The sequence below is a fragment of the Methylocystis sp. L43 genome (genome assembly GCF_015709525.1).
Classification (GTDB): Bacteria; Pseudomonadota; Alphaproteobacteria; order Rhizobiales; family Beijerinckiaceae; genus Methylocystis.
In genome coordinates this window covers 1-98,966 of the sequence record NZ_JADNRA010000019.1, presented here as the reverse complement: position 1 = coordinate 98,966, position 98,966 = coordinate 1, and the positions used below count along the sequence as shown (strand labels likewise).

Below are 98,966 nucleotides of genomic sequence, written 5' to 3'. Positions count from 1 at the left end.
TCGCCACGATCGACGCGGCGCAGGGGCTGCCGCTGCATCTCGCCCATGTGCAGTTCTACGCCTATGGCAAGGAAGGCAAGAACGGCTTCTCGTCGGCCGGCGCGCTCTTCGCCGAGAAGATCAACGCCAATAAGAATGTGAGCGTCGACGTCGGCCAAGTGATGTTCTCGGACACGGTGACGATCTCGTCCGACGTTCTGAAACAGTTCAACAGCCTTCCCGGCGCGATTCCGAAGAAAGGCGCGATCTTCGACGGCGACGCCAATGGCGGCGGCATCGTGCCCTACGTCTATAAGGTTTCAAATTACTACAACGCCATCCAATGGGCGGCGGGCCTGGAGCTCTTCCTGCTCATTGAAAATCCTGAGCAGGTGTTCTTCACCACCGACCATCCGAACGGCGGTCCCTTCACGACCTATCCGGAACTCTTCGCGCTGCTGATGAGCGCCGATCTTCGCGCGCAGCATCTTGCGCGCCTTCCGGCTGAGGTGCTGGAGCACACCACGCTGCCGTCGATTTCGCGCGAATACACGCTTTACGAAATCGCGCAGATGAGCCGCTCCGGCGCCGCGAAGCTCTTTGGCTTCGTCGATCGCGGCCGGCTCAGTCCCGGCGCCGTCGCCGACATCGCCGTTTATAAGCCTGGACGCGACGTCGCCGGCATGTTCCGGCGCGCGGCCCTCGTGTTCAAGGATGGCGCTCTCGTCGTGCGCGATGGCCAAGTCTCGCATTACACGCGCGGCAAGACGCTGCATATTCGCCCGCGTTACGATGGGCAGATCACGAAGCGCCTCGATTCCTATTACGACGAGCTTTACGGCCTGCCGCGCAGCATTTTCGACGTGCCCGACGCGGCGCTGCCGCACAAGGACACCTTTGCGGAGGTTCCATGCCGGATATAATTCGCAACGGCGTGACGATAGACGACAATTTCGCCGAAGCCTTCCCCATGAGCGGGACGGGCATGCGCGTGAGCTATCGGCGACATAGGCACTCGCGGGACAGGGCGTGGCAACGATGCGCTTGTAATCGATGGGCGCTCTTCGGGCGCCACACGGGACGGACTTTAGAAGTGAATGAAGAGGAGGCTGCTCCGATGGGACACTTCGACAAGTGCCTTCTGCTCTTGGTTCGATCTGACAATGATATTCCTCGCGCTTGCAGGGAAGCTCGAGAGTTTCTAGTGTTTCGGGACGCCCGATTCCCGACAATTCATGAAGAGCACAACGAAGAGTTTGTCGGAATATGGGTTGACCCGTTGGTGGTCGGTTCACCCCCAGAACTGTTAAGCCACACCTCGGCATCTGATCATCGCGCATTCCGGACCAGCGAGTCATTTGGTTCGAGTGGAATATGGCTATTGTGTTGGTTAGATGCTGCACTTGGAAGCAATTCAGTGGATCTCGGAGCTTTACGTGAATCGTTGGTGTTAGCCTTGGTTGAACAGCGGACACTTTATCAACATCATACTACTCCGCAGTTCGCTCCAGTCTTCGATGCGGCCGATGGGTTGGCGCATATTCGTCTTCAGACCGAGCGGTTACGAATATTGTTTCCCGGAATAATTGGCGAGCCCCTCACATGGAACAGAACGACTCGATTCATATGGCGTTGGACGAATTCGAGCACGCAGAGGCCAGCAGCGAAGTTGACCACTGATCGGAATTAAACTTTATGAATTGATCGCGTTTTCTGCGGTAAGGCGATGTCCGCCCAACCGCAGCGTGATCTAGCGCCAGAGTTCTAGGCGCGATCGAATAGGAGCCCAGAATGAGAATTAGAGAAATGTCGGCGGCGGCGGTCGCGCTTGCCGGACTCTTCCTCCCGCTGGAGCCCGCGGCTGCGCGCGATAACTTTGAATTTAGAAGTCCGCGCGCCCATTTCGGCGTTGATGGAAACAAGAGCCATCGCCACAGTGGCGCCTGGATCGGTCACGATCGCGGACATTGGGGCGCAGACCGCGGTCGGCGCTGGGGCCATGGTCACGATCACTTCAGCCCCCGGGGACATGGCGGCCATCATTGGGGCTGGTGAGGCGCGTGGCGCGCCCCGACCTTTTGGACTCGGGGCGGGACACTTTAGGTTCGCCGGAGGGGAGCTTCTCAATCAGGCGCTAGAGGTGTTCGGCGGCGCTTCGATCAGTCCGCTGCGGGTTGATGCCGGCCAGATCTCGACGGCGGCCATAGTCCCCATAACCTTGGCGAGATTGCCGGTCCTTCGGGTTAACAGGACGAACGATTGCAGCGCTGACAGCGGTTTATCTTTCCTAACCCGCTTGCGGAGGAGGCCGCCCGGCCGGTTCTGGGCCGCTCAATCCCGCGAATTGGCACTCTGCCTTCTAACGATAAGAGGTAAATGAAGGGCCTAAATGCAGGATCGCCACCTATAAAGCTTTGGCGGTCGCCACGACTGCATCCGTCAATGTCCGCAGTTCTGCATCCTGTATGTTCAGCGCGGGAGTGAGGTAGATGCAATCCGTCAACGTGCGAACCCACGCGCCTTGCGCGAGAAGACTGGTTCGGACCCTTCCGTGATCCAACTCCCTGTTGAATTGCACTACACCAATCGCTCCTAGCACTCGTACATCGATGACCATTGGTAGATCACGGCACGGTTCAAGGTCGCGCTTCAGAGCGAACTCTACCCGTTGCGCCTGCTCCAACCTGGGCTCGCTCTCGAATAGATCCAGAGATGCGTTCGCGGCGCTGCAAGCGAGGGGATTTGCCATATAGGTCGGACCATGCATGAGGGCTTTCTGGTGATCATCGGACCAGAACGCCTCGAAAACATGAACACGAGCGAGCGTGGCCGCCAACGTAATTGCGCCTCCAGTCAGCCCTTTCCCGATACACATGATGTCAGGAATCACGCTCGCGTGTTCACAGGCAAACATCCTACCGGTGCGGCCAAAGCCGGTGAAAATCTCGTCGGCGATCATGATGATGCCATGTTTTGTGCAAAGCTCTCGCACACTCCGCAAGGTCGCCGCATCATGAAATTTCATGCCTCCCGCGCCCTGCACAATCGGTTCGATGATGGCAGCAGCAATACGATCTCGCTCTCGTCTCAGCAAATCATCTAGTGCCGTCTTTGTCTCCTTGTCGCGGGGGAGATCGGCCAAAAAATTCTTTGGAAGGTAATCCCCGAAGTGGTTGTGCATGCCCTCGTCCGGATCGCAGATCGCCATGCACGCAGTTGTGTCCCCATGGTAGCCATGGCGAAAGTGGACAAATTTTGTGCGCCCCGTTTCTCCCTTGTTCAACCAGTACTGCACAGCCATTTTGAGAGCGACTTCTACCGCGACCGAACCTGAATCGACGAAAAACACCCGGGTAAGGTCGCCGGGAGAAATCGCGGCGATCCGTCTGGCGAGACGCAGTGCCGGTTCGTGGGTTATCCCTCCAAACATGATATGTGGCATACGCTCCATCTGCGTGCACATGGCAGCGAGAATATGCGGATGATTGTAGCCATGACATGCCGTCCACCAGGAACCGACGCCGTCGATTAACTCGCGTCCGTCTGCAAGCCGAATGCGTGCGCCGCGCGTTGCGTCAGCGAGCAAAGGCCGCGGGTCGGTCTTCATTTGGGTGTACGGCAACCAAATATTGGCGCCATCGAGACCTCCCCTGTCCTCCTCACCATACGAGTGCCCGTCGTTGGAGCAGATCATGCGCTTCCTCGAGGATTGAATGAAAAAAGAGATGTCGTGGAAATGAAAAGATCGGGAATGATTTGCACGCCGGCTACGTCACCCTTAACCAGAGGCTGGTCAGATCGCGTGCGGCTGGACGGCGACTAAACAATTAGCTTGCGCCTCTTTCGCGCTGACAACCGGAATTTTTCTCCAAACTCCTGTGATTTTCGCCTTTCTCTATCAGCGGGTGTTGCTAGAAATAGCCTTCACGCTTCTTTTGCTCGAGCGAACCGCCGTCCTCGCCGTCGCTGATGCGCCCCTGCCGCTCAGACCATTTTGAACGCAACGTTTCCTCCACGACGGTTTCGATATCGGCCGCTTCGGACTCGATGGCGCCGGTGACCGGCCAGCAACCGAGCGTCCGAAAGCGTACTGTCTTCGTCACGACACTCTCGCCGGGCTGGAATCGCATTCTGCTTTCGTCGTCGATGACGACGAACGAACCCTTTCTTTCGACGACGGACCGCGGCGCCGCGAAATAGAGCGGCGCCAGTTCAATCTTGTGCATCAGCACGTAGTCCCACAAATCCGCCTCGGTCCAGTTTGACAGCGGGAACACCCGGGCCGATTGCCCTTTGCCGAGGCGCAGATTGAACTGACGCCAGAACTCGGGCCGCTGCTGGCGCGGATCCCAGACATGTTTGTCGCTGCGGACTGAAACGATCCGCTCCTTTGCCCGCGACCGCTCTTCGTCGCGCCGCGCGCCGCCGAAAATCACGTCATATTTTCCGTGATCAAGCGCCGCCTTCAGCGGCTCGGTGCGCATGAGCAGCGTATATCGGTCGCCGTAATCGAACGGGTTTATGCCCGCGGCGCGCCCGTCTTCGTTCGCATGAGCGATCAGTGTGAAGCCATGCGTTCGCGCGAAGGAGTCACGAAATTCGATGAGGGAACGGAACTCCCAGGTCGAGTCGATATGCAGCAGCGGGAATGGCGGCTTGGATGGAAAAAAGGCGCGGAGCGCGAGATGCGCAAGCACGGTTGAATCCTTGCCCGCCGAAAACAGCATCACCGGTCGTTCGGCTTCCGCTACCGCTTCTCGAAGAATATGGATGGACTCCGCCTCGAGCCAGGAAAGTTGAGAAAGTTGGCCCTTCAATACAATGCGTCTCCTCTCACCCTCAGCGGAGTCCTGCGCGGTCGACCGCCAAGCGATCCGACGTCTCGGCGCCGGTCGCCGCTATTCGCCGATCATGCCGGTTCGGAGACGCGTGCGCCTTCGCGCGCCGCGGCGACCGTCTCGCTGAACGTCTTCAGCCCGGGCTTCGGCGCCATCACGAGCGCCGCCATATTTCCCGGCGCATGTTCGTTGCGCCACATCTTCATGTGCGCTTCGGGAATGCTGGTCCACGAAAACACTTCGGACATGCAGGGATCGACGCGGCGGTCGAGCACGAACTGGTTGGCGGCGCTCGCCTGCTTCAGATGCGCGAAATGAGAGCCCTGAATGCGCTTCTGACGCATCCAGACGTAACGCGCGTCGAAGGTGATATTAAAGCCCGATGTGCCGGCGCAGAACACGACCATGCCGCCGCGCTTCACGACCAGCACCGAGACCGGAAAGGTCGCCTCGCCGGGATGTTCGAAGACGATGTCGAGGTCCTTCTTGCCGGTAAGGTCCCAGATCGCCTTGCCGAATCTGCGTGCTTCCATGGTCCATTGGTGGAATTCCGGCGAATTGACCTTCGGCAGCTGACCCCAGCACCTGAAATCCTTTCGGTTGATGACGCCCTTGGCGCCGAGCGACATAACATAGTCGCGCTTCGAATTATCCGAGATGACCCCAATCGCATTGGCGCCGACCGCCGCGCAAATCTGCACGGCGAAAACGCCAAGACCGCCGGATGCGCCCCAGACGAGTACGTTATGTCCGGGCTTCAACTCATGCGGCGTGTGGCCGAAGAGCATGCGATAGGCGGTGGCGAGCGTTAAGGTGTAGCAGGCCGACTCCTCCCAAGTCAGGTGCTTGGGCCGCTCCATGAGCTGTCGGTCCTGCGCGCGGCAGAACTGGGCGAAAGAACCGTCCGGTGTTTGATAACCCCAAATCCTTTGCGACGTCGAGTGCATCGGGTCGCCGCCATTGCACTCCTCATCGTCGCCATCATCCTGATTGCAATGGATGATGACCTCGTCGCCGATCTTCCAGCGCCTAACCTTGGAGCCTACCGCCCAGACGATGCCGGATGCATCGGAGCCGGCGATGTGATGCAGACTGTTGTGTCCGTCGAACATAGACACAGGTTCGCCGAGCGAGGCCCAGATTCCATTGTAGTTGACGCCGGCCGCCATCACGAGCACGAGCACATCGTGACTGTCGAGTTCCCAGGTCGGCACGACCTCCATCTGCATGGCGGTTTCCGGCGGGCCCTGACGCTCGCGGCGGATCGCCCAGGCGTACATGTTCTTCGGCACATGTCCGAGCGGCGGGAATTCGCCAATTTCATACAGATCCTTGAGCATCATTTCTCCTCAATGCAACTGTCAGAAAAGACTATGAATACTTCGAGTTTGTGAAAAATTCGAAGTTTAGAATGAATCGTTCGGAAAAAGACAACGCTTGGAGCGAACAGGCGCGTGCGCCCGAAGGCGGATCGTTTGGCGCGATCAGATGACAAGAACCTCGGCGAAGGGGCCCAGCCCCGCCTTTTCAGATCGACCGATGTCGCCGTCATCCATGGCGAGCCTGTCGCTGATGCGGCGCAAATTTTTCGGTTGATGGAACGAGTCGTTCCGATCCATAGAATGACTTATGAGCTTTTTGAACTACCATCATCTCCGATACTTCTGGGCGATCGCAAAGGAAGGCGGCCTGACGCGCGCGGCAAAATTGCTGAATGTGTCGCCGTCCTCGCTATCGGTCCAACTGAAGTCCTTGGAGGAGCAGCTTGGTCAGACGCTTTTCGAGCGTGATGGCCGCGCGCTTCGCCTGACCGAAGCGGGGCGCATCGCCTTCGACTACGCAAAGGTGGTCTTCAAGTCCGGCGATGAGCTGCTGAGCACATTTAAGAGCTTGAGCCTCGGTCATCGTCAGATGCTGCGCATCGGGTCCGTCGCAACGCTTTCCCGCAACTTCCAGATCGAGTTACTCAAACCGCTGATCGATCGCGAGGACGTCGAGCTGGTCGTGAAGTCGGGGGCGCTCGGAGAGCTTCTGCCCCAGCTGGAAGCGCATGCGCTCGATGTCGTGTTCGCCAACCAGCGGGCGACCATGGAGCTGAATTCAGACTGGCAGAACCTGCTCATTGCTGAGCAGGCGGTCAGCATCATTGGCCATCCCGAGCTGGTGAAAAAAGGAAAGGGCAGAGGCGCTTCTTTTCGATTTCCGCACGATCTCGCAAGAGTGCCGATTGTTCTCCCTGGGCGCGGAGAGGCGATCAGGATCGCTTTCGATCGCATCGTTGAAGAAGCTGGCATCAGGCCAATCGTGCTGGCCGAAGTCGACGACATGGCAATGCTGCGTTTGATCGTCAGAGAGAGCCATAGCGTCACGCTGGCGCCGCCGGTCGTGGTTAAGGACGAACTCGCATCCGGCGCGTTGGTCGAGCTTTGTCGCCTCGAGCAGATTACGGAGTCCTTTTACGCCATTACCCGAAACCGTCGCTTCGAGCACCCGCTGCTGAAAGAACTCCTCGGGTCGAGCGACAGCGATCGTCAAGGGAATAGCTAGCGCGCGTCGACGCCACCGATGATCTGGGCAATGGCGGAATTCCTTATCTTCCTTTGAGCTGTCACCGCGTAGATTCTCTCTTCCACCCCGTGAATAGCGCCGATAACCTCCAGCCCATAGCGCTGGCGGACGTCCTGCAGCGCGTCAGTCGGCGCGAAAGTGAGTGCGTCGCAACTCGCGGCGACGCTCTTTCTCAATTCGCTGTCCCCGATTTCCGACTTGATCTCCGGCTCAATTCCCTGAGTTTCGAGCCAATGATCCAGCGATTGTCGCAAGGGGCTTTTCTGAATTGGCAATACGACGGGCGCGCGATGAAGCGACTGCGGAAAGCGCTTGCTATGGCTTTTCACTTTGGCCGCCGGGCCGACCAGAGAGATTTCGAGGGTCGCAAGCAGGTGGCTAGACGCGCCGTTGTGATCGGAACACGCCGTGGGCGCAGTCAGGATCGCAAGATCGTAGGCGCGCAGCCGCAAATCCTGCAACAAGCGCTCCGCATCGCTGTTGGCGCAGCAAAGCGTCGGCGGATGCTGAGCATTCAGCGCGCGCGACAGCAGCTGGAGCGCGACCGACCTGTCGACGCTGTCGCAGACGCCGACCTTCAGATTGCGGCTCGGTTCCGGAGACGCGCCTTCCAGCCATTTAGTCAGTTCGTCGCCCACGCTGAATATTTCATCCGCATAATTGAAGACGAGCCAGCCGTTCTCGGTCAGATCGAGTTTCCGGCCCTCCCGCTTGAACACCTTCGAGCCGATCGCCTTCTCGAACAGCACGAGCTGGCCGCTAATGGTGGGTTGCGCGAGGTTCAACGTTTCACAGGCGCTCTTGATCGAGCCCGTCTTCGCGACCATCCAGAAGTAGTACAGGTGCTGATAGTTGAGCCGGTCCAATATGAAAGCCTGCGGTCTGTTTCTCGGATCTCATACAGCGCGGGCATTGCAAGGAAAATTTCGCATTTGCGAAGCTGCCGTTCGGTTTTGTCAAAGGAATGTGACAGCGACGGCTTGAGCCAGAAGCCAACTGCGGTTTCCCCAGCGATCTACTGGGTGGGGAGCGTTTGCGCGCCGGCGCCGAAGCAAGGTCGTTCATCAGATGGAGCGCTCACGAGGTCGTTTTGAACGCACATTCTTCTTGGCGCGCACAGACGCGAAAGTATCGAAAAAGGCAATGTTACGTTTGGTTTTTCGAATTTGTTGCGCGTCAGGCTTTTTGCTAACGAAGAAAGCCGTCGGCGGAAACACCTTGTGTGGAAGTGAATCGTTCATCTGAGTCAATCGTGCAACAAGTTGTGCTCGCCGTCACGGATGCGCTCGCCAACGTCGAGCCGCATTTTCGCCAACGGCGGCCAGCATGATCGTATCATTCGATAGGCTGGTTGGCGGCAAGCTGCTTCTGTTTCTTGGCGCGCTGGGGATTGGATACGTCGACGTCTTGTCGAATGTCTCCGGCCATAGCGTGCTGTCGCCTTACTCAGCCGGATCGCTTGAAGGCGTTACGCCGAGCTTCGGCGCTTGGGGAACGACCTTCTATCTCATCGGCGTAGCCCTTGGCGTGCCGCTCGCGAGAGTCTTCTCCGGTCGCTACGGCGAATATCGCGTGCTGACGTTCGGCTACTTATGTTACGCGATCGCCTCGCTGATTTGCGTCTCGAGCGAGAGCGTTTTTATGTACGCCCCGACGAGATTCGTGTTCGGGATCTTCGGCGGCCTTCTTGCGGTCGTCAGTCAATCGGCGGCGCTGGGGGAACTGCCAGAAAAACAGTACAGGATCGGCCTCGGCTATTGGGCCGCGCTCGGCATATTGCCTTATACGCTGGCGGTGTTTCTCGGCGGCTTCTGGGCCGAGTATTTTTCCTGGCGCTGGCTCTTCTACGCCAACGCCACGCTGGGCGTTCTCATCTCAGCGATCATTGGCGCGCTGCTTTACGGCCGCGAATATAAGCGCAAGATCGTGCGCTTCGACGCCGTGGGCTATGTGCTGCTCGTGATCACCTTAATCGCCATGCAGATGATGCTGAGCCTGGGCAATGATTTCGATTGGTTCGGCTCGTCACTGCTGTCGATCGCGCTGATCACCGTCATGTTCTCTCTACCTCTCTTTATCATCTGGGAATGGGGCGAACGCCACCCGATCGTCGATGTAAGGCTCTTTTCGCGTTCGAGTTACGCCATTGGCGTCCTCAGCGGCTTTCTCGGTTTCCTCGTCATACAGGGGCTCATGTCGCTGCTGTCGGTGCAGATGCAGCTCCTGCTCGGCTACACCTCCTCGCTCGCAGGCCATGTCTATCTCGCGATGATGGTCGCGGGCCTGCCGCTCGCGGGCTTCATGTATGAGATTTCGAAGAAGCTCGATGTGCGCTTTGTGATCTGTATGATGTGCATATGCTCGTCGGTCGTGCTCACCTGGCTCGGGCTCTTCGACAAGAACGCTTCATACGATAAGCTCGCTATACCGGTTGTTTTCCTGGGCTTTTGTGTCGCCGCGCTATCGGCGCCGACGTCGACCCTCGCGACTTACGGGTTATCAGGACCCGCGTATAAGCGGGCGGCGGAAGAGTTCCTGCTGTTTCGTCTCGTCGGCGGCGCCTTTGGTATCGCGTTTCAGAGCGTCGTCTACTTCCGCCGCGCGCCGTGGCACCAGCTCAACCTGTCCGAATATCTCGGCGGCCGCCGCTACGCCTCGCTCGACACGCTGACGGCGTTAACGCAACAGCTTCAGTCGTTGGGCCTGTCTGAATCGGTCACGCGTCGCGTGATTGCGCGCGCCGTCCGCCAACAAGCGGGCATTCTCGCGATGGATGACGCATTTCTGCTCGGCGCCGTCATTATGTTCCTGCTTGGCGTTGTCGTCTGGTTTGCCAAACTCCAGAAATATCCAGCAATGCCGGCAGGCGCCTCGGCGCCTCCTCCCCGTCAGACGATGGCGGCGGAGCATTGATGCTTCTCGTTCATAAAATTCGTCGGCTCTCAGCCAAACTCGGGCGCGCGGCCCGCGTTAGCGTCGCCGCGGTGTCCTGTGCTTCGCTCGCAGCGTGCATGCCCATCGACAGAGCGGACCGCTCACAATTCATCGAGCAGCCCGCAATGACCCGCACGCTCTCGCAAGCGGGCCTTCCTGTCGTAGAGGGCGAGACAGCCTGGCCGCGAGAGGACTGGTGGCGCGCCTTCCGCAGCGCCGAACTCGACGCGATCATCGACAAGGCGCTGGCCGACAATCAGAACTTCCGTAAGGCGCAAAATGCGCTCCGGGAGGCCGACGCCGCCATTCGTATTTTCGGCGCCCGTCTCCTGCCGGAAATCAATTCAACGTTCGGTATGCGGCAGTCGCGCAATCCGCTGCACGGAGTCGTCGCTTCCTACAATCCGGAGCAAGGCGGTCTGGAAAAGACCATGGCCTTCATCAATCCGCTGGCGTTGACCTGGGAATTGGACTTTTGGCAGAAGAATCGCGCGCTACTCGATGCCGCGATCGGTGAGGCTGCGGCGCAGGCGGGCGAGACTGAGCAAAGCCGGCTTCTCCTGACGACGGGGGTCGCGCGAGCGTATTTGCGCGGCTACGCGCTGACGCAGCAGTCGGGTCTCGCATCCACGTTGGTGAAGATGCGCCGGGAGCTGCGCGCGCTGGCCGAGACCCGCTATCGGACCGGGCTCGATACGCTCGATGGCGTTCAGATCGCCCGCACCAATGAAGAGGTCGCCGTACGGCGCGAGGCGACTGTCAAGGCGGCGATCACGCTGCAGCGCGACGCGCTTGCGCGGCTAATGGGCGAGGGGCCTGACGCGGGCCTCACGGTTCTCAACGGGCGCGGCAGCATCGCGCCGGCGCAGCCCGCATTGCCGAAAGCTCTGCCGATCGAATTGTTACGGAGACGTCCCGATCTCGCGGCCGCGCTCGCGCGGGCCGAGGCTTGGGCGGCGCGTGTTCACGCCGCGAAAACTCTGTTTCTCCCCTCCGTCGATCTTGCGCTTGGCGGCGGCTTCGAAGGCTCCGTCACTTCGACAAAGATTAGTAAGCTTTCGGGTTTTCTCTTCAATCCTTCCGCGCTCGGCTATGTCGTCGCCCCGACCATTCGCCTGCCCGTCTTCCAGGGCGGCCGACTGAGCGGCAATCTTGAAGTGCAACGCGCGGAATATGATCAGGCAGTCGACGCCTATAACGACACGCTGCTGCAGGCCGCGCAGCAGGTCGCTGATGGGATCGCCAATCTCAGGCGTGCGCGCTCGGAATTCGATGCGCAAAGCCGTTTCGTTCGGGCGCGCCGGACCGAACTGGCGCTGTCGAAGGTCCGGCTGCGCGACGGCCTGCGCGACCAGCGAGAAATCCTGCAGGAACGCGCCGACCTGTTCGATGCGATCTTTACCCTGCGCGGGCTCGAAGGCGACCGTCTGATCGCCGCTGTCGATCTTTATCAGGCGCTTGGAGGCGGCTTTGCAGGCGGGCCGGGGCCGGATTATCCGAAGCCCGCGCCCGAGACCGATCCAATCACGCCCGTCGTCGAAGGAATCCAGTCGCTGACCGGCGGCTGAGACGAGATTGCGCGGGAGTAAATGTTGATGCGGCAAGCGGTGGTGTGATCAGTCCATGTCTCTGTCGAGAAAAAGCATCCGCGCGAGAAGGTCCTTTCTTCTTAAAGTCGTCTTCCTGGCAATTGCGGTCGCCGCGTTCCTAGCGCTGTTCAAATGGCTCACTTACGACCGTGACCGCGTCACGACGGACAACGCCTTCGTTACTGGCAACATCATTCCGGTCATGGCCGACGCTACGGGCGTCGTCGCCGCTGTGAATGCCGAAGAAACACAGTTCGTCAAAAAGGGCGATGTGCTGGTTCGGCTCGACGCCCAGCGCGCGCGCGCGGTGTTGGGACAAGCCGAGGCGGAACTCGGCCGCGCCGTGCGCGCCGTCGGCGCGCTCTTCGCCAATCGGCAGCAGGTATGCCAGAAACTTGCCTCCCGTAAGGCGATACGCGAACGGACATGGCACGATCTCGCCCGTTATCGGTCGGCCGCGCCGAGCGGCGCCGCGTCGCGCCAGCTTCTGCAGAACACCGAGGACCAGCTCGCGGCGCAGGAAGCCGATCTGCGCGAGACGCGCGCCGAGCTACAGGCGTTCGATGCGCGCCTCATCAATGCGACGCGCGTCAGCCATCCCGATATCGAATGGGCGAAGGCGCGCTTCAACGACGCCTATGTCGAAACGCTGCGCCAGAACATTCGCGCGCCGGCGACGGGCTATGTCGCCAAGCGCCGCGTTCAGGTCGGCTTCCGCGTCAAGCCCGGCGACCAGATCATGAATATCGTTCCGCTGGATCATCTCTGGGTCGAGGCCAATCTCTGGGAGAACCGTCTTGAGAGCATTAGGCCGGGGCAGAAGGCGGAGATCATTGTCGATCTATACGGGAGCAAACGAACCTATCATGGCGTCGTCGAAGGCGTCGTGCCCGGCTCGGGAAGCGTGTTCGCCACGCTGCCGCCAGACAACGCCACCGGCAACTTCATCCGTATTGTGCAGCGCATCCCGGTGCGCATCGCAATCGACCCGGAAGAGCTGAAAAAGCAGCCGCTGCGGCCGGGGCTTTCGACGATCACGACGATCGACGTGAACAGCACGCCCGCGTCGCCCAATGACTCGATCGTCAAGACGGCGACGAGCGAATATACGACCGAAGTATTCGACAAGGATCTGGCTGAAGCAAGGGCGCGCGCCGAAGCCGTGATCAAGAACAATTTGCTTGACGCGCCGGACGCGGCGGAAGCCTGCGCCGTTGCGGTGAAATGAGTCGCAGCGGCGCCGCCCTTTGCGTTAAACAGACCAGACTAGGTTTCCGGTCCGATCGTTGCTTTGCGGGCGTCGGAGCAAGCTGAATGGAGCGAAAGCAACACCTTCAGAACATTCTGCTCGGCCTGCTTTCCGGGCCGCTGCTTGCCGCGCTGATCCTTCTCGTTCCGATGGGGATTCTGACGGGCCTGTCGGTCGTCCTCGATCCGTCGCTCGCAATGTACGAATTCGTGCCGGAAGAGGTGCTTCTCGTCCCTTTCATTCTTCTCGCCGTTCTCATCTCGTCAGCAAACGTCAGGCTTGCCGTCGTCATGTCCCGCGACACGAAAGCCGGTCGCATCATCAAAGTGAGGACCGACCGCTATGTCGATGATCCAAGCGGCGCGCAGAATATTCACGGCCATCGGGGCCGCGCGTTAGCTGATGAACTGAAGCATTTCATCGCGAGGCGCGAAGATAAGGCCGTCTCGCTGAGCAAGCCGATCGGCGAGGATTACGGCTGGGGCTTCTGGCTTCGGGAGAAAGCCTTTTCCCCCGTCTGGGTCGCCATCGCGCATACCGGCAACCCTAAAGACGACGAAAGCGTGGAGGAATATATCATCGCTATCACGCTGGAGCCGCCCATCCTGCCATGGCGACGTCTGCGCTATAAGCCAGATTTCGCGCTGAGAGACGAGGTCGAGCAGCGCGTGAGGGAATTTCTCGCCGAGAAAAATATTCCCTTCGCGATCGAGTGGGAGGAATGGGTTGATCCCGAGCCTCATCCGCAACCGCCACCGAGATTTTGACGTTGGATCCGACGATGTTGAACGCAGAAGGGCCGGCAAGTAGGCCCGAGGCGGTGAAAGTGACAATGAGCGATTGCCGCAGCAATGCTTCAACAAGGCCGGTTACCGTCGCCAGGATCAGCAGCGCGGTGATTTCGATGAAGGCGGATTTCGTGACGGATTCCATTGATAGCGTTTGCCTCCGCGAGGAGGAGCGCGGTGCTGAGCCTCTGCTTAGCGCGCCGCAGCCTTGCCCGTATCCACTCCGCGCCTATCTCAACCTCGAGCGCGTGTGTCACCCGATAGATTCAGCGCCTCGCGGGAAACGAGGCTAACGCAAGAACCAGGGAGGGAGGATTGCACCTCCAGAGAACGAAATTCACGCACATTCTGGCCGCGACGGATTTTTCCGGCAGTTCGATCTCCGCGCTGAAGCGTGGATTTCTGATCGCGAAAGCCGCTGGGGCCCGATATTCGGTTGTTCACGCGATTGACGATGGCGCCCTAACCTCGCTGCGGCGACTTTTTGACGAGACGTTTGATCCATTCTCAAAAAATGTCGAAGAAAAAGCTCGGAAACAACTGGGTGAAGTCGTTTCGGGCGCAAGCCAGGACTGCGGAATTTACGCGGAGCTGCGGCTTGAAAATGGCCCGGCCTGGGCTGCGGTTTGCTCTATCGCGGACACAACCGATGCAGGCTTGATCGTCATCGGAGCGCATGGCGGCGGATTTTTGTCCCAGTCTACCATCGGCTCGACCGTTTCCCGCATTCTTCACCAGAGCAGACAGCCCGTGCTGATCGTGAAACGGCAGCCCGTTCAGGCGTACAAGCGCGTCCTTGTGGCTGTGGACTTCTCTCCCGTGTCGGCAGCGACGGTTAGCTTGGCGCACGCCATCGCGCCCGAGGCGACGATCATTCTGATGCATGCGTTCGACGAGCCATTGTTTGAAGAGATCCTCGAATATGACGACGGCGAGCACATCGTTGATCGCTATCGTGAGCGCGCCCATCGAGAGCTTCAGGCGCTCGCAGCCGCATCCGGACTGTCCGCCTCAGAGATTTCGATTCACGTCGTCCAGGGCGACCCCAAGCAGGAAATCGTCGCTCATGCGAATAAGCTCGGCTGTGATTTGATCGTCATGGGCAAGCATGGTGGCGGTGTTATCGATGAACTTCTTCTCGGCAGTGTCGCAAAACGAGTGCTAACAGACGCCGAAAGCGACATGCTCATCATCGTCGATGCGCGCGAGCCCGAACTTTGGCGCTTCGCCCAGGACAAAAAAGCAAAAACAAGATTGCTTCACTCGGATCAATTCGACATCAGCGCCTGGGGCGTTGACAAGGCAGGCTCGCTGAAGCCGCTCGTGGCCGGCGAGGTTGGAGATGAGATCGTGGAGAAGCTTCGAGAGGCGTTCGCGAAAGCAGATGCTTGCGAATTCCATTTCGGTGCGACGCTCCCGCACGAAGATGTAGAGGCACGCGCCGTCGATCTTGTCATGACGCTGCCGTTCTCGGGCAACGAAGCGTGGGATGGGCCTCTACTCCTTATCTCGCTCGAGAATGTCGTCCAGGAGCAGATCGATAAATTCGACGCCTCCGGCGGAACCGATCCAGATCCGGATGAATTGACGAAGTTGCGAGACGGTTTGCACATGCTTGCGAACCGTCTCAATAAGGCGCGGATCCGGAATGCGGCAAAAATCGCTCGGCGTGAAGAATATAAGGCGCCGCTCTTTTGATCGTCGCCTGCCAGGGCGATCAGCAACCAGCGGGAGCATTTTTGACAACAATCACGATTGCTTCGGCTTGCTCGCGTCGCGTGCCCGTCTCGGCGCGCCGAATAGGCGGATGACGGCGACCTCGTTGGGGAAGAGGCCGACGACCTCCGTGCGCCGCTTGATCTCGCCGTTCAGGCGTTCGATCGGATTTGTGCTGTGCCGCTTGGCGCGGTGGGCGGCGGGGAAGCTCATATGGGCGAGCACGTCACTCTCGGCTTCGTCCATCAGCGTGGCGAGTTGGGGCGCAACTGATCGGCGACCTTGCGCCATTGGCCTTTTGCAGCTTCGGCGTCGTCCTGCGCAAAGGCGGTCGTCATGCACGCGATGTGGCGCGACGGCGCCGTCGATGTCGGCGAGTCAACGGCGCGCGAAGCCGACGTCGCCGCGCGGGTCAAAAATCGCAAGCTTCTCGGCGCGCACGCATGACGCCGCGACGCGCAAAGATTTTGCGGACGATCACGCCAAACGCGATCGTCTTTTGAGCAAAAGAACTCCGCGCAAGCGGATGAGAACTGGTGCACCAAGGACGGAAGCACGCTCTTTGCCTGTGGCCGTTCACCCGGAGCACGCCGGAATGCCTGTGGCTCAAGCCCGTGAATCTGACGGCAAAACGCGCCGCGACGGATCCGATGTCGCTTGGCTGTTGCAGCCGAAAGACGACAGTTCTCCGTCGCAGCGCGGCGCGGCGATAGTCGCTTCGACATTTGCTCGACGACTTTCCTGAAGAGGCGTTTCGCACCGACTATTACGGGCTCGACATCGCCTTCAACGACGATGGCGACTGACCGCGGCTGGACCTATGTGACGCAAACGGATCTCGCCCTGCGCGGCAAGACCCCGCCATTCAACCACCACGACACAAATACACTGCAGCGGGTCGCGCCCCCGACGCCAAATCCGCTCGTAAAGCGCGGGCCTGTTATCAGGTGAATTTTTTATCGTTAACCGGGTCGGGATTGTCGCTAGCCGGGATTCGATTGCCATTATCTGAATTGCGATGGGTTGAGCGGGATCAGCGCGCCAATAGTCGGGATATGAGAATTGTTATCTGGAATGGCGGCGCCGTAAGGCGGGTGGATGTTGTCGGACTGCGACAACGCCTTGCGTATTGCGAATCGCACAAGATGATTCGGGTTTTCGGCCCGTCCCCCGGTCTTGAATGGTCCTCGACAAACCTCTCGGCCTGGGTAGGTGTTGTGCAAGGCGGGCCGAATTTGTATCCGGGGGCGCAGTGGCCGCAAAGAATGCGAGGTTTTTCCGCTGCGCGATCGGGCGCCCGATTCCGCTCCCTTTCCAATCGCCAGCGTCTAGGGTTCGCATCCAGGCTGTTTGAACGGAGCATGCGCCGCACAAGCTGTTAGCCTGAAATGCTGACTCCAATAGCAGCTTCATCCCAATCAAGGCCTGTTCCGGCGACAGCGGGCATATGCAACATGCCGTCGACGACCTCATAGGGCTGCTTCAGGATTGGATTGACCCAGTTCTGCCACTCAAGCCAATGCGACGTTTCTGATACTCGCATGACGTGGGCGCCGACCTCTGGATAGAGGTGCGTAGAAATGGGCGCCCCGAACGCCGCCGCGATGGCTGCCGATTTTAGCCAGCCGGTTACGCCGCCGATCCTCATGAAATCAGGCATAACCAGGTCGCATGCCTTCATTTGAAGCGCACGGTGCAGATCCCGGTGACCGTAGAAATTTTCTCCTATCTGCAGCGGCGTTTTCAGTTGCGAAGCGAGGCGCGCATATCCATCCAGATTGTCGTAAACGATGGGTTCCTCAATCCAATCCAGGCCCAAGCTGTCAACCGATTGGCACCTCACGAGCGCTTCTGCAAGATCGAGCCCTTGATTGAAATCCGCCATCAAATGAACATCGGGGCCAACTGCAGCGCGCACAGTTTCGATAGCGCGTATATCCTCTTCCGCGGTTGCGCGGCCGAGCCGGATCTTCAGTCCCGCGAATCCTCCTTCTTGGATGAGTCTCGCTGCTTCCTCGCCTAATTGCGCTGGATCAGTCAGCCAAAGACCATTGCTGTTGTATGCCTTCACCAGCCCAACCGTGCCGCCGAGGAGCACGCACAAAGGTAGATTCGCGGCCTTCGCCAATGCGTCCCACGCCGCCATATCGAGCCCCGAGACGGCGATCATACTCAAGCCCTGGTAGCCAACGAAATGGAGAGACTTGCGGGTGAGTTCGAATAACTCGGTCGGCGCGACGGCATGACCCTCGAGAAGCTCGCCAAAATCCTCCAAGGCGGCGACGATGTATTTCATCGCCTTTGCCGTGTACGGTTCGAGGTAGCTTCGCCCAACGACTCCTTCATTCGTGAAAAGATCGATGAGGATTACAGGCCAGTCGGAGATCGTCGCTATTCTGGCGACGATCGGGCGTTCCAATTTGAGGATCAAGGGCCGCGCCCTGATGCTTTTGATCGTCAGTCGGCCAATTGTCATTCCAAGACTCACATATCGGCGTATTGCGCTTCGCCGTTTCCGAACGACCAGTTCTCTTTGGGAACCTCGACGAGGCTGATGAAAACGTCCTCAACGCGAAGTCCCAGGCGCGAATGAAGTTCTTTCGCCACCGCTCGATAAAAAGATTTCTTCTGCTCGACCGATCGTCCTGCGTTGAGCGTGATCTGGATGAACACGCAGTCCTGCGTGCGTTTGATTCCAAGATAATTCTCGTCGGCAATGAGGGCGTGTTCTGGATGTTCGGCGATCACCTGGAAGCGGTCGTCCTTGGGAACGTTCAAGACCTCGATCATGGCCTGATAGATGACGTCGCCGATGCCGCGACAATATTCGACAGGCTTGCCTTCGATGAGATCGATGCGCACGAGAGGCATTTGAGCTCTCCTATTTTTTTGGCGATGCGAATCGGGCGCAAGCGTCGATGCGGATTGCAGCTTGGAAACGAGCGCCCCGAGGGTTCGTCGGGGCGCACGCACGCGCCGCAGGCGCCTTTGTCAGGCCGCGTCCTCGATCTGGTCCAAAAGTTGAACGAGACGCATCACCTGCTGCAGCAAAATTCCGCCGACGCCAAGGGCAAACCACACGCCAGTGACGAAGCCCCAATGAATCGGCGCTGCGAAGAACTCCTCGCGAAACCAGAAGGTGTGGCCCCACTCGTTAAATCCTACGCTAACGAAGATCATGAACGGACCGACGACCGCAAGCGTCAGAGGGAGAGAAATCCCATTGGCGTAAAGCGGCAGACGCGTCCTCGCGTACAGCCACGCCGAGCCGCCCATCAGGATGTAGAAGGGAAAGTTGAAGTAGAATTCGATGATGTGGTTGGCGGTGAAAGGCGTGTCGCGGACGGAAACCTGATGCCAGGAATTGTCCTGCTCCGCAAAATAGCTGCCGGCCCAATAAACAGCGAATGTGTAGATGCTGATCCACATCGTCAGCGTGAAGTAGCGCGTAATCTCCTCCTTTGGCGTAATCTTATCGAGGTTTCGATCGCGGGTGAACCAAAGATAGCCCCACAGCATCGGAAACACGATCAACAGAAATGCGCCCTCGAGGTAGAGCAATCGCATCCAATGAATGTCGAACGCCGGATCGGAAGAGTCTAGGCCGGTCGAAATAGCATAAGCGCCCTGATACATCCGAAAGCCGACGTAGATGACGGTCATCACGGCGAAGGTCAGGAGATATTTCGGCAGGTCTCTCAGATACCAGGGCAGATTGAAAGGCGCCCGCGGGGTGGATTGGGAGATTGTTTGCGCGGTGGTGCTCATGGCCGCTCCTTTGGTTGGCCTGAATTTTTTCGCGCGCGCGACGCTCTTTGCCCCGCCGCGCGAGATTGTCATTAGAATTTCGGGATGACCGGAGCGGACACGCTGGAGACATAGCGTTGGCCCGCATTGTCATAGAGGAAGAGTAAGCCTCCCATCCGCGTATCCGCGTCGCGGATCAGGCCATCGAGCCTCTCCCGCTGCCAAAGCGAATCCTCGGCCGTGATACGAATCGTTCTCGTCTCGCCCGGCGCAATGGGATCCGCTGTGTCGATGCTCAGCCCTTCGCGTGCAGCCAAAGCGGCGCCCTCGTCCTGTGGCGGCTGGACAACCGCGGGGTTAAGGAAGCGCACATTTGCGGTCGCGAACTCGCCAACCCGGACGGGATGGTCGGAGCCGTTATGAAGCAGCGCGGTCATGATCATTGCACGAGCAGGCACATTGTATTCGGCGCGCTGAATCTTGACCTGCACCGCTCCGACGTCGACGGCGGGCGGAAGCGTATCGATCTGATCCATTGCGGCTTGCAGAGGGATGGCGTTTGGATATTTTAGATCCGTTACGAAGTTCGCGCCGAATACGATCATCGGAACTGCGAAGATGATCGCCGCACCAATCTTCCGGTCGAGCGGGGAGATAAGGCTCGCGTCTTGGCCGGCATGCAGCATTTTATAGCGTGGAATAAACAGCGGACGCCTGACCCACCAAAGCAGCCACGCCGAACCGAGCGCGATCCAGAAGCCGTGCCAGGCCACGCCATTCGCGAGCCCGTATGTCTCCATGTCTATCACGCTGCCATCGAGCGTCTTGATCTGGTTAGTGAATGCGGAGGCATCGCCCTCGACTTCCATCCATTGGCCCGGGCCCACGACGGAGCCCGCGTCATGCAGATTGACGAATGGATGAAGATGGAAGCGACCAGGAATCCTGGCCTTCATCACGATTTTGAATTCGTAGTCGCCGCCGAGTTTCAAAGCGGAGGAGCTGACGGACGATTGTCCGTTGAGATAGCGCTCGGTTCGAATGAAGACGGGGCCCGGAGCGGAGACATTGAGATAGGTCGCGTCCGGTTGCGCCACCCCGCGCGGCCAGTCCGCATTGACGTGGAACTTACCGGTAATGACAACCTCTTCATTGACGTTGAGCTTCGCCTTCGACCACGCCACATCGTACCATTGGATCGTACGCATGCGGACGAAGGGCTCCAGGGCCTTTTCGCCATGGGCGAGCGCTGCTTCGGGCGCAAGCGCTCCGGCGCACAATCCGAGGCAAGCGGCGCTGAAGAGAGTCTTGAGTGACATTTTCATCTCGTTGCCTCTCCCTCAGATATTCTTGACGTATTTTGTCGTCGCAAATGCTTTTCCCAGATACCACCAGAGCGGATACATCAGGGTGCAAAGCAGCGCTGAACAAAACGCCGACAACGGCGTCGCATATTGGCCGTAGGTTCGCAGCGTTCCACGCTCGATAATGCGAAGATATTCAGGCGTCCCCGCGCGGATGTATTGAAAGCCGAAGAGGTCGGCCACGGTGAGCTGTGCGCCGCCATACTCCACCGGCACATGAAACATGCCGAAAATGGGCCAGTTGGTCGGGTAGAAAAGCAGGGCGAAAACCATGCCGCCAAAGATGCTCGTGACAGTCAGACTGTTGCTCAACATCAAAATTGCGTCGAGGACGAGCGCGCTCGGCAACATCGTGGCTGGCAGGACTTCGTTTATCGGGAAGAAGTTCCACATGTGATAGGCGAAGAAGCGCGTGATCCATGTGCCGATCAGCAAGCATGAGATGCAAAGCGTCGCGCCAAGCGGCAACCTGAAGTTTGGCCAAAGCACGGCCTGTACCGCCGCGGGGAAGGTAATCATCATCAGGGGAGTGATGAGCGGCCACCATTGCCGATCCTTCCAGTCTTGCCAGAAGTCCCAATCGCCGACGGTCAGCGCAACGTGCAAGTGGAAGGAGCCAATGAAAAGGAATAACGCGAGCACCAGGATCAGATAGTCATAGGCGCGGCTCAGTCTCGCCTTTTCCCCTGTATAGGGCCGTGCTGGAATATCCAGGGATTTGCCAGTCATGCGGTCCTCCACGAAGGTTAGCTCTCTGTGCGACTCCTTCCCGAACGGCGGCCAGAATGGCGAACGACGAGACGGCGCAACTCTCGGCAAGCCTAGGGAGCGCGAGGCGCTGCGTGAAATGGCGAGTTTTGATAGCCCTATGAATAAAAATCACCGTCGACGCATTTGCCGCGCGCGGAGAGAGCCTAGTGAGGAAACGCCATGACCGAGCTGCATAATTTCGACATCAACCTGCTCGTGGCGTTCGACCTCCTCATGGAAGAAAAGAACGTCTCGCGCGCCGCCGAACGCCTGTTCGTTACGCAGTCGGCGATGAGCCATACCTTGCAGCGGCTCAGACAACAGTTGGACGATCCACTACTCGTCAAGACGCCGGGAGGCATGAAGCCGACAGAGCGCGCGCTGTCGCTGGTCGACCCGGTGAAGGCCCTGCTACGCGACATCAAGCGCCTGATCCGTGCGCCGGAAGAATTCGTTCCTGCACAAAGCAGGCGGCGGTTTGTGATCGCCGCAACTGATTACATGGACCTGCTGGTGCTTCCTCCGCTCATCGAGCGCATTGCGTTGGGCGCGCCGGGCATCGACATCCATGTCAAGAGAACCGAGTCGCCATTTCCAGAAGCGGACCTTGAGCACAATGATCTCGATGTCGTGCTGGGCTTCGATGCGATACTAAAGCCGCCGGCCTATTTGAGCAGAACAAAGCTTTTTGACGACCGAATGGCCTGCGTCGTCGGCATGCAGCATATGATCGGCAAAAGCGGTCGGCTAACGCTTGAGGAATATGTCTCGCGCAAGCACATGCTGATCTCCCGTACCGGCACACGTGTTGGACTAATCGACGAGTGGCTCGCCGAGCGAGGGCTGGCGCGCCGCATCGCGTTGATCGTGCCTCACTTCCTCTCGGCCCCCTTCATTGTGGCGAAGACCGATATGATCTTGTCCCTGCCGGAGCGGATCGCCATTGACTTTATCGGCCTTGCCCCGCTGAAAATTGTGTCCATCCCGATCGAATTGCCGGCCTATGACCTCGTCATGGTCTGGCACCCGCTCCATGATCTCGACCCCGCCCATCGCTGGTTGCGTGATCAAATCGTCGAAGTTTCCCGGAACCTGCGTGTTTAGCTATCTGACCTTGACGGCGCCTTTGCCTTTTGCCGGTCCTGTTTCGACGTCGGCCAAAGCCTCATCTGCCCGCGAGGCCGGAGGCCATCGCTTTGACCTCGATGAGGAAATACGGCGGCTTCGACAATGACTCTCCGCCGTTTAGAACAGCGGATTTGTGCAAGCGATTAACGACGGCATAGAGCTTGCCCCCCGGCCCAAAACTCAGCGAGTCGACCCAGGACAACTCTTCGTCTTGTGCGAGCCGCTGATAACTGCGATCCCCCTTGATCACCCCGATCGCATTTTCGGCAAGATCGCCGAGGTAGATGTTATCGTCCCTGTCGATGCTGATGCCGTCGCAGATGGGCTTGGCGCTATAGCGCTCAACCCGCGCGCCAAGCTCCGCTTCGCCGAGAGCTTCATCGGCCAAGTCAGCGGCCTTTATGCGGTAAAGGCTCGTTCCGTGCATAGGACCAAAATACACCCATTCGTTCTGCAGATCTTCAGTGATCGGGTTGACGCCGATATGGGGGCGCACGAGATGACCGGCGGGGTCTTTCACCTGAATGGGGCGCCCATCGATGACAAAATCGATATTCTCGGGCACAACGCTGGAGTGACCTTCCAACACGCGACGCGCGGCGCCCGTTTGCAGATCCACCACGATGAACGCTGCATTTGCTCCACCCGCGGGATCGGCGATGAATATCTTGTTGTGCTTGCCGTCGACGGCAAAATCGTTGACGAACGCATCTTTGGGAGCGATAGGCGGCGGTAAATAGATAACGCGGTGCAACTTATCGGCCTTCGTATCCCAGCCGACAAGTTTTGGCGTGACTCCGCTGCGCATGCCATTATCGAGCATCCAGACAACGTCGTCGGCGCCGCTCCTAACGCCAAGAACAGAATCCAGCTTGAGCTCAGAATGGCTCAGCCGGTCATTGAGTTCTTTGTTGGGAAAGGGCGCGAGCGAACCGTCGTCGCGATGCTCAACGACCGAGTAATTCGGTTCGTAGAACTGATGCTGGCTCATAATGACTTTGCCGCTCCCGGTGACCGTGACGTTGCCGGGCGCTTGCGCGAGCCTTGCTATGATTTCGTAGTTGGGCTGCTGTGCGGCTTCCGCTCGGCTCACAAAAACGGCCAGCATTGACAGGAAGATTAGGCTCGTTCGCATGGGAACTCCGGGACGGCTTTGGACGCCGACGGATTCTATCCTGTCGAACGTTACCCGGCGCATGATGCTTGCTCATGGCGCCATTAGTGGATTCGATACAAAGCATTGGGGAAGCATGCGCCGTTGATCTTCGGCGCGGTGTCCACATGTGACCGGCGCCCGGCCGAGGCGGCTCTGACGTTGGTTGCGATCTTCCACTTAAAGGGTCTGCTGAGCCGATTTGCCGCGCCCAAAGGCATCGCCGCAGTGATATTCCCGACGCTCGAAATCGCTCGGGCGATCGTCGAAGGGTTCAAGGACGCCAATGCTAATGAAAACTGAGAGACCTCGATCTCGCCGCAGACCTTTCCTTTAGAGTTCGCCGCAGGCTCTCAACGACGTGCAAGTGGCGTGCGTTGGCTGCAATCGGCGTCCTATGGATGTTCGCACCCTCCGCCTTCTGACCTGCCGCTGAGCAATCATGCGAGACGAGCATCGCGAGATCGCGCCCTATGCGCTGCGAAATCGACAAGCATGCTCCCTAGACATCGAAAACCGCGCTCGTTCAGCGCGTCGATAGGCGAGCGGAAAACTGGGAGCGCAGCGATAACGATGGCGCCAAATTGATCACCCTGGCTCCCGCCCCACCCCGGGGCTTGGTCAGCTCGCCCCCGCTGTGCGGGGAACGCAAGAGCAGCTAAGACGAGGAGTGGGCCGAGCCCGTCCGGCTGCGTCTAGGATCATGAGCTTCCGCATCAACGAACGATTGGAGATCGCTCCCAGAAAATTGAGTGGGTCGTCGATTGGACTTGACTTAGCCCGAATTTCGCACAGAGCTTGGGCTTATAGGGTTCATGAACGTCATCGTCATGGCTTCCTTCCGCCGCTCGACCAAGGAGGCCGAGCGTGCGCTCGGATGCGCAGAGAGGACAAATGATCAACTCCGTCATCGCATGTGCGCTCATGATGAAGCTGTCTATGACGACAAAGCTCGAAATGGCCCGGCTCTTCCCAGAAGTGGCCAACTACTGCATGACACATCCTTCCGGGAAGGTTCGCGTCTTCTACCGGTTCGAGGGTTCGGGAAGATCATCACGGTCCCGCGGACGCCGTTGAGCCACAAGAAGCTTCAGTGACGGCAAAACCGCGCCAGAGATTTGGAACACGGTCATTGCGGCTTGTCCCGTCGAACGCCCAAATGCGGCTTTTGCGACCGTTCGTTTGAATTTGCGCCATAGCCCTCAAACTTGCTGAAACCACTTTTCTTAGCATTCGCTACTTTTGAGTTACGCCTAGCGAGATTCGTCGATTTTTTGTCCGTCCCTCCTCAGTGTCATTGGTTGCGACCGGATGGCTTTCGCCATAACCTTTCGTGTTGAGGCGTGAAGCGTCCACGCCCATTCTCGTCAACTCGCGCATCACCGAGTCTGCGCGCGCTTTTGACAGTCTCCTATTTGCGCTCCGGGCGCCGACGCTGTCCGTATAACCGCCAATCACGGATATGACGTTCGGATAGGCCGCCAGGATGTCTGCGATGTTTTTTAACTGATCCTGAAATGCGGCTTGCGGTTTTGCTTTGCCCGTCTCGAATTGGAGGCGGTCGAAGTCGAACCAGGTCACTCCTTCTATCTTCGCTTCACGCTCGAGAAACTCGAGCAGATTGGCCTCCATGCCGGAGCTCGGAACATTCAATATGAGACCGCTGGGCAGCTTCCTGCTTAAAAATTTAGGCGGCCCGCCAGCCGCCGTTCTCGTGCTGGTGTCTTGTTCCCGGCCGCTTGGCTGGGCTTCCTCCACGGCGGATTTCGTTTCCTTGGACGGAGTGGGAGCGCCTTGTTGCGCGGGCGGGGGTTCAATCCTCTCTACTCGAACCGACCCAGTCTCTCGCGGCGTGATGAGCTTTGGCGCATAAGCGATAAGAAGCCAGCCAAATGAAATCGCCATCGCCGCGGCTGCCGTCCATCCGACAGAGGTCCTCGCGTTCACGCGACTTTGTACGAATATCCGACGGAGCCAACGAACTCCGTTAAGTCCTGCGCCGCGCCAAACGTATTTGAGCGCTTCAAGCAGCACCAACACGATGATGCCGGCGCCGAGCGTGACCGCCAGGTCGTCCAGGTGTAGGGGCCCGAAGCGGAAGAGATCGCTAATGGGGGGCGAAAGGAGCGTCAGACTCAGCATCGCCACGACGGCAAGGAGCACCCACGCAAGCGCCGTGTTTGGTCGACGGAGCGCTGTTAGCAGCGATGCGCTGAAGGTGCGGTTGACAAAGATTAGGCTGACGATCGCGAGGACCAATGAGAAGAAAGTTAACGCGCGCACTTCCGTCTCTGGCATGCCCCGCTTAAGCGCGATGAGGAAAATGACGGCGACAAGCGCGAATGCGAACGCTCCCTGTAAGAGGCCCCACGCGATCACGGGACTCGAGAATAGCGGCTCGTCGGTAGGACGTGGCGGGCGGCGCATCACATCGTCTTCCTCGATCTCGGCTTCGAAGACGAGCGAACAGACCGGGTCGATCACCATTTCCAGAAATGCGATGTGCATCGGCCCAAATAGGAGCGGCAGGCCAAACAGCAGAGGCAATATCGCCAACCCCGCGATGGGCACATGCACCGCGAAGATGAAACCCGTGGCCTTGCGCAGATTGTCGTAGATTCTGCGGCCAAGCCGGATCGCCTTGACGATCGAACCGAAATCGTCATCGAGAAGGACGATTGAGGAGGCCTCCCGCGCCACGTCCGTTCCGCGTCCGCCCATGGCAATGCCAATGTGCGCGGCCTTGAGAGAGGGGGCGTCATTCACGCCGTCTCCCGTCATGGCGACGATCTCGCCGTTTGCTTTGAGCGCATTCACGATTCGGAGCTTCTGATCAGGCAGGATTCGCGCAAATATGTTCGCTGTCCGCATGCGCTGCGCGAGCTGTGGCTCGCTTTCGCTTTCGAGTGTCTGTCCTGTCACGACTTCGTCGGTATTTAGACCCGCCTGGCGAGCGATGGCCTTCGCCGTCGCTGGGTAGTCGCCCGTGATCATGATCACCCTGATGCCTGCCGACCGACACTCGCTCACGGCGGCTGGAACGGCCGAGCGTAACGGGTCGGCGAGTCCGACGAGCCCCAAAAATTCGAACGTGAAGTCTCGCTGCGAGTCCGGCAATGCTTTCTGCGCGAAGGATGCGCTGGCCACTCCCAGAACGCGCTGTCCCTCGGCAGCCATGCCCTCAACGGACCGCTTCACTGCAGCAAACTCCGTCTCGTTCAATCGGCAGAGGGTAGCGATGGCTTCCGGCGCGCCTTTGGCCGCGACAACGAATTCCGGCGTGGCGTCGCTTTGCCAGACCTGTGACATCGCAAGGAGGTCGGAACGAAGACCGTATGTTTGCAAAAGCTTCCAATCGGGACCAAGCAGAGTTCCGGTCTTGGGCAAATGGTTCCGGCCGAAATCGTGGAACGCTTTTTCCATCGGATCGAATGGATCAGGCGCGCTGGCGAGAATTCCGAACTGGACCAGATGATCGAAGCTCGCTGGCATTGAGCGGGATATCTGGCCGGCTCGTAATGCCTCGCCGCCCTTGAGGCGTAGTTCGGCAATCGACATCTGGTTCTCGGTCAGGGTGCCGGTCTTATCCGTGCACAACACCGTCGCCGAACCCAGAGATTCGATGGCCGCGGCGCGACGGGTCAATACGCGCGCCCGCGAAATCCGCCATGCTCCCATCGCCATGAATACGGTGAGCACGACGGGAAACTCTTCGGGCAGCATCGACATGCCGAGCGCTATGCCCGCGAGCACCGCATCGAGCCATCCTCCGCGCAATACGCCGTAGAGCAACACCGCCAAAACGCTCACGGCGCCTCCTGCGAGAGCAAACACCCCCACAAGACGCCGTGTCTGCGCCAGCAGACGCGGCGGCTCCGTTTCGAGCGTGCTGAGCGATTGGCCAATTTTGCCGATTTCACTCCGTGCGCCGGTCGCGATCACTTCGCCTATTCCGGTTCCGCGCACCACCAGCGAACCTGAAAACACAAATGGCAGGTCATCGCCCCCCGGCCGGCGGCTTCCGAGAGGCGCATCGGCGCGGGAGATCTTGCGAACGGGCGCCGACTCTCCCGTCAGCAGCGATTCGTCGATCTGGAGGTCCTGACATTCGCTGAGCGCCGCGTCGGCGGGAACCCGGTCGCCTTCGCTGAGCACGACGACATCGCCACGCACGACTTCGCGCCCAGCGATTCTCTTACGTACGCCGTCACGAATAACCAGCGCGCGCGGACTCGTAAGGTCGCGCAGCGCTTCCAGGACGCGCTCGGTGCGGGTCTCTTGCACCGCCGTGATGACGACCGACATTGTTGCGAAGACGAGGAGAATTAACGCTTCCTTCAAATCCCCCAGCAGCAAGTAGATCAGGCCGCCGCCGATGAGCAGCGCGAGCATCGGCTCGCGCAGGACCTCGAGAACGATTCGCAGCGGCGTGCGCCGTTCCGGCCGCGGTAGCTCGTTGTAGCCCTCGCTCTTCAGCCTGGCCTGCGCGTCTGCTTCACTGAGGCCGGGAGCCGAGTGGAGGGCTGAGGAAGCATCTGGCACTAAAACCCTCCCGAGCGCGCTAACCCGCATTTTCAAACCCGGCATGCGTTAGCCGACTTGTGACGGGACGATGATCGCAATGCCGAGCAGGCGTCACAAGCCGGAGAATCGTCGCCAAGTTGCGACGGGCGGATGTGTCGACCTCATAACGACAAGTCGCGGACGCTGTTCGCGCGATCGGCGTGACCGAGGGGACTTACTGCAGAGTCGATCGTGGCCTCGTTCAGTCAACCTGCGCCTGATCATAGGCGTTTTTCGCACTATCCAGGGCGTCTCGAGAAATCACCTTGGTCGGGGCGAGTCTCTGGGCATTGTCACATTAGGCGCTTACCGTTGCTGACCTCCCGCTCGTATCGGCCAAGATGACCAAACTCAGCTGTGCCCTGAGCTTCCGCGACGTGGAAGATCTGTTGCTGAACGGGGCGTCGCGGTTTCCTACGAGACCGTGCGACGATGGGATGTGTCCAATGCCTCGACGCGTATCCACGTCAGTGGGAGAAGGTGTCGCTTCCGCGATCTAGATTCGTGCGAACCGACAAAGTGGCCTGCCAAGGATTGGATGAGGGACCACGTCTCCGATGCATCACGCCTCGTTATAATCAGCGGCGCTTTTCGCAAGGCGATCCGCGCGTTGAACGCAATTAAAAGCAGGCGGGGCGAATGTTTTGCGCGCCACAGCACGAGTGACATTCTGGGGCGCCTTGGCGATGGCTATAACGGCCGGCATCGAGGAAATTCGGCGCGGTTGTTTGACGACACGGCGAAATCAGGAGGTCCTATCACCGCAGTCACAAATCTTTGTGGCTGTGAAGAAAGCGAGCGAGTTGCTCTTTCAGGTCCGCTGTGGGGAGCGGCTCGCCGACAGAAACGGCGCGTGCGAATAGATCCCGCTGGACTTCCGTGGGTAGATTATTCCAGCGGCTGATGACCGCCGCTCCCAAGCACTGCAAAATGAGTGCTTCTTCTTCCTTGGCCAGAGCAGCCCGCGTTTCCCGATCTGCATCGGTTCTACCGCCCTCGTTCTCCCATCTGGATAAGGCGCGGAGCAGCGGGTTATCCTGATGTGAAGTTTTTGGTTCCTTGCCCATCACGCATCACCCTGAACGATATCAATGCTTCAACACCCTGCGCACACTAGCATGGCCAATCCCAAGTTGATCTGCCATCCCTTGCCGAGACACGTTCCGCTCTGGTCTCCCCGGGGCTGGTCAAACGACCAAATAAAAAGGCGGCCTGTAGGGCCGCCTTTTTCACGCTCAGGATGAGGTCAAGTTAAGCCTTGTCGACGAGCTTCTTTACGGCGTCCTTAGCCTTTCCGACGGCCTCCTGAGCTTCGCCTTTGAGCTCCTGCACGGCGCCTTCGAGCTCAAGGTTCGGATTGCCCACTGCTTGGCCGACCCCCTGCTTGACTGTCCCCGCAGCCTGATTTGCCGCACCCTTGATCTTGTCGGTTGTGCTGCCCATGGTCGGTCTCCTCAATTACGGTCGGCAACGCGGTATTCCGCATTGCGTATCCCGATTTGTTAATAGCGTGATGATAGTCGATTACGGAAAAGCTCGGTAGCGCAATGATTGAGACATAAGGCCGCGCCAGCCTTTCGCCCTAGCTGCGAGCCTCAATCACGTCGCGTCACTCGTGATGCTCATTTTCTCGCGCCCTTCAACAGGCGCGCTTTGCTGACGTGAAGAGATGCAGAATTTTGACGTTCAATTCGCATTGGCCAAGCTTTCGCTGCTCTAAACGCGATTGTCGTCGCCAATGGCGACACATGGCTTTCGCGCTCGAGCACTCCGGGACAATATAAGCAAGCATTTGGCGTCGGACGTCGCCGCCGAAGCAGCTCGAACCGTCGCCATTTGGTCTGAGGCCGTCGATGCCTACCCGGATCGTCACTTTGCTGTGTCTTTTTGCGTTAGCGATTGGATCGATTTCGTTTACGCAGGCGCAAACCGTGATCGGCCAGCGATTAACGCTTCCAAGAGCCCGCGACTGGACAGGCGATTTTTCTGCGATGTTGAAGCGAAGGGCGCTTCGAATTCTTGTTCCTTACAGCAAGACCCTCTTTTTCATGGACCGCGGCCGTCAGATGGGCGTCATTGCGGAATTCGGTCGCGCACTCGAGGATTGGATCAATGCGCAACACAAATCCGAGACGCGTCGCTTCCATGTCACCTTCCTTCCCACGGCCCGCGATCGCCTCTTACAGGCGTTGAACGAGGGCAAAGGAGACGCCGTCGGAGCCAATTTGACAATTACGCCCGCGCGTCTGGCCGACGTCGACTTCGTCGATCCGTGGTTGAAGAACGTCAAGGAGATTGTCGTCACCGGCCCCACCTCGCCGAGGCTGGACACGATTGAGAGCCTCAGCGGACGCGAGATCCACGTGCGCCTTTCAAGCAGCTATGCGGGCCATCTTGCGAGGCTAAGCAACACATTTGTGGCCAAAGGCCTGAAGCCGATTGTAAGCATCCCGATTGATGAGAACCTTGAGGATGAAGACTTGATCGAGATGGTGAACGCCGGACTGCTACCTTATGTTGTCATCGACGATCACAAAGCCACAATATGGTCCAAGATCTTTCCCAGAGCGCTTCCACGCAACGACCTTATCGTTAGCGAAGGCGGGGAGGTCGCATGGGCGATTCGCAAGAACAGCCCGGGGCTCAAGTCCGCGCTAAACGCATTCATCGGGGCGCATCGCGCGATCACCAGCTTCGGCGCCACGATCCGGCGACGCTATTTCTCGGACAAGCGGATTGTAAAGAACGCTCTTGACGAGAGCGAGGCTAGAAAATTTGTCGCGGTTATCGACCTCTTTCGCCGTTACGGCGCGCAATACAATTTCGACTATCTGATGATCGTCGCTCAAGCCTATCAGGAATCTCACCTCGACCAGTCCCGACGCGGCTCGGCTGGCGCGGTGGGCCTAATGCAAATCAAGCCCTCGACCGCGGCCGGCGCACCCATCGGAATCACTGGGGTCGATCGTGACCCAGATCGCAACGTTCACGCCGGGGCCGCCTATCTCCGCTATCTTGCCGATACGTATGTTTCGGATCTTGCGATCGATCCGGTGAATCGGACCTTGATGAGCTTCGCCGCCTACAATGCCGGGCCTGGCAATTTGCGCAAGTTCCGAGCCGCCGCGCAGCAGGCGGGTCTCGATCCGAACGTCTGGTTCAATAATGTCGAGGTGGGCGCGGCCAAAGTGTCGGGGCTCACGCCCGTTCAATACGTCAGCAACATCTATAAATATTACATATCCTACCGGCTCGCCGCCCAGCGTCTCGAAGCGGGCGGAAAAGCTCGGGAGGACATGGGCGCCGCGAAATGATGACACTTCGAGCGGTGTGTCGCGAACCGAACTCTCGGTTCGAACATTGATCTGAGCCGACGCCACATCTCTCGATCCAAACTCCGCGAGACATTCGGCGATGATTGAGCGAGGAGAACAGATATGTCCTTTCGGGCTGACACCGATGCATACGAGGCGTGGCTTCGTAACCAGTGCCAAGTGGTTGAAGCAGACCTCGAGCATAAACACGAGAAGATGAAGAAGGACGCCTTCACCTTCCTTCGCGCCACATTCTTCCGATGGGCGAAGACAATCGAGAAAATTTGCGCCGATCTAAGTGATGCGCCGGCCGTTCTTAGCGTCGGCGATACTCATGTCGAAAACTTCGGGACGTGGCGCGACGCCGAAGGTCGTTTGGTGTGGGGCGTGAATGATTTCGATGAGGCGGCGGTCATTCCATATCCCCTTGACCTTGTCCGACTTGCGACGAGCGTCAGGCTCGCTCAGGGCTTGGCGTTCAGCAACCACGACGCCGCCAGCGCCATTGCCGCTGGGTACCGGAGAGGTCTGGACCACCCGAGGCCAACGCTGCTCGATGAGAACGCAGCCTGGATGCTGCCGTTCGTGGCCTGCACCGACGAAGAGCGGGTAAAATTCTGGGACGAGGTCAGGAAGTATCCGGCGGCTATCCCGCCGGATGAGGTCAAGAGCGCTCTGCGTTCGAGTCTCCCCACGGATGCCGTCGTCGAGAGGTTCGCGTCTCGTAGAAAGGGCAGTGGAGGGTTGGGGCGACAACGTTTCGTGGCGGTCGCGGACTGGCGCGGCGGGAGCGTCATACGGGAGGCGAAGGCGCTGGCGCCGTCCGCGTGGCAGTGGGCCCATGGCGGAGACGCGCGCCCGTCTTCTTTTATCGATCTAGCCACGGGAAAATATCGATCGCCTGATCCCTTCCTTCATATCTATGACGGTTTCATCTTACGGCGGATTGCGGCCGATTCCCGAAAGATTGACCTCGGCGACAACGCAGGCGCTAAGCTGAACCTCCAATTGCTCGAGGCCATGGGCTTCGATCTCGGCGCAATCCACGCCGCCAGCGAAGAGCAAACGCCAGCCATTCGCAATGATCTCGACGCGCGCCCGGTCGATTGGCTGCACGGCGCTGCTAAAGTTGCAGCCGAAAGGGTGAAACAGGACTATGCCGGATGGGCAAAGCTGATCCCGTCAATGATTGCCGCTTTTCGTGATTTCCTCAATGTGGACGATAACGCCAAGTAGAGCGATGAAGGACGAACAGGTCCGCGCGCGACATCAGATCCTTAACCTGATTTTTTGCGCTTCTGTCTGCCGAGAGTTCGCGGTGGCCACAGTCAGGTTCGGGACGGCGGCCGATGCTCGAGGCGGCAGGCAAAAAGGGGCGATCGGTTTGCCGCGCACAACCTTGAGCGGCTACTCCGTCGTCTTGCCATCGAAGTGCTCGTCACCAGCTTCGGCCTCCGCCTTAGTGGCGCGGACGACGCCGTCCCGGTGATCCGGCGGGCCATAAATGGTATAGAGCTTCAAAGGCTTTTCACCCGTGTTTATGACGTTGTGGCGGGCGCCTGCGGGCACGACGATCGCATCGTCGCTCTTAATCTTCGTACGGACGCCGTCAATCAGCACTTCGCCCTTGCCTTTTTCGACCCGAAAAAACTGGTCGTGGTCCGAGTGGATTTCCTCTCCGATTTCCTCCCCGGGTTTTAGAGCCATCAGCACCAATTGAAGGTGCTTGCCCGTATAGAGAACGCGTCGGAAGTCCTTGTTCTCTTCGGTCAGTTCCTCAATGTCTTCGACAAAGCCCTTCATGGCGATATCCTCACTGGTGATGGGCGGCTAAGCAGCATCAAGATTAGCCGGTTGATATGACAAAGCCAGCGTCACGCGCATTAATTCGCCGCGAATAGTTTTAATAATACGCTTAATGGCCATGGCGGGTGGACGAGCGTACATCAAGGTCAACCGTTGACGAAGCTATCTTTACCTCGAAGCGAACTCCCCTCGGCGCTAGACTGGATACGGTCACAACTCAGCGGTTCGTTCGGAAGGACTTTGAAGCAATTTCACACTGTAACGCCAAAAACCATCTCGGTTACAAGAACCGCGCCTATCCGAGCGCGGCCAAACCGGTGAAAAAAGGCGGGCGAGTTGTCGCGCTTCGCCTGGAGGCCATCGAGAAGGTTCCCCGAACATCTAAATTCGGTTTTTCGCTGCTGGGGCGCGATCCGGTGATGGGTCGCGCCCAGGCCTCGGACAACATCATAACGCCGGGAGGCGCGTTATTAAATTCAGACTTGATCCGCGGCGGGCGCTTGCCTCGTGTCTAAAACCAACGTCCTCGGCCGTACCAACCGCCTCCGCCAAGCAGGAGAACAACAATAATAATGAGGAGCAGCGTCTGGATATCCATGATGTCCATTCCTTCAGTGCGATGGCGGCTTTGGCTTGTCGGCAATATCTGTCGAGCACATCATATGGAGACGCCGACGGACAAAAAAAGAAGTCGGTGAATTTCGTAACAATAATTATTGACCAGAAACGTCAGCAACACTCCTTCAGCAGCGCCAAAAAGCGACGAAAGCAATTTGCAGCTGCTCAATCCAATGATGGGTGTCGAGGTCGTCCGTCATCAAACACGAATCAAGTCGATTGCTTTTGCACGTCATGGATCAGATGACTGAGAGACGGCTCGTCGAGGTCGTGCAGAACATCTGCCAGTCTCTCATCGTCAGACCGCCCCGGAGCGAATCCGGCCCCATAGGTCTGACGCAATGTGGATATAAGCGTATTGCCATGCTTCTTGCTGATTCTACCGTTCTTGTCTCGATGGCGGCCGTCGAGTCCCGGTTGCTTTGTCATGACCGTTTCCTCGGGTCGAGGGGAAAAAGCGCCATCACGATTCATCTGGGAATTGACTTTGTCGAGAACGGCCGTGGGCTCTGCGACAGGCGCCGCGCCCCCCGCGGCTTCAGTCTCGGCCTCCGCTTCCGCCTTTGCCTCGGCGTAGAGATCCTCGGCGGCTTCGGCGATTTCGCCGCCCCGTATCCGCGCCTCGTGCATTGCCGCCAGGGCTGCTTTCAGCGCGGCTTTCGCGGCCGGACGTGCGCGTCGCGCTATGTGCGGGCCCAATAGCGCGACGCCCGCCGCGCCTACTACAGCTCCGAGCGCCATGCGCGCCAACGGTGACGACATGATCGTTTCTCCTCTCGAACCCCCGCGGATAATGCAGGTTTAGTGTATTTTGGCGCAACCGCACTAAAGTTTAACCCATCTTGGCGCGCTTGCGCGCGCGGGAAATGTCGGAGGCGGCGTGAAGTTCTTTCCGCTGGAAACCGATTCATCGACGCGATCCGCGTCCATGCTCAAGATGACGAAGCAAAGCGTTGATGACGAGGCGATCTCGAAAGTGCGGCGCCCTGAAGAATCCCCTTCTGCGTATCAGATGGTCGATTTCGTCGCACGCCTTCCGGAGGGGCGCGCCATAACCCCCCGACGACCTGGGTTAGGAGATACGTGAACCAGCACTCGAGCGATTACTTTTGCGTCGGCTAATGTCCGGCGCGCCCATTGACGCGTCGGGTCCGGGAGCCAAATGACGCCTATCTCCCAATGATCGGATCGCCATGCATCCGAATAAGACAGCAACGAGCGAGCGTTTGACCTTGCACGCTCCGGAGCGTGTCGCAGGATTGGCGAGATCATCGCGCGCCTTGAGCGCGAGGGCTATGATGGGCGCCACATTGAAGGGCGTGTTCTTAGAAAGCAGCTTTCCAACTTAATTGAAGAGGCGAAGGCTGGTGCGGCCGACGCGACAGCTTCGCAAAATGTGGGAAAAGATCAGGCCGATCTTCGTTTGTTGAGCGCGCAGGAAGATGAACCATCAAATTCTCGTCGGTCTCACGAGTTTTGAAGCCGACGACATAGTCAAACAGTTGCTGGAAATCTGAACTTCACCCTTTTCCTCTAAGCGGCGTTTTTATGCGGTGCTGCATTTGGGTGGGATAAGGCCGCCACAGGACGCGGTGAGAGCGGTGATTGTGGCTGAACACAGGTCCGCACGATGACCGAAACTGAGAAGCTAATACGAGAAATAGACTTGCTGCGTGAGACGATTCGACGCGAGTGGTTTGACATCAGGCTGGATACTCTGACGCATGACGACCGAGTCGTCATTCGAGAGCATATCGACCGCTGCCACGCCGATCTGAAAATACTGCTGGATCGGCTATGGAATTTGGGCGACGGAAATTCAAGTTAGGACACTTCGATACCGCAACGAGAAGCAGCCTAGCGGCTTCGTAAGCGCTCAACTCGAGCTCCGTATCGCAAGGCTTCTCTGCGTTGCACGCGACGCCAACGCTAATTTCTTAGTTCCGATCGACCCCATCATCCGGGTTATGGCGTTCGGGTTGTGTGGCCTCGCTTGAGGCGCCGATTCGCAATCACTACGGTCAGGGGGAGCACGTGAATTCTGATGTGCTCAGCGGCGCTGACAAGCAATTCAAGGAAATCGTCGCGTCCGCCGTGAAGGCGCCCGTCAGATCGACGTGATCGTGGTCTATAAGGTGGACCGACTCACCCGGTCTCTCGCCGACTTCGCCAAACTGGTCGGGCGTTCCTTACCGCCGCGATCAGGCTAGCCGAATCTCACGGACCTCGCTCTCTGCATCCCGCCAATTTGCGTCGCCTTGGGTCTGCGAGTAATCGGTCGTGTGCGCGCGCCAGAACGCAGGATTCAAGGGGTCTTGTTAACGGCCGGAATTCCGGAGATTTCAAAATCTCCATTGGAGACCGCGCGGCAAAATCTGCGAAAAGAGACGCGTGCTTACGCGTCTGCGATCTTTGGTCCCGGAAAAGGCTGCAGAACCAGGGGCCTTCGGCCGCCGGTCGCGAAATCTCCGAAACTGCAAGATGTCTGGCTGGGGCGGGAGGATTCGAACCTCCGTATGGCGGAATCAAAATCCGCTGCCTTACCACTTGGCGACGCCCCAATGCGCAGGTGAGGCGATAGCGCGCCCGGCCGCGACAATCAACTGCCGGGGCGTCCGGGGTGCAACCCGATGACACCGCCGCGCTAGACGACGATCGCGCCGGCGCTCGCCGCGGCGCGCCGCAGCGCCGCGATGTTGTCGGCGTAGCAGACCTGTCCGCCATGGAAAGCGGCCGAGCCCGCGACGAGAACGTCGCCGCCGGCTTCGACGATCTGCGGCGCCGTCAGCGGCGTCACGCCGCCGTCGACCTCGAGACGGATCGCGCGCCGTCCGATCATCTCGCGGATGGCGCGGATTTTGTCGAGCTGCGCGGGGATGAAGCTCTGGCCGCCAAAACCGGGGTTGACGCTCATCACCAGGATGAGATCGATATCGTCGAGCACATATTGCAGCGCGCTTTCATGCGTCGCCGGATTTAGCGACACGCCGGCCTTTTTGCCGAGCCCGCGGATCGCCTGTAGCGAGCGGTGGAGATGCGGCCCGTTCTCGGCGTGGACGGTGATGACGTCGGCGCCCGCTTCCGCGAAAGCGGCGATATAGGGGTCGACCGGCGAAATCATCAGATGCACGTCGAGCGTCAGACTCGTCACCGGCCGCAGCGCGGCGATGACGCCGGGCCCGAAGGTGATGTTGGGCACGAAATGCCCGTCCATCACATCGAGGTGGATCCAGTCGGCGCCGGCGTCGGCCATCGCGCGCGTCTCCTCTCCCAGCCGCGCGAAGTCGGCCGAGAGAATCGAGGGCGCGATGACGACGCCGGTCATGACGCTACTCGGCCGCCTTCTTGCCGGCGAACTGCGGATCGAGCGCGCCGCTGGCGTAGCGCTTGGCCATTTCGGACAGCGGGATCGGCTTGATCTTCGACGCCTGGCCCGCCGTGCCGAACTCCTCGTAGCGCTGCTTGCAGACGGCGCGCATCGCCTCCATCGCGGGCTTCAAATATTTGCGCGGATCGAACTCGCCCTTGTTCTTGCCGAGAACGTCGCGGATCGCCGCGGTCATGGCGATGCGGTTGTCGGTGTCGATGTTGATCTTGCGCACGCCATATTTGATCCCGCGCTGAATCTCCGCGACCGGCACGCCCCAGGTCTGCGGCATCTCGCCGCCCGCGGCGTTGAAAGCGTCCTGCAAGTCCTGCGGCACCGACGACGAGCCATGCATCACGAGATGGGTGCTGGGCAGGCGACGATGAATTTCCTCGACGACCTTCATCGCCAGGATGGCGCCGTCGGGCTTGCGCGAGAATTTATAGGCGCCGTGGGAGGTGCCCATGGCGATCGCCAGCGCATCGACCTTGGTGCGGGCGACGAAATCCTCGGCCTGCGCCGGATCGGTCAGAAGCTGGTCGTGCGAGAGCTTGCCTTCGGCGCCGTGCCCGTCTTCCTTCTCGCCCATGCCGCTCTCGAGCGAACCGAGCACGCCGAGTTCGCCTTCGACGGAAGCGCCGACCCAATGCGCCATGTCGACGACGCTGCGGGTGACGCGCACATTGTAATCGTAATCGGCAGGGGTCTTGCCGTCGGCCTTGAGCGAGCCGTCCATCATCACCGAGGTGAAGCCGAAGCGGATGGCGCTGGCGCAGGTCGCTTCGGCGTTGCCGTGGTCGAGATGCATGACGAGCGGAATGTCCGGCCAGATCGCCGCGAGCGCCTCGATCATCTTGGCGAGCATGATGTCGTTGGCGTAGCTGCGCGCGCCGCGCGAGGCCTGGATGATGACCGGCGCTTCAACGGACGCGGCCGCCTCCATGACGGCGAGGCCCTGCTCCATATTATTGATATTAAACGCCGGAACGCCGTAGTCGTGCTCGGCGGCGTGATCGAGCAGTTGCCGCAGGGTGATGAGAGCCATTGTCGCCTCCGCTATCTCTTACGTCTTAACTAGCGTACGGGCCGCGTCAGCCACAGCCTCCGCCGTGACGCCGAAATGCTTATACAGTTCGCCGGCCGGCCCGCTTGCGCCAAAACCGCTCATGCCGACGAAAGCGCCGCGCTCGCCGATCCAGCGGTCCCAGCCGAGCCGAACCGCCGCCTCGACCGCGACGCGCGGGGCGGCGCCGAGCACTTCGGCGCGATAGGCCTCGGACTGAGCCTCGAACAGCTCCCAGCAGGGCATAGAGACCACGGCGGCTTTCAGTCCTTGCGTGTCCAGAATGTCGGCGGCCGCAAGGGCGATTTCAACCTCGGATCCCGTGGCGAGCAGCGTGACATCGCGCTTTCCCGCCGCGTCGCGCAGCACATAGGCGCCCTTGGCGGAAAGGTTTTCGCCAATCGGCCGCTCGAGCGTCGGCAGATTTTGCCGCGACAGGCTCAAGACCGACGGCGTGTGGCGGCTGGCCAGCGCCAGCTCCCAGCATTCGGCGGTCTCGATCGCGTCGGCGGGGCGGAAGACGTGAAGATTCGGCATGGCGCGCAACGCCGCCAGATGTTCGACCGGCTGATGCGTCGGCCCGTCTTCGCCAAGGCCAATCGAATCATGGGTGAGCACATAGATGACGCGCAGGCCCATGAGCGCCGATAGGCGGATCGCGCCCCGCGCATAATCGGAGAACACCAGAAAGGTGCCGCCGTAGGGCGCGAAGCCGCCATGCAGCGCGATCCCGTTCATCGCCGCCGCCATGCCGAATTCGCGCACGCCGTAGTGGATGTAGCGGCCGGAAAAATCGTCCGGGGCGACCTCGCCCATGCCCTTGGTGATGGTGAAGTTCGAATGCGTCAGGTCGGCCGAGCCGCCGATCGTCGCCTGCGTCGCGGCGTTGATGACGCCGAGCGCCATTTCCGAGGATTTGCGCGTGGCGATTTTCGGCTTTTCGGCGGCGAGCATGGCGCGAAACTCGGCGAGCGGCTTGGCGATTTCCGCCGCGACGTCGGCTTTCATGAAAGCGTCGAAGGCGGCGCCTTTGGGCGACGCGGCGCGTCGCGCCTCCCAGGCTTCCCGCGCCTTTGCGCCGCGCCCTCCCGCCGCGCGCCAGGCCTCCAGCACGTCGTCGGGCAATTCGAACGGCGCATGCGGCCAGGAGAGCGCCTCTCGCGCCCCGTCGATCTCCGCCGCGCCGAGCGGCGATCCGTGGCTACTTTCCTTGCCCTGCTTAGTCGGCGCGCCATAGCCGATCAGCGTTCGGCAGCCGATGAGCGAAGGCCGCGGATCGGCCTGCGCCGCGGCGATCGCCTGCGCGACCGCTTCAGGATCATGGCCGTCAACATGGGCCACGTGCCAGCCGGCGGCGGCGAAACGCACGATCTGGTCCGTCGAGGTCGCAAGGCTCGTCGGCCCGTCGATGGAGATCGAATTGTCGTCCCAGAAGAGGACGAGCTTTGAGAGCTTCAGATGTCCGGCGAGGTCGATCGCCTCATGGCTGACGCCTTCCATCAGGCAGCCGTCGCCGGCGATCACATAGGTGAAATGATCGACGAGATCGTCGCCGAAGCGCGCCGCCGAGAGGCGCTCGGCGATCGCCATGCCGACCGCGGTCGCGAGTCCCTGACCGAGCGGACCGGTGGTGGTCTCGATGCCGGCGGCGTGGCCATATTCGGGATGGCCCGCCGTGGGAGAACCGAGCTGGCGGAAATTTTCGAGCTCCTTGCGGCCCATGCCTGGATAGCCGAGGAGATAGAGCAGCGCGTAGAGCAGCATCGACCCGTGGCCGGCGGACAGCACGAAACGGTCGCGGTCCGGCCAGTCGGGCTGGCTGGAGTCGAACTTCATGAAGCGCTGGAACAGCACGGTCGCGACGTCGGCCATGCCCATCGGCATGCCGGGATGGCCGGATTTCGCCCTTTCGACAGCGTCCATCGCCAAAGCGCGAATGGCGTTGGCGTAGCGCCCCGGATCGGATTTTGCGTCCGTCGCCGAAATTTCCTTGGCCGCCGTCAATATAGTGTCGTTCACGTCACGCCTTTCCTGCGTCTGACCAGTTCGAGGATCCTCGGAGTAAGGATCAGCTGCATCGCGAGATCAAGCTTATTGCCTGGAATTACGATGGAATTGGCGCGCGACATCCAGCTTCCCGCGATCATTGACACGAGATAGGGGAAGTCCACCCCCCGCGGATCGCGAAAGCGAATGACGACGATCGACTCATCGGGCGTCGGAATCGAGCGCGCCACGAAGGGATTGGAGGTGTCGACCGTCGGCGCGCGCTGAAAATTTATGTCCGTTTCCGAGAACTGGGGACAAATATAATGCACGTAGTCATGCATGCGCCGCAGAATCGTCTCGGTGACGGCCTCGGTCGTATAGCCGCGCGAGTGCCGGTCGCGATGCAGCTTCTGCGTCCATTCGAGATTGATGACCGGCACCACGCCGATCTTGAGATCCGCGTAGCGCGCGACATTGACGTCGTCGGTGACGACCGCGCCGTGCAGCCCTTCATAGAACAGCACGTCGGTATTGGCCGGCAGTTCTTCCCAATCGGTGAATGTGCCAGGCGGCACGCCGAGCCTCGCCGCCTCGTTTTCATCATGCGCGTAATGGCGGTAGCGGCCGGAGCCCGTCTCGCCATATTCGCGAAAGAGCGTCTCGAGCTCCGGCAGCAGATTGGCTTGGGGCCCGAAATGGCTGAAATTCTGGTTGCCGACCGCATGCGCCTCGGTGAGCTTCGCCTTCATCTCCCCGCGATCGTAGCGATGGAAGCTGTCGCCCTCGACATAGGCGACCTCGATGCGCTCGCGGCGGAAAATCTGCTCGAACGTCGCCTTGACGGAACTCGTGCCGGCGCCGGACGAGCCGGTGATGGAGATGATCGGATGTCTGACCGACATGGGCGCGCGACCCGGACCCTACGAGCAAGGCGAACTGGCGGCCTGCGGCGGGCCGGCCGACCGCGGGGGCTCTGGCGGCTTGTCGCACGGCGCGCGGGCAAAGGAAAGGCTCCCGCTCCGCGACCTGCGCAGGTGAGGCCGCAGCTGCGGAGCCACAACCGTGGTGACGCAAGCCCCCTGATGTAGCGCGACAAAACAAATGGCCTCCGGCGACAGATCGGATGGCCGCGCCCTAAAGCGCGGCTGAGGCCATCTCATGGGCGGTGCCGGCTTGACTGGCGGCTTAGGTGGCTATCCCACTATGGTTGAGGTAACTCTAGGCTGCCGCCCAACGTCGCGGCCAGCCCTGGCGATGATCGGATCGACGCCGTGTATCACGCGCCATCTGCTTTGGCTGGCGACTCCGAAGCGAACAGCTTTTCCAGTTCTGAGATCTTGATCGGTTTGACGAAATGCCGGTCAAAGCCGGCTTCGGCGCTTCGCTCAAGGTAATCGGCCTGGCCCCAACCCGACAGCGCGGCGACGAATAGCGACTCTCCGCCGGGAAGCTGTCTGATCCTCCGCACCGTTTCGTAACCATCCATCCCGGGCATGCCGAGATCGACAAAGATGACGCGGGGCTGAAATTTCGGGATGACCTCCAGCGCCTCGGCGCCGCCAGTAACGACCCGCACCTCCATCCCGAAGGAGGCGATCAACTCGCCAGTGAGCTTGCCGACAAGCTGATCGTCATCGACGACCAGCACCTTGGTCGGGGACGCGCGCCGCTCCCCTGTATCTGGCGCAGCTTCTTGCGCGGGTTCGACATTCGCCGCAACCGGCGCTTCGCTCAACGGAAGCCGGACGATGAACTCGCTGCCCATGCCCGCGCCGCCGCTTCGGGCTTCAATTGTGCCTCCGTGCAACATGACAAGGCTGCGGGCGAGCGATAGTCCGACCCCAATCCCGCCCTGAGCCCGCCCGAGATTGCGGTCGACCTGCGCGAAGATCTCGAAAACGCGATCTAGCATGTCGGGCGGAATTCCGACGCCAGCATCCTTAATCGCGACGACCGCGTAACCGCCATCCTGCGCCACCGTCACATCGATGGCGCCAGTCTCCGCCGTGTATTTGGCGGCGTTGTTGAGGATGTTGGCAAACACCTGACCGAGACGAACGGGATCGCCGTCGATGAAAAGCTGCGTCGGGGGCGCAAAAAGCTGTTTGCGATGTTTCCCGGCCTGAAGTTTGTCGGCTCCATGTTCGAACACTTCGCGCACGAGCGAGACTAGATCCAGGCGCTCCTTCTGAAGCTCTATCTTGCCGCGGGTGATGCGCGAGACGTCGAGGAGTTCTTCGATAATACGAGTGAGGTGTTGAGTTTGCCTCTCGATCGCCGATAGCATATCGTCATCGCCGCCGGCTGAGCGCCGCTTGATGTGAATCGCCGCGCAAATCACCGCTAGAGGATTGCGCAACTCGTGGGCTAACACGGCGAGGAACTCGTCCTTGCGGCGATCGGCGGTCTGCAGCGCGTCCAGCGCATCGCGAATGGCGTATTGTAGTCGACGGGCTTCAATTGCGTTCTTGAGCGCGCTGATCAGCGAGCGCTTTTGCACAGGGCGTTCGATGAAGCCAATACTAGGGCGCTTTTCGATGGTTCGTAGTAACGCCCAATCCCTTTGAGCGTGGCCGCGGGCGAGAAGGAACATGATGGGCAACTGTGACCACGCCGGTTCAGGACCGAACAGGTCACGCCAGATCACAGCGCGACCACGCGGTAACGCCTCCTCCGCCATAAGAACGCAGCCCGCGCCTTTCGCGATCTCCCGGCGTAGCTCTTCTTCGTTGCTGCAAATGCAGTTGGAAAGACCGCTACGATTGAGCGCGTCTTCGGCGAGGGCGGCGTCGCGTCCCGTCGGCGTCAAAATCAGAACCCGCAGGCTATCCTCGGCTCTCGGGACGAGCTTCGCTGCGCTACTCTCCGCCATCATTGAATCGGAACGATGGACTCAGGATGATACACAGGCGTCCCCGTCAGGACGCTTGTAAAGCCTGTAAGCGGCTCGCTGACGTCGACGCCCCCCGCGCTCATCGTCAGTTTCCGGATCGTGTGCTCATGTTGGCCGCTGCGCTTTTTGACGATCGAAAAGGCCTTGTGCAGCGCGCCGTCAAGCTCGAAAAAACGAAGCAGGAACACATTGTCCGCCAGGAAGCTGAAGTCCATAGGCGAAGAGAGCTCCGTTCCGAAAATGCCGTGCTGGGTTAGCGTCATGATGGTTACAATCTGACGACGGCTCAGAAAGGAGAGCAACTCCCTGATGTGAAGGATAACACTCGGTTCTTCCATCGCGGATTGCAGATAGCCGTTCAGCGTGTCGATCACGACGAGCTTCACGCCCTGCTTCTCGACTCGATCCATGACCAGGTCGGCGATCTCGCCGACGCTCAGTTCGGCCGGATCAAGATGCCTGAGTTCAATGCGGCCGGCTTCGACTTCAGCGCGTATGTCGAAGCCCAAGCCCTCGCTGCGGGCGATATAGCTGTCCTCGTTTTCGTCGAACAGCAAAACCGCGCATTTCTCGCCGCGTTTGGCCGCGGCCATCGCGTAGACCGCTGATAGCGTTGATTTTCCAACGCCTGCAGGCCCCATGATGAGCGTGTTAGAACCGCGGGGAAGCCCACCTCCGACAAGCGCGTCAATTTCTGAATTGCCGGAGTCGAGCGCCGGTGACGCCACGACGGCCGAAAAACTGTGTGCGACGAGGCGAGGGTGCACGGTCAGCCCTCCAGCGGCGATCGTTACATCGTTCGAGCCGCTCACATAGCTGCAGCCGCGCAGTTTGCTCACGCGCAATGCGCGTCGGTCGGCACCGTAAGAAGACTGCTTTTGCCGCAATTCAATGATGCCGTCAGACAAAGTTTTGCTGCGAAGATCCTTTTCCGTCATCGACACTTCATCCAGCATCACCGTCGTGCAGTCGCGCGCCGCCATGAAGTCGCGAATACGTTTCAGTTGGCGCCGATGGAAGGCCGCCGTCGGCGCTAAAACGCGCAGACTCGAGATTGTATCGAGCACAAGCAGTTTCGGCTTCAACCGCTCGACTTCGAAAAAAAGATGGTCGAACGTCTCGCCGATCTCGACTTCCGCCTCCGGGAAGATCGTGTAATCGAGCCCTTCTTCCGCGCTGGATGGCTCGGCCAGGCCCGTGATATTAACTCCGTCGAGACTCCACCCGTGCGATGCGGCGATCGACCGCAACTGATGCGGCGACTCGGCGCTCGTCGCCAGCAGACAGCTTTCACCTGCGCGAACCGCCTGGATCAGCAACTGAAGCGCCACGGTCGTTTTGCCGCTGCCGGGCGGGCCTTCGAGAAGAATGAGAGAGCCGCGCGGAAGACCGCCGTGAAGAACGCTGTCGAGCCCCGGAACGCCTGTCGCAAAACGCGGGGTTTTCTCTATCGGCACAGACACTGTGGCGCTCTCCACAATCTAACCAGCTAACGCATGGCCAATATCCCAAAATGTTCCTCTATATCTATGCTAGCCGGCAGCCTTCCGCTAGGGAGGCCCTATGCCATGGCTGTGCCGCTTGCAGGATGGACGCAGAGAGCGCCATTGAACCGCCCCTCACCGGGCCGTATTTTCTCCTGCTGCGAACGAGGTTCTCGTAACGGACCTTATCCCTCGGTTTACACTTGCGTATAAGCCTCGATCTCACTTCCCGGCCTCATACTCTCGCCAGCTGCGTGATTTCACCTTGGCTCGGGACTTCCTGCCCATACTTCATCAGCTAAACGCTACGATCTCGTCCGTCTTCAATTCAGCCTCCGTCCCAAGGAGAATGTATCCGCGTAAGGGGACAGCGCTCGGCCACCCGGAATTTTGTTAGGTTTAAACTTAGAAGCTAAGAGCGTTGAAACAGAAGGCAAGCGTTCCGCAACGCTCAAAATAGGCCAATACCTCACAACCGACTCACGATAATTTCGGCGGCGCGCTTCGCGCCCGATCCGCCGGCGGCAGTGTAGGTCAGCTCAGCCCGTTCGATCCTGCCGCCCGTCTCCCGGTAGATGGCGCGCGTCTCCTTGCTGTCGTTCATGGTCAGTACAAAGCGCCCTTTTATTCCCCTTAAAAGCGCCGCCAAGGCCTCGTGATCGGCGCGGGGGAAGGCCGCCCGGTAGTAGCCCTCGGTCCCGTAATAGGGCGGGTCGACATAGAACAAGGTCTCCGGCCGATCCCAGCGCGCGATGAACTCGCGCCAATCAAGACAGTCGATCGTCACGCCGCCAAGCCGCTCATGGACCGCTTCCAGCACGCCGCCGAGCCTATTGAGATCGAAGCGCGCCGGCCCATGCGTGTCCATGCCGAAACTCTTGCTCCGTACCTTTCCCCCGAAAGTGAGTTTCTGCAGATAGAGAAACCGTGCCGCGCGCTCCAGATCGGTGAGAAGCTCCGGCGGTTGCGCGGCCAGACGCTCGAAGTCGGCGCGGCTCGCGACCTGCCATTTGAGGGCGTCATTGATCGCCTCGGCGCGCGCCGCCTGCCGGCGGCGCAGAAAGACGCCGCCCATACCGACAAAGGGCTCCGCGTAGACCCTGTGCGGCGTCGCCTCGATAAGGGCACAGAGGCGCTTCGCCAGCTGCTTTTTCCCGCCAATCCAGCCGGCTGCCGGCGAGACGGGAGCAACGTCGCGCCATTCGCATAAATCGTCCATTCTTCGTTAATCCCGAGTCCGCATCTTCCCCGTGTCGTCGACGACGGCGGCGGGGAGCGTTATCGATTCGGTGCGCTGCGCGGGATCTTGCTGCCACGCTGTGACCCGCGTCCGGGGCAACCCGGCCCCGCTACGAACTCTACATTGGCGGGCGTCCCCGGCTTGTGCCACGCGAACAACCCAGGGCTGTTGCTCGCTCGCTCACGCCTTCTTCCCTTTCTCGTCGTCGCCCGCCTTCACATGCACCGTGGTCACGAAGCCGCCGGTCGCATCCCAGATCTTTTCGACGGTCTCGGCCTTCCAGCGGCCGTCGAGCGGCTTGCCGAAGCCTGAGACGTTAACGATCGCCTCGGCATGGGCGTGCGGCAGGCCGGGGCCGTCGAAGTGCCCCGAGCCGGTGTCGTTTCCCATTTCATAGGCTTCCGACTCGGCCGCCTTCTTCGCCTCGTCCTCGCTGCGAAACGGGTGCGGCAGGGCGTGCAGCGGTCCTTTACGGCCGGTCTTGTGTTTCGCGACCTTCCGCTTGCCCGCCTTTTCGTCGTGCCAGCTGGCGGCGACGTCGCCCACCTCTGGGCGCGGTTCGATCTCGATCTCGTAGGCAAAGCCTTTGCGCCGTATGATCTCGATCGGCGTGAGGTTCTTGCCAGAGGCGCTCTTGCCGGCGCCGCGCTTCACCGCGATCAGCTTGCCGCCCGTGGGCTTGCAGATCGCGCCCACCTCCTCGGAGAGCTCGGTCGCAAAATCGATATGCGACTGGTTCCAGCGTAGCCGGTAGGGCACTTTGATCTTGGCGACGTCCGAGTCGACCTCGGCTTGGAGCCCGGCCTGTTTGGCGACGTCCTCGATGATGTCGCCATAGGTCTTGTCGTCGTAATGTTTCGAGGCGTGAGCTTTCAGCTTGTCGACATAGTCGGCCGCCCGCAGCACGATCGTGATCCGGTCTCCCTCTTCCGGATCGCCGCTGCAGACGATTTTCTGCACGGTGTATTCGCCCTGCATCACCGGGCCTTCGTCCTCCCACCCGCCGAGGATCGTGAATTTCTCGCCGCGGCCAGGAAGGCCGGATTTCGAGGGCGGGCCAACGCAGATGATTTCGGCTTCGTCGCTCTCGTCGCCGGCCTGCTCAGTCACCTTGCAGGACAGCCAAAGGCCCGAGAGACCGGGAAGAATATTTCGTCCCGAGCTGTTGTTGATGATGAGGATCGGCTTGCGCCACATGGGGAGAGATCAGTCCCAGGGATTGATGTTGGGGATGGTCGGCTTTTCCGGCGTCGGCGGGATTTCGACGACGCGCGGCGCGACGACGAAAGAGCCTTCTTTGGCGAGGCCTGGATTGGCGTCGAGCAGCGCCTCCATGGCGCCGTCCAGCTCCGATCCCATCTGCTCCCTGGCGAGGATGTCGAGCCGCACAGGCTCGATGATCAGGCGTTTCAAAACCCGCCTCCCGCATGCTCGCCGATGAAGAGCAATTCGATGGTGAATTCCCAGCGCCAGCCGACGCCGCCGGGCGCGATGCGGCGTTCCTCGCGCGAAACGGTCTGGACCGCGACGAGCCCCTGATAGCCGCCGACCATCCCGCTCATCCGGATGTAGGGAACCGGCTCGCGCGCCTTGCAGTGGCGTTTCAGCGACTGGAAATTGTCGAGACCGCCGAAAATATGCGGACGACAGGCAAGATGGAGGGTCTCGATATGGTCGCCGCCCGACGCCGGCTGGTAATAGGGATCGCTGTCGAAGACGGGGTGACGCGCCCAGTTGGCTTCCATGATCTCGCCGAAACCGAGCGGCGTGATGCCGATCACGTCGACGATTGCGGAGCCGATGAGAGCGATCGGTTGCGACATCATCAACCTATGTCATGCAGGGCGTTGTCGCGCGCGCTGCGGATGCGGCGATCGAGCGCGGCAAGCTGGCGACGCATGGCGCCAGCGTCCTTGACGCCGTGGAAATGCGCGGTTCCGATTTGAATGGGGCCGCCGCGTCCGAGCCGCGACTGCTTTCCCGGCGTCGCTGGCGCGCTTCCGCCGCCTGTCGAGCCGCCGCCGCCGCGAGGCGCGCCTGTCAATGTGGGATTGACGCGCGTTCCTGATGTCGGCGCGCCAAAGTTCTGCAGCGCGCGCATGGCGCTGGCCGTCTCTTGCGCTTTTTGCTTGAGGACTTCCATCTGTGCGATAGCGCCGGCGCCGTCGACGTTCGGCCTTACCGTTACATTCAGCTTTTGCAGCGCGTCATAGAGATCGTTGGCCTTGGCGACGCTCTCAGCCGCCGCCTGATTGATTTGCCGCGCGTCGATATGAGGCGTAGCGCCCTCGATTTGCGAGATCATCGGCGCGGGCGCCTTGACCGGGCGATCGAGGCGAAGTCGCCGTTCATAGGCCGCAAGCGACTCGCCAGTGCCGGTTCTGGCGCGCTCCTGCGCCTCGATTCTCGCGCGCAGATCCGGATCATTGACCACGCGCCTGGCTTCCGCCGCCGACAACATTTCTTTGCCGGCCTTGGAAAGTATCCTGTCGGCTTCCGCAGCGCGCTCCCAGCGCTCCGCCGCCGCCTGCCATTTCTCGGAAGCGTCGCCGATGGGCTTCAGCGACCAACGCATCAGCCCGTCGCCGATTTCGGAAACCAACGCCTTTAGGCGATTAAGGCGGTTAGCGGTCGTGTCGAGATCAATCTTGAGATTCTGGTCGAGCGAGCCCTTCCATGAGCCGCTGGCGAGCATCTCAAGGTTCTTGCGGATTTCGGGCAGCGCCTGGCCGCTACGCGCCGCCTCGTCCCACCATTCCTGTCCGAAGATTTTCACGGCCGCTGAAGCTTTTTCGGAGCTTTTCTCCAAACGGTCCAGCACGTCGAGGATCGTCTTCGTCGCGTCGTTCTTCATGCCCTGCTCGACCTGCTTCAGGGTCAAGCCGATCATCTTGTAGCCTTCTGCGGCCTGTTTCGCGCCGCGGCCGCCTGACGCCGCCGTGCGCATTTTCGACGAAAAGGCATTCCAAAAGCGCGCGGCAACCTCTTCCTGCATACCGATCGAATTGAGCGCCGTCGTCACCGCAAGCGACGTGTCGAGCGGAACACTGGCCGCTTTCGCGGCGCCGGCCGCACGCTGAAACATCTCAACGATGTCCCTCTCGGCGGAGGCCGAGGAGTCGCCGAGAGCGTTCACTTTGTCCGCAAATTCTTCAAGCTGTGGAATGGTCCACTGTGTCTGCGCTTTGATTTTCGCGAGACGCTCCGACGCCTCTTTCGGCGCGACGTCCCATCCCGTCGCCGCCTTAGCGGCGAGTCTCATGAATGCGCCCAGGTCCTTGTAGGCAATTCCCGCCTGCCCAGCCATGGCGGTCAGCGCCGCCGTATCGGTCCGCGCCATGCCCATTTCGCGCGATACCTTGTTGATCGCGCGCTCGACATCGAGCCAGCTCTCGCCTTGATCGAGCGTGACCTTCTTCTTCACGTCGGCCATCGCCTTTTCGAAGTCGATCGCCTGTTTGGTTCCATAGGCCATCGCGGCGCCGACCGTTGCGACGGTTCCGCCCACAGCCGCGCCAGCGGCGACCGCCGTTCCGGCCCCGACGAGATAGCCGGCTCCAGGAGAGACGTGCGAGGCGGCTTCCGCGAAGCCTTCTTTCAGCGCGGCCTTTCGCTTGGCCATGGCGCCGCCAAGCGCGCCGGCCGCGAGAACGCTTCCTCCGCCCGAAGCGGCTGCGCCGAGCCGGACCTTTCGATCGGCCGCGCCCAGCGCGTTCGTTGATTTGGCCAGCCGATCGACCGCGGCGCGCGTGCGATCAATGCCGCTCGCGCCCGTTCCGATCGCGCGCAACCCGGTCGCGGTCTTGCCGGCGGACTTGGCGCTCTTGTCGAGCGCGCCGCCGAGCTTCACGCTCGCATGCCACGCTTTGTTGAGATCGCCGCCGAAGCGGCCTGTCGCGCGCCCGGAGAGCCTCGATGCGCTCTTGCTGAAGTCGGCAAGACTCTTCGCCGCCGCCCTCAGCTTTCCTTCGCCATCGGTGAGGAATTTGAGCCTTACGGCGACGTCGAGATCGGCCATGATTTTAGCTCCTGCGTCGCTCGCTCTGCGCTGCCGCAGCCGCTCGCGCCGGTTCCCGCCTCACATCAATTTCGTCATCAGCTCGTTGAGCAGCCTGATCTGCGCGCCGGCGCCGTCCTCATCCTCGATCTGCTGTCCCTCGAAGACGTTGCGGATCACTTCGTCGAGCGGCATGCGCAACACGCGGCTCCAGGGCTCGTTCATGAAGCGGCACGCTAGGAGGCCGATGCGCCGCAGATCGGACCAGTCTACGGAGAGGCGCGATCCTCCTCGGTCAGGGGCAAGAAAGGGAGGCAGGCCTTTGTGACGCGATCGGCGTCGGTAGCCTCCATGCCGCGGATCACGGGCGCCGACAGTGCGGTCATCGCCGCAAACAGGTCGATTGACGTGACCTCGCGGCCCGCTTTCTGCGCCTCTTCGTTGACGCGGAGCGCTTCGGCGAAGATGAGCCGGCGGATCGAGACTTTCCGCAGCCATTCTCCCTTCCAGCGGAAGGGATGGTTCAGCGGAACCTCCTCAATCATGCCCGCCGGATCTTCGAATTCAAGGATGGCGACTTCCGCTTGCGGCTGCGACGGGCCGGCCGGAGCGCTCGCTTCCCTCACCTCGCCCTCGGCGCCATCGGGAGGGAGCGGCACTTGCGCAAAATCGGCTTTCACGGCGCTTTCAACGCCACTTTTGGCATCGTTCACAGCGCTGTCCCTCCATTGATCGCGAGATTGGCCGCCATGTCTGCGAAGAGCGCGGCTCCGCCGATGACGGTCGCGCCCGGCCCCATGAATTGATCGAAGCGATGCACCACGACGGCGTCGACGATGTCCTCGTAGTAGACGATGCTGGAGAACTCATATTCGGTCATCGACGATTTGACGCCCTTGCGGACATCCGCCTTCACCGAGTTCAAGAGGCCTTTCATCGTGATGATGCGGCCCTTGTTGGCGCCAGTCCGGAAAGAGCGCAGATTTTCGTAGTAAGTGGCGGTGACATAATCGCCGGGCTGTTTGCCGCAGAGCCCGCGAATGCGCGGATCGTCGCTCTTGAGTTTGATCGTCGCCTTCAGCGGCTGCATGTCCTCGGGCCAAGCGACGCCCATCATGTGGCCACCCGGCGTGAAATCCTCGGTCTGAAACGTCAGCTCCGGCAGCGTCACTTCGTCGAGCACGCGCCAAACATTGAGCTGGGCGAAATACCAGTTGCAGCCGCGAACGATGTTGTCCATCTGTCAATCCTTTTCGCGCGCGGTCTAAAGAGTTCCCGACACGTTGTATTGCGCCATCGCCGCTTGAATTTCAGAGGCGAGAATGTCGAAGCTCTGCTCGCGCCGGCCGGTGTAGAGCTGCAGATCGACAAGCGCCGGGCTCTCTTCCCAATAGGCGTTGAAGACGAGGCCGCCGACGCGCAGCACCGCGTTCGAGTTCTGATCGCGATCCCAGATCACGTCGAAGCCGGGCAGGATCGCCGGCTCGGGGAGCGACGCCAATTCGCCAAGGAAGTCCATCACCGACTGGCGCAGCGTGACGACGAGATTGGTCCCGATATTCTGGCCGAGATAGCGAACGAGCGTGCGCGGAATGACCTCGCGGATCGCCTTGCGCGTGCGCACGACATTGATCAGCCGCCACAGCGGATCGTTGGACGTCGTGAAGAAGCCCCAGAACATCTTGCCCTGCGGCGAATTCACGCTGCGCGAGGTGCGGTTTTTTTCCAGCTGCACGATCGTGTTGACGCCGCGCTGCAGGAGCCAGTTATGCTCGCTGTCCGGGTCGGTGTAATTACACTCGACGGCGCGCGAAGGCCCGAGAATGCCGAGCGGCTGATTGCCGGGATTGTAGTAAGGCCCGCCCATCTGCTTGTCGGTCTTCGCCATCAGCGCGGCGATATAGGGGGCGCTCGCGCGGGTGACCGGCACGCCGCCCTCGGAGACGCGCACGCCCTGGCCGCAGCAGATGACGTTGAGCGTTTCGGCCCAGTCCGCCGCCCATTCGGCTGCCACGGTCTTATCGGCCGAAGGCGTGTCGGCGATCGCCAGCGGCGTGATCAGGCGCTCGCAGATGGCGTCGAAGGCCGCGATGATCGGATTGGCGGCGTCGCCCGGCCGCAGATGCGCGAAGTCGGGCGCGATCAGGAGATCGGGCACGACGCCGGTCTCGCCCTGCGCCGCCATCATCGCCCAGGCGCCGGTCTTGGCGACGGAGTCGCCAACCATCTTCGTCATCTTCTGATCGGCGGTGTCGCCGACCAGAATGTCGGGCACGCAGGCGACGATCGAAGCGACGATGCCGGAGTAGTTGCAGGCCTCGATAAGTTGCTTGAGCGTGCCGGTGCCGGCCGCCGTGACCATCTCCGTGTCGCTCGTCGTGAAATGGACAGGCGTATCGACGGGGAATTTCGAGCGGTCGATGCCCGTTCCCGGCGTGAAGACGCCGCCAATCGTCGACATGTCGGCGATGAGAAAAGGAACCTTGTCGGCCCGGTTGAGGAACGTCCTCACGCCGACATTGGGGGTGGTCGCAGGCATTCAAAACCTCGCTTGCAAAACCTCGCTTGACGCCCGATCAAACGCGCCGCACCCTACGAGGGCTCGCCGTCGTATTTGGCCACGAAATTTTTCATGAGGAGAAAGACGTCGCCTAGTCGCCCTGGACGGTGATCATCTCGGCGTCTTGCCAAATGATCCCTTCTCGCCAGATTTGCGGGCGCGCCCAAACCCAAGTTTGAGAAACGCGCGCATAGCCCTCGCGAATGCAAAGGAAGATGCGCGGCCACACCCACTCCGCGTCCCCCGCGTTCAGAACGAAGCCGCTGAAATATTGGGTCTGGGCTGGTGGGTAGCCGAGCGTCGCGAAGCCTGTCTCGTAAGTGGTCTCATGCTTCGCCCAATCGGCGGCGATGACCCAGTCGTAATCCTCGATCTGCAGGATATCGAAGGCAGGATGCGCCCAATGCGCGACGGGTAGATTGACGATCTTTAGCATGGGTCGCGAAAACACCTGCGGCGTGAAGACGAGGACCGTCGTCTTGACCGTCGGCTGGAGCGCTTTGACGGCGTCAAGGATGTAGAGCGTCGACTCGCCCAGCTTGTCACCGAGCCAATGCACGAAGGCGCTCTGCGCCGGCGCGCTGAAGTCTGAAGATGTGCTTTCCAAAAAAGGTGTAGGAACGGGTAAGCCAGTCTCGGCCGTATAGGCTGAGATAGTCTCAGGATCATAGAAACACGGCCCCCCATCGACAACATACGCGTTGTCCCACCACCAGGGCTCGCCGATCTGAAAATACGCCTCGCCGCCGAGCGCGACGACTCGCCAGACCAGATAATCGGCGCATGCCACGATATAGTCGAGCGCATCACGGTGGCAGGGAGAGATGAATTCCGACGGCGGGTTCCAGCCAGACCTTCCCGCATTGCCCAGATGATCGAGCTGCCGCCAGGCGAGCGGCATCAGATAATGGATGATCTCATAGGAGATCGACACCACGATCTTCTCGAAGCCGTTGGCGACGAGGTTGACGACGAGATCGTCCCACCATGCTCGGGCCGCCGAATTGATGACCGGCTTATCAATGTCGACGATGAAGCGCTCTTCGCTCTCCGACCAGGCGACGGCGTGATGGTGCGAGAGCCCGAGATAAACATTATACCAGCCGCGGTAGCCGAGATCATGAGCGGCGTCGACGATGCGCTTTGGCGCGAGATGATAGGAGTCGTCATAGCCGTCGGTCATGCCGAGCTTGTGCGGCGCGACGCCGGCGCGCCATTTGAAGAGATCAGGGCCTTCGACGCTGATGTTGATCATGGAGAAATGGGCGACGACCTCTTCGGCGAGCGGCGTCAGAACCGGCGGATCGGCCGGGAGTTCGTAATCCTCTGGGATGAGCGAGAGAAACATCCGCTTGACGCTTGTCCAGTCGACAGGCTCCGTCCCTTCCCAGCCGCCGCCGACCTGCGAGAACTCCAACCGGATATGTCCGGACATTCCGTCTGCGGCCATGTCCGTCGCATAGGCCGCCGGCAGCACATAGCTCACCGATCCGTCGAGGTGTTCGACCGTGAAGCTCGGCGGGCGTTCAGAGAGCATGGAGGCGACGCCAGCCATCTCGAAATCAAATTCGAGAACTGCGACGCTGAAATCGTGGGCGCTCTCATAGCGGCACAGCGGATGCGAGATCGTGTCGTCGCATTCCCAGATCAGTCCCACGAGGTCATTGGTGGAGCGAAAGATCAGAGCGACCGTCAGCGCGTCCTGCGCGGGAGTCGTCAGCGCCGCCGACGCCTCGACGTTCGAATTAACGGTCCAATATTCTGGCTGAAAGCGACGCATGTCAGACGCGGGTTCCGGCGAGCGCGCCGAAGATGCCTGAGATCACGTCGAGGCTCGCCTGCGTGACGAGCTGCAGAATGTCTCCCGTCTCGAACAGCAGACTCTCGCCGTCGCTGGTCGAGATCGTCGCGATTGTTTCACTGGCGGCGAAATCGATTGCGCCAACCTCGTCGCCGTTTTTGAGGATACGAAGCATGTAAGTTTCGTGCGGGGCGACGAGGCAGCGAAACTGCGATCCCGCAAAATTTGCAGGGAACGCCACGCCGACGACAAAGACTTCGCCAAGCACCAGCGAACTCGGCGACGGGATGCCAGGGTAGGTCAGCCGGATCAAATGCGGATCCGGGGTATCATAGGCCTTTAGCGAGTCGAGGATGTCGAAGAGCGTCTCGCGCAGGATCGGCGACGGATCGATCGAGGCGCCATGCGCAAGCAGATGCGCGTCGATGTCCGCCTTTATTTGCGCAATCGATTTCGCCGTCATTTCTTCCGGCCGAAAATGTGGATTTTGCCCGTCGCCAGATTGCCGTTGTCGACAAAGAACTTCATGCCGGTGACTGGGTCCGTCGTCGTGTTTCTCGACGCAGATACGTCGACAACCGCGCTTTGCCCGCTGTCGGAATAATCGCCAAAGCCCGTCTGTCCAACGATACGCTTCACATTCGCCATTTCGGCAGGATTGAAGAAGCGAAGAAAGCCGCTTAGCCCTACGCCCCCGCTGTTTTTCAACCGCGGACTCGTCGCGCCGGAGAGGTCGATATACGCCGTCTGATGCGAGGCGATCGAGCCGGCCGCATTCGTCAAGCGCGCCAGGCTGGAATAGCCGTCGATCATCCAATAGCCGCCGATCTGCAGCTCCAGCTTCAGATTAGCGCCATCGGTCGCCGGAACGAGATTTTCGAGAACGATCTCATAGTCGTCGAAGTCGGCAGTGAAGTGAGTCGTATCGGCGAGCTGCGCGACATCCGCCGCGGTCAATGTCGCAAGATGGATCCATGGTCCCGCGGGCAGAGTTGCGGCTTCGCCGGCCGGCCCCTGCGGTCCGGCAGGGCCGACGTCGCCTTGCGCTCCCTGCGGGCCAGCAGGACCGACGTCGCCTTGTGGCCCCTGAGGACCAGCGGGACCGACCTCGCCGTGCGGACCTTGCGGACCTTCTGGGCCAAGAGGCCCGACTTCGCCCTGCGGACCTTGCGGGCCAGAAGGACCGACGGGGCCTTGCGGACCCTGTGGACCCAGCGGGCCAGAAGGACCGACGAGACCTTGCGGACCTTCCGGGCCGGCAGGACCGACTGCGCCTTGCGGCCCCTGCGGCCCAGGAGGACCGTCCGGCGGGCCTGGCAGTCCGCGCTCGACCACGCTCAACACGGTCGCGGCGTCGCCGCCGGAAAGATCCACGATCGGCTGCCATGAGGCGAGATCGTCATAGTCGGGCGGCGGCTCTTGCAGATCGACCCGCGTGACGCCGCGCCTGAAGTTGAAGACGAACTGTCCGAGATTCTTGGAAAGGCCGTCGTCGACATAAACGAGATCGGCGAAATAGCTATCGGTCAGACCGGCGATGAGCTGCGGCGGCGCAAGCATGGCGAGGACCGCCTTCCTGGCCGGCGCGTCATAGGCGATGACGCGCAGATTGCCGATCTCGCTGGAAAAGACGAAGGCGGGCTCGCCTGCTGTGATCGCCCTGCGCCGCAGCTCCATCCTCCATTCGCCGGCTGGCGGCATGGTGTAGCCCGGCATGCGCACAATGAAGCTGCGGGAAATCGCCTCGTTGTTGGAGAGGTAGATGCGCCTCATACTCACAACGGCCATCCCCCTTCGATATCGATTGTCGCGAGCGCCTGTTCGTTCGGCGCCGCCTGGATCTCTTCAGCGAGCGCCGCCTCGCGGTTGAAGCACGTCTGCACATGTGTACGGACGGCCTGCGCGATCGCGATGATCTGATCGCGATCGAGCGTCACGAAGCCGCCGTCGGCGATCTTCCACTGGATCGAATAGCTGGCGTCGAGCGTCGCCGCGAGACATGCGCCAACGAGTTTCGCCTGAGATCTGTCATCCGTCGCGACAGGGGAACCATCGACGCTGATGCCGCCTGTCTCCGCGCGCCAGCGGCGATCCCCGAGCGCCTTCAGCGCCGCTGCTTTGAGTTCGACCAGTGTGTTCGCGGGAGCGGGCGTGTTTCCGAGCGCCGCCCAAGCCTGATATTCGGCCCATTCGGCCTCCATTTCAGGGCCGATGATCCTGCAGTCGGAGTCGCGCACGACGGCGACCGTCTCGCGGCGCGCCGAATAGGTCATTTCTTCCTCCCGCGAATGTGAACGGCGCCGTCGGCAAGATTGCCGCTGCTCGCGTAAACCTGAAAGCCGGTGACCCCGAATCCACCGTTCCAACGACCGCTCGTGATGATGACGGCCGGGGTCATCGACACCTCGTAGAAGGAAAAGACGCCGGAGACGCGGGGGAGCTTGTTGGCGCTGTTGACGTTGTAGAGTCGCAACGAACCGCACAGTCCGTCGGACGCGGCGTTGGTCATCCTGGCGCCCGCCGACAGATTGATTTGCCACGTGTCAGAGCCGCCCGCGTAGCCGATGGAATTCTGCTCCATGTATACGGCGTCGTAATTCGTGCTTCGGAAGGAACCGCCACTGTGCAGCTGCAATCCGAGCCCGACCGCCGAACCGGAGGACGGCTTCAGGCCGACGAACTCGATCTCATATTCGTCGTAGGCGCTGGTGAAGCTGCTCGTGTCCTGTAGCGCGCCGCTGTTGCTCGCGGTGAGCGTGGCGAGATGCACCCACGCGCCGGCCGGCAGATCGGCGGGATTGACCGCGCTCTGCGTCGCGAGCGAGCCGAGCCCCAGATTTGTCCGCGCCTGAGTTTTTTCGCCGGCGCTGAGCGCTTGCGCCGCATCGAAGCGCAGGCGCGCGGCGAGAGCGGCGGTCACGGTCGACGCGAAATTGGCGTCGTCGCCGAGCGCGGCGGCAAGCTCGTCCAAAGTGTCGAGCGCGCCGGGCGAGGAATTGACCAGCGCCGCGATCTCCCTCTTCACGAAGGCGGTGTTCGCCAGCTTGGCCGAATTGTCGCCGGCGGGCGGAGTCGGCGCGGTGGGAGAGTCAAGAAAGTTGGGCGAGACGCGCGGCGCCAGGAGTGCAACAGCGGCAATGAGATTGGCGACCGCTGAGGCTGACGCCTTGGCGTTCATCTCCGCGTCGCTCACGAACCGCGCGGCGGGCGATGTTTCGATCATCGCCGTCGGCACGCCGTCATTGACCAGCGCGTCGAGCAGCGCCGCGATGGCCGCGGCGTCCGCCTGCGCCTGCGCGGCGGTCGGGCCTATCTCGTTCTGCACGGCGACGATCGCCTGACCGACGCCTAAATTGATCAGCGCTTGAAATGAGGCTTCGAGCGCTTCCCGCTCGCGGAGCCGCTGGCCTATCGACGTCATCGCCGCGTCCCACGACGCCTTGGTCAACGCCATGTTGGACGGAGCGGCGTAGTCGTTATCTGGGGTTGGCAGAGACAATGGCGTCTGTCCCTTCTTCGGTGACGATGGCGTTGAGCGTCGCGCCGGTCATCTGATGGCCGCCGAGCGGCTTGATGCGCGCACGGCCGACCATCACAGTGCGGCTGAGCCGCACGTCGTAGAGCGCCTCCGGGTCATAAGGGCCGGATGAAGTCGCGTCGCCATGCGGATGCTGCGCCATTTGAAGCCTCCTTAAAGCGCGTAGAGCGCGCGGTTCTGGATAAAGGGCGTGTCGGTCACTTCGGTCGACGTCATGTCGAGCCGGTAGCGCGCCACCTGCGTCGAAGGCACGGTGAAGGTCGCGAGGATCCTGCGGCGATTGCCATTGTCGGAAGGCTCGTCGGTCACCGTCGTCACGCTCGGATTATGGACCGTCGTTCCAATGACGAGTTTCGGCGAGCCCGTGTGCTTTCCGGCGTCGAAGTTGTCGATGATGCTGTCGGTTTGCACCGTCGTCGTCGCCACGCCGAAGTCGATGATCTTCCCGATTGCGACGAAGTCGCCGCGCGACCGGAAAGTCATGCCGCGCGCATAGGCGTCGAGAACGATCGCCGGCTGCAGATCCTTGGTTCCCATGAAGACAGCGCGCAGCTGCACGAGCGCGGGAAGCCCGTTGAGATCGTCGGCTCCTTGCGCATTGTCGAGCGTCAACGGACGCCATGGCGCGTCAGGGATCGACGGCACCTTGATTTCCCAGACAAGGCTCGTGCCTGCGGCCTCCCATCCCGCGTGCAGCAGCTTGATCTCCGTTATTCCGCCATCGAGCGTGAGCGGCAGGAATTCGACCGTCGTGCGCGCGGCGACGAACTTCGCGCAATTGAGGCGGAAGGCGAAATCATTGTCGGTAATGGGCTGAGCCCAGGCGCCGTCCGAACAGACAAAGCGCGAGCCCTGCGCGAACGCGTTCCCCGAAACCGTGCCGAGCGCGTGATTGGCGGTTGTAACGACGAACCAGGCATAGCGCTTGCCGCCGTCGAGCAGCGTCGGGGCAAGCTCGAATTTCGACCAGCCGGCGCTGAGATCCTCGGCGTCCTTCTCCAGTCTCGCGATCACCGCCTTGAAATTCGGCTCGCCGTTATCGCGGCATTCGCAGATCAGGAGATGCACGGGACCGGACGGCGAGACCCGGGTGAAGAAAATGTCGACGCTGGTCAACACCGACGGCTGAGTGTTGAGCCAGCTCTGTCCGTGAATCGAGCCATTCAGTCCGACCGTGGATGTGACGTAGTCCCAATAGGTATCCGTGACGGTGCGCTTGATGATCCTTCTGACCGTGACCCAACGATAAGGATGAAAGATCCAGAGCGGGTCGGGAGCTGCGGCGACGATCTCGAACTCCTCGCCGTCCTTGGTGAAGATGGCGCCGACGTCCTTTCCCGGCGTGTAGCGGGCCCACTCCGGCGCGTTTTCGCAGAACGTCACGCTCGGCCCATATTCAGTGACCGTGCGCGAGAGCGTCTTCTGCACCGCCGTCACGATCGTGTGGACCGCCGACGAGATGTTGACCGATCCGCCGTCGCTCACAACTTCGAGCCGCGTCTCTTCCGTCCACGCCGGGAGCAGCAGATTGCCGGAGACCCGTATCGCCGGCGACTCTTCATCGATCACGCCGAGCTGCATGTCGCGCTGCGCGGCGAAGGGGAAGCGCACCCCTTCCCGAACGCGCGCGAGCCAGGAGGCGTGAGTGGGATCCCATTTGTCGCCAACCAGGCCCGGATCATAGTCGTAGGCGACCGACTCCGGCGGCACGTTTGATTGCTCGAGCAGCTGCGCAATCGAACGCTTCATCTGCCGGACGATCGCCGGCGAGGGAATGTCGCCAAGTCGCGCCTGGATATTGGCGATGTCGGTCCTGATCGTGCGCACCGCGGCGCGCGTCTCGCTGAGATCGCCTTCGACGAGCGCGAGGCGGCCGTCATGCTCGTAAAGCGTCTTGACGCGCGCCGGATGGTTCGGCTCGATCGCGGCGATGCCGATCGTCGAAAGTTCGACCCAGGCGAGGCAGCAGCGGTTCGCCGGCACTTCCGGCTTCAAAGGCGTCGGCGACGCCGCGCCAAACTCGATGACGAAACTGATCTTCCGCCGCTCCAGTTTCGGTGTCTGCTGCGCGACCGTTTCCTCGGTCTCCGCGTCCGTCTCGAACAGGCGCTCCTCATTGATCGTTTCGAGCGCGCCGTCCGCGAGGATGGCGAGGTAGCGATTGTCGCCGGAGACGATGGGCAAATACTGCTGGATATTGATCGTCGTCGGCGCGGCGTTGCGATAGAGCTTGCCGTCGGAAAATAGCGTGCCTGGCGAAACGGTGAGTTCGAGGGCGTTTTGGTTGGAGACGGTGAAGTCCGCCCAATGCGCCGGATAGTCGATCGCGCCGGCGACGAGCGCGTCTTCAGACGCCCGAGCGTTGAGGCCGATGTTCGTCCAATCGTCCGGTTCGGCGACTTCCGCCTCATTGAATTTCACGACATCCATATCAAAGCCTCGTGCGCGAGATGAACTGGCCGAGCGTATATGTCCCGTCGAGCGGGACGCCGTCGGCGACGGTGATTTGTTGTTTCGTCTGGAAACTGACGCGATATTCGGTCTCGGGCGCCTTCGCCGCGCGCAGCGCCGCGCGCGCCCGTTTGAACTTCTCACGCGAAGGCGCGCGACCCGCGTGGCGGCCGAGAACGGCGCGGCCGTAGACGAAGCCCATGCGCGGCGTCGACGTTTCGACGTGAATGAGATATCGCGCCATGAAGGCCGGATGGCGCACCGACGTGCGGCCGATCACGGCGCTACCGAAGACGAAGCGTTGCGGATAGGCCTTGGCGTCGATGAGCGTGGCGTCGACATAGGAGAGCAAAACTGGAACGGCGGCGCGCGTCCCAATCGCGAAACTGACCGCCGGCGCTTCTTCCACCACGAACCGCTTGAGCGCTTCCGGCCAATCGGGAAACCACAGCCGCACGCCATAGTGGACGGCAAGCCAGGGAAGGAAGGCGACTGGCGTTTGCGCCGCTTCGACGATTTCTTCGATCGGAACCGGCAGAACGTCGGACATGCCGGCGGCGACGGCCTCTTCAAAGAGTCCGCGCGCGCCGGGAAGAAGATCGCCGACAGAACTCATTCTTTGGCTCATGTCTGCGCCTCCGCATCGAGAGTGATGTCGCGCAGGATTGGAATCGCGTAGGGATTCGCGGAGACGTCGGCGGCCGGCGCCGTCACGCTGGCGCGCAGCACTCCGGGACCATAGGCGGCGCCGGCAAGCGAATTGACCGGCACGAAATCGCCGATCTTCATGCGCTCCTTGGCGCTGGCGCGAATGCGCGCCTCGGCTTCGCTCGTGACCGCGGTCAGGTCAGGCCCCTTGGCGACGACGAGGGCGCCGGCGAAATCATAGAGCCTGCGCTGGGCTCTCAGGCAAATGACCGAGACGGCCTCTGGCTTCACGTCCTCCGCGAGCAGGCGATCGCTAACGGTAAACATTTCCTCGTCAGTAAGATCGCGCCCGTCGGGCCCGGCGAGGACGATGTCGATGTCGCCCCGACGGCCGTGAACGGCGCGGCCATTGACGGCGGCGTGATGCAGAATCGGGAGCGCCGTATAGGCTTCAAAAAGATAACGCTCGCGCGTGCCGGCCGCCGGGCGCGAAAAGGCGAGCAGATAGCGCAGGAGGAGCCGTTCGTCGGACTCCATCACCGCGGGTGTAGACTCGGTCGCCGGGATGACGGTGAGACGCGCGATATTGATGCGCGCTACGACATTGTCGAGATCGTCGCCTTTGGCGAGGGGCGCGAGCACCGCCCGCACCGCGTCATTAACGCGCGCGCGATCAAGCAGGCGCAGATATGACCACGCCTCGCTGGTGATGACGGCTGGATCTGTTTCGAGCGTCTGGACGTCATATTGCGGCAGGCTCGGATCGATGGCGCGTGCGGCAGCCCAGACCGCGATGAAACGCTCCATGAAGGCCGATTGCAGCGTTCCATAGTCCAGCCGCTCGATGGCGTCCGGCGCCGGAAGGCGGGAGAGGTCGATCGTTTCGGCGGAGAGGACAATCATGCCACGCCCCGCAATTCGGCGACGGATAGCGGCAGGTTGAGATCGACGCCTTCGACGATCGCGTAATTGCCGAAACGGCCTTCTGGGTAATAGGACCCTTCGAACAGCACGCCGAGAGCGCCGACGCGGTCGAGCACGACGAGCTGCAGACGGCGGATGCGATATTCCGGCTCGTAGGCGTGCACGGCGACGATGACGTCGCGGTAGAAGCGCGCCGCCAGCGCCGCCGAGATATTGCGGCCGATGTGGCGCGTCGGATCCATGCCGAAGTCGAGCAGCATGACGCGCTCGGTCGGGATCGTCATCACGATCTTGATAATCGATTGCTCGAGATGGGCGCGGCCAGAAAGCGGCCGGCCTGTTCTCGCGTCGATCCCGTTCCGATAGCGAACCATGCGAACGCCTTTTAAGAGGTCTTCTCAGCCTTCGGGTTTTTGGGTTCTTTCTTGAGCGCGATCGTTCTCTGCGCCAGCTCATACTCGGCCTCGGCGTCGAGGAGCTTCAGCTCAAAGCCGACCGTCGGCCGCGCGGGTGCGCCCTGCTCGTAGACAGGCGGAATGCGGCGGCCGGCAACGACGAAGCCGGCGCGTTCGGTGGTGACATAGGTCTTCGACTCTTCGGGCGCTTGCGGATTTTTCATCCTCTCCTCCTTCACGCGCTGGTCTCGATGAGCGCGAGCGGGTTGATGTAATAAGTCATGTCGCCGGCGACGAATTTGATATTCTGGATGCTCTCGCCGTGGATGCGGGTGGTCTTGCCCTTAATCCGCGCTTCGTCGGCCTCAGCTTCGAATTTCTTATCGCCCTTGATCGAGATCTCGTCCTTCCTTTGCTCGACGCTCGTCTTCTCGGTCGTTGACGTGATCTTTTCCTTCGTCTGTGCAACGCTCGTTTTCTCGGTCTTGCGCGTGAGATTTTCTTGTGTCTGCGACACGCGGGTCTTGCCAAACTCGCGCACGGCCTCGTCCTTGCCCTGGCCGTCCGGCCGCTTCAGCTCGTCGTCGAAGGCCGAAGGGATCGCATAAGACGCCGCACCGATGATGCCGGAAGGAGAATGCAGCCGCATGCGGTCGCCGACGGCCGGCAACGCCGGAGAATTCTTATAGGCGCCCGAAGAGTTCGAATGCGGCTTGACCCAGGGCGACAGGATCTTGTTGCCGTCCTCGTCGGTCCCCAGTTCGAGCCGCACTTTCCACTTCTCTTCGTCGCGCTCGGCGACATGTCCCTCGACATGAGCGAGCGCCAGGCGACGATTGACGCGCACTGACTCGCGGCGCAGGCGGCGAAGCTCGGAGGTGTAAAGGCTCACGCGTCGCCTCCAGTAAAGAAGTTCGCCGGCGCGACATGGAAGAGCGTCTGCTTCCAGGTCACGGCGTAATAGACGACGCCCTGCGCGACGGCCTTGATGGTGAAGAGCGGCTTCGCTTCGGCGTCTTCGGGCGGCCCGACGTCCTCGACGTTCCAACGCGTGAAATCGTCGTCGGTGAGCGAGAGCAACAGGCCTTCGCAGATCGCGAGCGCCATCTCATCGCGCTCAACTCGTCGTCCGCTGACGATCAGATCTTCCGTGACGACATAGGCGGTGAGATCGACGATGAAATCATCGGCGCCAGACAGTCGCCCCTCCGGCTTCGTGCGCGTCGCCGCGACGGCGATCGTTGGCGGATTAAAGATTCCCTTTTCAAGCACGTCGCTGATGTCGAGCTTGCCGAGATGCGACCTCACGTCGAGATCGACGAAGCGCGACTTCAGCCTCGCGACAATGGCGTCGCGCAAAGACTTTACGCGGGCATTGGCCAGGAGCTCGGCGCGGGTGAGCGTCGTCACGGCAGGAGTCTCCCGAAATAGTCAGTGACAAGCTCCTTGATCTCTTCGGCGTCTTCCGCCGACACGCCCACGAAGGGACGCGCCGGGATCGTCACCTTTTTGGCGAAGACGCGCTTGTCGCCGAGCATGAAGACGAGGCGACCAGCGCTTTTTGGCGTAATGACCGCGCCTTCCTGATGGACATGTGCAAATTCCCAGGCCGCGCCCCATTCGCCGCTTGTTCCCGATGAGGTGGAAGCGATGCTGTCGTGCAGATGACGGCCAGTGCGAAAAAGGATTGGCGTGCCTTCCTTATTGGGCGGCCATTTCGTGCCGTCAGGACCCGGGCCGCCGCTCTCGATGCGCTTGCGCGTCTGATTTTCGCCGAGTTGCACGATCTCTTCGACGAGCGGGGCGGCGTCGAAGTCGGAAAGACCCGTCACCAGCGCGTGGATCGCGGCGAGATCATGCTTGTCGACTTCGATCTTGACGCCGAAGTCCATCACCAGTCCCTCATCGAGGCGCGCGAGAACTGGCGCTCGGGGGCGACGACGATCGCTTCGCCAGGGGAGCCCGTCGTCGGCGCGCCGTCGACCGATCCGCCGCCCGAGGAGCTGAAGGTGAGCGAGCCCTTCTTGCCGGAAGCGACGCCCTCTAACCGCGTGACCGCGATGTCGTAGCGCGTCTTGATTTCTTCGGTGGAGCGCGCAAACGTCACGGCGACGCGATACATCGCCATGTCGATGGCGAAGAGTTTCAATGCGCCAAGCGACTCGGCGTCGAGATCATTAAGCTGCGCCCTCGTATAGCGGGCCTGCAGGATGATGCGGATTTCCATCGAGACGTCGGCGAGCGCCGCGTCGAAGCGCGCCCAGTCCGGCTCGCGCGTCGTCTCATCGGCGCAAAGCAGCGCCGCGTCGCTTGGATAGCGCGCCTGGACGTCATCCTTGGTGGCGAAGGGTTCAGCCATCATGCCCTCGGCGGCCAGGTCCAGTAGCTCACGGAATCTTCGGATGCTTCCTCGAGCTTGATCACGCTGCCGGCGTGGCGAACGTCGGCCGGCTGCAACACCATCAGATCGACGATCACGTTGCTATGGACGCGGGTGATGATAGCGGCATAGGGGCCTTGACCCATGCCGGACGTCTGCTTGTGGGCGTCCTCAATAAAGTAGTGAACGATGCGTCCGACGGTCGGTGTCATGCGCCTGCCTTTGCGTGCTGTCATTCGCGGGGGCGCGGGTTTGGACGCCGCGCCCCGCCGTGGTTTTTTTTGGTCGTCGGCATTTTGGTTGCGGAGGCCAGATTCGAACTGGCGACCTCTTGGTTATGAGCCAAGCGAGCTACCGGGCTGCTCTACCCCGCAAAACCTTTCGTCAGTCCCAATCGCCCTCGATCGCACCGAGGGCCTTCAGCTCATGGAACTGCGCGCGCGTGAGCGTCACCGTCGCGCCGGGGGCCGCATAAGAGCCGTCGAGCAGCAGCCTGAATGTCGCGACGAAGGTCTGCTTCTTATTAGCCGCCGCCTCTTCGGCGGCCTTCTTGGCGGCGGCCTTCTTGGCGGCGGCTTCCTTGGCGGCGGCTTCCTTGGCGGCGGCTTCCTTGGCGGCGTCCTGTTCGTTGTTCGCGGTCATCGGGCGCCTCAGCTGATTGCGTTGACGATGAGCGCGCCGGCGGCCTTGGCGACGACAAGCTCGTTGATGTGCTCGCCGACGCGCACGACCTCGCCGCCTTCGAGGCCGACGTCCGGGTCGACCATGCTGCCCGCGAAGCGCGTGCCGAATGTCGGCGAGAAGCCCCAGGTCACGCCGCCCTCCGGCCGCGCCGAACGGTCGATGAAAGCGAAGGCGATGTGCTTGTCCCAGGCGCGCTTCATATCGAGCGCCTGTCCGGGACGAGCGGCGTTGACCCAGCTCGTGCCGATCAGGAGATTGAGCAGCTCGAAATATTCGGCGAATTCGCGCTGGGTGAGCTGACCCTCGGCAAAGTTCGTCCCCTTGATCTTTTTGACCAACTTCGGCTGGCGGCGCAGCTTTTGCCAGACCTCGTCGCTCATCGCGCAGGTGTTGGGCCGCGTCATGAACACGCCGACGAGCGCCGTGTGAATCGCATCCTCGGGATCGGAGTCCGGGTCGTCAAAACGATCTCCGGCGCTGGCGATCGTGGTGACGTTGGCCGGATCGTAATTCGCGGGGTCCTGCGCGAATTTGGCGACGCGCAGCTCGCGGTCGAGCTGCATGATGTTGGTCAGCGTCCCCGTCGCATAGTGCAGCGGATCAAAGTTCGAGAGGCCTTGGTCGCGCTGCGCCTTGGCGGCGTCGATGTCGGAGCGCGGCACGACGATCTGCAGGCCATAGGCCTCGACCGATCCGTCCTTCTCCGTCGCCGAAAATTCGACTTCCTTCACCTTGCCCTTGCGGCCGACCCTGGTGTCGGGAACGGTGAACGCCTGGCCGAGCGGATATTCCAGCCATTTGAACCGCTCGGTCGGCACCGGCACCCGCGGCATGAGGCGGTCGCCGATATAGGCGACATCGGGATTGCTGTAGCCAATCGCGATGGCGGTCATCGCGGCGTTGCGGACGAATGGGCGGGCGACGGACATGGAGACCTCGATCGGTTAAGAGATTACGCCGGCAGCACGACGACGGACGGCGCGATCGTGTAATGAATGATGTCGTTGGCGACGCCCGGCTCCTCGGCCTGGCCGATGACGAAAACCGTCTGGCCGGCGATGCCGACCGCCTTCACGGCCTTGCCGTTGGCGTCGCTTGTCAGGTAGTCGCCGGCGGCGACGTTCCCGCCGACTGTGACCTTGTCCATGCCCTCGCGCGCGACGTCGACCATGTCTTTAGCCGCCGCCGCGCCGAGTTCGGTGACGCCGGCGAGACGATCCGTCGCCGCCGACGCCTGCGCGACCTCGCCGCGATTATTCGTGTATTTCGTGATCAGCCGCGCGCCGATCGCGCCGGCCGCCACATAGCTGCGGGAGATTGAGTTCGCGCTCATGATCGCCTCTTCGAGATGGAGCGGGCCGCGTCAGGCGGCGGCGGAATATTTCTTTTCGAGCGCCGCGACGGCGTCGAAAATGTTGAGCGCCTTACCGTCTGCGACGAGCTTTTGCGCCTCGGCGGCGAGCAGCGCCGGCGCCGGCATCGCGCCGTCGCCAGGCTCCTTCTTCTCGTCGAGCCCGGACTTGGTCAGCGCCGGAGACTTCGCCGCGAGCAGCGCCTTGACGCTCTCATAGCCGGAGTCGGTCGCGCAGAGCCGCGCGTAATGATCCTTCTCGGCGGGGAGGATTTTCTTGTCCTTCAACGCGCCCTCGATCAGCGCGTCGACGCGCGCCTTGCAATTGGCCTCTTCGATGTTCTTGAGCTTCGTCTCGGACGCGGAAAGTTTGGAGACAGCCTCGTCATGGACCGCCTTCGGCACGAAGCCGGCGTTGAGCGCGGTAAGCAGCGCGGCTTCATTCGCGCCGGCGGTCACGCCGAGCGCGGTGGCAAGTTTTTCCATTTTCGACTCCTGGGAAGATGCGGCGGCGAGCGCCTTCTGGCCGCCGAGGGCGGGCGCCGTGACGAGCGCCACCGAGCGCAGCCAGGTCGTCACGCCTTCAGACGTGTGAAAGAAATCCGGCGAGATGAACCGATAGGCTTTGGCGGCGAGCAGCGACTTGCCTTCGGCGAGCCATTCAACTCTGCCCTGCAGCGCGCCGCCTTCGACGCGCAGCTCATTGATCCAGCCGACCGCGTCGGCGCGCGCGCCGGTCCTCGCCGCATGATGCGTTGAATGATTGACGTCGATCGGCACGGCGACGCCATCCGCCTTGAAGCGCGCGATCAGCGCCGCAGCGTCTACATCGTAGCTTCTCCCATCGCGGGTATCGATCCGGCCGACCTGCGGAAAAATCGCGATCCACTCCGCCGGCGCGTCCCCGGTAGGAAGAGCGGCGGCGAGCGCGTGGATTGCGAAATCGGCTTGCGGAGCGTTCTGCATGCGCGCACACTGCGCTTGCGCGTCGGGCCGCTTGGCTACGAAGATTTTCTGGTCACGCGACGCGCCGAACCCGCGAAGCGATTTTTGCCCTCAGCGGCGTGAAATGAACGCCGAGGCCCGCCGGGCCCAATCCCTTCCCCCTAAAATCGACGTTAAAGGCCCATTGAACGCCGTGGGCGCGTTTTTCGAAACCGCGCGGAGCAACGCAGCGGATTTTTGGACTCGGGCGCCGGCGGGCCGTTTCTGGGGGTTCTCATTTTGGGCCGTTGAAGGGGCGCGGCGAACGGCCTATATCGGAGGTCGTGACGGCGCAAAATCCGAGCAGCCGGCCGCCTCTAGGCCGCGGAGGGGTGTCGTCCTCCCCGTCACGCTTCTCCCGCCTTCGTTTTGCCAATCCGCTCCTGTTTGCGGCGGAGCCGCCCAATTTCGTGCGAGTTGGTTCGCAGGAACGTTTGCACGCGCAAGAAGCGCTGCGCCGATCGTTTGAGGACGAGCTTCCACCACGCGCCCTCGATCTCAGCGACGAGAGTCCGAAAATCCTCTCCCCGATCCTCGTCGATGATTTCGCCACCGTCGACTATCTGCTGCACGAGCCGGAAGCTGTCAGGATCGACACGCTCGTGCTTTTTGACCTTGCGAGACATCGTGGCGTTGAACGCGACAATGAGGCGCGACTTCGCGCGCATGTCCTCAAGAAAGCGTCCAGCCGTCGCAACGGGCAAGGCTAATGGCTCTCCGATTCCCATGAGGAGTTTCGGCGCGGGCGAATTGACGATCTCGGCGATGCGCTTGCGCGCTGCGTCCTCGCCGGCGGCCTCCAGCCGCGCGGCGACATTGTCGACGAGCGTCTTCGCGCGCGACAATCCGGGATTGGTTCCCCAGCCGGGATCGATGCCGACGGGCACATATGTGACCTCGCCAGTGCGGCGGTTGATGAAAGGCCTCGTCTCGATCGTGGGCGGCTCCAACAGATAGTCTCCCGTCGCCGCCAGCCGCTCGTATTCAAAGCGGGTGATTTGGCGGACGCTGCATTTGCAGCCCCAGCCGTTGGGCGGGAAATGGGTCGACCAGAAGGGATCGTCGACCAGCAGCATGATTCCGACGAAAGCGAGATGCTGCTCGCGCGGATTGGCGCTCGCAGTCCTCACATAAAGGAGATAGGGGAGACCCGCCTTCGTGCGCTGAATGCGTTCCCACTGGCCGGCGGCGCGGGCCGTGCGCACGTTCGACCAGAAAATATTTTCGAGCCGCGCCGGCCGTGAGAAGTCGACGATCTTGCTCTTCCATTTGCCGGTCGGATCGTCGACCTTGCGCTTGCCATACCAGCCGAGCGCCTGCAGCTCTGGAATGAGCTTCTCGCGCCAGCTCTCAAACCCCTCGCCCTTGTCGATCGCGCGCTGAATGCTGGTCTTGAAGAGCGTCAGCAATTCAAGGTCGACCGCCTTGGCAACGGTGAAGGCGTAAGCATGCTCCTGGCCCCAGACATCCTGCCAGGAGAACGCCGGCTTGAGGCTCTTCTGCTCGAAGTAGCACGTGATCTCCGGCGGCGTCTGGAACCCGCGCGTCGCCGGCTTCATCAATCCCTCACGTCGCCCAGGCCGCGCGACTTGGCGGTCGCGCGCGCCAGCGCCTCTTGAAGCGGCGCGGAGTCGATTCCCGCCTTTTCGATATTGGCGAGCGCCTCTTCATAGTTCTCGGCCCTGCCGACAGCAGTGAGCAGACCGGCGAGCAGCGGATCGCGGATCTCGCGCCAGTCGGTAAGCGCCTCGTCGACGAGCGTGTCAGTGTCGTCGAGAGCCGTGATCGCCTGCGTTGGATCATCAGCGGCAAGCCGCGTGCCGTGAATCTCGCCGCAGCTCGGGCAGACGCCGCCGAAGGACGCGAGGGCGTCGGATTTATCGTCCGCCTTGTTCTTGTTGCTTGCCCTCTTAGGCGCGGCTGCAGCCTCTTCCTTCTTCGGCGGCTTCTCTTCGGCGCCGCTCGAAACATCGGCGGCGCGCGGCACGCCGAGCAGCTCCTCGTCCTCGTCCGGCTCGGGAATGGAGGCGCGCTTGCGCACATAGCTCTGGCTCACTTTGAGGCCAAGCGGCACGGCTTGCCCTAGAAACGCGCCAAGCGCTGCGAGGTCCTCGTTCTCGGCGAGTTCCATCTGGACCGTCGGATAAATATCCTGCGGGCCGAAATTCATGGCGACGGCCGGGCGGATCAGATCGCGATTCACCGTCGCCGAGTTCTGCCGCGCGTCGAAGCGCACGATGTCCATGCGGACATTCTCCTGCACCTTCGCCTGCGCGAGCGAACCGCCGCTCTTGGAGACTTCGGCGGTCATCGTCTGACCGAGAATGATCAGAGAGACTTTCCCGTCGAGATAGCTGATGAAATTGCCGAAGACGGCCTCGCCGCGATTGCCGTTGGTCTCCTGAAAGTCGATCTCCATGCCCTGCGGAATGATGGCGGCGGCGTCATTGGCGATGGCGCGAACGGCGCGCAGCAGCGTCGCCTTGTCCTCGTTGGTCGCGCTCGAATGAAATTTGCCGATGCGGAAGGGAATGCCGTAGATCTCGCAGAAGGCCGCCCAATCCTGCAGGGCGAAGGTCTGCATGACGAAAGCCCAGGCGGCCGAGCGCGCGACGCCGCGCCGCACCGGCGATCCGGCGCGCAGATAGGGCTCATGCTTGATGAAATAGGGCGCCTCGATCCTGGGGCCGGGCAGGCCTGAGTCCTCGAGGAGACAAAGATCGCGCAAGCCCACTTCGTCGTAGCGGAAATAGCGCGGGTCGCGATGCTGATAGACGACCGGCCGCAGCGCGCCTCCTTCATATTCCCAGATCGGCTCGACGACCGAATAGCCCTTGCCGACGCCATCCTGGAGCGAAGCGACCATGTCGGGGAACATCGGATCGGCGATCAGGCTCTCGACGAAATCGACAGCCTTCGGATTGACGCCCTTGGGCGCCGAGACGGAGATCGTCACGCCGTCGAGCGCCAGGCGGCGCGTCTGCAGCTGCGAGGCGTAATGGAGGTAGCGCTCCTCCATGTCGATCGCGAGCGTTAGATAGGGCTTGGCGAGGCCCATATTCGCGCCCCTCATGATCTCGCCGAGCCTCGCCGGCGTTAGTCCCGAGGCTTCCGAATAATGGATGAGGGCGCGCGCGCCATAGCGCTCGGGCGCGGCCGTCTCGCCTTTGAGCAGCGGAACCATAATAGGTTGGCCGTCCGGCCCGATAATGGACGAGCGGCGGGTCTCTACCATATCGATCGCTCCGCGCTTTGGTTTTCAGGAAACAGCCAATCGCCGGGCTGCTCGCTGCCGACCCGCGGCGCCGGCGTATAGCCATATTCGACAGGACCGAGCGTTGAAGCGTGCCACATCAGCACGCCGGCGATAGCCGTGTCGCCGTGACGCTCGAAGCCGTCCGCGCCCTTGTAACGCATGTCGTCGGGCACCTTGATGATCCCCTTGACATAGGCGAGCGCCTGATGGTCGCGCAGCACGTCCTCATGGCGCGGCAACACCATCGTGCGATCGGCGAAGGCCTCGATATAGGGCGGCGAGTTCACACGATACCATTCGACCGTGAATTTCACTTCGAGCGCGCGCTCACCCCAGCGCTGAACGGCTTTTTCGGCGAGATAGGCGCCATTGCCGGTGGCGTCGAGCGCCGCGCCGGAAAAGCGCGGCAGGCCGTCGCCGACATAGTAGAGCACGTCGCGCTGCTGATCGAAGGGGACATTGCGCATTTCGACGATGAATTGCGTCCGCCGCGTGAGCAAGGCGTCTGTCGCTGCGACGAGAATGTCGGATGCGTCGCCTTTGCGCGCGAAGTCCTGGCCGAGATAATGCGGCCGGCGCTGATCGAGCGCGCCGAGGAGCGGTTTCAGCTCGCGCTCGCAAAACGCCTTGCACTCGGCCTTACGGATATGTTCGGGATAGTTCTTGAAGGCGTCGGGCAACGACCAGCGCACGATCGGAATCCCGCCCTCCATGCAGGCTTCGATCTGCACGCGCGTGAGCGCCGCGCCTTCCGCCTCCGACGGAATGGCGTCGAGTTCCTGCTCCATGGCGCTCGTGCGCGGTCCATAGGAGCTGCGGATTTTTTCTTCCCATTCGACTTCCGCTTCGGCCGACCAGGTCTTGCCGGTAATGAGGCAGACCCGTCTGAACAGGCCGTTCTCCACGGCCTTTTTGAAGGGGATAAAATGAACTTTGAACGGGGTCTTTCCGGCCTTCGCTTCGCGGATCAGCTCGTTGAAGGGATTGAGCACGCCATTATGGGTGCTGATGACCCTAATCTTGCCGCCCCAGATCAGGAGCGCGTTCACCGCGTCGAGCACGGCGCGCACGTCCTTGTGAAAGGCAGCCTCATCGATAACGACGACGCCCTGCAGCCCGCGAATGTTTTCGGGGCGCGACGACAGCGCTTCGACGCGGCAGCCCGAGGAAAAGCGGATGCGATAGGCCGAAATGAATTTTGAAGAGCCGTCCTCGCGCTCGTCTTCGAACATGAAGTCTTCGATCCGCGCCAGCTCGCCGGCGACGATCCTGGCGAAATGCGCCACATAGCCGATGAATTCGCGGCCCTTGTCCTTGGTGTCGCCGATGTAGAAGACGTTCTGGCCGCCTTCGCTTTTCTTTTTCGCGGCGATCAGGGTGTCGTCGAGCGCCTCCGCGTAAGTGACGCCGGTGCGACGCCCCTTCTCGGCGGCCTTCAGGTCGCTCTCGTCTTCGATCCAGTCGAGCTGGTGCGCCATCAGCACGCCAGCAGCGAGCGGATCGTGATCTTCAGGGATCTCCGCGCCGCGCGGGAGCTCCTCCGGGAGGCTCGCAGGATCGCGAGGGAGAATGGGCGCCATGCCCGTTCCTTCGCTCATGTGCGCACGCCCAGCACGTCCCGGCGGATCTTCGCGACCTGGTCGGCCGAAAGACCCGCTTCGCGCGCGACCTTGGCGACGGCGTCGGCCGCCTTTTCGGTCTTCGTCGCCAAATCCTTTTCGGCCTTCGTCTTGCGGTCGTGCGAGAGCTTCTGCGCGGTGACGACGGCGAGGAAGCCGCGAGAGAGCTTCATCGCCTCGTCGGCCGACAGTCCAGCGCCCTCGGCCTCGCTGATAATCTCGCCGATGAGCGCCTTGATGAACTCGGCCAGCGCGATATTGCCTTCGTCGATCTTCTCTGGAGTCAGATGCGGCGCGAGGCCTGAAAAAATGTCGCGTTGCATCTGCAGGCGCTGGCTAGCGCGATGAGCGGCGACGCTCGCGCGATTGAAAGCGCTCTTGCTGATGATGTAATCGGTGAGTCCCTTGTCGACGAGGCGGCCGTTTAGTTCGTCAAGGATTTCCTTTTGGGACCGCTCGCGCTTGTTCAGCTCCGAGAAGGCCCAGCGGATGTCTTCCTGTCCCTCTTCGGGAACGAGATCGAGAGAAGAAAGCCGACCGCGAGCGGAGGCCATGTCAGGCCTCCGGGCTCGGCCGCTTCACGCCTTCGATGCGGATGCGGCGCTCGACATGGTCGAGGCCCTTCTGGGTGATGGAGGCAATCAGCACGCTGCCGGATTCGGCGAGCGTCACAGCCCCCACCATTTCCAGGTAGCGCAGCTCGTCGTGGACGAATGCGCGCGGCCGGTTGATCGCCCAGCGGACCTCCAAATCCTCGCGCAGCGCCTCGCTGTTCCAGCGGCCGTCCGGCTGTTCGGCGAGATCGCGCAGCATAATCAGGCGCGCTGTTCGCGAATGACGTCGCCCATGCTCATCGGCGCATCTCCCGCTCGCGGTCTTCACGCTCGGCAAGGCGATCCTGGGCGCGTTCGTTCTGCTGGATGACGGTGTCGATCTTGTCGGCCAGCGCCTCGAATCGCGCCTTGATCACGGAGCCGATCTCGGTGATCTTCACGTCGACCGCGTGGAACTCGATGCGCGTCGGCAGATGCTTGATCTCCACCTGCACGGCGGACACATCCGATTCGAGCTTGTCGATCCGTTCAAACTGCCGCGCGTCGTCGTCGCGTAGATCGCGGACAGCTTCATTGACGCTCAGCTTCAATTCGTCGAACGCCTTTTGATCGCGCCTTGTCAGCGCTCCCCAGACTGCGATGACGATCGCCGCCGCCGTTCCCGCCCATTGGCCCGCCGTGCCCCATTCGAACGTCACCAAAACCTCCCAGACAACAGAAACGCCAAGAAAGTGATCCAGACCGGCGAGAGGCCGAGCGCGGCGACGAGCGCCATGCCGAGCGCGTCGCGCGTTTCATGTCGCATCGCGTTGACTCCTCAGCTTCCAAACGGTCGCCACGAAGACGATGAGCAGCAGGGCGAAGCGAACAAGCGCATGGACGCCGTTGACGTCCGGCTGGCCGGAGACGAAGAATTCCTTCACGGCGCCGCGCCCCTATTCTTCGTGGGATGGAGGGGCGACGCGGCGGCGGCTCCCTGCGCTGAATTTGCGCAGTACGTCGTTATAGAAGCGCCCATCGCTCACGAGGCGGCGGTTGGCTTCCGAGGCGACGGCTCGGTTTCGAAGGCCCCAGACCTTCAGAGCTGCGCAGCGGTCGGACTTGGCAAGGGCACCGGCTTGCCGAAGTTCTTTGGCGGATCGGGTAGGGTCGGAGCCGCGATCGCCGGCGGCGTCGAACGCGCGCACGACGGCAATGTAATCGGGATCGAGAAACAGAGGCCGATCACTAAAATCGGTCGCGAGATCATCCTTCGCGTTTGGAGCATGTGGTCTGTCCTTTGTCGGCAGGCTGGAGATGAAATCCTTTTGCGCTTGCGCCGCCCTGGCATCCTCCTCGACGCGCACGGTGGCGTCTCTCGCGACGTCCTCGGCAGCCGCTTTCCATTCGTTGACTTGCGCCTGCACGGCGGCTTTGGCAGCCGCTTCACGCGCGCTGCACGCGGCGTCGTGGCGCCAGCCCGACCAAAGCCAGGCGACGGCGAAGGCGATGAGAGCGCCGCCAACCCACGTCTCCGCGAAGCTGAAGAATTTCTCAGCAAGCGTCTTTGCTCCAGCGAGAATGGCTGCGATCGGCATGTCACCATTTCCAAATGAGATAGAGGGTCGCGAGAATGGCGAGCGCCCACCAGAAGGCGCGGCGCAGCAAGGGCCGTGGATCGACGCCGCCGCACATCACAGCCGCCCCACGTTTGCGCCGCTGCGGCCGTCGATCACGCGTCTCTCGATGACGATGCTCCCGCCGCGCAGCGCATAGCAGGCGGCTACCAGGATCACGACGAAGCAGAAGACGGCGAGCGCGACGATCCAATGCGTCCCGAGCCAATGCCAGATATCGGAAAGCGCGCTCACGCTGTCGCGCGCATTGGAGACCGCAGTCGCGGTGTCGGAAATGCTCTGCGCCGTCGTTTGCGCCTGCTGCAGCGCTTCGTTGGGGTCCGACGCGACAGAGCCCGCCGTCAACCCGCCCGCGGTTAGGATCGTGGCGGCGGCGCGCTTGACGACTATCGCCGCAGGAATCGTTTCCGATCCGTTGGCCAGCAGATCCCGCGCCGTGATTTCTTCGCGCGGCTTCTCGACGACGCCCTTTTTGGTCGCGATGCGCACCGTCTCCTGCTCACCGTCGTCGCGCCCGAAGACGGCCGATTTGAAGGAGAGCATGTTGAAGGCTGGTCCCGGATCGCGCTTGCGCGTCGGCGCAATGTCGTAATGGCCAGCGATGTCCTTAATGCCGTAGGTCTCGCAGATGGCGCGCGCGACGGCGATCGCGGCCTCCATCTGCGGCTCGGGATAGATCTGCCAAAAGGGCGTATCTTCTCCGTTCGGATGGCGAGCTGCGGCGCAATCCTTCGGATCGATAGTCTTGGATGGGGCGACTTCTGGGAAGAGCTTCTTGTCCGCGCGCACCTTGACGGGCCCGCAGTTCACAAGCTCGATGCCGATCGAGAAACTGTTGCAGCCGCTGCGGCCTTTCCATTTCGAAGCGCCGGCGTGCCACGTCACGACGTTGAATGGCGCGAGCTGCGTCACCGTCCCGTAGCGATCAATCACGAGATGCGCCGAGGCCTTTCTCGCTTTGCTGGTGAGGGTCGCGATCGCCGACGCGCCGGTGAAACCGGCCGTATAGTGCATCACCAGCAGGGTCGGCGATCTTAACGAGCCAGCAGAGCCAGCATTCGGCGTGCGCGCCTGCGCGACCGGCGCGCCGCCGTGATGTAGAACGTGATTGCGAATTGAAAAGGTCATTGCAGCACCTGCACATTGACGCGCGCGACGCCGACCTCAAGCATGGCCAGGCGCATGGCCGCGCCGCGCGAGATGTCGAGAGAGCGGCCGGTCCAGGCTGCAGGACCGCGATCATTGACGGTGACGACGACGGCGCGCGGGCCGCGCGAAACGAGCAGCTTCGCGCCGCAACGAAGCGAGCGATGCGCCGCCGTCAGGGCCCATGGATTGAAGCGCGCACCACATGCGGTGTAGGCGTTGAGGCCTTCATGCGCGCCGCCGCCATAGTATGACGCGAGCATGGAGCCGGCCGGAGCGGCGCCAGCGGGCCCTTCGATTGGACGCACATGAATCCGTCGCAAGTGTGCGTTGAAGGGCGGCAGGCTGGCCTGCTGTTCGAAGATCGCCTGGAGGAAATCCGACAGCGGATCGGCCTTGGCGGGCGCGACCCACATCGCCCCAACCGCGAGCGCACTAACGGCGATGAATGCACCGATGATTTCGAGATAGGATTTCATGGTCGGAACGCTACGCGCGAGCGCGTCCCGAATTGGCCCCGAAGATCTTCTGTCGGCCGGTCTTTTTTGTTTAGAACAGCGAGCCTTGCCGCCTGTCCTTCATGCGGGCGCGAATGTTTTGCACCGTGCGCTGGTGCAGGCCGGAGCGCCGCGCAGCTTCACTGAGACTCGCGCCATTGTCGAGCGCTTCGCGGGCGCGGCGGCGCGCGTCGGCGGCCGTTCCCGAATCGCCGAGCGGCAGCAGGATCTTCACGCCATGTCGGGATTTGCCCGAGTCGCTCTCGATCGCGGCGACGAAATGCGCGCAGAGCTTGTCGGCCGCCTCGCGTCCGACGCATTGCACGAGCCAGTGATCGTCCGGCGCGCGGGCGGGTATGTAGCACTCGGTTCCGCCCTTGGCCTTCGCCAATTGCACCGCCGCCACAGGTCCCGCCACTTCGGCGATCTCGGCGAGGAGCGGCGGCAGATGAGAGACGTCGGCTTTCACGACTCCCCTCCCATCATGCGTGCGTCACGCTCGGCATGAATAAGGCGGCGCAGCTTTCTGATTTTCTGATTTAGAATCCAGCCGGGAAGCCGGCGCTTTTCGGCGAGTTCGAGATCGCTCTCGCGAAAATAGGCTTCGCGCTGGCCGGGCGGGATGAGCAGCACATCGAGCCAGCCGGTCGGCGCATTGACGCGACGTCGATTGAGCCAGTTGCAGAACAAACGCCGTTCGCCCGGCGTAAGCCAGATAAACCAGGCGTAGTCCATGTCACTGGAGGCGCGCGGGTCATAACCGCCGAGGCACATCGGCACGCACTCGGCAAATTGCGCGAGATCGGGCGGACTTTCGACATAGACCTTGCGGTAGCGCTCGCCGCCCGTCTGAAAGGTCTGCTTTTGCAACAGCGCCACGCCCCTTGAAGCCAGTTTCAAAGCGCGGCGAAGAAATTCCTCAGTCTCTTTAAAGGGTGGATTGGTGATATACCACTCGCATCCCTCCGCCGACGTTTCATCCGACGCATCAACGAAATCCTCAACCACGAGTCCGTGCTCGCTCATTCGCGAGCCGTCTTCGAGCGGATAATCTGCGACGTCGCTCATCAGCACATGGGCGCAATATTCCTTGATGGTCTCGGCCATGTGGCCGAGGCCCGCGGCAGGCTCCCGGCAGTTCTCAATACGTATGGGGCCGCGCTCGCCGTAGATCATGGGCAGCACGAATTCAAACAGCGCGCGCGTCGCCCAGGGCGGCGTCGGAAAGAGTTCGAGACGGCGCAGCTCCTTATCCGACGGCGTCACGTTCGTCTCCCCTCATCACCGTGACGATGCGGTCGTGCTCGGCGGTCATCGCGCGCGCTCCTTGTTGCATTTCGGACAGGGGACGCCTCTCAGCTCCTCTTCGTGCGACGCGACGCTGATCCAGGGGCTGTGACTTCCGCACCGCGGACATTTGAACAGAGCGATCTGCTCGCCGCGCCCGTTCCAGCCGCGATCGGAGAAACTCATCATCGCGGGCCGCTTGGCGGCTGCGCGCTTGAAGAAATCGAGCTGCAGGGCGTCGGTCATGCCGCAATCTTTAGGATCCCGCCTTCGCGGCGCGCCGGCGGGTTGAGCTTCGGCAGTTTCCGGCCGCGCGGCGGTGCAGCTTACGGGCCATCACGCCGCTTCCTTCTTGGCTTTGACGCGCTTGCGCAGCCGCGCGCCAAGAAGTCCGATCAGGCTGTCGAGATGGCGGTCGCTCAGCGCGCCGATGCTGAATCCCGAGATCTTGTTCGAGATGATGTAGCCATTGACGAAGTCGTCGAGATTGAAAGGCTCGACGTCGGCAAGCCGCGCCGCCTGCGCCGCGATCACCGCTCGTTTCGAGGCGATGCTCACATCCATCCCGCGCTTGTGCGCCTGGGATTCGCTCGGCCATTCGACTTTGGCTTCGCGCTCTATCCAATCCTTCAGAGCCTCGATCGCCTTCTTGGCGTCCTTGTGCTCGTTGAGCCAGCGCGGATGCGCGATCTTCGTCTGCCGCTCGATAAAGGCGATCAGCGCGCGATCGTCGCGATTGTCGACGATGCCGAGATTGAACGCCGAGATCCACAGCGCCTGCAGTTTCGCGCCATAGGGGCCGGTGACCGTCTCGGCTGGGCGGCGCGACGACGCGCTTCCGCGCTTTACTTCCGGATGCTGGCCGGCGAGCACCTTCAAAATCTCGATGAGCTTCGCGGCCTGGACCTGGGAAAGGCGCGACGACGAGGAGACGCCGCGGAACTCGCGCTTCAACAGCGCGCGATAGTCATCGTCCGTATAGTGCGGGATCTGCCGCAGCAGGGCGTGGATGGCGCGAGTCTGCGCGGCAGTTGTCATTGCAGTCGCTCCCGTAGCTCGCGCCCGCGAACGACGGCGAAATCCGCGACATCGCAAAGCCGGTCGGCGATGCCGCGCGCGACGGCGGCGATCGCGTCGAACGCCAGCGCCGGGACGCTGATGAAGAAGAACAGCGCCAGCCATAGCGCGTAACGGGCGGCGAGCTGCGTCTTACGCAGATTGATCTTCATGACGCCTCTCCTTCCACCTGCAGCTTGCGCACGAGACGCCGATCGACGATGGCTTTGAAGGGCAGATCGTCGAATTTCACTTCGACATGGTCGCCGTCGAATCGGCCGAGCAGCACGCCTCGAAGGACGTCCTCTCCGCCAGCGCTGTCTGCGAGCACGATCTCGATAGGCGAGCCTTTCGCGGGCGCGTTCATTCGGCCGCTCCCTTGATTTCGGCCTCGAAGGGCTCGACTGAGAAATTCTCGCCGGCCGTGCCGATCGAAACGCCGGCGATGAGCCGCGCCTTCTCGGGCTCGCGGAGCATCGCCTCCTTGTCGATTTCCTCTTTCGTGCGCAGAAAAACCGAGAGGCCGAGCGTCTTGATGCGACCGATGACCTCGTCGACGCCCCGGATCGATACGCGCGGCGGCGCGAGCCGCCATTCGATTTTGCCGGTGCCGAGATCTGCAAATTTGCGCTTGCCGTTTTCCGTTAGCGCCGCACGATGCGCTTCAGCCCAATTGCGCAAGCCCTCGGTGAAGCGCTCGACCTGCTCGCGCAGGGGAGTCGCAACGGCTTCGGCGTCCTTTTTCGCCTGAGCGATGCGATCATTCATGTCGGCTTCAATGCGGGCGATCTCGCGCTGGCGCACGCCGATGTCGTGAATGAAGCTGGCGGCTTCCTCGCGCGACTGCGGCACGGGGACATTGGCGCCGCGCGTTTTAACCTTGGGCGATTTCGACACTGGCGGGCTCCTTAACGAGTTCTGAGAAGCGTCTTGAAAGGGCTTTTACGGCGGCTTGGAAGCGTTCTTGCGCGTCGCGCTCGCCGAGCGAATATTCGGCTCTGACAAGCGCGTCATAAGCGTTGAGCAGCGCGGCGACGGCGGGCTCGCCGGCATGCATGCGCAGTGGCGCGATCGCCCGCTCGCGCGCCGCTTTCACGTTGAACGACGGGCTTCGCCGATAGGCCGCTTCCGCGGCGAGGAAATCGTGAGCGATTTCGGCGAGCGTCGGCGGCAGCGGTAGCGGCGCGTCGAGCATCACGGGCGCAGTCGGCGCGCTGGTTGGTTCTCGGTCGTCATCCCCTTCGCAGGGCTGTTCTTCGTCGCAAGGCGCTTCCTGCGTCGCGCGCTGCGCCAAAAGCGCCTCGGCCAGCGCGCGCGTCTCCTCGACGGAAACTTGAATGGCGAAGCGATCGCCGGAGCGAACGATCTTTTCAGCGAGCTGGAACGCATCGACCGTCTTGCGCTGCGGCAACACGCCCTGCGCACGAAGACCCGCGATCGCGAGCGCCTCAATCTCCAGCTCTCCGACTGTCGCGCGCAGCGCCGCGTCTTCTTCGAGCATCGCCTCGATTTTGCGAACGCCGTGCAGCACGGTCGTGCGATCGCGAAGAAGCGCCGCGCCGATCTGAACCAGATTTCGTTGCGCGAGCCTGTCTGAAAGATACATGGCGATCTGCCGCGGCGTCTTCAGCTCCGTCTTGCGCCGCGGACTCTTGATCTCCTCGGGCCGAACGCCGTAACGACTGCAGACGACGTCCAGGATGTCGGCGATTTGGACCTGCGCGCTCATGCCGCGTCTCCATTTCCGCCGTCGCTCGCAACAGCGGCGACGGTCTCTTCCGGCGGGCGGTCGGAGCCACCGCTCGCGCGTTCTGGCCATTCGCGGTCGAGATAGGGACGCAGATCGACGACAACGCCGGCGCGGCGGCCCTCATCGATCGCGATCTCTCGCCGGGTTTTGGTGACATGGTCGGGAGTCGTCAGCGCCTCGACTCGAGCGTCGGCGGCATGGCGCCAATTCTCCTCGCGCTCGAATTCGGCTTCCAGCGTGCGCGCCTCGAAAGCGAGCTTGTCGAGGGCGCCGGCGATGAACCCACAGTTCTGCGGGGTCATATGGAGGCCTCCAAGCTGGAAACGGCGTATCAGTTCGGCGACGGCGTCGATGTCGGCGGAAAGATGAGGCTCACGCATCGTTGCCTCCATCGTTTTTGAGGCGCGAATGCTGACAAGCGCTTCGGCAGGCGTGAAAGAGCGCAGTGCGAACAGCGCTCGAGCCGACATGGCGCTTCTTCTGCTCGTCGAGGCAATAATCGCGGCCGATCTCGCCGAGCACGGGACAGTCGACGCTTTCATTCATTAGGGCGCCACGCACACGCGCCTCGACCGCCGCGAGAACGCCTGAATAGCGCGCCCTGCAGACGCTGGTGACGACCGAACGGGACATGCCAATCCGCTTCGCCGCTGTAACGCCGGAGGTCGCCGTTGCGAATTTCGCCAGCTCTTCGACCCAGTCGGGCAGCGCGTCGCCCCATGCTTCGCGTGCGCTGGCGAGAAAGTCAGTGGTTAATTTTGATGGTAAAGAATTAACCTTAACGGCCGTGCTCATGCGCGAAGCTCCGAAACGACGGCGTCGCCGAGGACGCGATTGCTGTTGGGATCGAAGACGAAGCCCGCGACGCAGAGTTTGGGCGCAAGCGGTCCGGTGTTGGCGGATCTTGCCAGGCGATAGACGCCAGGCGACGAACCGTGACCCTCGTGAGTCTGCGGCCGCGACACGGTCTGCAGCACGCCGGCGCGCAGCAGCGCCCGCACATAATGATCCGCTGTTCGCTGCGCGACCGGACGCTCCTCCGTCGAGGCGCTGACGGCCAGTTCGATGACGGTGAACTGATTGAGCGCGCGTATGGCGTTCCACATCGCCTCGCGGGCGGTCAGCGGCGCATGTTGCGGATCAGGTCGCTTGATCGGCGGCTTCGTCTGCCGCTTCTTGACGGCGTAGACCGCCTGCAAGGCATAGCCGTCGCGCTTTGCGCCGATGCGCACGACAAAGCCGCCGGCCTTCAGGAATTCGACGTAGCGCTTGACCGTCTTATAGGCGACGCCTTCCGAACAGAGGGCGATTTGCCGAATGGTGAAGCCTTTCGGCCGCGCCATCATCTCCCGCCAGTAATGCGCGGGCCCAGAGGGCATGGCGACTTCGATATGAATGGGCTTGCGGGTCATGCGTGGCCCTCGTTCTCAAACCAGCGCATGACCGCCTTGTTCAAATCACGGAGCTGCGATTCAGCAATGACCTTCTGCCCTTCCCGAGGGCATCTTTTGAGAGCTGAAAGGATCGCGGCATACGCCAGTCCATTAGCGGCCGAGAGCAGATGGGCAGGCGACGCGCCCTCAACCACAAGTTCGGCCATGATCGCGCCAATATGCGCACTCGGCGCCGAAGCAATACATTCAATGATTTGATCGAGCGTCGGAGCCCCCATCACGCCGCCCTCCCGCTCTTGGCGCTGCGCGCGACGATGAGCCGTGAGGCGCGCGCCTTGGGAGGCTCGCCGGTGTAGATCGGCCCCGTGTAATTGGCGCGCGTCACTTCCTTCGCGCCGGCGTTGCGCGCCCATTGCGCGACGCCATCGAGTGACGTAGCGATGCGCCGCGCCCGGCCGTCGCCCTGAAGGCGAATGTCCTCCAGGAGATCGTCGCCGATCGCGACTGGCAAAAGCAGGTCGGCCAGCTTGCGCGCGTCTTCGAAATCGCAAGGCTCGGCCCCAAACCAGGCGAGCACGCGGTTGTGAAGACGCTCGATCCTTGCGAGCTTCTGCGGCAGCGCCTCTTCGCCGATGAGCAGCACAGGCACATTGCTGCTCATCGCGATCTCGCGCATGAGTTCCGCGTAGCCCTTATCGACGACCTTGTCGGCTTCATCGATGAACAGCGGGCGCCTGGGCTCTTCGGCGAGCATAGCGATCGCCTGTTCGGCAAGTTCCGGAATCGAGCCCTGTGGGCGCGCGACACCGCCTTCGCGCAGGATCGCCGTCAGCAGCGTCTTGCGGGTCCAGGTGTCGCCGACCTCGACGCGGATGGCGCGCGTCTTGTTCTGCGCGTAAATCGAGGCATAGGTCTTACCGTCGCCAGAGCGGCCATGCATCACGCCAATGTTGGGAAGGCTCGGCGCTCGATCGGTGACTCGCGCCACCAGCTCCCGAAAGCCCGAGACGTTTTTAAGCGCCGCGAAATTCGATGAACCCGTCCTTGGCGGCGGCGGTTTGATTTTTGGAATGGCGTCTGACATTATGTCCTCGTCTGATTATTTCTGTTCTTGAGGGGCGCGCCGTTACCAGCGGCGCGCCTCTCGCTTTTTCGAACGCACTCAACGCATTCGCCCGAGTCGAGCGGCGGAACTCACCGCAACGCGGCTTCGCCGAACTCCTCAAACATCTCCTTCATTGCGTGATATTCGGCGCCGACCTGATAGCCGCCGAGCCACAACGCCTCTTCGTTCGAGAGACGCTCATTGTTTTCGAGATGCGCTTCCAGTTCGCGCGCGCGGCGGAATCGCTGTTGGCGCGTTTCAGGAAGCTGATGAACGGGGGCGACTTCCGATGTTGCGTCGACAAATTGATCGGAAATCGGAAGCGGAGGCGCTTGGACGCTTCCGGCCGCCTCGCCGGCGGCCTCAAGCCCCCGCGTCGTATAGCTCTCATGGCGCTTCGGAAATTCGACGAGTTTGCCGGCGTCCTTCGCCGCTTTGCGGACGATTACGTCGACCATGTCGCGCGGCTTGATCTGCCGCATGTCGGCCCGCAGCTGCGCGGCGCTTCCTTCGAGCAGACGTTTCTGCTGCGCGCGCGCTTCCATGACCGCCGCCTTGGGATCAATTCCCGCGAGTTCGGGGCAGATCGCTTCGCCCAAAAATTCCGCGCCGTCTTCGGAGAAGAGCCAGGCGCGCCCCATGTCCTCCGGATCCATGCGCACGAAAACGCGCGTTTCGGGCATGACGTTCGGCGCGAGATAGTAGGAATGATCGATGCGCACGCCCTTCTTGGTGACGATGCGCGTGCCGTCGCCGCCGGCGATTGGCGCGAGCAGCAGATCGAGCGCGCGCAGATCGTCGATGCGCCGCACGACGCCGTCGAACGCGGCGGCGATCTGGAAGGGCGTCGCGCCGTTCAGGCCGCTGTGCGGACGATTGGCGTAGCGGCCGGCCGCCCATTCGTCACAGATCGCCTGTAGCTCCGCGCCGGCGTATTGAGGCTTCATCGCGCCGGCGTCGTCGAGGCCGAGCCGCTGCGAGAAAGCGCGGCGCTCTTCGATGACTTTTCGATCGCCGACGTTGTGGCCGATGAAACCCTCGATCAGCGGCGCAAGATCGTGCTGAAAGGTACGCACCGCGCGTTCGACATGGCCTTTTTCCTGCGGCTGGAAGGGTCGCGACAACTCGACTTCTATGCCGAGCGCGGCGAACAGACGTTGCGTGCTCTTGGCGGTGAAATCCGAGCCATTGTCGGTGTGAACGCGCTCGGGAACGCCCCAGGCGAGGATCGCCCGGCGGATGAGCAGCGCCACGGCTTCGGCGCGCGGCGTTTTCGAGACGTAAACGATAAGGCGACGCGAGAAGATGTCGACGCAGAGATAGACCGAATGGCGACCGTCGACGCACATGACGTCGGCCGGCGACGCGTCGATCTGCCAAAGCTCGTTGAGCCGCGACACGGGATGCGAGTTTGAGCCAGCGAGCCTGTATTTGCTCTTGAAAGCGTCGGGATTAGTCGCCTTGGTCAAAAGAACCTTGTCTTCGCGCTCGATTTTCGCGCGCAGACGCTGGAACGAGCGTAGCGAGATGCCTTTAACGGACGGAAATTGATCTTCGCACAGCGCTTTGAGATGATCGCTCGTCAGATGCGGCTGTTTGGCGATGGCGGCGAGCAGGAACGCTCTTACCTTTCCCTGCTCGCCGGACTCGAGAGCACCCTTACCCCTACGCGCGGCGCCCTTGTCTACGCCGAGCCGTGAAATTCCTTGGTATGACTTGAGACTCCGCCAGCGGCGCAGCGAGCGCGGCGAGATCTTCGGGCACGCCTGGCGCACCCATGTTTCAACGTCGATCTTGGCGAGGTTGTAGCGTGCGACGAATAGGCGGTCGGCCGTTGTTCGCGACAGATTGCCGTCGCGCGCGAGCCGATCGGCGGCGGTGAGCAGTGCGAGACGGGCATCGCGGGATTCAGCCGCCGGAAGCGTAAGTTGCGCGTCCTGCGCCGCCGACGTTTCGAGTGGCGCGAAACATTCCGCCTTGAGATCGACCGCGCCGATGTGTTTCGAGACATAGGCGGCGAGCGTCGCGGGCGGCAGAAGATCGATATGGAATTCGAGCCCGCCGCCGCGACCCTGGCGCGCCCGCACCTTGTCCTTTTGCGCAAGCCAGCCCTCGCGCTCGGCATAGTCACGCCAGCCACGCTCCGTGGCCGGAAGGCCCGGAAGCGCGAGCGATGCGAGATTTTGTGCCGATAGCCAGTCGCGCATCGATCAGGCCTTCTCGTCCTTCTCGGCGTAGACGAGTCCGACGTCGGCCATGAACTGCCGCTTGGTCTTGTTGCTAGCCTTCGACCAACGATCGAGCAGGTCGGCGTAGATGCGCGCTTGCAGATCATCGGTTTTCGGCTTGTCGACGCCGATCGCGACGCGCGCCTGCGCGACGGTCTTGACCTCGCCGCCTCTGATCGCTGCGACGGCCTTGCGTTGACTTCCGCCGTCGAGCTCCGCGAGCTGTTTCAGCTCGTTTTGATTGTCCTCGATCATCGTCCCGCGCAGCTGCGGAATGACCAAGGGATCAAGCGCCTTGGCGATGCGGACGGCTTCCTTCACGACAACTTCGGCGAGGCCTATCCGTCTCGCGGCATCCTTGGTGAAGCGCTGAGAAGAAATAATGGCGGATTCCGCCCTTATTTCTTTCTCTTTGAATTCAACGTCTTTCCGTTTGCGCCCCCGCGTCTCGCCGCGTTTGGCGTCGAAGCGTTGTTTGGCTTCATTGAGGAAAATCGCGCGGTCGAGCGCCGTCAGTCCGGCGTCGGCGAGATTCTCGAAAATCTCCGAGTCGCGAGCATTATCATCGCCTTCTGCGCGGACAATGACATCGTCGCCCACCACAAGCTCTTCACGGCCGATGGCTCCCAAAACGGCGAGCCGATGCGCGCCGGCGGTGAGCTTGTAACTGTTCGCGCCTTCCGGCCAGGGCCGCACGATGATCGGCTGAATAAGCGGAGACAGGCCCTCGTTGACGCGCTGCTCGGCGATCGCCGCATAGGCTTCGACAACGAGCGGATCGACAGGGCGCAGCCGGTCGGAGGCGTCGATCTGTGAAATAGCGATGGTCTGTGCTCTCATTCAGCGGGCTCTTGGTTTGAAAGGAAAGAGCGCGGCGGCCGGAGAAGCCTGTGGGAGGCCGGGAACACGGCCGCCGCGCAATCGGGCGGGAGCAAGGGGAAAGACCGCCCGATGTGGTGGTTAACCATGTCTTAAGCCGCCCTCTTGCGAGGTCTGGACGGGCTGGAACCGCGCGAGATACGCTTGCTTTCCGGGCGAGGGGTCGCCTCGCGGGAGATCAGCTTGCCGTCTGCATCGAACCACTGCGGCCAAAGCTCGATGAGCGGCACGCCGAGAAACTCGGCGATGGCCAGGTTCGCGCGCAGATGCGGGTGGATGAACGCCCACACCATCGTGGTCCGACGCAGGCCGACGCCGCGGCCGATTTCAGCCAAACTTGATCCGCGACGGCTAATCTCGGCCCGGATCGCATATCGATCCCACCCGCCTTTTATTTCTCTTGCCTGCAAGGACTCGCCCCGTTCGCTTAGACCAATGTTGGTCGAACATTGCAGAGCTTTGGACGACTGTCAATCAAGTTTGGTTTGCGTGGGCGCATGATTGGCCAAGATGAACCGAACTTGGTTGATTTTCCCGCGCGGCTCAAAGGCCTATTGGCGAAATATCCTTCCTACGCCGCCGCCGCCTCGGACCTCGACATACCCGCGACGACCTTGGCGCGGCTCGCGCGCGGCGCGAATGATCCGGGGTCGGACACGCTGCTGAAGCTCGCGACGAGGCTGAATGTCTCAATGAGCTATTTGGCGGGAACGAGCGACGATCCGACGCCGACGCCGACGCGCCTCGCAAAGCCCGGCCATCGCGAGAAGACCGCGCAGCTCGATGTGGCCAGGGTTCCCAAGCTCGAGGTAAGAGCCGCAGCCGGCGCCGGATCGGTCAATCAAATACACGCGGTCAATGCGACCCTGCCGTTCCCGCTCTGGATGCTGCATAAGCTCGCGGCGCCAGGCGCCAAGGTGAGCTTCATGCGCGCGTCTGGCGATAGCATGTGGCCGACCTTCGACGACAAGGCGCTACTCCTCGTGAATGAGAGCGAAACGGAGCTGCCGAGGATGGCTCCGAAGGCCTCTGGCGACCTCGATATTTTCGTCTTCCTGCAGGAGGACCATTTGCGCGTGAAGCGCCTAAGCCGTGTTGGCAAAGAGATTGTCGCGACGAGCGACAATCGAAAATATAGTCCCGAAATTCTGCGCGGCCCCGACCTCAAGCGCCTCAAGATCATCGGCCGCGTGATATGGTGGGATAATCGATTGTGAGGCGATTTCATGCGTCGTCTATCGCTGATCCTTTTTCTGCTCGCGCCACTCGAAGCGTTCGGCCAGACCGCTGCTCAGGAGCGTTTCACTCGAAACGTTGCTCTTCTTATGTATGGCGAGTCTCGCTGCCCTAAGCTGCGGGTCAATATGCTGATCATTGCGCAAGTAGCGCCGACTTTTAAATTAAAGCCGGCTGATTGGGCCGAAGGAGGCCGCCTTCACCGCGTGTTGGCTAGTCAGTATCAGACGATTAAGGAGACCTTCGCGCAGGAGAGCGATGACGTGGTTTGCGGGATGATAGAAGACGGCTTCGGTCCGGATGGCACGATCGCCCCCGGGGTTATCAAGCGCCGCTGAAATCGCCTTAAATCCTACTGACCCGCGCGCCGCGTGAAATGGTGGGACAACCAATTGTAAGGCGTTTCGAAGAAAGGTAATTTACGGTCCTCTCCCTTGTCGCCGAGCGCATTGCGTCATCTGAATTATTAGGAGGCTGGCCTTATGCAGTTTCAGGTCACAATCGACTGTAGCACCGCGGCGCTTAGCGGGGATTCAATCTCGCGCAGCCAAGAGCTCGCCAACATTCTAATCGCCGTCGCCGCGAATTTGTTGGACCAAAGCTTGGCGCCTGAAGACAAACTGCCTTTGCGCGACCGCAAGGGTCACTCTGTCGGAACAGCCCAACTGACCAGAAAAACCCACGTGCTTTCGCTTCGAGCGTGCTCCTAAAGCAGGACGTGGGAGGCGGCGCTGATCGTCTACGCCAAACAGGCGGCCAAGTGCCGCCATTGCGTCGGGAGCTTTTAAGACGGCGGTGTCGACGCTTGGTTCTGAAGACGGCGAGCGCACAAAGCGTGCGCTGGGAGGCACTGGACCCTAAGGCTGCCTTGGCTGAAATTTCGTTCGATTTTTGCGCCTATCTTTCGCACGCCGCGCCTCTTGAAAAGCTTAAGGGCGCGCCACTCGTGCGAAAGTCTTGATTTATGCACGCTCCGTCGTCGCCAACATGTCGAGCACGGGGCATGAGGGGGCAAGGTCGCCAGAGCAACGGGCGATGGTCGCGCCAAGAATGCGCTCAAGCTTGGTGAGGTCGGCGAGCTTTGCCCGCACGTCATCAAGATGAGTTCGCGCAATCTCTCGCACCTCGGCGCAAGAGGCGCGGGACGGTTCGGCAAGAGCCAAGAGAGCGCGGATTTGCTCGATGCTAAATCCAAGTTCGCGGGCGCGGCGGATGAAGGCGAGCCTTCGGACGTGCGCCTGTTCGTAGGCTCGATGTCCGCTCGCCGTCCGTGCCGGCGGCGGCATGAGCTCGATACGCTCATAATAGCGCACGGTTTCAAGTTTGACGCCCGTCGTCGCCGCGAGCCTGCCAATCGTCAAGGGCTGCATGGATTTTTCTCTTGCGCCTGTAGTCACTACAGGGTGCAGGATAGCCCAACCATCAAGGAAGGACGAGCCATGACCACCAATGACGCCGCGCAAGCGACGACGCCAGCCGTTGCTTCTCCTCCCGCGCCGACGTGGTTCGCAGCGTTGGGGCTCGTCGCGGGTCTTGGCGCGGTCGTCGCCTCCTCGTGCTGCGTCATACCGCTCGGCCTTGCAGCGCTCGGCGCGGGCACGGGCATTCTCGGCGGCCTTGAGATGGTCGTCGAATGGCGCGTCCCGCTTCTGGCGATCAGCGCCTCGGCCATTGTCGGGGGATGGGGCGCATGGTGGTGGAAGCGTCCGGCTCCTTGCGCTTCAGGTTCGGCGTGTGCGTCGCCGCAGCGATCACGCGCAACGCTGGGGCTGCTCCTGTGCGTCTCGCTCATTGTGGTGTTGGCGGCGAGCTGGAGCTATATCGACCCCGTGCTTCTCAAATTTTTCAAGGGGCGCTGAGTGCAACTGGTCTCGACGATAACCTGCCCATCTTGCGGCCACCAATCGGCTGAAACGATGCCAACGGATGCCTGCCAGTTCTTCTACGAGTGCAAGGGCTGCGGGACCTTACTCAGGCCGAAGGCTGGGGATTGTTGCGTCTTCTGCTCTTATGGCGACGTGCCATGTCCGCCGATTCAGGAGGCGAAAGAGCATGGCCGCGCCGCCGGATGCTGCTTGGGTGCACCCCTCGCATAAGGCCCATTATGGAACCTGAACGAAGGTCTGGAAATGGCGCTTTTCGAATTCAAATCGACCCGCGACCACCCTTTAAAGCCCCTTTCCAGTTCCTAGTTTACAAGTACGCTAGACTATTCCAGACTGGGCGCTCTCCCTAGATGTTTGGACGGTTCAGCTGCGTTGATGCTCACATGCTTGATCAGCGCTGACTTCCGAGTTCGCGCGCCAGGCCAAACTTTAATTCCCGCTTTTCCGGGGTTTTTCGATTTTCGAGGGGCTGCGCCGCCCGAGATTTTAGGCCATTTGATCTGTCGCGGCGCATGCCGCTATCAAAGCCCTGCGGAACGCGCCATCGCCCGCCTTTCCGGGCCATATGACCACTCAATCCCGCGCCATCCCACCTAAACCCGCCTAGGCCATCTGATCTGTCGCGTTACACCTGACACGGCGAGATTCGCAGCCTTGACTTGCGCGGGGACGCCGACCTATATCGCAAATTCTTCCAGACCGCTTAAGCGGCTCGGGGCGGAGTAGCTCAGTCGGCTAGAGCAGAGGAATCATAATCCTTGTGTCGGGGGTTCGAGTCCCTCCTCCGCTACCAAATAAAATCAAACACTTATCCGCGAAAAAACCACTCAAGCGCCGCGATCCCATGTCGCGTTTTGTTGCATCGATTACAATTGATTTCCCACGAGTTTCAAAAAGACGCGGCAACTCCACGCGACATGAAATGCGACATGGAAACTCGGATCCACCCCACCTTTTCGCGATCACGAGAATTGAAGATAGAGACGACCGAGCTGGTCGCCGGCTATTGGCTTTGGGAGGTCAGGGATATGGCCGAGGCGGTCGAATGGGTGAAGCGATGCCCCAACCCGATGCCCGGCCCAAGCAAGATCGAAATCCGTCCGCTCTATGAAGCGGCGCACTTTGGCGATGCATTGACGCCCGAGATCGCGGAAGCGCAAGACCGGATCCGCAAAAGACTGTCGGACGTTTAGCCCCGGCCGCCGGAGAGCGCTTGCGTCATGCACCCTGCCCCTCCGACGATCGCCGATCTTCGCGCCGAGGGCGTCGCTGGGGCCTGGGTCTGGTGCACCGGGCTTCGTTGCACCCATCACCGCAAGGTCGCCTTCGACGCCATGCGGACGGCGCCATGGACGCCGTTTATCGCCCTGGCGCGGTCTCGGCGCTTCGTCTGTTCGGCGTGCGGCTCCCGGGATGTTCACCTGATGCCCGACTGGCCGCGGTATCGGGCGCTAAGCAATTGAGGCTCCGCCCACCTTTTTTGGACAATGAATAGACGGGCGCGCCAGGTTCAGTCTGGGCTAATATTCTGCTGTAGCGAATCGTTAACCGCTGAACCCGGCACAATCCCCCGTCCGGAAGCGGCACCGGGGAATTGGCGAACCGGGCGAATTAAGAAACGGAACGAAACAACATGGGCCAGTTCAAAAATAAGCTATACGAGGCGTTAAACGCCTTGGTTGGCGATAACGATTTGGAACGAAGATTGAGCATCGCGGCGGGGCCTCTCACACAGCTTCAGGACCGCGACATTCCTGAGGAATATCGACCACGATTCGCAGCCTTGAAAGCTTCTCTTCCCAAGGCTTCGCTCGGCTGCGATCCCAACTACGTACCCGCACAGATGTCCGAGCGAGAAGCACGCGATCTTTCAGAGAGAATTCTCCGTCTCTTCTTCGATGCGATGGGTGGGTTATAGCTTCCCTCCCCCAACGTAATCCGGGGGTTCAAATTGCTGGGCTTCCCCCAATGTGCGGCCGCTTCACGGGACATCTCCCCTGGGAAGAGCCCAGCGCATCGCTGGTTTGATCCGACGATCGGCCTCCAACATTCTGTGTCGCCGAATCGTCGCCTATGCTAGTTTTCGCGACAAGCGGATCTGGCATGCTCGGCTTTACCGGGGCCGAACTCCGGCGGATAGACTTCAGCTCGATGCGCAATGGCTTTTAGCGTGTTCGGACCGATCTTAGGGTGTGCAACGTTCATTTTATTGGAATTCTGCAAGAGGCTGATGAGAGCGGACGGGAACGCTGGTCGTGAATTTGTTTAGGCAGGCTGAGCGTTCCACCGAGCCTAGCCGTCAATCGGCCCAGAAGAAGGCCACCAAGACGGCGGGAAAGAAAAGGCGGATGGCTCGAAGTGATCTCTTGGTAGCACTGGTAAAGGCGGGTGCCTCCGGCGACCGCAATCTTGCGCGCACCTCCGCCGAGGCGCTGATCGCCGATGAGCGGGCCAAGCAACACAACGTCCTTGCCGATCGCCTCAGTGGTGCGCTCAAAGCTCAATTCAACGGGCAGACGCCCACGGCCGGGCCGCCCTCGGAGACCGTTGCGCGGGGGCCGTCAACCCGTGATCTCTTCGTCGAGCGCTCCCCTCAGCAAAGTCTTGCGAACCTGCTCTTGCCAACAATCACTCGCGAGGCGTGCGAAGAGCTGATCGAGGAACAGCGTCGCGCAGACGTTCTCCGCTCGCACGGGCTTGAGCCGCGTCATCGCCTTCTATTGGCGGGGCCTCCGGGAAACGGGAAGACTTCACTAGCCGAAGCACTCGCCGAAGCGCTCAGCGTTCCGCTGTTCACAGTCCGATATGAAGCCGTTATTGGTAGCTTTCTAGGTGAAACCGCGGGCCGGCTTCGCAAGGTCTTCGACTTCGCCCGCACGACACCCTGCGTTCTGTTCTTCGACGAGTTCGACGTTATCGGGAAAGAGCGCGGCGACATTCACGAAACTGGCGAGATCAAGCGCGTCGTCAGCTCGCTGTTGCTGCAAATAGACGATCTCCCCAGCTGGACGATTGTCGCCGCTGCGACGAACCATTCAGAGCTTCTCGATCGCGCCGCTTGGCGCCGGTTTCAGCTCCGTCTCGAATTGCCTGCGCCCGGCGAGCGCCAGATTGCCAACTTCATAGCCGCGTTTTTCAGCGTCCGCCCGCTGCCGGGCGATTTGGGTCGCTCGCCTGATCAACTTGCTCGGGCGCTTCGGGGATCGAGCTTCGCTGAAGTTGAAGATTTCTGCACCAACGTGCTTCGGCGCGTCGTGTTGTCTCTAGGGGAAGGTCGTCCAAACGAAATAGTCGACCGTGAACTCCGCGTCTGGAGATCCCGCGTAACTGCAAGCGATAGCAAAAAGAGCGACAAACGTGGCCGAGCGACCACTTCTTCAGATTCCGGAATCAACTCGTAACGGGCGGATAAAAAAAGCACCCGCACCCGTCGATCCGAACGCCAAGATCTCGCGTCCCGGGCCCCAAAGCCAGGGTCAGAGATTGGGCCCTCGTTTTGATCGACTGCGGCAGGTGGCAGCACAATCCGCTTCACAGGCAACCATGTCTCTGCGGGCCGATCCCGACGCGATCGCGCCTGAACGCGCAATTGTGTTTGAGGTCGCGGGTTCACTCGGGGATTTCTATAGTCAAGCCGGCCGTATTACGGGGCTTGAGTTTCTTCTCGAAGATGACGTTGAACTCTCTCCCGACGACAATTTCCATATCGTTGAGACCAAGCAAGGCGCGAAGGTTCGCCGCGACGAGTCGATTGGGGGGCGCCTATATATGGCCATGCCCGATCTGCGTGCTCTGCAAGAGATACTCCGGCTCTGGGAGATTTACAGTTCCGGTCAATCGATGCCTTGGGGATTCAGCCCTTGGAAGACCCTTTTCGACCTATTGCGCGATGTGCGGGCATGGGGACCAACAGATCGGGTGCTGCCTGAGACGTTAAACTACTGGCGCAAGCGCATCAAAGCCCGGCCAGAAGAGCCGGTTCGCTTCGAGGTCGAGCTATGGTTTCACAAGCAGACGGATCGACGGGCGCGCGCAGCGCTGGAAATCGGGAATCAAGTCGCCGCGTTGGGCGGACAGGTCGTGTCAAGCGCGGCAATCGAGCCCATCCGTTACCATGGAATGCTCGTCGACCTGCCGGCACAGCGGGTCACAGAGCTGCTCGAGCATCCGAACGTGACGTTGGCTCGTTTGGACGACATCATGTATTTGCGGCCGCAGTCGGTCGCGCTCTTTCCAAATCCGGATGACCTCCCCGAAGAGCCGCTCATGGAGAGCAGCGGAGACCCGCCGCAAGGCACGCCGATCGCCGGGCTGTTAGATGGCGTTCCTCTGGCAAATCACGTACGCCTCGCCGGACGGATCATCTTAGACGATCCTGAGGACTTCGGCGCTAGGACTCCCGCTGCTCGACGAGCTCATGGCACGAGCATGGCCTCGTTGATCGTCCATGGTGACTTGCAGGCGGGTGAACCGCCCTTGGCGAGACCCGTCTACGTGCGCCCGGTGATGATCTATAATGTCGTCGAAGACGCGGAAATGACGCCTCCCGAGAAATTGCCTCTGGACATTATCTATATTGCGGTGCGCCGACTCCTCGCCGGCGAAGGTAACGAACCCGCTTCAGCACCGAGCATCATCGTTCTGAACCTTTCACTTGGTGATCTTAATCGACCATTCGCGGGAAGGATGAGCCCGTGGGCGAGACTAATCGATTGGCTCTCGTTCCAGCACAGAGTTCTATTTCTGGTGAGCGCCGGCAACGTGCGGAGCTGGCTTCCCGTTCCTGAATTCAGCACGCGCGCAGACTTCGATGCCGCGACGCCCGAGGCGCGCGAGGCTGCCATAATTTCCGCCCTTGACAGAGAGAAGGCGTTTCGGTCGCTGTTGTCACCCGCCGAAGGTATCAACGCATTGGCCGTGGGCGCCTGGCACGCGGATGCGTTCGAGAACCCCCCGGAGCCGCTCAATCTCACAGATCCATTCCCCAATTGCGGTCTGCCGAATGTCAGTTCTGGCGTCGGTCTCGGCTACCGTCGCATCGTAAAGCCCGACATCTTATTCGACGGCGGCAGAGAGTTGGTGCGCGCATCGGAGGACGAGGGGCATATTTGGCTGACGGTCGACGGCGGCGGTTCCTATGCTGGGCAGTTAGCCGCCACGGCAGATAGTAACGCAACAGGGCGTCTCAATCTTCAGCGGAGAACGGTTGGCACGAGCAATGCGACCGCGTTGCTAACTCGTTCCGCGGTTCAGATTTACGATGGCCTGTTGGACGCTGGTTACGAGATTCCGCGCGCCCACGCGGCAGTGCTTTTGAAGGCGCTGCTGGTCCACGGCGCGGCCTGGGGAGAGGCCGGTGAGCGTCTCGAAGAAGCATTCGGCCCCCCGGGACGAGATTGGCAACGGCATCGGGACAACATATCTCGCTTTCTCGGCTACGGGCGTCCTGACATTGGTCGAGTGCTTGATTGTTCAGCCGAGCGCGCGACGCTGTTCGCATATGGCGACATCATAGAGGACGTCCAGGACGAATTCGACATTCCGCTTCCCCCGTCCCTTGAGGGGTTCACCCAAGTTCGGCGCCTCACAATAACTCTTGCGTGGCTCACGCCCATCAATCCGCGGCACCAGCAATATAGAGCTGCAACGCTGGAGGTCGTTCCGAATGGTGATGATAAATTCTCGCTTGCGGTTGGCCGCATCCCGGATCAGCCGACTCTCTCCGCTATTAACCGAGGCACAGTTTCCCACTGCGTATTTGAAGGCGACCGCGCCATAGCGTTTCTGGACGAAGGGTTTCTCCGTTTACGCGTCACGTGCCGAGGCCAAGCGGGCTCCATTGATGAGCGGGTGCCGTTCGCGCTGGCGATAAGCCTTGAGACCGCCGTCGGTTCGGGCATTGCCGTCTACGATGAGGTGCGCGCGGCCGTGCAGACAGCGGTTCGTGCCGCAGCGGGTGGTTCAATGAGTTGATTGAAGCACCCGCTGCGGTAAGACCAAGCCAACTGCGCGGGAAAAACGTTCACGCCCGAGCCCGCTTCCGCATGAGGGCACTCGGCAAGGGCGAGCATCTTCCTGGCTGCCCGTTTTTCCCGCAGGCAATTCCGCATGCGAGCCGCAACGGGCTAGGAGAAGCCTAGTCGTTCACACTCGAGCTATTTCAAACCGTATAACGCAGAGGCATCCACCGTCCCACGCACCGAACCGTTGGTGGGATCTAATTCAACGATTTCCTCGTCGATATACGTGTATATCGTGCATCCTGGGAATGCGGCGGATGCGTCTGCAATTGATATTATGCATTGCCCAATAATGTCTTCGAAAGGCATTCCCTGTTCATACCCCGGAACGTCTGCCATCGAGACCTTCCTTGCAACAACTAAAGGCTCTTTCGGATTAACAAAAATCCCGATCGTATCGGCGTCTTGCACTGTCCACTCATTGTAACCTACTGCTTTCTCAAACGTATCATGAACGGCGCTCCTAGAAAAATTTGATCCAAAACCCTCTCGCTCCCCCGTCTTCGAATCGTACGAGCTGCCCGCGTCCCCTGAATGCAGGGATTGAATCGACTCCGTAGAACGCGGTCGCAAAACTATTCCAATCGCCCCAAAAGTTTGATGTGCTGAGGCCAAATAACTGAACAACTAAGCCCCGCACCATTTGCGCAAAGTTCCCTTGCATTTCGGAGATCATCCGGGAATAAGATGTCTTCCGCGCTCTTTCCTGGACGAGAACAATGCACGATGAGCGCTTTCCTTTGAGACAGTTCCGACAGCAGTTCATCGTGGGTCATCACACGTTGGGCCTCATCTCTTCGGATCTGGTGCATTATTGTTTTAAATACGCTGTCCCTTAAAAAATATGCCCCGCCGTTACATCCACGGTCGGGGCGTTCTGGACGGCGCAAAATCGCCGTCAGCTGACCGAATTCTATGCACAAAATCGCGCGCGCGAAAGTCCGAACGCCATCATGTCGTCAATGCGCGGCGCCCTGCATGTTGCGGATCGTGTCGGCGTGAACGCGCTTCTGGATGCCGGCGATCGACCGTGCCGTCGCTCCGGGGTCGCCAGCAGCGTTGACGTTGATGGTCGTCTTCGCGTGGATCGAATGCCCGTGGGCGATGTTGTGGACGAAGGAATTCCCGCCGCCCATTGGGCCAGCGGAAACAGGGGCAGCATTCGCGGAACCGACAAAGCCCGTGTGATTGGCGCGGCGCGCGCCGATGTTCGCCAGCGCCCGGTAATAGGCGCGGCGTTGCGCGATCGCGCTGCCATGATCGCGGGGGTTCTCGTAATTCTTGACCAGCGCCCTGACCATTTGCTCCGGATCGTCGCCTTCGAGCGCTTCCTTCGTCGCGGCAAAGCGCTTGTGGTTGCGGATTTCCCAGATGGCGGCGCGCGTCTGTTCGGCGACCGACATATCCTTTGGATATTTGCCGAATTGCTTTCTGATCGCTTCGGCGCGTTCTGGATCCCATTGCACGATGCCCTGCGACATATGCCGGACATCCCAATGATGATCTCCGGGCTTGTGAAGCGCTTCGCCGGTCATGTTGGCGACCAGGGCGCGCGCCGCGGTCGGGCTAAGCCCGTCAGCGATCGCGGCTTCATAGGCCTCGCCTTGATTGGCGGAAAGGCTTTTTGACTTCGAGGCGTTGCCGCCGGCCCACGCCGGCGCGTGATCGCCCCACCAGCGCTTCCCGCGCTCCCAAAGACTGCCGCCGCCGCCTTGCTGCTGGCGCTTATAATGATCGGGGTCGCGCTTGAGTTTCTCTTGGCGCTCGAATTCGTTCTCGCCGGCGCCGGCGCTCCCCGGCGTCATGCCGAGGCCGAAGCCCAGCGCGGCGCCGCCCATCGCCAACGCGCCGCCGCCCAGCCCCAGCGCGGTGAGGACGCCGACGAATGACCGCCATGCAGCCCCGCCGACAAGGCCGGCGAGCAGCGTTGTCAGCGTCGAGACGCCAGGGATGAGGCGAGCCAAGAGCACGATGGCGATGGCTTCGAATGCGCCCTCAATCCCGGTCAGCTTTTTGACGACAGGGTCCGCCTGCGAAATGAATTCGACGAAAGAAGAAACGAACCGGCCGATCGCATCCGCCGCCCGCAGGATCAGCGCGATGATGCTTTCAAAGCCGCGAGCGATCCGGTCGCCGTGCTTGTCGACGAAGTCGGCGAATTTGTCGAGGAGCTTTGCGATCCTTTCGCCGTGAGTCGTCGCGATGCGGTCCACGATGACTTCAATGCTCGAAAGCATCGAGCGCCAGGCTTGCTGGAATTTCTTAGCGTTCTCCGCAGCCGCATCCGGGTCCAGCCCGGCTTTGCGCATCTTGTCCCGATATTCGGCCGTGAACTTCTCGACGTCGCCCAGCATCGCGCGATAGGTGCGCTCGTCGATTCCCATCGTCTCGGCAAGCTGTAGCCGGGTGAATTCCGGTTGGGCGAGGAACTTCCGCGAATGCAGGAATTCCTTCATCAGTTCGGTCGAGTCGCGCAACTTCCCGCTGGCGTCGCGCGTGCGCACGCCCCAGCCTTTGAGCATCGCCTCCTGGCCGGGCGATTCCCTCAGCTTGCGCGAGAACGCTTCAAGCGACGCCATCGCCCCTTCGGCGGTGCCGCCGAGCTGGGAGATCGCATAGCGGAAGGTGGCGATGTTCTTCGCGCTGGCGTTGACGCGCGATGACGCATAGGCGAGCGCTTCAAAGCTTCGAGCAACACGCTGCGCGATGCCGACAAGCGCGACTTCGGCGGCCGCGACGGCGGTCGCCATGACCGTGACGCCCTTCGTGACCGACGCAATCGCATCGGTGACGCGGCGTTGCTGTGTCGCGTCGCTTTTCCAGCCAAGCTCGACGACGAATTCCTTCAAAACATTTGCGTCGTCGCTCATTGGTTCAGACCCTCCAGGCCCACAGCCAATATTGCCTCTTTGACCTTCTTAAGGCTTTTGGCGGAAAGCCCCATCGCACGCCCGGCGGCGTCGACCTCCGCCAAGGACTTCTCGAGCCCTTGGAAAGCGGACTCGATCGACGGCGGCGGCGCTTGGGGCGTGAGATCAAGGGTCCGAGTGTCGCCGCCGAAGTTCACGACAACGGAATTCGAAGCGCGGTCGCGTCGCAGCGACAGGCGTTCGCGTCGTTTCGCTCTTGTCAGTCGTCTCGCCAAACTGCTCATCGGTCACACTCCCCTCGGAATTGGTCGCATTTCAGAGATCGCCGCCGCTTGCTGGGCGGCGAGCCTTTCACCATTGCTGACCGATGCGGCGCGATGCGGGATAGCGTTGCTCGAAAGGATCGGGCTTTCGTCCCCATGCGCTGTCTTGCGCCTGGCGGCCATCGTCGCCCTTGTCGGCGGCCGAGATCAGCTCCTCGCCCAAGCGGCGCACCTGTGCTGCGTCGAGATTTTCGGTTGCCCAGCGGACGACTTCCGCGATTCCATCTTCGCTGTCGGCGCTCAGATTGCGGCCGACCGCCTCTCGCGCAACGCTCCCAGCGCCGCCCCCCAGCGCCGTGGCAAGCCCGCCGATGAAATTGTCTGAACTAATTTTTCGTTTGGTCATGTGAGGTTCTCCATCTGGAATGATCGACGCCCCGGCCGGTGGACA

At 61.3% G+C, this 98,966-nt stretch carries 103 protein-coding genes, 3 tRNA genes and 6 pseudogenes; 26 read left to right on the top strand and 86 right to left on the bottom strand.

Features of this window, described 5'->3' with window-relative positions; genetic code table 11:
- Together IYX23_RS04235 and IYX23_RS04230 are read left to right on the top strand one after the other, a co-directional pair.
- A partial coding sequence (locus IYX23_RS04235; protein ID WP_196398824.1) for an amidohydrolase family protein occupies positions 1–902 on the top strand: 902 nt, incomplete at its 5' end.
- Positions 903–1,770: 868 nt separating this feature from the next.
- Positions 1,771–2,034, top strand: a complete 264-nt coding sequence (locus IYX23_RS04230) for a hypothetical protein (RefSeq protein ID WP_196393263.1) — start codon at positions 1,771–1,773, stop codon at positions 2,032–2,034.
- Positions 2,035–2,383: 349 nt separating this feature from the next.
- Here the strand turns inward: IYX23_RS04230 and IYX23_RS04225 are convergent, their stop codons facing one another.
- The 3 genes from IYX23_RS04225 to ccrA form a co-directional block, all read right to left on the bottom strand.
- Positions 2,384–3,673 carry an adenosylmethionine--8-amino-7-oxononanoate transaminase gene (locus IYX23_RS04225; RefSeq protein ID WP_196393262.1) on the bottom strand — a complete coding sequence of 430 codons (1,290 nt, stop codon included), beginning with the start codon at positions 3,671–3,673 and terminating at the stop codon, positions 2,384–2,386.
- Positions 3,674–3,890: 217 nt separating this feature from the next.
- Positions 3,891–4,796: a sulfate adenylyltransferase subunit CysD gene (gene cysD, locus IYX23_RS04220; protein WP_196393261.1), complete on the bottom strand. Its 906-nt coding sequence runs from the start codon at positions 4,794–4,796 to the stop codon at positions 3,891–3,893.
- 92 nt (positions 4,797–4,888) lie between these two features.
- Positions 4,889–6,160: a crotonyl-CoA carboxylase/reductase gene (gene ccrA, locus IYX23_RS04215; RefSeq protein ID WP_196393260.1), complete on the bottom strand. Its 1,272-nt coding sequence runs from the start codon at positions 6,158–6,160 to the stop codon at positions 4,889–4,891.
- 286 nt (positions 6,161–6,446) lie between these two features.
- On the opposite strand from ccrA, the gene IYX23_RS04210 reads away from it, so the two are divergent.
- Complete coding sequence (locus IYX23_RS04210; protein ID WP_196393259.1) at positions 6,447–7,364, top strand: LysR family transcriptional regulator; 918 nt, start codon at positions 6,447–6,449, stop codon at positions 7,362–7,364.
- On the opposite strand, the gene IYX23_RS04205 is transcribed toward IYX23_RS04210, so the two are convergent.
- Both IYX23_RS04205 and IYX23_RS04200 read right to left on the bottom strand, forming a co-directional pair.
- Positions 7,361–8,251: a LysR substrate-binding domain-containing protein gene (locus IYX23_RS04205; RefSeq protein ID WP_196393258.1), complete on the bottom strand. Its 891-nt coding sequence runs from the start codon at positions 8,249–8,251 to the stop codon at positions 7,361–7,363. The genes IYX23_RS04210 and IYX23_RS04205 overlap by 4 nt on opposite strands.
- Positions 8,252–8,449: 198 nt before the next feature.
- Positions 8,450–8,626 carry a hypothetical protein gene (locus IYX23_RS04200; protein ID WP_196393257.1) on the bottom strand — a complete coding sequence of 59 codons (177 nt, stop codon included), beginning with the start codon at positions 8,624–8,626 and terminating at the stop codon, positions 8,450–8,452.
- A gap of 85 nt (positions 8,627–8,711) precedes the next feature.
- On the opposite strand from IYX23_RS04200, the gene IYX23_RS04195 reads away from it, so the two are divergent.
- The 5 genes from IYX23_RS04195 (at position 8,712) to IYX23_RS20110 (ending at position 15,643) form a co-directional block, all read left to right on the top strand.
- Positions 8,712–10,298 carry an MFS transporter gene (locus tag IYX23_RS04195; protein WP_196393256.1) on the top strand — a complete coding sequence of 529 codons (1,587 nt, stop codon included), beginning with the start codon at positions 8,712–8,714 and terminating at the stop codon, positions 10,296–10,298.
- Positions 10,298–11,887: an efflux transporter outer membrane subunit gene (locus IYX23_RS04190; RefSeq protein ID WP_196393255.1), complete on the top strand. Its 1,590-nt coding sequence runs from the start codon at positions 10,298–10,300 to the stop codon at positions 11,885–11,887. Before IYX23_RS04195 ends, IYX23_RS04190 begins: the two co-directional genes overlap by 1 nt.
- A 55-nt stretch (positions 11,888–11,942) precedes the next feature.
- Positions 11,943–13,136, top strand: coding sequence for an HlyD family secretion protein (locus IYX23_RS04185; protein WP_196393254.1), 1,194 nt, complete (start codon positions 11,943–11,945; stop codon positions 13,134–13,136).
- A gap of 86 nt (positions 13,137–13,222) precedes the next feature.
- On the top strand, positions 13,223–13,924 hold the full coding sequence (locus IYX23_RS04180; RefSeq protein WP_196393253.1) for a hypothetical protein: 702 nt from the start codon (positions 13,223–13,225) through the stop codon (positions 13,922–13,924).
- A gap of 771 nt (positions 13,925–14,695) precedes the next feature.
- Positions 14,696–15,643, top strand: coding sequence for a universal stress protein (locus IYX23_RS20110; protein ID WP_348643626.1), 948 nt, complete (start codon positions 14,696–14,698; stop codon positions 15,641–15,643).
- Positions 15,644–15,736: 93 nt separating this feature from the next.
- On the opposite strand, the pseudogene IYX23_RS04170 reads toward IYX23_RS20110, so the two are convergent.
- Positions 15,737–16,005, bottom strand: a pseudogene (locus tag IYX23_RS04170) (transposase); the annotation flags it as partial.
- Between the two features lie 334 nt (positions 16,006–16,339).
- Between IYX23_RS04170 and IYX23_RS20105 the strand changes: the two are divergent.
- Positions 16,340–16,612 (top strand): annotated as a pseudogene (locus tag IYX23_RS20105) (hypothetical protein); the annotation flags it as partial.
- A 427-nt stretch (positions 16,613–17,039) separates the two neighbouring features.
- Here the strand turns inward: IYX23_RS20105 and IYX23_RS04165 are convergent.
- From IYX23_RS04165 to amoA, 5 genes are all read right to left on the bottom strand, one after another.
- A complete protein-coding gene (locus IYX23_RS04165) occupies positions 17,040–18,092 on the bottom strand; it encodes an enolase C-terminal domain-like protein (RefSeq protein WP_246716458.1) in 1,053 nt (350 codons plus the stop codon).
- A gap of 53 nt (positions 18,093–18,145) precedes the next feature.
- Entirely contained in the window at positions 18,146–18,532 is a 387-nt protein-coding gene (locus tag IYX23_RS04160; protein ID WP_196393250.1) for a tautomerase family protein, read from the bottom strand.
- Positions 18,533–18,652: 120 nt separating this feature from the next.
- Positions 18,653–19,429, bottom strand: a complete 777-nt coding sequence (gene amoC / locus IYX23_RS04155; protein WP_196393249.1) for a bacterial ammonia monooxygenase, subunit AmoC — start codon at positions 19,427–19,429, stop codon at positions 18,653–18,655.
- A gap of 71 nt (positions 19,430–19,500) precedes the next feature.
- Complete coding sequence (amoB, locus tag IYX23_RS04150; RefSeq protein ID WP_246716457.1) at positions 19,501–20,727, bottom strand: bacterial ammonia monooxygenase, subunit AmoB; 1,227 nt, start codon at positions 20,725–20,727, stop codon at positions 19,501–19,503.
- A 21-nt stretch (positions 20,728–20,748) separates the two neighbouring features.
- A complete protein-coding gene (gene amoA, locus IYX23_RS04145; RefSeq protein ID WP_348643624.1) occupies positions 20,749–21,513 on the bottom strand; it encodes a bacterial ammonia monooxygenase, subunit AmoA in 765 nt (254 codons plus the stop codon).
- 189 nt (positions 21,514–21,702) lie between these two features.
- On the opposite strand from amoA, the gene IYX23_RS04140 reads away from it, so the two are divergent.
- Positions 21,703–22,626 (top strand): LysR family transcriptional regulator, encoded by a 924-nt coding sequence (locus IYX23_RS04140; RefSeq protein ID WP_196393247.1) that lies wholly within the window; start codon positions 21,703–21,705, stop codon positions 22,624–22,626.
- 61 nt (positions 22,627–22,687) lie between these two features.
- On the opposite strand, the gene IYX23_RS04135 is transcribed toward IYX23_RS04140, so the two are convergent.
- The gene (locus tag IYX23_RS04135) at positions 22,688–23,785 is read right to left on the bottom strand and encodes a major royal jelly family protein (RefSeq protein WP_246716456.1); all 1,098 of its coding nucleotides are present in this window, start codon (positions 23,783–23,785) and stop codon (positions 22,688–22,690) included.
- Positions 23,786–23,908: 123 nt separating this feature from the next.
- Between IYX23_RS04135 and IYX23_RS04130 the strand changes: the two genes are divergently transcribed.
- Positions 23,909–24,106 (top strand): hypothetical protein, encoded by a 198-nt coding sequence (locus IYX23_RS04130; protein WP_196393246.1) that lies wholly within the window; start codon positions 23,909–23,911, stop codon positions 24,104–24,106.
- A gap of 933 nt (positions 24,107–25,039) precedes the next feature.
- Here the strand turns inward: IYX23_RS04130 and IYX23_RS20100 are convergent.
- A pseudogene (locus IYX23_RS20100) lies at positions 25,040–25,342 on the bottom strand (OmpA family protein); the annotation flags it as partial.
- A gap of 462 nt (positions 25,343–25,804) precedes the next feature.
- A pseudogene (locus IYX23_RS04125) lies at positions 25,805–28,375 on the bottom strand (cation-translocating P-type ATPase); the annotation flags it as partial.
- A 541-nt stretch (positions 28,376–28,916) separates the two neighbouring features.
- Between IYX23_RS04125 and IYX23_RS20440 the strand changes: the two are divergent.
- Positions 28,917–29,073, top strand: a pseudogene (locus IYX23_RS20440) (VIT family protein); the annotation flags it as partial.
- Positions 29,074–29,133: 60 nt separating this feature from the next.
- Here the strand turns inward: IYX23_RS20440 and IYX23_RS04120 are convergent.
- Positions 29,134–29,433, bottom strand: a complete 300-nt coding sequence (locus IYX23_RS04120) for a hypothetical protein (RefSeq protein ID WP_196393244.1) — start codon at positions 29,431–29,433, stop codon at positions 29,134–29,136.
- A 184-nt stretch (positions 29,434–29,617) separates the two neighbouring features.
- Positions 29,618–29,809, bottom strand: a complete 192-nt coding sequence (locus IYX23_RS04115; RefSeq protein WP_018406940.1) for a CsbD family protein — start codon at positions 29,807–29,809, stop codon at positions 29,618–29,620.
- Positions 29,810–30,357: 548 nt separating this feature from the next.
- Here IYX23_RS04115 and IYX23_RS04110 point away from each other — a divergent pair.
- Complete coding sequence (locus IYX23_RS04110) at positions 30,358–31,680, top strand: lytic transglycosylase F (protein ID WP_196393243.1); 1,323 nt, start codon at positions 30,358–30,360, stop codon at positions 31,678–31,680.
- A gap of 123 nt (positions 31,681–31,803) precedes the next feature.
- On the top strand, positions 31,804–32,916 hold the full coding sequence (locus tag IYX23_RS04105) for a DUF2252 family protein (protein WP_196393242.1): 1,113 nt from the start codon (positions 31,804–31,806) through the stop codon (positions 32,914–32,916).
- Positions 32,917–33,087: 171 nt separating this feature from the next.
- On the opposite strand, the gene IYX23_RS04100 is transcribed toward IYX23_RS04105, so the two are convergent.
- Entirely contained in the window at positions 33,088–33,483 is a 396-nt protein-coding gene (locus tag IYX23_RS04100) for a cupin domain-containing protein (protein ID WP_196393241.1), read from the bottom strand.
- A gap of 128 nt (positions 33,484–33,611) precedes the next feature.
- Between IYX23_RS04100 and IYX23_RS04095 the strand changes: the two genes are divergently transcribed.
- Positions 33,612–34,001 carry a hypothetical protein gene (locus tag IYX23_RS04095; protein ID WP_196393240.1) on the top strand — a complete coding sequence of 130 codons (390 nt, stop codon included), beginning with the start codon at positions 33,612–33,614 and terminating at the stop codon, positions 33,999–34,001.
- A 313-nt stretch (positions 34,002–34,314) separates the two neighbouring features.
- On the opposite strand, the gene IYX23_RS04090 is transcribed toward IYX23_RS04095, so the two are convergent.
- Entirely contained in the window at positions 34,315–34,533 is a 219-nt protein-coding gene (locus IYX23_RS04090) for a hypothetical protein (protein WP_036241234.1), read from the bottom strand.
- Between the two features lie 1,640 nt (positions 34,534–36,173).
- Between IYX23_RS04090 and IYX23_RS20090 the strand changes: the two genes are divergently transcribed.
- Positions 36,174–36,314, top strand: a complete 141-nt coding sequence (locus IYX23_RS20090) for a recombinase family protein (protein WP_348643625.1) — start codon at positions 36,174–36,176, stop codon at positions 36,312–36,314.
- Between the two features lie 276 nt (positions 36,315–36,590).
- Here the strand turns inward: IYX23_RS20090 and IYX23_RS04080 are convergent.
- The 63 genes from IYX23_RS04080 to IYX23_RS03775 all read right to left on the bottom strand — a co-directional run bounded on the left by IYX23_RS04080 (position 36,591) and on the right by IYX23_RS03775 (position 86,650).
- Positions 36,591–36,665: transfer RNA gene (locus IYX23_RS04080), tRNA-Gln, on the bottom strand.
- An 83-nt stretch (positions 36,666–36,748) separates the two neighbouring features.
- Positions 36,749–37,429, bottom strand: coding sequence for a ribulose-phosphate 3-epimerase (gene rpe / locus IYX23_RS04075; protein WP_196393239.1), 681 nt, complete (start codon positions 37,427–37,429; stop codon positions 36,749–36,751).
- A 4-nt stretch (positions 37,430–37,433) separates the two neighbouring features.
- Positions 37,434–38,516 carry a class II fructose-bisphosphate aldolase gene (gene fba / locus IYX23_RS04070; RefSeq protein ID WP_154451516.1) on the bottom strand — a complete coding sequence of 361 codons (1,083 nt, stop codon included), beginning with the start codon at positions 38,514–38,516 and terminating at the stop codon, positions 37,434–37,436.
- A gap of 18 nt (positions 38,517–38,534) precedes the next feature.
- Positions 38,535–40,457, bottom strand: a complete 1,923-nt coding sequence (tkt, locus tag IYX23_RS04065) for a transketolase (RefSeq protein WP_246716464.1) — start codon at positions 40,455–40,457, stop codon at positions 38,535–38,537.
- 92 nt (positions 40,458–40,549) lie between these two features.
- The gene (locus IYX23_RS04060) at positions 40,550–41,425 is read right to left on the bottom strand and encodes a phosphoribulokinase (protein WP_109024253.1); all 876 of its coding nucleotides are present in this window, start codon (positions 41,423–41,425) and stop codon (positions 40,550–40,552) included.
- Between the two features lie 374 nt (positions 41,426–41,799).
- On the bottom strand, positions 41,800–43,395 hold the full coding sequence (locus IYX23_RS04055; RefSeq protein ID WP_246716454.1) for a hybrid sensor histidine kinase/response regulator: 1,596 nt from the start codon (positions 43,393–43,395) through the stop codon (positions 41,800–41,802).
- Positions 43,395–44,879, bottom strand: a complete 1,485-nt coding sequence (locus IYX23_RS20605; RefSeq protein WP_348643623.1) for an ATPase domain-containing protein — start codon at positions 44,877–44,879, stop codon at positions 43,395–43,397. The genes IYX23_RS04055 and IYX23_RS20605 overlap by 1 nt, the downstream gene beginning before the upstream one ends.
- A 490-nt stretch (positions 44,880–45,369) precedes the next feature.
- Positions 45,370–46,119, bottom strand: coding sequence for a DNA adenine methylase (locus IYX23_RS04045; RefSeq protein ID WP_196393237.1), 750 nt, complete (start codon positions 46,117–46,119; stop codon positions 45,370–45,372).
- A 201-nt stretch (positions 46,120–46,320) separates the two neighbouring features.
- Positions 46,321–47,337, bottom strand: coding sequence for a contractile injection system protein, VgrG/Pvc8 family (locus IYX23_RS04040; protein WP_196393236.1), 1,017 nt, complete (start codon positions 47,335–47,337; stop codon positions 46,321–46,323).
- A 9-nt stretch (positions 47,338–47,346) separates the two neighbouring features.
- The gene (locus IYX23_RS04035) at positions 47,347–47,553 is read right to left on the bottom strand and encodes a tail protein X (protein ID WP_196393235.1); all 207 of its coding nucleotides are present in this window, start codon (positions 47,551–47,553) and stop codon (positions 47,347–47,349) included.
- Positions 47,550–47,966, bottom strand: a complete 417-nt coding sequence (locus IYX23_RS04030; RefSeq protein ID WP_210330614.1) for a phage tail protein — start codon at positions 47,964–47,966, stop codon at positions 47,550–47,552. The genes IYX23_RS04035 and IYX23_RS04030 overlap by 4 nt, the downstream gene beginning before the upstream one ends.
- Positions 47,966–50,158 (bottom strand): phage tail tape measure protein, encoded by a 2,193-nt coding sequence (locus IYX23_RS04025; protein WP_196393233.1) that lies wholly within the window; start codon positions 50,156–50,158, stop codon positions 47,966–47,968. The genes IYX23_RS04030 and IYX23_RS04025 overlap by 1 nt, the downstream gene beginning before the upstream one ends.
- Positions 50,159–50,218: 60 nt before the next feature.
- Entirely contained in the window at positions 50,219–50,362 is a 144-nt protein-coding gene (locus tag IYX23_RS04020; protein WP_154451532.1) for a hypothetical protein, read from the bottom strand.
- A 44-nt stretch (positions 50,363–50,406) separates the two neighbouring features.
- Positions 50,407–50,850, bottom strand: coding sequence for a hypothetical protein (locus IYX23_RS04015; protein ID WP_196393232.1), 444 nt, complete (start codon positions 50,848–50,850; stop codon positions 50,407–50,409).
- Positions 50,847–51,377: a phage major tail tube protein gene (locus IYX23_RS04010; RefSeq protein ID WP_124739763.1), complete on the bottom strand. Its 531-nt coding sequence runs from the start codon at positions 51,375–51,377 to the stop codon at positions 50,847–50,849. The genes IYX23_RS04015 and IYX23_RS04010 overlap by 4 nt, the downstream gene beginning before the upstream one ends.
- 24 nt (positions 51,378–51,401) lie before the next feature.
- The gene (locus IYX23_RS04005) at positions 51,402–52,676 is read right to left on the bottom strand and encodes a hypothetical protein (protein ID WP_196393231.1); all 1,275 of its coding nucleotides are present in this window, start codon (positions 52,674–52,676) and stop codon (positions 51,402–51,404) included.
- Positions 52,677–52,788: 112 nt separating this feature from the next.
- The gene (locus tag IYX23_RS04000; RefSeq protein WP_196393230.1) at positions 52,789–54,477 is read right to left on the bottom strand and encodes a hypothetical protein; all 1,689 of its coding nucleotides are present in this window, start codon (positions 54,475–54,477) and stop codon (positions 52,789–52,791) included.
- Position 54,478: 1 nt separating this feature from the next.
- A complete protein-coding gene (locus tag IYX23_RS03995; RefSeq protein WP_196393229.1) occupies positions 54,479–54,961 on the bottom strand; it encodes a hypothetical protein in 483 nt (160 codons plus the stop codon).
- Positions 54,958–56,286, bottom strand: a complete 1,329-nt coding sequence (locus tag IYX23_RS03990; protein ID WP_246716468.1) for a collagen-like protein — start codon at positions 56,284–56,286, stop codon at positions 54,958–54,960. Before IYX23_RS03990 ends, IYX23_RS03995 begins: the two co-directional genes overlap by 4 nt.
- Positions 56,274–56,771 (bottom strand): DUF4376 domain-containing protein, encoded by a 498-nt coding sequence (locus IYX23_RS03985; RefSeq protein WP_196393228.1) that lies wholly within the window; start codon positions 56,769–56,771, stop codon positions 56,274–56,276. Before IYX23_RS03985 ends, IYX23_RS03990 begins: the two co-directional genes overlap by 13 nt.
- Positions 56,768–57,997, bottom strand: a complete 1,230-nt coding sequence (locus IYX23_RS03980; RefSeq protein WP_196393227.1) for a hypothetical protein — start codon at positions 57,995–57,997, stop codon at positions 56,768–56,770. The genes IYX23_RS03985 and IYX23_RS03980 overlap by 4 nt, the downstream gene beginning before the upstream one ends.
- On the bottom strand, positions 57,975–58,178 hold the full coding sequence (locus tag IYX23_RS03975) for a hypothetical protein (RefSeq protein ID WP_196393226.1): 204 nt from the start codon (positions 58,176–58,178) through the stop codon (positions 57,975–57,977). Before IYX23_RS03975 ends, IYX23_RS03980 begins: the two co-directional genes overlap by 23 nt.
- An 11-nt stretch (positions 58,179–58,189) precedes the next feature.
- Positions 58,190–60,466: a hypothetical protein gene (locus tag IYX23_RS03970; protein WP_196393225.1), complete on the bottom strand. Its 2,277-nt coding sequence runs from the start codon at positions 60,464–60,466 to the stop codon at positions 58,190–58,192.
- A gap of 1 nt (position 60,467) precedes the next feature.
- Positions 60,468–61,115, bottom strand: coding sequence for a phage tail protein I (locus tag IYX23_RS03965; RefSeq protein WP_196393224.1), 648 nt, complete (start codon positions 61,113–61,115; stop codon positions 60,468–60,470).
- On the bottom strand, positions 61,112–62,038 hold the full coding sequence (locus IYX23_RS03960; RefSeq protein ID WP_196393223.1) for a baseplate J/gp47 family protein: 927 nt from the start codon (positions 62,036–62,038) through the stop codon (positions 61,112–61,114). The genes IYX23_RS03965 and IYX23_RS03960 overlap by 4 nt, the downstream gene beginning before the upstream one ends.
- Positions 62,035–62,433 carry a GPW/gp25 family protein gene (locus tag IYX23_RS03955; protein ID WP_196393222.1) on the bottom strand — a complete coding sequence of 133 codons (399 nt, stop codon included), beginning with the start codon at positions 62,431–62,433 and terminating at the stop codon, positions 62,035–62,037. The genes IYX23_RS03960 and IYX23_RS03955 overlap by 4 nt, the downstream gene beginning before the upstream one ends.
- Before the next feature lie 11 nt (positions 62,434–62,444).
- Positions 62,445–62,678 carry a hypothetical protein gene (locus IYX23_RS03950; protein WP_196393221.1) on the bottom strand — a complete coding sequence of 78 codons (234 nt, stop codon included), beginning with the start codon at positions 62,676–62,678 and terminating at the stop codon, positions 62,445–62,447.
- A gap of 11 nt (positions 62,679–62,689) precedes the next feature.
- Positions 62,690–63,346 carry a hypothetical protein gene (locus tag IYX23_RS03945; RefSeq protein WP_196393220.1) on the bottom strand — a complete coding sequence of 219 codons (657 nt, stop codon included), beginning with the start codon at positions 63,344–63,346 and terminating at the stop codon, positions 62,690–62,692.
- The gene (locus IYX23_RS03940) at positions 63,343–63,864 is read right to left on the bottom strand and encodes a hypothetical protein (protein ID WP_196393219.1); all 522 of its coding nucleotides are present in this window, start codon (positions 63,862–63,864) and stop codon (positions 63,343–63,345) included. Before IYX23_RS03940 ends, IYX23_RS03945 begins: the two co-directional genes overlap by 4 nt.
- Positions 63,861–64,346: a phage virion morphogenesis protein gene (locus IYX23_RS03935; RefSeq protein WP_196393276.1), complete on the bottom strand. Its 486-nt coding sequence runs from the start codon at positions 64,344–64,346 to the stop codon at positions 63,861–63,863. The genes IYX23_RS03940 and IYX23_RS03935 overlap by 4 nt, the downstream gene beginning before the upstream one ends.
- The gene (locus IYX23_RS03930) at positions 64,346–64,813 is read right to left on the bottom strand and encodes a phage protein Gp36 family protein (RefSeq protein WP_196393218.1); all 468 of its coding nucleotides are present in this window, start codon (positions 64,811–64,813) and stop codon (positions 64,346–64,348) included. Before IYX23_RS03930 ends, IYX23_RS03935 begins: the two co-directional genes overlap by 1 nt.
- Entirely contained in the window at positions 64,813–65,046 is a 234-nt protein-coding gene (locus IYX23_RS03925; RefSeq protein ID WP_196393217.1) for a hypothetical protein, read from the bottom strand. Before IYX23_RS03925 ends, IYX23_RS03930 begins: the two co-directional genes overlap by 1 nt.
- Before the next feature lie 85 nt (positions 65,047–65,131).
- A tRNA-Met gene (locus IYX23_RS03920) sits at positions 65,132–65,208 on the bottom strand.
- 10 nt (positions 65,209–65,218) lie between these two features.
- Complete coding sequence (locus IYX23_RS03915; protein ID WP_196398823.1) at positions 65,219–65,476, bottom strand: hypothetical protein; 258 nt, start codon at positions 65,474–65,476, stop codon at positions 65,219–65,221.
- 8 nt (positions 65,477–65,484) lie between these two features.
- Positions 65,485–66,447, bottom strand: a complete 963-nt coding sequence (locus IYX23_RS03910) for a capsid protein (protein ID WP_154451564.1) — start codon at positions 66,445–66,447, stop codon at positions 65,485–65,487.
- Between the two features lie 23 nt (positions 66,448–66,470).
- Complete coding sequence (locus IYX23_RS03905) at positions 66,471–66,851, bottom strand: hypothetical protein (protein WP_196393215.1); 381 nt, start codon at positions 66,849–66,851, stop codon at positions 66,471–66,473.
- 30 nt (positions 66,852–66,881) lie between these two features.
- Positions 66,882–67,835, bottom strand: a complete 954-nt coding sequence (locus IYX23_RS03900) for a phage protease (RefSeq protein WP_196393214.1) — start codon at positions 67,833–67,835, stop codon at positions 66,882–66,884.
- A gap of 365 nt (positions 67,836–68,200) precedes the next feature.
- A complete protein-coding gene (locus IYX23_RS03895; protein ID WP_196393213.1) occupies positions 68,201–69,412 on the bottom strand; it encodes a phage minor head protein in 1,212 nt (403 codons plus the stop codon).
- Entirely contained in the window at positions 69,412–71,088 is a 1,677-nt protein-coding gene (locus IYX23_RS03890; protein WP_196393212.1) for a DUF935 family protein, read from the bottom strand. The genes IYX23_RS03895 and IYX23_RS03890 overlap by 1 nt, the downstream gene beginning before the upstream one ends.
- Complete coding sequence (locus IYX23_RS03885) at positions 71,082–72,707, bottom strand: hypothetical protein (protein WP_196393211.1); 1,626 nt, start codon at positions 72,705–72,707, stop codon at positions 71,082–71,084. The genes IYX23_RS03890 and IYX23_RS03885 overlap by 7 nt, the downstream gene beginning before the upstream one ends.
- On the bottom strand, positions 72,704–73,282 hold the full coding sequence (locus IYX23_RS03880; protein ID WP_196393210.1) for a phage protein Gp27 family protein: 579 nt from the start codon (positions 73,280–73,282) through the stop codon (positions 72,704–72,706). The genes IYX23_RS03885 and IYX23_RS03880 overlap by 4 nt, the downstream gene beginning before the upstream one ends.
- A gap of 1 nt (position 73,283) precedes the next feature.
- Positions 73,284–73,541 (bottom strand): hypothetical protein, encoded by a 258-nt coding sequence (locus tag IYX23_RS03875; protein WP_196393209.1) that lies wholly within the window; start codon positions 73,539–73,541, stop codon positions 73,284–73,286.
- Positions 73,542–73,578: 37 nt separating this feature from the next.
- Positions 73,579–73,980 carry a hypothetical protein gene (locus IYX23_RS03870; protein ID WP_124739737.1) on the bottom strand — a complete coding sequence of 134 codons (402 nt, stop codon included), beginning with the start codon at positions 73,978–73,980 and terminating at the stop codon, positions 73,579–73,581.
- Between the two features lie 96 nt (positions 73,981–74,076).
- The gene (locus IYX23_RS20435; RefSeq protein ID WP_281431768.1) at positions 74,077–74,205 is read right to left on the bottom strand and encodes a hypothetical protein; all 129 of its coding nucleotides are present in this window, start codon (positions 74,203–74,205) and stop codon (positions 74,077–74,079) included.
- A 12-nt stretch (positions 74,206–74,217) separates the two neighbouring features.
- On the bottom strand, positions 74,218–74,859 hold the full coding sequence (locus IYX23_RS03865) for a hypothetical protein (RefSeq protein ID WP_196393208.1): 642 nt from the start codon (positions 74,857–74,859) through the stop codon (positions 74,218–74,220).
- 96 nt (positions 74,860–74,955) lie between these two features.
- Positions 74,956–76,026, bottom strand: a complete 1,071-nt coding sequence (locus IYX23_RS03860; protein WP_196393207.1) for an N-acetylmuramoyl-L-alanine amidase — start codon at positions 76,024–76,026, stop codon at positions 74,956–74,958.
- A complete protein-coding gene (locus IYX23_RS20075) occupies positions 76,023–76,523 on the bottom strand; it encodes a septal ring lytic transglycosylase RlpA family protein (protein ID WP_246716453.1) in 501 nt (166 codons plus the stop codon). The genes IYX23_RS03860 and IYX23_RS20075 overlap by 4 nt, the downstream gene beginning before the upstream one ends.
- Positions 76,524–76,593: 70 nt before the next feature.
- Positions 76,594–77,010, bottom strand: a complete 417-nt coding sequence (locus IYX23_RS03850; RefSeq protein ID WP_196393206.1) for a hypothetical protein — start codon at positions 77,008–77,010, stop codon at positions 76,594–76,596.
- The gene (locus tag IYX23_RS03845; RefSeq protein ID WP_196393205.1) at positions 77,007–77,807 is read right to left on the bottom strand and encodes a hypothetical protein; all 801 of its coding nucleotides are present in this window, start codon (positions 77,805–77,807) and stop codon (positions 77,007–77,009) included. Before IYX23_RS03845 ends, IYX23_RS03850 begins: the two co-directional genes overlap by 4 nt.
- 45 nt (positions 77,808–77,852) lie before the next feature.
- A complete protein-coding gene (locus IYX23_RS03840) occupies positions 77,853–78,074 on the bottom strand; it encodes a hypothetical protein (RefSeq protein WP_196393204.1) in 222 nt (73 codons plus the stop codon).
- Between the two features lie 90 nt (positions 78,075–78,164).
- Positions 78,165–78,866 (bottom strand): regulatory protein GemA, encoded by a 702-nt coding sequence (locus IYX23_RS03835; RefSeq protein ID WP_196393203.1) that lies wholly within the window; start codon positions 78,864–78,866, stop codon positions 78,165–78,167.
- On the bottom strand, positions 78,863–79,057 hold the full coding sequence (locus IYX23_RS03830) for a hypothetical protein (protein WP_196393202.1): 195 nt from the start codon (positions 79,055–79,057) through the stop codon (positions 78,863–78,865). Before IYX23_RS03830 ends, IYX23_RS03835 begins: the two co-directional genes overlap by 4 nt.
- Positions 79,054–79,251 (bottom strand): hypothetical protein, encoded by a 198-nt coding sequence (locus IYX23_RS03825; protein ID WP_196393201.1) that lies wholly within the window; start codon positions 79,249–79,251, stop codon positions 79,054–79,056. Before IYX23_RS03825 ends, IYX23_RS03830 begins: the two co-directional genes overlap by 4 nt.
- Positions 79,248–79,781 carry a host-nuclease inhibitor Gam family protein gene (locus tag IYX23_RS03820; protein ID WP_196393200.1) on the bottom strand — a complete coding sequence of 178 codons (534 nt, stop codon included), beginning with the start codon at positions 79,779–79,781 and terminating at the stop codon, positions 79,248–79,250. The genes IYX23_RS03825 and IYX23_RS03820 overlap by 4 nt, the downstream gene beginning before the upstream one ends.
- Positions 79,759–80,613, bottom strand: coding sequence for a helix-turn-helix domain-containing protein (locus IYX23_RS03815; RefSeq protein WP_196393199.1), 855 nt, complete (start codon positions 80,611–80,613; stop codon positions 79,759–79,761). The genes IYX23_RS03820 and IYX23_RS03815 overlap by 23 nt, the downstream gene beginning before the upstream one ends.
- Positions 80,610–81,014 carry a hypothetical protein gene (locus tag IYX23_RS03810; RefSeq protein WP_196393198.1) on the bottom strand — a complete coding sequence of 135 codons (405 nt, stop codon included), beginning with the start codon at positions 81,012–81,014 and terminating at the stop codon, positions 80,610–80,612. The genes IYX23_RS03815 and IYX23_RS03810 overlap by 4 nt, the downstream gene beginning before the upstream one ends.
- A complete protein-coding gene (locus IYX23_RS03805) occupies positions 81,007–81,429 on the bottom strand; it encodes a transcriptional regulator (protein WP_246716452.1) in 423 nt (140 codons plus the stop codon). Before IYX23_RS03805 ends, IYX23_RS03810 begins: the two co-directional genes overlap by 8 nt.
- The gene (locus IYX23_RS03800; RefSeq protein WP_196393197.1) at positions 81,426–82,046 is read right to left on the bottom strand and encodes a hypothetical protein; all 621 of its coding nucleotides are present in this window, start codon (positions 82,044–82,046) and stop codon (positions 81,426–81,428) included. The genes IYX23_RS03805 and IYX23_RS03800 overlap by 4 nt, the downstream gene beginning before the upstream one ends.
- Entirely contained in the window at positions 82,043–82,306 is a 264-nt protein-coding gene (locus tag IYX23_RS03795) for a hypothetical protein (protein WP_196393196.1), read from the bottom strand. The genes IYX23_RS03800 and IYX23_RS03795 overlap by 4 nt, the downstream gene beginning before the upstream one ends.
- Positions 82,306–83,112 (bottom strand): ATP-binding protein, encoded by an 807-nt coding sequence (locus IYX23_RS03790; RefSeq protein ID WP_196393195.1) that lies wholly within the window; start codon positions 83,110–83,112, stop codon positions 82,306–82,308. Before IYX23_RS03790 ends, IYX23_RS03795 begins: the two co-directional genes overlap by 1 nt.
- Before the next feature lie 110 nt (positions 83,113–83,222).
- The gene (locus IYX23_RS03785) at positions 83,223–85,340 is read right to left on the bottom strand and encodes a DDE-type integrase/transposase/recombinase (protein ID WP_196393194.1); all 2,118 of its coding nucleotides are present in this window, start codon (positions 85,338–85,340) and stop codon (positions 83,223–83,225) included.
- Positions 85,341–85,343: 3 nt separating this feature from the next.
- A complete protein-coding gene (locus IYX23_RS03780) occupies positions 85,344–86,201 on the bottom strand; it encodes a ParB N-terminal domain-containing protein (protein ID WP_196393193.1) in 858 nt (285 codons plus the stop codon).
- A 131-nt stretch (positions 86,202–86,332) separates the two neighbouring features.
- Entirely contained in the window at positions 86,333–86,650 is a 318-nt protein-coding gene (locus IYX23_RS03775; RefSeq protein WP_196393192.1) for a helix-turn-helix domain-containing protein, read from the bottom strand.
- Between the two features lie 111 nt (positions 86,651–86,761).
- Between IYX23_RS03775 and IYX23_RS03770 the strand changes: the two genes are divergently transcribed.
- Positions 86,762–87,457: a S24 family peptidase gene (locus tag IYX23_RS03770; RefSeq protein ID WP_196393191.1), complete on the top strand. Its 696-nt coding sequence runs from the start codon at positions 86,762–86,764 to the stop codon at positions 87,455–87,457.
- Positions 87,458–87,466: 9 nt separating this feature from the next.
- Entirely contained in the window at positions 87,467–87,814 is a 348-nt protein-coding gene (locus IYX23_RS03765) for a hypothetical protein (RefSeq protein ID WP_196393190.1), read from the top strand.
- 624 nt (positions 87,815–88,438) lie between these two features.
- On the opposite strand, the gene IYX23_RS03760 is transcribed toward IYX23_RS03765, so the two are convergent.
- On the bottom strand, positions 88,439–88,846 hold the full coding sequence (locus IYX23_RS03760; protein WP_196393189.1) for a helix-turn-helix domain-containing protein: 408 nt from the start codon (positions 88,844–88,846) through the stop codon (positions 88,439–88,441).
- A gap of 69 nt (positions 88,847–88,915) precedes the next feature.
- Here IYX23_RS03760 and IYX23_RS03755 point away from each other — a divergent pair, with 69 nt between their 5' ends.
- The 8 genes and pseudogenes from IYX23_RS03755 to IYX23_RS20065 all read left to right on the top strand — a co-directional run bounded on the left by IYX23_RS03755 (position 88,916) and on the right by IYX23_RS20065 (position 95,335).
- Positions 88,916–89,335, top strand: coding sequence for a mercury transporter MerT (locus tag IYX23_RS03755; RefSeq protein ID WP_196393188.1), 420 nt, complete (start codon positions 88,916–88,918; stop codon positions 89,333–89,335).
- The gene (locus IYX23_RS20070; RefSeq protein WP_154451612.1) at positions 89,336–89,572 is read left to right on the top strand and encodes a GDCCVxC domain-containing (seleno)protein; all 237 of its coding nucleotides are present in this window, start codon (positions 89,336–89,338) and stop codon (positions 89,570–89,572) included. It abuts the gene before it with no gap.
- A 506-nt stretch (positions 89,573–90,078) separates the two neighbouring features.
- Positions 90,079–90,155: transfer RNA gene (locus IYX23_RS03750), tRNA-Met, on the top strand.
- A gap of 190 nt (positions 90,156–90,345) precedes the next feature.
- Positions 90,346–90,555: pseudogene (locus IYX23_RS03745) on the top strand (YciI family protein); the annotation flags it as partial.
- 27 nt (positions 90,556–90,582) lie between these two features.
- Complete coding sequence (locus tag IYX23_RS03740; protein ID WP_196393187.1) at positions 90,583–90,825, top strand: hypothetical protein; 243 nt, start codon at positions 90,583–90,585, stop codon at positions 90,823–90,825.
- Between the two features lie 170 nt (positions 90,826–90,995).
- Positions 90,996–91,280 (top strand): hypothetical protein, encoded by a 285-nt coding sequence (locus IYX23_RS03735; protein WP_196393186.1) that lies wholly within the window; start codon positions 90,996–90,998, stop codon positions 91,278–91,280.
- A gap of 337 nt (positions 91,281–91,617) precedes the next feature.
- Positions 91,618–92,763: an ATP-binding protein gene (locus IYX23_RS03730; RefSeq protein ID WP_348643622.1), complete on the top strand. Its 1,146-nt coding sequence runs from the start codon at positions 91,618–91,620 to the stop codon at positions 92,761–92,763.
- Positions 92,720–95,335: a S8 family peptidase gene (locus IYX23_RS20065; protein ID WP_196393185.1), complete on the top strand. Its 2,616-nt coding sequence runs from the start codon at positions 92,720–92,722 to the stop codon at positions 95,333–95,335. Before IYX23_RS03730 ends, IYX23_RS20065 begins: the two co-directional genes overlap by 44 nt.
- Before the next feature lie 182 nt (positions 95,336–95,517).
- Here the strand turns inward: IYX23_RS20065 and IYX23_RS03720 are convergent, their stop codons facing one another.
- The 4 genes from IYX23_RS03720 to IYX23_RS03705 all read right to left on the bottom strand — a co-directional run bounded on the left by IYX23_RS03720 (position 95,518) and on the right by IYX23_RS03705 (position 98,921).
- Positions 95,518–95,793, bottom strand: coding sequence for a hypothetical protein (locus IYX23_RS03720; protein WP_196393184.1), 276 nt, complete (start codon positions 95,791–95,793; stop codon positions 95,518–95,520).
- 548 nt (positions 95,794–96,341) lie between these two features.
- Positions 96,342–98,252: a phage tail tip lysozyme gene (locus IYX23_RS03715; RefSeq protein ID WP_196393183.1), complete on the bottom strand. Its 1,911-nt coding sequence runs from the start codon at positions 98,250–98,252 to the stop codon at positions 96,342–96,344.
- Complete coding sequence (locus IYX23_RS03710) at positions 98,249–98,536, bottom strand: hypothetical protein (protein ID WP_196393182.1); 288 nt, start codon at positions 98,534–98,536, stop codon at positions 98,249–98,251. The genes IYX23_RS03715 and IYX23_RS03710 overlap by 4 nt, the downstream gene beginning before the upstream one ends.
- Before the next feature lie 67 nt (positions 98,537–98,603).
- Complete coding sequence (locus IYX23_RS03705; RefSeq protein ID WP_196393181.1) at positions 98,604–98,921, bottom strand: hypothetical protein; 318 nt, start codon at positions 98,919–98,921, stop codon at positions 98,604–98,606.
- Positions 98,922–98,966 lie beyond the last annotated feature (45 nt).

What these genes read in the sequence shown, in the direction of transcription:
- IYX23_RS04060 (WP_109024253.1), bottom strand. Translation starts at nt 41,425, where the DNA reads ATGTCGGTCAGACATCCGATCATCTCCATCACCGGCTCGTCCGGCGCC.
- IYX23_RS03970 (WP_196393225.1), bottom strand. Translation starts at nt 60,466, where the DNA reads ATGGATGTCGTGAAATTCAATGAGGCGGAAGTCGCCGAACCGGACGAT.
- amoC (WP_196393249.1), bottom strand. Translation starts at nt 19,429, where the DNA reads ATGAGCACCACCGCGCAAACAATCTCCCAATCCACCCCGCGGGCGCCT.
- IYX23_RS03880 (WP_196393210.1), bottom strand. Translation starts at nt 73,282, where the DNA reads ATGGCCTCCGCTCGCGGTCGGCTTTCTTCTCTCGATCTCGTTCCCGAA.
- IYX23_RS03765 (WP_196393190.1), top strand. Translation starts at nt 87,467, where the DNA reads ATGCGTCGTCTATCGCTGATCCTTTTTCTGCTCGCGCCACTCGAAGCG.
- IYX23_RS03960 (WP_196393223.1), bottom strand. Translation starts at nt 62,038, where the DNA reads ATGATTGTCCTCTCCGCCGAAACGATCGACCTCTCCCGCCTTCCGGCG.
- IYX23_RS03975 (WP_196393226.1), bottom strand. Translation starts at nt 58,178, where the DNA reads ATGGCGCAGCATCCGCATGGCGACGCGACTTCATCCGGCCCTTATGAC.
- IYX23_RS04180 (WP_196393253.1), top strand. Translation starts at nt 13,223, where the DNA reads ATGGAGCGAAAGCAACACCTTCAGAACATTCTGCTCGGCCTGCTTTCC.
- IYX23_RS04030 (WP_210330614.1), bottom strand. Translation starts at nt 47,966, where the DNA reads ATGATGTCGCAACCGATCGCTCTCATCGGCTCCGCAATCGTCGACGTG.
- IYX23_RS04020 (WP_154451532.1), bottom strand. Translation starts at nt 50,362, where the DNA reads ATGAACGAGCCCTGGAGCCGCGTGTTGCGCATGCCGCTCGACGAAGTG.
- IYX23_RS03785 (WP_196393194.1), bottom strand. Translation starts at nt 85,340, where the DNA reads ATGCGCGACTGGCTATCGGCACAAAATCTCGCATCGCTCGCGCTTCCG.
- IYX23_RS03835 (WP_196393203.1), bottom strand. Translation starts at nt 78,866, where the DNA reads ATGACAACTGCCGCGCAGACTCGCGCCATCCACGCCCTGCTGCGGCAG.
- IYX23_RS03705 (WP_196393181.1), bottom strand. Translation starts at nt 98,921, where the DNA reads ATGACCAAACGAAAAATTAGTTCAGACAATTTCATCGGCGGGCTTGCC.
- IYX23_RS03985 (WP_196393228.1), bottom strand. Translation starts at nt 56,771, where the DNA reads ATGACCTATTCGGCGCGCCGCGAGACGGTCGCCGTCGTGCGCGACTCC.
- IYX23_RS04190 (WP_196393255.1), top strand. Translation starts at nt 10,298, where the DNA reads ATGCTTCTCGTTCATAAAATTCGTCGGCTCTCAGCCAAACTCGGGCGC.
- IYX23_RS03930 (WP_196393218.1), bottom strand. Translation starts at nt 64,813, where the DNA reads ATGGCTGAACCCTTCGCCACCAAGGATGACGTCCAGGCGCGCTATCCA.
- IYX23_RS03800 (WP_196393197.1), bottom strand. Translation starts at nt 82,046, where the DNA reads ATGACCCGCAAGCCCATTCATATCGAAGTCGCCATGCCCTCTGGGCCC.
- IYX23_RS04210 (WP_196393259.1), top strand. Translation starts at nt 6,447, where the DNA reads ATGAGCTTTTTGAACTACCATCATCTCCGATACTTCTGGGCGATCGCA.
- IYX23_RS03900 (WP_196393214.1), bottom strand. Translation starts at nt 67,835, where the DNA reads ATGCAGAACGCTCCGCAAGCCGATTTCGCAATCCACGCGCTCGCCGCC.
- IYX23_RS03955 (WP_196393222.1), bottom strand. Translation starts at nt 62,433, where the DNA reads ATGGTTCGCTATCGGAACGGGATCGACGCGAGAACAGGCCGGCCGCTT.
- IYX23_RS04010 (WP_124739763.1), bottom strand. Translation starts at nt 51,377, where the DNA reads ATGGACAACATCGTTCGCGGCTGCAACTGGTATTTCGCCCAGCTCAAT.
- IYX23_RS03885 (WP_196393211.1), bottom strand. Translation starts at nt 72,707, where the DNA reads ATGAGCGAAGGAACGGGCATGGCGCCCATTCTCCCTCGCGATCCTGCG.
- IYX23_RS03910 (WP_154451564.1), bottom strand. Translation starts at nt 66,447, where the DNA reads ATGTCCGTCGCCCGCCCATTCGTCCGCAACGCCGCGATGACCGCCATC.
- IYX23_RS04090 (WP_036241234.1), bottom strand. Translation starts at nt 34,533, where the DNA reads ATGACAAAGCAACCGGGACTCGACGGCCGCCATCGAGACAAGAACGGT.
- IYX23_RS03905 (WP_196393215.1), bottom strand. Translation starts at nt 66,851, where the DNA reads ATGAGCGCGAACTCAATCTCCCGCAGCTATGTGGCGGCCGGCGCGATC.
- IYX23_RS04185 (WP_196393254.1), top strand. Translation starts at nt 11,943, where the DNA reads ATGTCTCTGTCGAGAAAAAGCATCCGCGCGAGAAGGTCCTTTCTTCTT.
- IYX23_RS03715 (WP_196393183.1), bottom strand. Translation starts at nt 98,252, where the DNA reads ATGAGCGACGACGCAAATGTTTTGAAGGAATTCGTCGTCGAGCTTGGC.
- rpe (WP_196393239.1), bottom strand. Translation starts at nt 37,429, where the DNA reads ATGACCGGCGTCGTCATCGCGCCCTCGATTCTCTCGGCCGACTTCGCG.
- IYX23_RS04005 (WP_196393231.1), bottom strand. Translation starts at nt 52,676, where the DNA reads ATGCCTGCGACCACCCCCAATGTCGGCGTGAGGACGTTCCTCAACCGG.
- IYX23_RS03830 (WP_196393202.1), bottom strand. Translation starts at nt 79,057, where the DNA reads ATGAAGATCAATCTGCGTAAGACGCAGCTCGCCGCCCGTTACGCGCTA.
- IYX23_RS04140 (WP_196393247.1), top strand. Translation starts at nt 21,703, where the DNA reads ATGACCGAGCTGCATAATTTCGACATCAACCTGCTCGTGGCGTTCGAC.
- IYX23_RS04000 (WP_196393230.1), bottom strand. Translation starts at nt 54,477, where the DNA reads ATGCGTCGCTTTCAGCCAGAATATTGGACCGTTAATTCGAACGTCGAG.
- IYX23_RS04160 (WP_196393250.1), bottom strand. Translation starts at nt 18,532, where the DNA reads ATGCCTCTCGTGCGCATCGATCTCATCGAAGGCAAGCCTGTCGAATAT.
- amoB (WP_246716457.1), bottom strand. Translation starts at nt 20,727, where the DNA reads ATGTCACTCAAGACTCTCTTCAGCGCCGCTTGCCTCGGATTGTGCGCC.
- IYX23_RS03760 (WP_196393189.1), bottom strand. Translation starts at nt 88,846, where the DNA reads ATGCAGCCCTTGACGATTGGCAGGCTCGCGGCGACGACGGGCGTCAAA.
- IYX23_RS03865 (WP_196393208.1), bottom strand. Translation starts at nt 74,859, where the DNA reads ATGCCGATCGCAGCCATTCTCGCTGGAGCAAAGACGCTTGCTGAGAAA.
- IYX23_RS04100 (WP_196393241.1), bottom strand. Translation starts at nt 33,483, where the DNA reads ATGAAGGGCTTTGTCGAAGACATTGAGGAACTGACCGAAGAGAACAAG.
- IYX23_RS04135 (WP_246716456.1), bottom strand. Translation starts at nt 23,785, where the DNA reads ATGCGAACGAGCCTAATCTTCCTGTCAATGCTGGCCGTTTTTGTGAGC.
- IYX23_RS03860 (WP_196393207.1), bottom strand. Translation starts at nt 76,026, where the DNA reads ATGACCTTTTCAATTCGCAATCACGTTCTACATCACGGCGGCGCGCCG.
- IYX23_RS04105 (WP_196393242.1), top strand. Translation starts at nt 31,804, where the DNA reads ATGTCCTTTCGGGCTGACACCGATGCATACGAGGCGTGGCTTCGTAAC.
- IYX23_RS04110 (WP_196393243.1), top strand. Translation starts at nt 30,358, where the DNA reads ATGTTGAAGCGAAGGGCGCTTCGAATTCTTGTTCCTTACAGCAAGACC.
- IYX23_RS03990 (WP_246716468.1), bottom strand. Translation starts at nt 56,286, where the DNA reads ATGGCCGTTGTGAGTATGAGGCGCATCTACCTCTCCAACAACGAGGCG.
- IYX23_RS03915 (WP_196398823.1), bottom strand. Translation starts at nt 65,476, where the DNA reads ATGACCGCGAACAACGAACAGGACGCCGCCAAGGAAGCCGCCGCCAAG.
- IYX23_RS04025 (WP_196393233.1), bottom strand. Translation starts at nt 50,158, where the DNA reads ATGGCCGATCTCGACGTCGCCGTAAGGCTCAAATTCCTCACCGATGGC.
- IYX23_RS03875 (WP_196393209.1), bottom strand. Translation starts at nt 73,541, where the DNA reads ATGCTGCGCGATCTCGCCGAACAGCCGGACGGCCGCTGGAACAGCGAG.
- IYX23_RS03890 (WP_196393212.1), bottom strand. Translation starts at nt 71,088, where the DNA reads ATGGTAGAGACCCGCCGCTCGTCCATTATCGGGCCGGACGGCCAACCT.
- IYX23_RS03810 (WP_196393198.1), bottom strand. Translation starts at nt 81,014, where the DNA reads ATGCGTGAGCCTCATCTTTCCGCCGACATCGACGCCGTCGCCGAACTG.
- IYX23_RS03740 (WP_196393187.1), top strand. Translation starts at nt 90,583, where the DNA reads ATGCACCCTGCCCCTCCGACGATCGCCGATCTTCGCGCCGAGGGCGTC.
- IYX23_RS04200 (WP_196393257.1), bottom strand. Translation starts at nt 8,626, where the DNA reads ATGAACGATTCACTTCCACACAAGGTGTTTCCGCCGACGGCTTTCTTC.
- IYX23_RS04120 (WP_196393244.1), bottom strand. Translation starts at nt 29,433, where the DNA reads ATGGGCAAGGAACCAAAAACTTCACATCAGGATAACCCGCTGCTCCGC.
- IYX23_RS04055 (WP_246716454.1), bottom strand. Translation starts at nt 43,395, where the DNA reads ATGGCGGAGAGTAGCGCAGCGAAGCTCGTCCCGAGAGCCGAGGATAGC.
- IYX23_RS03895 (WP_196393213.1), bottom strand. Translation starts at nt 69,412, where the DNA reads ATGAAGCCGGCGACGCGCGGGTTCCAGACGCCGCCGGAGATCACGTGC.
- IYX23_RS04225 (WP_196393262.1), bottom strand. Translation starts at nt 3,673, where the DNA reads ATGATCTGCTCCAACGACGGGCACTCGTATGGTGAGGAGGACAGGGGA.
- IYX23_RS04230 (WP_196393263.1), top strand. Translation starts at nt 1,771, where the DNA reads ATGAGAATTAGAGAAATGTCGGCGGCGGCGGTCGCGCTTGCCGGACTC.
- IYX23_RS03735 (WP_196393186.1), top strand. Translation starts at nt 90,996, where the DNA reads ATGGGCCAGTTCAAAAATAAGCTATACGAGGCGTTAAACGCCTTGGTT.
- tkt (WP_246716464.1), bottom strand. Translation starts at nt 40,457, where the DNA reads ATGGACGCTGTCGAAAGGGCGAAATCCGGCCATCCCGGCATGCCGATG.
- IYX23_RS03925 (WP_196393217.1), bottom strand. Translation starts at nt 65,046, where the DNA reads ATGACACCGACCGTCGGACGCATCGTTCACTACTTTATTGAGGACGCC.
- IYX23_RS20075 (WP_246716453.1), bottom strand. Translation starts at nt 76,523, where the DNA reads ATGAAATCCTATCTCGAAATCATCGGTGCATTCATCGCCGTTAGTGCG.
- IYX23_RS03840 (WP_196393204.1), bottom strand. Translation starts at nt 78,074, where the DNA reads ATGACCGACGCCCTGCAGCTCGATTTCTTCAAGCGCGCAGCCGCCAAG.
- IYX23_RS04115 (WP_018406940.1), bottom strand. Translation starts at nt 29,809, where the DNA reads ATGGGCAGCACAACCGACAAGATCAAGGGTGCGGCAAATCAGGCTGCG.
- IYX23_RS03790 (WP_196393195.1), bottom strand. Translation starts at nt 83,112, where the DNA reads ATGTCAGACGCCATTCCAAAAATCAAACCGCCGCCGCCAAGGACGGGT.
- IYX23_RS03825 (WP_196393201.1), bottom strand. Translation starts at nt 79,251, where the DNA reads ATGAACGCGCCCGCGAAAGGCTCGCCTATCGAGATCGTGCTCGCAGAC.
- IYX23_RS03995 (WP_196393229.1), bottom strand. Translation starts at nt 54,961, where the DNA reads ATGACGGCGAAATCGATTGCGCAAATAAAGGCGGACATCGACGCGCAT.
- IYX23_RS03805 (WP_246716452.1), bottom strand. Translation starts at nt 81,429, where the DNA reads ATGAGCACGGCCGTTAAGGTTAATTCTTTACCATCAAAATTAACCACT.
- ccrA (WP_196393260.1), bottom strand. Translation starts at nt 6,160, where the DNA reads ATGATGCTCAAGGATCTGTATGAAATTGGCGAATTCCCGCCGCTCGGA.
- IYX23_RS04195 (WP_196393256.1), top strand. Translation starts at nt 8,712, where the DNA reads ATGATCGTATCATTCGATAGGCTGGTTGGCGGCAAGCTGCTTCTGTTT.
- IYX23_RS03795 (WP_196393196.1), bottom strand. Translation starts at nt 82,306, where the DNA reads ATGGGGGCTCCGACGCTCGATCAAATCATTGAATGTATTGCTTCGGCG.
- IYX23_RS03950 (WP_196393221.1), bottom strand. Translation starts at nt 62,678, where the DNA reads ATGAAAAATCCGCAAGCGCCCGAAGAGTCGAAGACCTATGTCACCACC.
- IYX23_RS03815 (WP_196393199.1), bottom strand. Translation starts at nt 80,613, where the DNA reads ATGAGCGCGCAGGTCCAAATCGCCGACATCCTGGACGTCGTCTGCAGT.
- IYX23_RS04045 (WP_196393237.1), bottom strand. Translation starts at nt 46,119, where the DNA reads ATGGACGATTTATGCGAATGGCGCGACGTTGCTCCCGTCTCGCCGGCA.
- IYX23_RS03780 (WP_196393193.1), bottom strand. Translation starts at nt 86,201, where the DNA reads ATGAGAGCACAGACCATCGCTATTTCACAGATCGACGCCTCCGACCGG.
- IYX23_RS03965 (WP_196393224.1), bottom strand. Translation starts at nt 61,115, where the DNA reads ATGAGCCAAAGAATGAGTTCTGTCGGCGATCTTCTTCCCGGCGCGCGC.
- IYX23_RS04040 (WP_196393236.1), bottom strand. Translation starts at nt 47,337, where the DNA reads ATGTGGCGCAAGCCGATCCTCATCATCAACAACAGCTCGGGACGAAAT.
- IYX23_RS03755 (WP_196393188.1), top strand. Translation starts at nt 88,916, where the DNA reads ATGACCACCAATGACGCCGCGCAAGCGACGACGCCAGCCGTTGCTTCT.
- IYX23_RS03935 (WP_196393276.1), bottom strand. Translation starts at nt 64,346, where the DNA reads ATGGACTTCGGCGTCAAGATCGAAGTCGACAAGCATGATCTCGCCGCG.
- fba (WP_154451516.1), bottom strand. Translation starts at nt 38,516, where the DNA reads ATGGCTCTCATCACCCTGCGGCAACTGCTCGATCACGCCGCCGAGCAC.
- IYX23_RS03710 (WP_196393182.1), bottom strand. Translation starts at nt 98,536, where the DNA reads ATGAGCAGTTTGGCGAGACGACTGACAAGAGCGAAACGACGCGAACGC.